The following is a 111,154-nucleotide window of genomic DNA, read 5'->3' on the forward strand; positions in this document are numbered from 1 at the left end:
CAGCGACTCGGAGGTCAGCGACTCGGAGGTCAGCGCGCGAGGCTGACGTTGAGGAGCTCGTCACCGACGGCGAGCACGCCGTAGAGCGCGTGCACGGCGACGGGGGCTCCCGTCGTCAGCACCGCGCGGAGGTCGTCGAAGTGCCAGCAGCGGAGGGCCTCCCCGGTCAGCCTGGCGAGCTCGATCCGGCCGTCCTCGTGCGCCGCGACGACGAACGCGTCGACCCAGTGCGATGGCGTCGCGATCGCAGCTTGCCGGGCGATGGGGTGGAGGGCGTAGCCATCGTCGAACATCTCCGCGCCCTGCCCGGAGGCGGCCCGGAGCAGGGCATCCTTCGCGGTGGGGCTGGGCTGACGGGTCACGATGTCCTTCTCACGGTCGGCGGTATCGCGCGAGCCGCGATGAATCGAGGATAGATACCGCCGACGCGCCCGTCACTTCGGGCGTCACACGGTGAAACATCCGCGCCGCTCGGAGATCGCCCGTCGCTTCACTCGCGCGACCGCATCGTCAGGCACCGCTCCCGCATCGCAAGGAACAGCGGAAGCGCGAAGGCGAGGGCGACGACCGGGATCAGTACGATGTAGACCCACACGAAGCGCATCCCGATGCGGCGCGACTCGATCACCATGAACACGGCGGAGGCGATCGCGGCGATCAGGACGTCGATCGTCAGCGACAGCACCGCCGGGCCGCTGCCGACCCAGTCGCCGACGTAGTCGCGGTGGGTCGCGATGGCGATCACGTTGAACGTCCACGTGCCGATCAGGCCGAGCAGGGCCAGGACGAGGTAGGCGGTCGCGCGGCCGTTCCAGCGGGCGGTCATCGGCCGGCCCCGACCGGGTCGGGCACGAGCTCAGGCGCAGTCTCGGGCCGCGGTCGCGGCCTCGGCCCGGTGATCACGACCAGCGCGGCGGCGAGCAGGCCGCCGATCGCCAGCGCCCAGCCTCCCCAGAGGAACACCCCGCTCGGCCGCACGATCGATTGCCCGGCGAGAGCCTGGAACGTGACGAGCGCGACGGTGCCGGCGTAGACGACCGTCGCGACGATCACGAGCCTCAGACGCACCCGGTCGTCGGCGAGCACGCGCCAGCGCCGTCCCGCCCAGCCGAGAAGGATCGCGAAGAGGGGCAGCAGCTGGAGGGCGTGCATCCCGACGAAGTGGGGAATGCGCAGGTCGCCGGCGACCGTGCTCCAGCCGAGCAGCGGGAGGCCGGGGCCGCCGTCGGGGAGGCCGACCGTGTGGGCTCCCGCGATGCCCTGGAAGTCGTCGAGCTGCTGCGACGTCGGGCTCGTCATGAGGTAGGCGAGTCCCATGCCGACGAGCGCGATCACCCCGCCGGCGCGCACGGCGAACGTGGTGGAGGCGGTCGGCAGGCGCAGGAAGAACACGGCGATCGTGGTCAGGAAGGTGCAGACGTAGAGCACGGTGATCGACACCGCCATCGTGGTCCAGATGCCGGTGGCGAGCGGGGTGGAGACGTTGAAGTGGCTGGTGGTCCCGGCCGCGGCGGCGCCGAGGATGAGGGCCTGCTCCACGATCAGGGCGACCGCGATGATCGTGCCGGCGACGTGCGCCGTGCGCCGCCACCGCGGCAGGTGCGCGATGAGCCAGGCCCAGGTCACGCTGTAGAGCAGGATCGAGATCGAGAACTTCAGGGGCTTGGCCCAGACGTCGAGGCCGGTGACCTGGCGGGGATCGACCAGGAGGCCGACGAGGCAGACGATGGTGCTCACGAGCATCAGCGCGGCGACCGTCATGAGCGGACGGTGCCACGCGAAAACGGACTTCATGGCATTCTTCTCTCATTCGTGACGACGGCCTGCGCCATCCGGCGCAGACCGAGAGCGAGGCTGTCCCCGAGCACGGTGCCGACCACGACGAGCTCGGTCATGCGTGCGGGGTCGGGGAGGGTGCCGACGGTGTCGAGGTCGGCTTCGGCCTGCAACCGCGCGGCCGCCGCGTAGCTGTCGAGGTAGGCGTCGGGCAGCGGGAAGCCGGCGTTGTCGAACGCGTCGATCACCTGGGCGGCGATGCCTCGGCCGATGTTGTCGTCGCAATCGTGCCAGCCGGCGCGCGCGATGAGCGCGTCCACCCGGTCGAGGGCCGGCGCAGTCGGTGGGGCGACGTCGGGGACCGCGGACCGCGAGACCGCCTGTTGCGCGGCGTCGAACGCGTGGACGACCGGGGCGTCCGGCTCGTCGAGCGCATCGAGCACGGTGCGCACGGCCGCGATCGAGAGCTTGCCGACCTCCAGCATCGCCCGGATCAGTCGGAGTCGGCGCTCGTGCTCGTCGGTGTACTCGGTGCGGTTGCCGCCGACGCGATCGCCCGCGGGCAGCAGGTTCTCGCGCACGTAGTACTTGATGGTGGCGGCCGGAGTACCGGTTCGTTCGGAGAGTTCGGTGATGAGCACGGGGTGATAGTAACACTACCGGTAGTGGTGCTACCAGTGCTTCTTCGCTCATGGATTTCGTGGGCGCGCGGTGGTACATTGTTACCGTGGTAACGATTGAACGCGTCCAGACCGGCCTCCGAATCGAGAAGAGCACGTTGAAGGTGCTCAAGGGCTTGGCGGAGTACCTCGACATGCCCCTCGGCGAGCTGGTCGAGGGGATCGTGCTGCACGCGTTCGAAGGCGCGGCCCCCTTCGGTGACGAGACGCTCGCCAAGATCAGCCAGCTCAAGTCCGTCTACGACATGCAGCTCACCGCCGAGGATGCGCACACGCTCACGGAGACCGAATGACCACGTTGGTGGGGAGGCTGCGGGTGCCGCTCGCGGCCGCCGACGCCTTCGTGCTGTTCACCCCGCTGGGGGAGCGCGCGTGGGTGCACGGCTGGGAGCCGCGCTTCCCGCGCCCGGTGGACGACGACACCGAGCCGGGAACGGTCTTCGTGACCGAGGCGCACGGTGGAAGCACGACCTGGGTCGTGACCGCGCGGGACCGTCCGCGGGCGATCTCGTACGCCCGCGTCACCCCGGGCGACCGCGCGGGGACGGTGACCGTGAGGCTGGAGCCCGACGGCACGACCTCCCTCGTGGAGGTCGTCTACGACCTGACGGCGCTCGCGGCGGAGAGCGAAGCCGACCTGAAGGAGTTCGCCGACAGGTATGCCGCGTACCTGGAGTCGTGGGAGCGGGACATCGCGGCGTACTTGTCGGGCCCGACGCAGACAACGGAGGAGATCCGCGTTGGCGAGGTCGGGAAAGGCGGCGAACGGAGGTGATCGGGTGCGGAGCGAGCCGAATGTCCTCCGTTCGCGAGCTGGCCGAGCCTCACCCCTAGCGGGCGGAGGCCGCGCAGCGTACGCTCGCGCGACCGACGACCACGAGGAGCGACCCATGGAACGAGACGACGCAGCACGCCCCGACCCCGACGACCTGCCGGACGGCTCGGGCACCGACCCGGAGCAGCCTGACGACGGCGGCGACACGGCATCCGGAGGTGGAGCCGATGACCGCTGAGGCGCGCCCCGACGACCAGCCGGCACCGGACGAGGTCGACCCCGAGCACGGCACCGACCCGGAGGGGACGCCCGTGGAGAACCCGGGAGGGTAGGGCTCAGTAAGCCATTCGATTCGATCGCATCGGTGGCTGGATGTCGATCCCCAATTCATGACCGACACTTCGAGCGAAATGCGGCGCACCGCTTCGAGCGAGCCGATCCAATAGCTGCGCAGCGTCTACGGGTGGCCGCCTCATCGCGGCCGCCTGTTGGGTGATGGTTCGGCAGGTAGCGGCGGGCGCGAGATCGAACTGGTCGAGGAGGAATTCGTCGAGCCTGACGGCGGTGATTCTCAGCGGTTTCAGCGCGCTAGGTGGGAAATGCTTCGTGTTCTCCGTCACGATGACATCGGCTCTGCCGACCACTGCGGCCGCCACCACATGCGCATCGTCCGGGTCAGGAAGCTGGATCGCCGGCACCAACCGCTCCCAGCCGTCCACGAGCGCGTCTTCGAACGCCTCGTCCATCGATCTGAACCGGCTGCGGAAGCGGTTGGGATCGATGTCCGGATGGACTCGTTCGAGCGCGCGCTGTGCTTCGTCAACGACCTTGCGCGACCAGAGCGGTCTGAACGCGCCTGCGTCCGCCATCCTGAGTAGCGTGTCGCACGGGGCCAACGGCACGATGACGCACGCGTCCAGGAACGCTGAGAACAAGGCCATAGGGCTAGGACTTCCTGGCCTCGGACAGAGCTGCCCGGTAGGCGTCGCCATCGGCGTCGTAGAGTCCGTCCTCGTCGGCCTGTCGCGTCAGCTCGTCAAGACGAGCGCGCCGGTCGAGTCGTTTGCGCTCCCGATACGCGAGGACGTCATGGAGCCGCAGCCGGCGATGCCGCGAATCCCCGAGTCGATCGAACGGCAGCTCGTTCTCGTCGAGCAGGCGCACCAGTGTGCTGCGGCTGATGCCGAGGAGGCTGGCCGCTTGCTGTGTCGTCAACTGCCGATCGATCGGCTCGACGCTGACGGACTCGCCATTCTGCATCGCCGATACGACCTGGCGAAGGACTTCGTAGGCCTCGAGTGGCAGAGCGATCTGTTCGCCATCCGGCCCCAGGAGTACGGCAGGAGCGTCATGGTGTTCGAGGAATCGCGCGAGGTCCAGCAATGCACCGAGATCGTGGGGAGGGTCAACGACCACGGAGCCGACAGGAACCGCTGGACTGGAATTCACGCTCCTATTATCGGTCAATTCGTCCAAATCGCGCAAATCGCTCACGGAAGGGGCGTATTAGCTCGAGCGCGGCTCCCATGTCGGCGCCGCCGGGTCGATCGCGGTTGCGATACGGCTGCTGATGACGGCGAGCTGCCGCACCTGGGCCTCCGTGAGCGGAGCGAAGACGAGCTCCTCCACGAGCGCGTGGTGCGCGGGGTTGGCTCGCAGGACCTGTTCGTGCCCTTCGGGGGTGAGGATCGCCAGCGTGAAGCGGCCGTCCGTCGGGTCGGCCTCCCTGTGCACCCAGCCCTTCTTCTCCAGTCGCGAGATCGCTCGGGAGAGTCGCGAAAGCGTGCTGTTCGCGTAGCCGGCGAGCGTGCTCATCCGCAGCGTGCGGTCCTTGGCGGTGGCGAGGGCGTACAGGAGGCCGTGCTCGTAGTGGGTCACGCCGCTGTCGCGCTGCAGCTGGGCGTCGAGCGCTGCCGGCAAGCGTTCGAGAAGGGTCGCGACAGCGCCCCAGGCCTCGAGGTGGGCCGGGCTGAGCCCGGAGAGGTCGCTCGACGATGTCATGCCGCGAGCCTAGCTGACTTGCTCAGGCAAGTGAAAATGCGTACTGTCGCTTTCCTGAGCAAGTGATTGGGGCGGCAGGCAGCTGCCCGGTTGGAGGAGACATGGATCTGCAGCTGCACGGAAAGACGGCCTTCGTCAGCGGGTCGACACAGGGAATCGGCTACGCGGTGGCGTCAGCGCTCGCCGCAGAGGGGGCACGTGTCATCGTGAACGGCCGCCGCGAGGAGGTCGTCACCGCGGCCGCCGCGGAGCTCCGACGAGCCCAACCGGGGGCAGAGCATTCCGGTCTGGCCGCCGATTTCGGTGATCGGGAACAGGTGGAGCGACTGCTCGATGAGCTGGGGGAGGTCGACATCCTCGTCAACAACGTCGGGCTGTTCGGACTGGAGGCGTTCGAATCCATCGCCGACGACGACTGGGTTCGCTACCTGGAGGTCAACCTGATGAGCGGCGTCCGGCTGTCGCGGCGGCTGCTGCCCGGGATGCTGGAGCGCGGCTCGGGCCGGATCGTCTTCGTCAGCAGCGAGTCAGGGGTGAACGTGCCGGCCGACATGATCCACTACGGCGTCACGAAGGCGGCGATGATCGCCCTCGGCAACGGGCTCGCCAAGCTCACGCGGAGCACGGCTGTGACGGTGAACACGGTCCTCGGCGGCCCCACGTACTCCGACGGCGTCGCGGCGACGGTCGAGTCGATTGCGGCCGCGCAGGCCGCGCCGGTCGACGCGGTGAAGGCGGCGATCATCGGGCAGAACCGCACCACGCTGGTCGAACGGTTCCTTGAGCCGGCGGAGGTGGCGACGCTGGTCGCCTACCTGGCCAGCCCGCTGGCGTCCGCGACGAACGGCGCGGCGATCCGCGCCGACGGCGGAGTCCTCACCGGGATCCTCTGACCCCGCCGAGACGTGAGCAACCGTGGAAATGAGGGAGGCGATTTCCGCGTTTGCTCACGTCTCGACGGTCTCAGTTGAGTTCGACCCGCTCGCCGATCTCGACCTCCTGCACCTCAGCGTGCCCGGCCTCCGCCAGCCGGTCCTCCGGCTCGATCATGTGCCGGGCGAAGAACTCCGAGAGCTCCGCGCGAGCGGCCAGCGGGAGGACCGCCGCGACGTACTGATCGGGGCGCACGATGACCAGCGCGCCGGCCGCTCCGATGCCGCGGTCGCGGTGGATGTCGCGGCCGTGTCCCGCGGAGAAGATCTGATTGAGGTCGAGGAGGCCGTAGGGCACCTTGGCCGGCTTGAACGCGCCGGGGACGGATGCCGGCTCCACTTCCGTGTAGTCCTGCTGGTAGATCACCTTGGTGTCGAACACGGCATCGTCGTCGCCTCCCGCCGGGGTGTAGCGCACGCGCGGCGATGCCGGGTCGGTCGCCCACCACTCGGCGAAGTCGGCCGTCGGCGTCCCGGTGAGCGCCGGCGCGGCGTCGTCGGCGAAGACGTAGACCCGCCAGCGGCCGTCGGCCTCGTGGAAGTGACCGAGGTGCCGCCAGCGGTTGTCGGCGCGGCGGATGACCTCCGCCGACTTGAAGCGCTTGCCGATCGGGAACCCGGGCGCGAGCTCCTGGTGCTCGGCGCCGAGGGTGATCAGCGACTCCTCGTACTGCGTCATGAAGCCGGCGGGGAACTCCATCGTCTTCACGTACCAGTGCTCGAGCTCCGACGGGTCCTCCCAGTCGTCGACCGGCCTCGCCATCATCCCCGACCACTCCTTGTCGAAGTCGATCAGGTTCTGCGCGATCACCTTGCGCTCGGCGGCGTAGGTGTCGAGCAGTTGCTCGGGGGCTCGGCCCTCCAGCACGGCCGCCAGCTTCCAACCCAGGTTGAAGCCGTCCTGGATGGACACGTTCATGCCCTGCCCGGCCTTCGCCGAGTGCGTGTGGCACGCGTCGCCCATGATGAACGCGTGCGGGTGGCGCTCTCCGGCGAGCTCGGCAGGCACGTCGTCGAACCCGTCGGTGATGCGGTGCGCCACCTCGTACACCGACCACCAGGTCACCGCCTTCACATCGAGCGTGTACGGGTGGAGGATGCGGTTCGCCTTGTCGATCATGTCCTCGATCGGGGTCGCGCGCACCGCGCCGGGGTTGGTTTCGTCGACCTCCCCGAGGTCGACGTACATGCGCGCCAGGTAGCCGCCCTCGCGCGGGATGAGCAGGATGTTGCCGGCGTCGTGCGACTGGATCGAGCACTTGACCTGGATGTCGGGGAAGTCGGTGTTCGCCAGGATGTCCATCACGCCCCAGGCGTGCATCGACGCGTCGCCGTGCAGGCGGTGGCCGAGGGAGGTGCGCACGCTGCTGCGGGCGCCGTCGCCGCCGACCAGGTACTTGGCGCGCACGGTGCGCTCCTCGCCCGAGCGCGGGCCGTGGCAGTAGCGGACGCGCACGCTGACCGGGTACTCGGCGTCGGGGTCGATCGCGCAGTCGACGAACTCGATGCCGTAGTCGGGCACGATGCGGCCCGGCGCGCGCTCGGCGTCGCGGAGGAAGTAGTCGAGAATGCGCGACTGGTTGACGTAGATGTGCGGGAATTCGCTGATCCCGGTCGCGTCGTCGGGCGCACGGGAGGCCCGCACGATGCGCGACGGATCGGCGGGGTCCGGCTTCCAGAAGCACATCTCGACGTTGCGGTAGGCCTCCTCGATGACCTCGCCCGCGAAGCCGAACGCCTGGAACGTCTCGACCGAGCGGGCCTGGATGCCGTCGGCCTGCCCGACCTCCAACCGTCCCGGACGCTTCTCGATCGCACGGGCGTCGATGGAGGGGAACCGTGACAGCTGCGCCGCCACGACGGCGGCGGCGGGCCCGGTTCCGACGATGAGGACGTCCATCTCATCCGGCAGCTCGCGCGGCCGATCCACGCCGTGCCCGGCGGCCGGCTTGATGCGGGGATCACCGGACTCGTAACCGCGGTAGTGGATCTGCACGCTCATTCCTCCTCGAATGACGACCGTTGTGTCCCGAGAGCAGTGTCTCTATAGTTGGAACGTCGGTCTAATAATCGCTACAAGGCTAACTCGTCGCTTGTGGCACGGCAACAGGAGGTCGGGATGACCCAGCAGAGCGGCGCCGTATCCGCGGCCTCCACCGATGGAGGCTCGCAGACGCTGGCGCGCGGCCTGACCGTCCTCGCCCTGATCGGCGAGTCGCCGTCGCCGCTCACCGTCGCGGACCTGTCGGCCCGGCTGGGCCTGCACCGCTCGATGGTCTACCGGCTGGTGCGCACGCTGGAGTCGCACGGCTTCGTGATCCGCACCCCCTCCGGCGAACTCGAGCTCGGTGTGCGGCTGGTGGCGCTCGCCCGGAATGTCGCCCGCGCCCTCCACATCGCCGCGGCGCCCGTACTGGCCGAGCTGGCCGACGGGCTCGGCATGACGGCGTTCGTGGTCGCGTTCGACGGGGAGGCCGCTGTGACGCTCTCGACGGCGGAGCCGCGCGGGGTCGACGCGACCGTGGCGCAGCGGCCGGGCAGCCGGCACTCGATCGACCGTGGAGCGCCGGGCCGCGCCATCCGGTCGCAGCTCGACCCGGTTGCGCACCCGCCGCGGGCGTACGAGGTCAGCAGCGACGAGATCATCCCCGGGCTGTCCTCCGTCGCGGTTCCGCTGCGGGTGCCCGACGGCACGCCGTCGTCGCTCGCGGTGGTCTACATCACGCACGAGTACGAGGTCGATGCGATCGCCGCGACCTTGACCGACGCCGCCGAACGGATCGTGCGCGCACTGCGCTGACGCGCGCTGCGCCGCGGGCCCTGTCAGCCGGGCGTGCCGAGCGCGTCCTGGATCTCCCGGATCGCCGCTCCGAGCATCCCGGAGGCGAGCAGGCCGGGCCCCAGCGGACCGGAGCGGTCCTCGCCCAGGCGCGGGAGGCGGCGGAGGGCGGCGCGGACGTCGTCGGTCATCCGGTCCAGCTGCCAGCGCACCTCGTCATCGAGCGCCCGCGGATCGTCGGGGGACGCCAGCGCCACGGCCCGGGCGGCGTACGCGGCCGCCCCCAACGCGTGGGAGCCGACGTGCGCCACCGCCGCCGCCTGCGCCGCCGCGCGTGCCGCCGACACTCCGGCCGGGGTCGTCGCCACGGAGGCCGCCCGGCCCGCGACGAAACGTCGCTTGATCTCGCCGGCCGCGTCGAGCTCGCCGCGCGCGTAGGCACGGGCGCGCTCGATCGCCTCCCGCGGCCGGAGGTCGTCGGGCGCCTCCGCCTCGAACAGGCCGAGCACGTGCTCGGCGCACTCGGCCGCCCAGTCGGCGACCGTGCGCCGGTCGGCGTCGTCGAGCGTCTGCGGCGAGGTCACCCGCTCATCGTGCCACTGAGCACGCCGCCGAGCGAGCTACCGAGCGAGCCGCCTCAGTGCTCCCGGATCGCGGTGAACCGCGCACGATGGTGGGTCGGGTGCTCGATCTCGTCGACGATGGCGACGGCGAGGTCGGCGGCGGAGATGGTCGACTCGCCCTCCTCGTCGCGCAGCAGCACGTCGCCGCCGAGGCGGTACCTCCCGTTCGCGGGCACCGGCGCCCAGACGCCGAACCGCTCCGGAGGGCTCACGAAGAACCAGTCGACCGACTCGGGCGTCGCCCGCAGATCGTCGAGGATGTCCAAGCCGGTCTGGATCTCGGGCTTCACCTCGGCCGGCAGCTTGTCGACGGTCATGTCCCACAGAGTCGGGCCGCCCGGCTCGACCAGGAGCGAGGAGGCGCCGCCCACGTGCGCGATGCGCGTCGGGGTGCCGTCGACGCGCCGGGCGAGCTCCTGGAGGACGCCCTCCACCTTGCCGGTCATGTCGCCGCGCGGTGAGAGCGCGCTGATGACCACGTCCGCGCCGGGGACGACCCGGTCGAGCACCGCCGGGTCGAGCGCCGAGCCGATCACGTACTCCACACCCTCCGTTTCGGTCGCCGGAGCCGTGCGGCTCACCGAGGTGACCTCGTGCCCTCTTCGTGCCGCCTCCGCGACGATCGCCCCTCCGGCGTAGCCGGTGCCTCCGAGAACCGTGATGCGTGCCATCCGCACTCCCTTCCGCCTCACACGATAGGCCGCCTGCCGAGGCGCACGGCTTCGCGCCGTCAGCCGTCGAGGCGGCGACGGAGCTCGGCGTTCTCCGCCCGCAGCTCGAGCACCCGACCGATGCCCGCGAGATTGATGCCGTCCCCTTGAAGTACCGCCACTTCGCGGATGGCGGCGATGTCGTCCTCGCTGTAGCGCCGCGTGCCGCCCTGCGTGCGCGCGGGGGTGACCAGGCCCTTCTCCTCGTACAGGCGCAGCGTCGGCGCCGGCAGGTCTGCGAGTTCGGCTGCGACCGCGATGCTGTAAAGAGGTACGTCCCCTGGCCGGTCCGTCATCCTTAGAGTTTCCTGTTAAGTGCAGAAATTGTCAAGGCATGGGTGTATTAAATCTCTATCAGACGCTGTAGGTAATCTCATTCGGATAGGGGAACGGGAGGCTCCGAGATGCAGACGGCGACCGAGACGACGACGGCAGGGTTCGCAGACCTGATCTGCTCCGACGCGGAGTTGCTGGAGGCCGAGTTCGCCGCTCTGGTCGCACGCACCGGCTTGGAGCCTCCCACACGCGCCGGGTGCTCGGGGCCGGGAACAGCGGTACCCGGCGACCCGCCCTCGACGGTCTTCCGGGCGGAGCGCAGAGCACCCCACGCGCGGATCCGTGCGGTCGCGCGGTGCCCTCCGGTCACCGAGGCCCGCTTGCAGCGCCCATCCCACGAGGCCGTACCCATCCAACAATGAAGGGAGATCACACCCATGGCCATGTCGTTCGATCCTTTCAGCCAGCTGGACAGGATCGCGCAGAGCGTCTTCGACACCAGCCGCCAGCCGCGCATGATGCCGGTGGACCTGTCGCGTGAGGGCGACAAGTACCTGCTCAACGCGGACCTTCCGGGCATCGACCCGGGATCCATCGACATCGACCTCGACGGCCACCTGCTGAGCATCCGCGCGCAACGCTCGGCGGGAGACCACTCGAACAGCCGCTGGCTGCTCCAGGAGCGGCCGTTCGGCAGCTACCTCCGCCAGTTCACGATCGGCGACGACGTCGACACCGACGCGATCAGCGCAAGCTACGACAACGGCGTGCTGAGCGTCTTGATCCCGATCGCCGAGCGCGCGAAGCCGCGCAAGGTCGACGTGGAGTCGGCGGGCACCGGACGCAAGGCTGTCACCGCCTGAGCCGCGATCCGCGAGCGGGGCTCCACGCCGGTGAAGGCCGGACCGCATGATGCGGGCGGCGCGCCGCGCTCGCGATGATCGGCTCGCCATGTTCGCGCGCGAGCGGAGGAGATCCAGGCTAAGCAGCCCCGGATCTCCTCCGCTCGCCGTCATTCCCGGGCGTGTCCGAGCCGATCTCCTCCGTTGGCGACAACCCGGCGCTCGACCTCCCGGCGGCGCGGGGATGACGCCCCCGCGGACCCCGGGACCGGGACGCCCGGACCGGCCGCCCCGCAGCTGCAGGGGCGGGCACGGCCGATCCAGGCGACGGCACGCGTCAGCCGTTGACGTTCGACAGCGCCGCGCCGAGCGCGACCCCGTAGATGATCGAGACGATGATGCCGAGCGCGACGAGGATGGCGCCGACGATGATGCCGGCCTTCGCGATGCCGTTCGAGTAGCCGGCCTTCTTCGACTGGCTGGAGGCCACGATGCTGATGATCAGGCCGATCAGCGGGAGGATGATCGCCAGCACCAGGCCGACGATCCCGAGGGTCTTGCCCGGGTAGTCGCCGGACGGCGCGGAGGACTGCTGGTACGGGGAGGTGTCGCTCATCGAGTTCCTTTCAACGGGTACAGGGCGCTGGGCCAGCGGTGACACCGTGCCGAGCGCACACAGTCTGACGGCACAGGAGCCTCACCGCAACCACCTGGGAATGGGGAATGGAGAAATCCTCGTAATGTGCGTGCTCACGGCTGGTCGAGCCCGAGCTCCACGGCCCAGCTGATGTCGACCGTGTGGGTCGGCGGGAGTTCGGTCGCGTCGGGTCGGATGGATGGATTCATGGGCGTCACCTTTCCAGTGCCAGGTCGAGGTCGGAGCAGAACTTCTCGTCGGTGCGGGTGTCGGCGGCGTTCCTCGGGAAGACCGCCGGCACGTTGTCGGGGCGCACGCACACCACGAGGGGTGGCACGCCGGTGCTGTCGCTGAGGATGCCGGCGGTCCACGCGGAGGAGCAGAGGTCGACGGCGCTGGCGGCGCGGTCGGCGGGTGTCGGGATCTGCGACGTGCCGTCGGGGCCGGTCTGCTCGTCGGGGAGGCCGACTTGCGTGTAGCGGGAGTCGACGCTGTCGGCGCTGTAGCAGTACGCGGACCGGGTCTGCTGCACGTGCGGGGCGAGCGTGACCCAGGCCAGGCTGCCCGCGCCGAGCACGACGGCGGCTCCCGCGGCCGCCGCGATCATGCGGGCGCGCTTCTTCTGCGTGCGCGTGTACCGGGTCACGCGGTCGTCGAGGAGGGCCGCGATCCGGGCGTCGGCCCCGGAGGGGAGCAGGGGTGCTGAGTTCATCGCCATGCGGTCAGCTCCTCGGTCCCAGTTCGCTCTGCAGCCGAACCCGCATGCGCGAGAGGCGGTTGCGCACGGAGCCGTGCTTCAGGCCGAGCGCGGCGGCGGCCTCCTTGTAGGTGAGCTCTTCGACCAGGCAGAGGCGGAAGATCTCCTGGTCGACGGCCGGCAGCCGGAGGACGACCTCGCGGACGAGGCCCATCGCCTCGTCCAGCGCGGCGAGGTCTTCGGCCGACGCGCGGCCGGAAGGCGGGTCGGCGGCATCCAGCGGCTCGGCGGTCCTCCGCTGGATGGCGCGCAGGCGGTTGCGGCTGAGGTTCTTGACCGTGACGACGAGCCAGGGGAGGACGGAGACGCCGTAGAGCTGTACCTCGCGGCGGCGCGTCCAGAGTGTCAGGAACGCATCGGCGGTCATCTCTTCGGCGTCCGGCCGTGAGCGGAGGACGCCGTACGCGTTCCAGTACACGCTGCCGCCGTGCCGGCGGTACAGCTCGGTCAGGGCGTCGCGGTCGCCGTGCCGCAGCCGTTCGACGGCAGGCCGGTCGTCGACCGAGCTCCCCGTCGATTCGGGCGTTGGCGCGTACACGGGTCCCCCTCCGCCGATTCTGCGTCTCACTTACATCATGTCCGCTCGCGCGGATTCGTCTCACGGCCGTCCAGGAGGCGCGGTCTCCGCTCCGCCGGCTCGAATGTGCGCGCGGACGGATGCGTCTCAAAACGGTCCTCCACTCCGGCGTGTCGCCAGTGGCCCGTTGCATGGAACCGACGATTCCGGCTTGACTGAGGAGCCGGCTGTGGTCGGCTGATGGATTCGCTGCGGGGGGAGTGACCTTGGGAAGACGCGCGCGAGCGGCCGCGGGGGCGGCCGTTCTCGGCCTGTCGATCACAGTGACGGCGCTGGGGGCGAGCGCCGCGAGCGCGGCCGGGCCGGCGGTGGCGCCACCGCCGGCCGCGGCCGCCGGCGAGAGCTGCTGGTACGCGGTCGACACCGGCCAGAGCCTGTGCGTGACGACGGGGGAGGACCTTGTCGCGGCGGTCGCCGAGGAGAAGGGCGTGCTGCTGATCATCCCGAACGGCGAGACCGTCTCCGGGCGGAAGGTCGACGCACGCAGGGAGGCCGCGCTCGCGCCGGCGGGCCTCCTCGCCAGCACGGCCGTGTCGACCATCTACGACGACAACAACTACGGGGGCGGCTCGTACACGATGTCGGTCTCGAGTGGCAGCTGCGCGACCACCGCATTCGGCTTCACCGACATCGGCCCGCTCGGCTGGTACAACCGTGTCTCGTCGTTCAAGAGCTACGGCGGCTGCAAGACGGCGCTGTTCAGCAGCACCAACTACGGCGGATCGACCACCGGTTACTCCACGTCGCTGAGCTCGGTCGGGTCGATGAACGACCTCGCCAAGTCCTGGAGAGTCTCCGGCTGACCCTCCCGCGGCATTCGCCGCGCCAGCGGAGGCCGGATGACCGCGACGGTCGGGAGGTGAAGGGGGTTCGCCTCCCGACCGTCGGCGGGGCACCGCGAGCGCGGAGATGGCGCACGTGGAGGTGGTCGCAGGGTGCGGGATGATATACGATCCTCACGGGGCGATCGGCTCCTTCTCCTTACGCCGTCGAAGGGAGCCATCGGTGCTCGACAGCCCGACCATCCAGGCCATCGCGGACGAGCTCGCGACCGCTGAACGGGATCGCACGACCGTCCCGCTGCTGACCGCCCGCCACCCCGGCATGACCGTGGAGGACTCCTACGCCGTGCAGCGCGTCTGGGTCGAACGCGGCCTCGCCGCCGGCCGACGGCTCGTCGGCCGCAAGATCGGCCTGACCTCCAAGGTCATGCAGCAGGCGACCGGCATCACGGAGCCCGACTACGGGGCGATCTTCGCCGACATGGTCTACGAGACCGGTGCGGTGATCCCGTTCGACCAGTACTCGAACGTGCGCATCGAGGTCGAGCTCGCATTCGTGCTGGCCCGCCCGCTCGCGGGCCCCGACGTGACCCTGTTCGACGTGCTCGACGCCACGAAGTACGTGGTTCCCGCGCTCGAGATCCTGTCGTCGCGCATCGAGCTGCAGGGGCGCACCATCGTCGACACGATCTCCGACAACGCGGCGATGGGCGGCATGGTGGTCGGCGGTCGCCCGGTGGCGGTGGATGCGGTCGACCTGCGCTGGGTCGGCGCCCTCCTCTACCGCAACGAGATCATCGAGGAGTCCGGCGTCGCCGCGGCCGTGCTCGACCATCCCGCCGCGGGCGTCGCCTGGCTCGCGAACAAGCTCGCGCAGCACGGCACGCGTCTGGAGGCCGGCGACATCGTCCTGGCCGGGTCCTTCACGCGCCCGATGTGGGTCGAGCGCGGCGACACCATCCACGCCGACTACGGAACCCTGGGAGCCGTGACATGCCGATTCAACTGACCCCGACGCCGACCTTCGCCGACCGACTCGGGGAGGCCGAACGCACGCTGTACGGGATGTGGTCGTGCGGCGGCAGCCCGCTCGTCGCCGAGATCTGCGCGGGCAGCGGCCTGGACGTCCTGCTCATCGACGGCGAGCACTCGCCGGTCGGGCTGGAGTCGATCCTCACCCAGCTGCAGGCGGTCGCCGCCTACCCGGTGACGCCGATCGTGCGCGCACCCATCGGCGACGCCGTCATCCTCAAGCAGCTGCTCGACCTCGGGGCCCAGAACATCCTCGTGCCGATGGTCGACAGCGTCGAGCAGGCGGAGGCGATGGTGCGCGCGGTGCGCTATCCGCCGCTCGGTGTGCGCGGCGTCGGAAGCGCACTGGCCCGATCGTCGCGCTGGAGCCGCATCCCGGACTACCTGGCCCGCGCTCACGAGCTGGTGTCGCTGACCGTGCAGATCGAGACGGCGGAGGCGCTCGCCGTGGCCGATGAGATCGCTGCGGTGGAGGGTGTCGACGCGCTGCTGGTCGGCCCGGCCGATCTGGCGGCCTCCCTGGGGTTGCTCGGGCAGCAGAACCACCCGGACGTCGTCGCAGCCGTCGAGGGGGTGATCCGGGCCGGCCATGCGGCCGGCACCCCGGTCGGCGTCAACGCGTTCGACGCTGCTGTCGCCGACCGCTACGCGGAGGCGGGGGCCGACTACCTGCTCGTGGGCTCGGACGTGACCCTCCTGGCGCGCGCTTCGGAGGCCCTCACCGACCGCTTCATCGGCACGGCTGCGGGCCCGGCCGCAGCGAGCTACTGATGCGGACTGCCGATGGATCATATACAATCGTGAATATGTTCCGCACATCCCCGACGACGAGGAGCCTCCTGTGAGCGCCATCGGCCTGCCAGGCAAGATCATCGCGGTGCACCTGAACTACCGCTCGCGTGCCGCGCAGCGCGGCCGCACCCCGGCGCAGCCGTCGTACTTCTTCAAGCCGACGTCGTCGGTCGCCGCCACCGGCGGCGAGCTCGAACGGCCCGCGGGCACCGAGCTGCTGGCCTTCGAGGGAGAGATCGCCCTGATCATCGGCCGGCCCACCCGCCGGGTCACGCCCGAGGAGGGCTGGGCGGCCGTCTCAGGCGTCACCGCGGCCAATGACTTCGGGCTCTACGATCTGCGGGCCGCCGATAAGGGCTCGAACGTCCGCTCGAAAGGCGGCGACGGCTTCACGCCGCTGGGGCCGGAGGCCATCGCTGCCGCATCCGTCGCGCCCGACGCCCTGCGCGTGCGCACCTGGCTGAACGGCGAGCTCGTGCAGGAGGGCACGACCGACGACCTGCTGTTCCCGTTCGGGCAGCTCGTCGCCGACCTCTCGCAGCTGATGACCCTGGAGCCGGGCGACGTCATCCTCACCGGCACCCCGGCCGGATCGTCGGTCACGCAGCCCGGCGACGTGGTCGAGGTGGAGGTCGACGCCCCGACCGCTCCCGGCGCCCCGACCTCCGGTCGCCTGGTCACACGCATCACCGAGGGCCGCGTGCCGTTCGGCGACTTCGGCACCAAGCCGAGCGTCGACGACCTCCAGCGGTCCGAAGCGTGGGGAAACCCGCCTGCGCCCGCGTTCGTCCTGACGCCCGAACTCCGGGAGAGGCTCGCCTCCGTCGCGACCGCCACGCTCAGCTCCCAGCTGCGCAAGCGCGGTCTGAACAACGTGAGCATCGACGGCCTGACCTCCACCCGCCCCGAGGCGAAGGTGATCGGCACGGCGCGCACGCTGCGCTTCGTGCCGAACCGGGAGGACCTCTTCGCCAGCCACGGCGGCGGCTACAACGCCCAGAAGCGCGCGTTCGACGCCGTCGGCGCCGGCGACGTGCTGGTCATCGAGGCTCGAGGCGAGCGTGGCAGCGGCACCGTGGGCGACGTGCTCGCGCTGCGCGCGCAGGTCAACGGCGCGGCAGGCATCGTCACCGACGGCGGCGTGCGCGACCTCGCCGTCGTCGCCGCGCTCGACATCCCGACCTACTCCGCCGGACCGCACCCGGCTGTGCTCGGCCGCAAGCACGTGCCGTGGGACACCGACCTCACGATCGCCTGCGGCGGCGCCACGGTGCAGCCCGGCGACGTGATCGTGGGTGACGCCGACGGTCTGCTCGTCATCCCGCCCTCCCTCGTCGAGGAGGTCGTGGCCGACGCCATCGAGCAGGAGCGCGAAGAGGAGTTCATCGCCGAGATGGTCGCGGCCGGCGAGAAGGTCGATGGCCTCTTCCCGATGAACGCCGCCTGGAAAGAGAGGTATGCCGCATGGCTGACACAGCGGTGAAAGCAGTCGCACCCAGCAAGTCGCAGCTCGCGTACGAGTTCATCCGCGAGCGGATCGAGGACGGCCATTACGTCTCCGGCTACCGGCTGGTGCTCGGGTCGATCGCCGGCGAGCTCGGCATCAGCGTCGTCCCGGTGCGCGAGGCGATCCGGCGGCTGGAGGCCGAAGGGCTCGTGACGTTCGAGAAGAACGTCGGCGCCCAGGTCGCCTTGCTGCACCCCACCGAGTACACGTACACGATGGAGACGCTCGCGCTGGTGGAGGGCGCGGCCACTCAGCTGTCGGCGCCGCGCCTGACGGCCGAGCACTTCCGGCGCGCGCGCCAGGTCAACGAGGCGATGATCGCCAGCCTCGACGGCTTCGACCCGCACCGCTTCACACAGCTCAACCAGGAGTTCCACTCCGTGCTGTACGAGGAGTGCCCGAACCCGCACATCCTCGACCTCGTGCACCGCGGCTGGAACCGGCTCGCCGTCCTCCGCGACTCCGTCTTCAGCTTCGTGCCGGGCCGCGCCCGCGAGTCGGTCGCCGAGCACGAGCAGATCGTCGCACTGATCGAGTCGGGTGCCGAGCCGCTCGAGATCGAGCTCGCCGCACGCCGGCACAGGCTCGCGACCCTGGACGCCTTCCATAGGTACCAGGACGAGCACACCCACCACTGACCTCACACTCGCCCAGCAAGAAGGAGCCCGCGCATGGCGCAGCACTACGTTCCCGAGAACCTCCCCACGACCATCCAGCATTTCATCGACGGCACTTTCGTCGACAGCGTCTCCGGCGCGACCTTCGACGTGCTCGACCCGGTGTCGAACCAGACCTACGTGCAGGCCGCCGCCGGGCAGAAGGAGGACATCGACCTCGCCGTCGCCGCCGCCACCCGTGCATTCAAGGAGGGCCCGTGGCCGCGGATGAAGCCGCGCGAACGCGCCAGGGTGCTGAATCGCATCGCCGACGCCGTGGAGGCGCAGGACGCCCGGCTCGCCGAGCTCGAGACCTTCGACACCGGCCTCCCGATTACCCAGGCGCTCGGCCAGGCGCGTCGCGCTGCGGAGAACTTCCGGTTCTTCGCCGACCTGATCGTCGCGCAGGCCGACGACGCCTACAAGGTGCCGGGCAGCCAGCTCACCTACGTCAACCGCAAGCCGATCGGCGTCGCCGGCCTCATCACGCCGTGGAACACGCCGTTCATGCTCGAGAGCTGGAAGCTCGCCCCGGCGCTCGCGACCGGCAACACCGTCGTGCTCAAGCCGGCCGAGTTCACGCCGCTGTCGGCGAGCCTGTGGGCCGAGATCTTCCGTGAGGCCGGAGTGCCCGACGGCGTCTTCAACCTGGTCAACGGCCTGGGCGAGGAGGCGGGAGACGCCCTCGTGAAGCACCCGGACGTGCCCCTGATCTCGTTCACCGGCGAGAGCCGCACCGGCCAGCTGATCTTCGCCAACGCGGCGCCTTACCTCAAGGGCCTGTCGATGGAGCTCGGCGGCAAGTCGCCCGCCGTCGTGTTCGCCGACGCCGACCTCGACGCCGCGATCGACTCGACGCTGTTCGGCGTCTTCTCGCTGAACGGCGAGCGCTGCACCGCCGGATCGCGCATCCTCGTCGAGCGCGCGATCTACGACGAGTTCTGCGAGCGCTACGCCGCCCGCGCGAAGAACATCGTGGTCGGCGACCCGCACGACCCGGAAACCGAGGTCGGCGCGCTCGTGCACCCCGAGCACTTCGACAAGGTGATGAGCTACGTCGAGATCGGCAAGGGGGAGGGCCGCCTGCTTGCCGGCGGCGGGCGTCCGGAGGGGCTGGAGCACGGCAACTACGTCGCACCGACCGTCTTCGCCGATGTGAAGCCCGACGCGCGGATCTTCCAGGAGGAGATCTTCGGCCCGGTCGTCGCGATCACCCCGTTCGACTCCGACGAGGAGGCGCTGGAGCTCGCCAACGGCGTGCGCTACGGCCTCGCCGCCTACCTCTGGACCAACGACCTGGAGCGCGCGCACACCTTCGCCCAGAACGTGGAGGCCGGGATGGTGTGGCTCAACTCGCACAACGTCCGCGACCTCCGCACCCCGTTCGGCGGCGTGAAGGCGTCCGGCCTCGGCCACGAGGGCGGCTACCGCTCCATCGACTTCTACACCGACCAGCAGGCCGTGCACATCACGCTGGGGCCGGTGCACACCCCCCGGTTCGGCGCGAACTGACGGCCCGATCCATCCAGACCGCACTCGACCCAAGACGTACTCAACGCAGAGGAAGCAGCACCATGAGCATCACTCCCGACGGCCCGGAGCCGGTGGTCGGCCTGACCGACCCGATCCCGGCACCCGCCAATCGCATCCCGACCCCGAAGGCGACGCCGCCCGACGTCGTCCGCGCCGCGTACATGGAGATCGTGGTCACCGACCTCGCGGCCAGCCGCAACTTCTACGTGAACGTGCTCGACCTCGTCGTGACCGAGGAGGACGAGAACGCGGTCTACCTGCGGAGCTTCGAGGAGTTCATCCATCACAACCTGGTTCTCCGCAAAGGACCGGTCGCTGCCGTCGCCGCGTTCGCGTACCGCGTGCGCACGCCGGAGGACCTGGACCGCGCCGTCGAGTTCTACACGGAGCTCGGCTGCCGCGTCGAGCGTCGCGCCGAGGGATACACGAAGGGCGTCGGCGACAGCGTCCGCGTGGAGGACCCGCTCGGCTTCCCGTACGAGTTCTTCTACGAGGTCGAGCACGTCGAGCGTCTCGCCTGGCGTTACGACCTCCACACGCCGGGCGCGCTCGTGCGACTCGACCACTTCAACCAGGTCACGCCCGACGTGCCGCGCGCCGTGAAGTACATGGAGGACCTCGGCTTCCGCGTCACGGAAGACATCCAGGACGAGGCCGGCACCACCTACGCCGCGTGGATGCGCCGCAAGCCGACCGTGCACGACACGGCCATGACCGGAGGCGACGGCCCGCGCATGCACCACGTCGCCTTCGCGACGCACGAGAAGCACAACATCATCGCCATCTGCGACAAGCTCGGCGCCCTGCGCATGAGCGACGTCATCGAGCGCGGTCCGGGCCGCCACGGCGTCTCCAACGCGTTCTACCTGTACGTGCGCGACCCCGACGGCCACCGCGTCGAGATCTACACGCAGGACTACTACACGGGCGACCCGGACAACCCGGTCGTCACCTGGGACGTCCACGACAACCAGCGCCGCGACTGGTGGGGCAACCCGGTCGTGCCGTCCTGGTACACCGACGCCTCCCTCGTGCTCGACCTCGATGGCAACCCGCAGCCGCTCACCACGCGCACGGACGACTCCGAGATGGACGTCACCATCGGCGCCGACGGCTTCTCGTACACCCGCAAAGACGAGGAGGCCAAAGGCTTCAAGCTCGGCGCACAGGTCTGACCCGGCGCCGCCTCCCGATCACTCGCGGGTGGTCGGGAGGTGCCGGCTGCGGTGGATCTCGAACGACCGCTGCGACGCCGACGCGCCCTCCACCATCGGCCGGTCGGCCATGAACCGCTTGATCAGCGGGGCGAGCTCGTCGGGCTCGCTGAAGTTGATGGCGTGCGCCGCGCCCTCGAGACGGACGATCACGACGTGGTTGTCCGTCTCGGCCGCGAGCTGCCGCACACGCTCCGGGTCGGGCATGAGGGGATCGCGGTCGCCGATCACCACCAGCGTCGGGACGCTCAGCTCCAGCAGCCGCTCGAGCGACGGGTAGTTGGTGAGCGCGTCGAACATGATGACCGTGCTCGCGACGCCGAACCGGAGGTAGTCGGGCACCGCGACCCGGACCATCCGCACGGGCTCGCGGCCGCCGTCTTTCGCGAGCTGCAGAACGGCGCGCGTCATCGGCCGGTTGTACGCGCCGCCCGCCGGCGACACCAGCACGGCCCGGTCGATGCGGTCGGGATAGTGGTGCGCGAACTCGAGGATCACCGGGCAGCCCATCGAGTTGCCGACGAGCGTCGCCTTCTCGACCCCGCGGTCGTCGAGGAACCGCAGGGCCGCGAGCGCGAGGTCGGGCACGTCGAGCCCGCGGGGCGAGCCTCCGCTGCGCCCGAACCCCGGGAGGTCGGGGACGAGCGTGTGGAACGTGTCGACGAGCCGCTCGGCGGTCGGCAGCAGGTAACGGCCGGAGAGCCCGAAGCCGTGCACGTGCATCATGGTGGGCGCGCCGGGCGGCCCGGGCGCCTCCCGGTAGAAGACGTCGAGGCCGTCGATCCGCGTCCAGTGCTCGGACAGGCTCGAGGCCGGCCGGCGCGGGAGCCGACGGGGTTTCGCCGTGCGCTCGTCGCTGCTCATGTCCACAGGATGCTCTGCGCGCGGGTCCTCGGCAACGCCCGCGCGACCCCTCGGAGATTCCAGGCGTGCTCCCGGGTCGGCTAGCGTTCTCTGAGGGGCGTTCGTGTGCGCCCCTGACGAGCAGTGAGGATGGTGCGTCGATGATCGCAGGGATCGAGACCGGCGGGACGAAGATCGTCTGCGGTGTCGCGGAACGGGACAGCCTGACCGAGCCCACGTCCGTCCGGCGGTTCCCGACGACGACGCCGGAGGAGACCCTCGGCCGGATCGCCGACTTTTTGGCGGAGGTCGGGCCCGTGGAGGCCGTCGGCATCGCCTCCTTCGGCCCGGTCGACGCCGACCCGGCCTCTGCGCACTACGGCTTCGTGACCTCCACCCCCAAGCCGGGTTGGAAGGACACCGACGTGCTCTCCGCGGTGCGCGCGGCCGCGAACGCGCCGGCCGCCTTCGTCAGCGACGTGACCGGTGCCGCGGTCGGGGAGTCCCGCGCGGGAGCCGGGCGGGGAGCGCGCAACGTCGGCTACGCGACGATCGGCACGGGCGTGGGCGTCGGCCTGGTGGTCGACGGGCAGCCGCTGATCGGCAACGGCTGGCCTGAGCTCGGCCACCTGCTGGTGCGCCGCCACCCGGCCGACCGGTTCGAGGGGCACTGCCCGTACCACGGCGACTGCCTCGAAGGGCTCACCGCTGGCCCCGCCGTGAAGGCCCGCTGGGGCGTCGACGCGTCGTCCTTCCCCGCCGACGAGAAAGACGAGCGGTTCGACATCCTCGCCTACTACATCGCGCAGCTGGCCTGGACGACAGTGCTGACGCTGGGTCTCGACAAGCTGGTCCTCGGCGGCGGCGTGATGCTCGCCCCCGGTCTGTTCGAGCGCACCTGGCCGGCGCTGACCTCCATCGCGGGAGGCTACGGCCCGCCCCAGGTCGCGACCGGCGACCCGCGCGACCTCCTCGTCGCCCCCGGGCTGGAGGGCACGTCGGGACTGGTCGGGGCGCTCAGCCTGGCCGCCGACCTCGTGTCGTGATCCCGGTCTGAGAGCGACAGCGAACCGACGTCCCTCAACGAATTGGGGGCTCGGCGTCAGCGTACTGTCGGCCGGAGGACAGCGGTTTCACTGCCCGACCGACTTAACCTCCCGGTATGGCACGCTCCATCTCCTCTCTGGCACGGCCGACCGCACCGGCCGGCCGCCAGCCCCACGCCGAGCTGTTCCACTCAGCGACCGACGAGACCGTGATCGCGGTGGCGTGCGTCTGCCTGCTCGGCCGCACGCACTGGCACGAGGAGTGGCGCCCGGAGTTCGACACCGACACCGCGGGCGGACGCGGAGCGCAACGTATGTGACGTGTATTAACAACCGCAACGGTTTGTGACGGCGGAGGGTGCTTTCGCACCCGCGCCCGTCCTAACGTCGGCGACGCACCCGATCCCGCGTCATCCCCAGCCCGATGTGAAGGACACACAGCCATGAAGAGAATCCTCCGGAGCGCCGCCGTCGTCTCCGTCGCCGCGCTCACCGTCGCGGGTCTCGCCGCCTGCGCGAGCGACTCCTCCGCCTCCACCGGAGGCTCGTCCTCGGGCAGGAGCACCGTCTACTTCGGCGTCTCCGCGGCCGTGACCGGTCAGTACGCGCAGTACGGCGAGCAGTTCAAGGAGGCCTTCGACCTCGCCGTCGAGCAGGTCAACGCCAAGGGTGGCATCGACGGACACCCCGTCGCCCTCAAGTACGAGGACTCGCAGTCGGACCCGAAGCAGTCCGTCGCCGTCGCGCAGAAGTTCGTGGGCGACGACAGCGTCAGCCTCGTCTTCGGCGACTACTCGTCGGCCGCCTCCATCCCCGCCTCCCCGATCTACACTGCGGGCAAGCTGCTGCAGTACGGCTTCAACAACTCGAACCCCGATTTCACCGCCAAGGGCACGCAGTACCAGTGGTCGACCTCCATCACCACGAGCGCCACCTACACGTGGACGGCCGACTACATCAAGAAGCAGGGCGTCAAGTCGGTCGGCGTTACCTACCTCAACACCGCGGACTGGGGCATCCCGGCGTACAACGCCTTCAAGGAAGAGGCCAAGAAGATCGGTCTGAAGATCACCGACGCGGAGGGCGTGCTCGACACCTCCGACGACTACCGGCCCTCGCTCACCAAGGCCGTCGCAGGCAAGCCGGACGCCTTCGTGCACATCGGCTACGGCCCGGATGCCGCCAAGCTGGTCTCCCAGCTGCGCGCGATCGGCTACGACGGCACCTTCTACGGCGGCCAGGACGAGCAGTCCTTCGACGGCACCAAGGACGCCGAGGGGGCGATCAACGGCGCCGAGTTCCTCGCCTCCAACCCCGCGAAGGAGGTCCAGGACTTCGTGAAGGCGTTCAAGAAGAAGTACCCGAACGAGACGGAGGTCACCGGCTTCGAGGCCGGCGCCTACGACGCGCTCAACGTCGCGGTCGCCGCGGCGAAGGTCGGGGGCACCACCCGAGAGGGCATCCTCGCCGGGTTCAAGAAGGTCAAGGACGTGCCGAGCGTCGTCTACGGCACGATCACCTTCGACCAGGCGACCCGTCGCGTCGCGTCGCCCGAGCTCACCCCGAGCATCCTGAAGGACGGGAAGTGGGTCGCGTACAACGGCTGAGCCGCTGAAGCGCACATCATGCTCGACACACTGATCGCCGGCCTGCTCCGAGGGAACGTCTACGCCCTCGGAGCGGTCGGCATCTCCCTCGTCTTCGGCGTCATGAACGTCGTCAACTTCGCCCAGTTCTCGTTCTTCGGGCTGGGCGCGATGCTGTCCTGGTTCTTCGTGGTGAAGCTGGGGCTGCCGTTCTGGCTGGCGCTCCTGGCCGTGCTGGCGATCTGCGGCGCGATCGGCCTGCTGATCAACGTGACCGTCGTCCGCCCGCTGGCGAAGTACCTGCCGCTGGCGGCGATGCTCTCGACGTACGCGATCTCGCTGATCCTCGACAACGCCTCGCAGGTCGCGTTCACGGCGCAGTTCCGCGTCTTCCCGGAGGTTCTGCCGACCTCCGACCTGCACATCGGCACCATGCGCTTCGGCACCTCCGACCTGGTGATGCTCGGCACGACCGCCGCGGTGATGGTCGTGATGACGGTGTTCCTGAAGTATGGCAAGGTCGGTCGCGCGATCCGCGCCACTGCGCAGGATCAGGAGGCCGCCCTGCAGATGGGCATCCCCGTCGGCCAGGTGCAGCACGTGTCGTTCGTGATCGCTTCGGCGCTCGGCGGCCTCGCCGGCGTCTTCATCGCGCTATACGTGGGCGTCGCGAACCCCAGCTCGGGGCTGGACGTCGGTCTCACGTCGTTCGTGGCCGCGACGCTCGGCGGCCTGGGGTCGCTCGTCGGCGCCGTGGTGGGAGGCTTCGTCCTCGGCATCCTGGAGGCGTTCGGCATCCACTTCTTCGGTGACACCGCGCGCGAGATCATCGTCTTCGTCATCCTCATCGGGGTGCTGATCGTGCGCCCGGGCGGGTTCTTCGGACGGGTGCCGCTGATCTCGGCCGAGCCGCTCACCGGGACCTTCCTCGGCAAGGGCCGGCCGCTGCGCATCCCGCGGTGGGTGTGGCCGCTGGCGTTCCTGGCGCTCGGGGTCGTCGTGCCGCTGGTCGGCAACGACTACCTCCTGACGACCGGCACCCAGGTGCTGGTCTACGCGATCATCGCGGCGGGCTTCACAGTGACCGCCGGGCAGGCCGGCGTGCTCGCGCTCGGCCAGGCCGGCCCGATCGCGATCGGCGCGTACGCCTCCGCGCTGCTCACGCTGTACGTGCACGTGCCGTTCTGGGTGGCGCTGCCGCTGGCCGGTCTGACCGCCGCGGTGGTGGCGTCGATCCTGGCGTCGCCGATCTGGGGCGTCAAGGGGCACTACGTTTCCATCGCCACGCTCGGCCTGGGCATCGCGATCGTCGCCGTGATCCAGCTGGTCCTGCCGCAGGGGCTCTACAACATCCCCGTGCCCGAGTGGTTCGGGACGCCGCTGAACACCCCGCAGGCGTACTACTGGATCGATTTCGGCGTGCTCGTGATCACGCTGATCGTGATGTGGAGGCTGCGCACCTCGCACCTCGGCACGGTGATCTCGTCGGTCGGCTCCGACGAGGTGGCCGCCCTGTCGTCGGGCGTGCGCGGCCGGGACTACAAGGCGCTGGCGTTCGCGGTCTCCGGCTTCTTCGCGGGGATCGGCGGCTCGCTGCTCGCCCACCAGTACACCTACATCGACCCGACCATCTTCACGATGCTGATGTCGTTGCTCGTGGTGACCATCGTGATCCTGGGCGGCGTCGGCCTCCCGTACGGCGCGGTGGTCGGCTCGATCATCCTGATCGGCGCGATGGAGCTGCTGCGGTTCACGCCCGAGCTGCGCATCATCGTCTACGGCCTGGTGCTGATCCTGGTCGTCCGCTTCCGCCCCGGCGGCATCCTGGTGAGGAACTCATGAGCGCCGACGCATCGACGGCTCCGCCGAACGGGACGCTGCTGAGCGTCCAGAAGCTGGAACGCCACTTCGACGGGCTGAAGGCCGTCGACGGGATCTCGTTCTCCGTGCACCGGGGGGAGGTCGTCTCGATCATCGGCCCCAACGGGTCCGGCAAGACCACGACGCTCAATCTGGTCACCGGCGCGATCCGGCCCGACGGCGGCACCATCACGCTCGAGGGCGAGCGGATCGAGCGCGCGGACAGCGCGCGCATCGCCGAGCACGGCATCGCCCGCACCTTCCAGAACGGCCGCGTGTTCGCGACGCTGTCGGTGGCGCACAACATCGAGGTCGGCCTCCACACCACCCTGCGGGCGCACCGCCCGTTCCGGAGGCTGTCGAACCTGTTCCTGCTGCGCTGGATCCCGCTGCTCGCGGAACTGTACATCGCGATCGTCGGCACGCCGGCCTCCCGCCGCGAGCGCGCCAGGATCGACGCGGTCGTGGATTCGGAGATCGACCGGTTCGAGGCCAGGCTCGGCCCGCGCCGGGACGACCCGGCGTACTCGCTCAGCTACGCGAACCGCCGGCGCACCGAGATCGCCCGCGCGCTGGCCCTGGAGCCGAAGCTGCTGGTGCTCGACGAGCCGACGGCCGGCATGAACCCGTCGGAGACGGCCGAGGTGCTCGCCCAGCTGCTGGAGCTGAAGGCGGCCGGTCAGACCATCCTGCTCGTGGAGCACAAGCTCGACCTGGTGATGACAGTGTCCGACCGGGTGATCGTCATGGACGGCGGCCGGATCATCGCCGAAGGCCGACCCGACGAGGTGCGCCGCGACACGGCGGTGGTGGAGGCATACCTCGGTCGCCGACGCGGACTCGGAGGGGTGGACCTGGCATGACCGAGCTGCTGGCACTGGAGGACGTGAACGTCTACTACGGCCCGTTCCACGCCCTGCGCGGCAACTCGCTCACGGTGGGGGAGGGCGAGATCGTGTCGCTGCTCGGCGGCAACGCGAGCGGCAAGTCCACCACGATGAAGACCATCCTCGGGCTCGTACGCCCGAAGTCGGGCACGGTGCGGTTCGCCGGCGACGACATCACGCACGCCTCCACCCGGCGTCGGGTCGCGGGCGGGATCGCCTCGGTGCCGGAGGCGCGGCGGGTGTTCCCCGAGATGACGGTGGACGAGAACCTGATCGCGGGCGCCTACACGCGCCGCTCCCGCTCGCGGGCGGATAAGGCAGCCATCGCCGAGGACCTCGACCGGATGCGCACGCACTTCCCGCGCCTGGCCGAGCGCCGGAAGCAGCAGGCGGGCACGCTCTCCGGCGGCGAGCAGCAGATGCTCGCGTTCGCCCGCGCGCTGATGAGCCGCCCGAAGCTCGTCTGCATGGACGAGCCCACCATGGGTCTTTCGCCGAAACTGGTCGACCAGGTGCTCGACGAGATCGTGCGCATCAACACCGAGCTCGGCGTGGCCGTGCTGTTCGTCGAGCAGCAGGCCGAGCTGGCGCTCTCCATCGCCTCCCGGGGCTACGTGCTCGCGACAGGCGCGATCGTGCTGCAGGGCACCGCGCGCGAACTGCTCGACGACCCGCAGATCCAGGAGGCCTATCTGGGAAAGGCGGCCCACGAATGACAGGACTCTCGCGCCAGCGCCTGGGATTCTTCACCCGGCTGCTCGACGACGGCACCGCGTTGCAGCGCTACCGCAACGCGCTCGACCAGTTCGTGCGGGCGGAGGAGGTGGGGCTCGACGCGGTCTGGGTCGCGCAGCACCACTTCCACGAGGCGGAGGGCGGCCTCCCCTCGCCGTTCGTGCTGCTCGCCCAGGCGGCAGCGCTGACCTCCCGCATCCGGCTCGGCACCGGCATCGTGACGCTGCCGCTCGAAGCGCCGCTGCGCGTGGCGGAGGACGCCGCCGTGCTGCACCTGCTCTCTGACGGGCGGCTGGAGCTCGGGATCGGCTCGGGCGGCACGCCGTCGTCGTTCCCGCCGTTCGGTCACGACCCGGCCGACCGGGCGGCGATCTACGACCGGCACAGGGAAGCGCTGTTCTCCGCACTGCGCGGCGAGACGCTGACCTCGGACGGAGGCCGGCTCTACCCGGCCGCGCCCGAGGTGCTCGAGGTGGTCTGGGAGGCCACGTTCTCGGCCGAGGGCGCCGCCCGCATCGGTCGCCGCGGCAACGGCCTGATGCTCTCGCGCACCCAGCCCCGCCGCGAATGGAGTGCGCCCTCCTCTTCGCAGCTGCAGGAGGCCATAGTCGACGCGTACCTCGCCGCGCTGCCCGACGGCGTCGCGCCGCGCATCCTGGCGTCGCGGTCGGTGCTCGTGGTCGACACGGACGCCGAGGCCGCGTCGTGGGTCCACCGCGCGATCGAACGTGGCCGCTCGTTCGTCGACTCCCAGGGGCTGGCCGTGCCGGCCGGGACCACCGACGTCGAGTTGCTCGCCTGGCTCGACATCCACATCGGCACGCCGGAGCACGTGCTGGCCACGCTCGGCGCCGACACGGTGCTCGCGCGGGCGACCGATGTGGCGTTCCAGCCGCACCCGGTGGATCCGCCGCACGAGACCGTGCTGCGTTCCATCGAGCTCTCCGCCGAGGTCGGGCGGGAACTTCTCGACTGGTCGCCGGCCGTGCCCGCGGCGGCCCTGCGCTGACCCGTCCACCTCCGATCCGCCCACCCATCGAAAGGACCTCCATGACCACCGACGTCATCGACCAGCTGGTCGGCATCCGGCCGGGCGACGCGCTCGACAGCCTGCGCGACCAGCGCCCCAACGCCCGCGCCAACGCGCAGGCGAGCTTCGACGCGTTGCTGCGCTCCGGCGACCTGTCTCAGGTCGCCCAGCGGGAGCGGCTCGCCGTCGCCTACTGGACCGTCGCCCTCTCGAAGTCGCCCACCGCGTCGTACTACCGCGACCTCCTGGCTGCGGAGGACGCCGGCCTGCTCGCCGCGCTGGAGGCGGCCCTGCCCGACGCACTGACCGAAGGCCCGTACGGCGACTACCCCGAGGGTCCGCTGACCGTCGAGAACGTCGACGGCCCGCACTGGCGGTCGTCGGCCGAGCTGGCCGCGGCAGCCGGCCCGCGCCTCGCCGCCGCACTCGCCCACACGCACCTGCTCGTCTACCGGCCGCGCGATGCCTCGGCCGATGCGCTCCAGGAGCTGCTCGACGCCGGCTGGTCGACCACGGGCATCGTCACGCTGTCGCAGCTCGTCGCATTCCTCAGCTTCCAGCTCCGCGTCGTCGCGGGGCTCACCGTCCTGAAAGGAGAGCTCGCATGAGCGAGACGATCACCCGCACCACGACCGAGGCCCCGAACACGTTCACTCAGGCGGAGCTGGGCTGGGAGGCCTGGCTGGAACCGCTGCCACTGGAGGAGCTCACCGATCGGCACTACGCGGGCCTCGTCGACAAGGGCCGAGCGAACAGTCCGTACTTCCGGCTGCTCGTGCGCGACCCGGATATCCTCGGCGCGCGCACCCGCACCGACAACGACATCTTCTACAACGAGAAGGGCGGCCTGACCCGCGCCCTCCGCGAGCTGTCGGCGGCTGCGGCCTCCCGCACCAACGGCTGCGTCTTCTGTGCCTCGGTGCACTCGCGGTTCGCCAGCCACCACTCCAAGCGGCCGGAGGACGTGCAGCGCCTGCTCGACGAGGGCACCGCCGCGCAGCAGGACGACCCGCAGTGGCGGGCCGTGATCGACGCGTCGGTCGCGCTCACCCGCATCCCCGGCGAGTTCGGCGCCGAGAACGTACGTGCGTTGCGCGAAGCCGGCCTCGACGACGTGGCGATCATCGACGCGATCAACGGCGCCGCGTTCTTCAACTGGGCGAACCGCCTCATGCTGTCCCTCGGCGAGCCCACCCCGCCCGCGGCGCGCTGACCGGCGCGCGGTCTCGCACGACTAGATCTCGACGTCGCTGCCCATGGTCACCGTGCGAAGCGGGGGGAGTCCGAAGCGGGCCGCCGGGTCGGCCGCGTTGTGCGCCAGCGCCACGAACAGCCCGCGGCGCCACGGCACCATGCCGTGCTGGCGGGTGACCCGGATCGCGCCGCGGGAGATGAAGTACGACGCCCTCTTGAAGTTGGCCGAATCGAGCGGCAGCGCTCCGACCCGCACTGCCATGCGGAGCGCGCGAGGGATGTCCGGGTCGTCCGAGAAGCCGAACCGGACGCTCAGGAACTCGATCCCGTCGTCGGCGTAGCCGAGCGTGTCGCACTCGAAAGCCTCCTCGGGCGGCACGTGCGGAACCTGCGCGAAGCTCACCGAGACGATGATCACGTGCTGGTGCAGCACATGATTGTGCTTGACGTTGGCCCGCAGGGCCAGCGGCACCGTCTCCTTGCTCGGGTGCGGGAAGATCGCGATGCCGGGCACCCGTGGCAGGTGCATCTGGCGCAGGTCCTCCACGAAGGCGGCCATCGACCCCTCTTTGCGCTTGCGGTCGGCCTGCACCAGTTGCCGCCCGCGACGCCACGTCGTCATGACCAGGATGACGAAGGCGGCGATCAGCAGCGGCACCCAGCCTCCGTTGATGATCTTGGAGAGGTTGCCCGCCAGGAACGACAGTTCGAGGCCGCCGAAAGCGACGGCGGCCAGCACGATCTTCCACGGCGCCCAGTGCCAGAGCGGGCGCGCGACGAGCAGCAGCAGCAACGTGTCGACGACGAGTGCGCCGGTGACCGAGATGCCGTACGCCGTCGACAACCGGTCGGAGGAGCCGAACGAGAGCGTCACCGCCATCACGCCGATGAACAGCAGGATGTTGACGGCCGGCATGTAGATCTGGCCGCCCTCCTTCAGCGAGGTCTGCTGGACCTTCAGCGGGGGCAGGAGGCCGAGCTGCACGGCCTGCCGCGACAGCGAGTACGCGCCAGAGATGACGGCCTGGCTCGCGATCACGGTCGCCGCGGTCGCGAGGATGACGACGGGGAGGCGTCCCCACTCCGGGATGAGCAGGAAGAACGGGTTCGCCCGCGCGGCCGGGTCGTGCAGCACGAGCGCGGCCTGACCGAGGTAGTTGAGCACGAGCGCGGGGAACACCAGGATGAACCAGGCGCGGCTGATCGGCGAGCGGCCGAAGTGGCCCATGTCGGCGTAGAGCGCCTCCGCGCCGGTGATGACCAGGACGACCGCGCCCAGCGCGACGAAGGAGAGCACGGGGCGGTCGACGATGAAGGCGAAGGCGTACGTCGGCGACAGGCCGAGCAGCACCGACGGGAACTGAACGATCATCGCCAGCCCGGCCGCGGCGATGACGACGAACCACAGCACCATGACCGGGCCGAACAGGGCGCCGACCCTCCCGGTGCCGAACCGTTGCACCGCGAAGAGGGCGACGAGGATGACCGCAGCGATCGGGATGACGAGGTGCGAGATCGCCGGCACGGTGACGTGGAGGCCCTCGACCGCGGAGAGGACACTGATCGCGGGGGTGATGATCGAGTCGCCGTAGAAGAGTGCGACGCCGACGATCCCGATGACGAGCAGGGTCCCGGCTTTGCCCGCTTTGGAGGCGTAGAGCCGCTGGGCGAGCGCGGCCAGGGCCATCACACCGCCCTCGCCGTCGTTGTCCGCGCGCATCAGGATCCCGATGTACTTGATCGAGACGATGATCGTGACGCTCCAGAAGATCAGGGAGATCACCCCGAACACGTCGTCCTGGTTCGCCCGGACGGCACCGCCGTCGAGCAGGAATACCGTCTTCAGTGCGTAGAGCGGGCTGGTGCCGATGTCGCCGAAGACCACGCCGAGGGCCGCGAGGGCGGCGGCGTACATGACCCTCTTGCGCCGCTCCGGATGGGTCGGAGCGGGGGTCTCGTCGTCCACGTCATCGTGCGTGACGGCAGGGTGTTTCTGGTGCACGCGGGCCACGCTACCCCGGTTGTGGCGCGGTGCCATTGCACGACCCTCCAGAAAGTGTTCAGTGCACAATGTTAGTATTACATTTATGCTTAATGGCCCCGTCTCAGAGCCAGCATGAGGGCCGCGTCGTCGCCGCGACTTGCCGCCCTCGACTATCTGCGGCTGGTGGCCGCTCTGAGCGTCGTGGCCTATCACTGGCTGTTCTGGGGGCCTGAGCACGGAGAGATTCCGTCGCCGGGCGCGCCGGCGCTGAGCGCCGTCGCCGCGTACGGCTTCCTCGGTGTCGAGCTGTTCTTCCTGATCAGTGGATTCGTCATCTTCTGGTCGGCGAACAGCCGCGATGCGGCATCGTTCGCGGCCGGCCGGGCGACCCGGCTGTATCCGGCGTTCTGGGCCGGGGTGCTGCTCACGACGGCGACCCTCGTCGTCACGGGGCAGGCGCACCTCCCGGAGGTGGTGCCCCGGGTTCTCGCCAATCTCACGATGGTGCCGGCGGCCTTCGGCCAGGCGCAGCTCGACGGCGTGTACTGGACGCTGACGCTCGAGCTCGAGTTCTACGCCGTGGTCCTTCTCTTCCTGCTGGTAGGACGTCGACGATGGCTGGAGCCGTTCTTCGCGGTCTGGGCGATCGTGATGCTCATCACGAACCTCCTGTCGCCCGGCCTGGCGGCGATACCGTTGCTCGGCGGCCTCTTCTCGCTGTTCGCCGGCGGCGCGATCATCGCGGCGATCGGCCGCACCGGATGGAGACCGCTGAACACCATCGGGCTCGCGGCGAGCGTGCTCTCCTCCGTCCTCGCGACGATTCACCACACGGAGTCCGGCGAGGACCCGCTGTCGACGGATCCACTCGTCGTCAGTGCCGTGGTCGTGGCTCTGTTTGCTCTCGTCTTCTTCCTCACCCGGCCGCGTGCCGCCCGCCTGCGCCTCCCGGGAAGCAGGACCGCCGGCGCCCTCACCTACCCGATCTACCTCTGCCACGCCGTCTTCGGCTACGCGCTCCTGAACAACATCGACATCCCCGGCGGTTGGGGTCGGTACGCACTGGCGTTCGCGATCGTCCTCGCGGTCGCGGCCTGCGTCCACTTCGGGGTCGAGAAGGCCGCCGGGCCGTTCTGGCGCCGCCTCTTCCACGTCCTCCTCGCAGTGCCGATCGGCCGGCTGCCTCGACGCGCAGGCGGGGTCACCGACGCTCCGTGACCGCCTGCACGACCTCGCCGCCCATGACGGTGAGGCGGGCCGCGGCGCCGAGCAGGGCCTCCGGGCCGTCGCGGAACGGATCGGCGTCGATGACGACGAAGTCCGCGGCCGCGCCCGTCCGTAGCACCCCGAGTTCCCCGTCCCAGCGGGACGCGTATGCGGCGTCGCGCGTCGCCCTGCGCACGGCGTCCGCGACCGCCATCGCGTTGGCGGGGACGTTCGCCGGCAGGCGCGGATCGGACGTCGACCGGCGGGTCGCGGCGATGTAGAGGTTCGCGAACGGGCCGTAGGGCGCGGTCGGGGCGTCCGTGCCGAGCGCGATGGTGGCGCCGGCGTCAGCGAGCTCGCCCCACGGATACCCGCGCTCGACCCGATCGTCGCCGAGCATCGCACGCCAGTTCTGCTGGATCGCCGGGTCGCTGTGCACCGGCTGCACCGAGGCGATCACGCCGAGCCGGGCGAGGCGCGCGGGGGTGGCGGCATCCACGGTCTCGAGGTGCTCGATGCGGTGCCGGCGATCAGCGCGCGGCCCGTTGGCCGCCACAGCCGCCTCGAGAGCGTCGAGGGCGAGAGCGGATGCCGCATCGCCGATCGCGTGCATCGCGACCTGGAGGCCCGCGGCGTCCGCGGCCGTCACCACGGCCGAGAGCGAGGGGAGGTCCCACAGCGCATCCGGCTGGGAGCCGTCCGCGAACGGGGAGCGCATCGCGGCGGTGCAGCTGTCGATCACGCCGTCGACGAAGAGCTTGATGCCGGTGACGCGGAGCCAGGGGCCGGGGTGCTGGGCAGCCAGCTCGATGGCGCGGTCGACTCCGGCGAGGTCGCCCTCGGTCGTGCCGGTGCGGTTGACGACCCAGTGGGCGGCGACCCGCATCGGCAGGCGGCCGTCGCCGTCGGCCTGCACGGCGATGAGCGCGCGCAGCTCCGACTCGCGCAGGGCCATGTCGACCGCCGCGGTGACGCCGGCCTCCAGATAGGTGTCGAAGGCGGCCCGCAGGGCGCCCTCGCGCTCGGCGTCCGAGACGAGGGCGTCGAGCCGCTCGAGCATGAGCCCGAGCGCCGCGTTCTCGACGAGCCAGCCGGTCGCCGTTCCTGTGGCGTCCCGCTCGATCCTTCCGCCCAGCGGGTCGGGCGTCTCGTCGTCGATGCCGAGCTCGACGAGCGCCGCGCTGTTCACCCAGGCCGAGTGCACGTCGTTGGCGTGGAGGTAGACGGGGCGATCGGAGACGACCGCGTCGATCATGTCGCGGTGCGGCGCCCGTCCGTCGAGAGCCGAGAACAGCCAGCTGCGGCCGATCAGCCGGCCGCCGCCGGGGGTGGATGCGGCTGCCTCCGCCAGCCGTGCCTGGATCTCCTCCACGTTCGCGGCGCTCTGCAGATCGACCTGCGTCAGCGACTCGCCGAGGCTGACCAGGTGGGTGTGGGCGTCGACAATGCCGGGGAGGACGACCGCACCGTCGAGTTCGACGGTCTCGTCGATCGGGAGGGCCTCCGCGGTGACGGTGTCGCCGACATAGGCGATACGGCCGTCTTCGACGACGATGGACTCGGCCCACGGGCGGGTGTCCGAGGTGAAGACCGCTCCGCCGCGGTAGTGGGTCAGGGTGCTCACAGAGACTCCTTCGATCGACGCGAAGACCGCACGATCACGAGGTAGAGGACGAACGGGATGACGAGGCCGACCGGCACGGAGAGGTCGATGCCGTTCATGGCGGCGGCGACCGGGCCGATGAAGACCAGGGTGGCGCTGCACATCAGCGAGGCCGCGATGCCGACCAGCACCGCCACGACGCCCGCGACGTGGAAGCCGCCGGTGAACCAGAAACGACTGCCGCGGGAGTCGTCGGTGAGCGCGGGGCCGTCGTAGCGGTTGCGGCGCCACAGCATGTCGGCGAGGTAGACGCCCATGATCGGCGCGAGGATCGTGACTCCCAGCTGCAGGGCGCTGGAGACGCTGTCGAGGAAGTTCCAGATCAGGAGGGCGAACAGGGTCATGGCGACCCCGACCGTCCCGTCGAGCAGCACCGTGCGCGAGCGCGGGAGCTTGATGCCGACGGCCTGCAGCGCGAGCCCCGAGCTGTACGCGGTCATGGCGTTGTTGGCGATGGTGCCGACGATCACCGAGATGAGGAAGATCGGTGCGAACCAGGCGGGCAGGAACTTCTCGAGGCCGGCCTCCGGAGACGTCATGTCCACGGCGCTCGCGGCGAGGCTGCCGACGAACGTGGCCAGGATGCCGGGGATGACGAGCCCGAGCGTCGTCCACAGCGCCACGTCGCGGACGCGTGTGCCCGACGGCAGATAGCGCGAGAAGTCGGCGCTGTTCGTATACGAGAGCGGCGCGGACGCGACGAGCGCGATGCCGGCGGCCATCATGGCGGCGAGCTCGACGCCGGAGAGCGGCTTCGCGGGGGCGAAGCTCCAGTGCGCGCCGCTGACGACGAAGACCGCCATGCCTGCGAAGATCAGCGCCAGCACGACAGCGAGCGGCTGGTAGAGGCGCATGATCAGGCCGTGACCGTACACGCTGATGACCATGGTGGCCGCGGCGATGACGACGGCGCTGATGGCGATGGTCCAGCCGTTCGAGGGGACGCCGAGGCGTCCGAGCAGACCAACGGCGACAGTGGTCGCGGCGGCCCAGTTGATGGCGAGGTAGCAGACGCTGATCAGCCAGCCGGCGATCGCGACGTTGAAGCGGTTGCCGGTGATGCCGTACATGGCACGCGTGATGACCTCGCTCGGGGTGCCGGCCGCAGGGCCGGAGCCGGCGACGATGCCGGTGATGATCGAGAACACGTTCCCGATCACGATGACGGCGAGGGCCTGCCACAGGGTGAGACCCATCACCATGAGGGTCGCCCCGACCACGACGGCGAGGAAGTTGACGTTCGGCGCCGCCCAGACGGCGAACAGATCGCGGGCGCGGCCGTGGCGCTCGGTGTCCGGGATGTAGTCGATGCCATGCGTCTCGACACGCGTGGGGCTGTCGATGTCGGTCGTCAGCGTCGACGCCTCCACGGTCTCGATGGGTGGTCTGTCTGACACGGGTCCTCCAGGTCATTCTGCAGAAGCGCTCGGGTGCGCGGAACGTCGTCGTTCGCGTCGCAGGGCACGCTACGTACCCAAAACGATTTGGGCAAGCCGATTCCGACAATTAGGATGCGGGCATGGCCCGTCAGCGCTCGACCATCCGCGACGTGGCCCGACGCGCGGGCGTGTCGGTGACGACGGTGTCCCACACGTTCTCGGGGAACGGAGTGGTGAATCCGGCTACCCAAGCGCGCGTGCGGGCCGCCGCGGCCGAGCTCGGCTATCACCCCGATGTCGTGGCGAGCGGCCTGCGGCGCAGCCGGCTCGGGGTCGTCGGCCTCGTGCTGCGGCCGGCCGTCGGCGAGCACCCGGAGCATGTCAGCGACGTCGACTACTTCCCGCGATTCGCGGGCGCCGCCGCTCTCACCTGCCTCGAGCACGGCTACGCGCTCATGCTCGTGGCGGACCCGACCGTGCCGGGAGGCCCGGTGACCGCCTACGCGTGCGACGGGATCGTGGTCACCGACCCGGTCGCCGACGACCCCCTGGTCGCGTATCTGCGCTCGAGCCGCACCCCCTACACGCTGGTCGGAGCGGACGTGAACGACCCGGACGACCCCTGGGTCGTGGACATCGCGACTCCGGAGATCACCGACCGCGTGCTCGACCACCTCACGGAGGCCGGGGCGACACGAGTGGCGCTGGTCACCGGCTGCGACCCGATCGAGTGGAACGCCGCGACCGAGCAGCGCTACCGGGAGCGGATGCGCGAGTCCGGAGCCCCGGAACTCGTCGTCCACGCACTCGAGCTCGGGGGAGGCGAGGCGGGGATGCAGGCCGCGGACGACCTCCTCGCGCTGCCCGACCGCCCGGACGGCGTGTACTGCCAGACGAGCGACCACGCGCGCGGTCTGGTCGACCGGCTCCTGGAGCGCGGCCTCCGGGTGCCCGACGACATCCGCGTCGTCTGCGGGTCGGATGCCGACCGCCTCCGAGCCACGGAACCGTCCATCACCGCGGTGGATCTTCAGCCGGAGGCGCTCGGCAGGCAGGCGGCCGCGGGTCTGCTGCGGCAGCTCGAGCCGGGACTGGATCTCACGGTGCCCGACCCCCAGCACGGCCGCATCATCGAGCGCCGCTCCACCGCGCGCCGAGCTGTCTGAGAGAGTCCGCAGGGAGCGTTCACCGGCCCGTTCCCGCTGGTTCACGCGGCTGTCGCCCCGGGTACTGAGGCTCGCTCCTGGGGAACTCTCACTCACCGTTCAGGAGGATCACGCGATGCGCTCTCGAGCCCGCACGTTCACTTTCGTCGCCGCAAGCGTCGTCGCGGTCACGCTGTTCGGCACAGCCGCCGCGGTCGCCGCGCCGGCCATCGACAACGGCTGGCCGTACGACCACGCCGTCAAGGCCCACGACGACAAGACCTACACGCTCGCCGCCGTCGGAGACATCGCCTGCGAGCCGGACGACCCTGACAACGCCGCGACTCCCGCCGCGCTCAAGTGCGGCAGCCCGAGCCTCGGCGGCTACGATGCCGAGTTCGCGACCGCGAAGCAGGCAGACGCGATGAAGCCGGACGCCGTCGCCCTTCTCGGCGACGAGCAGTACGAGGTCGGCAAGCTGAGCGACTTCGAGGGCTCCTTCGAGCAGGCCTGGGGAGGCCTCAAGTTCCTGGAGAAGCCGGCGCCCGGCAACCACGAGTACTACGCGTACACGAAGAAAGGCGACAACGAGGCCGGCCAGAACGGAGATGGCTACTTCGCCTACTTCAACGGCCACGACCAGTCCGGAACGCCCAACATCTCCGGTCAGGCCGGTGACGACACCACCTCGAACCAGGGCTGGTACTCGTACGACCTCGGCAACTGGCACATCATCTCGCTGAACGTCGAGTGCAACTCGGCTGCGTTCGCGAACGACTGCTCGACCACCGACGGAGGCCTCCTGGCGCAGGAGACGCAGTGGCTGGCCGCCGACCTGAAGAGCAACCAGCAGCAGTGCACCATCGCCTACTGGCACCAGCCCACGTTCAGCGCGACCACGGCCTCCACGGCGACGGTCGCGGCGTCGGCGCCGGGCGCCGGAGGGCAGGAGGGCCAGGTGGCTGACGCCTGGTGGAAGCTGCTCTACGACAACCACGCGACCCTCGTCCTGAACGGCCACGAGCACGCCTACGCCCACCTCAAGCCGATGAACCCGGCCGGGCAGTACGACCCGAAGCACGGCATCCCGGAGTTCATCATCGGCACCGGAGGCGAGGCCCTCGACACGCTCGCGAAGAACGCCGACGGCAGCTACGCGAACAGCAACGTGCTGACCGGCTACGACCAGGGCTACGGCACGATGAAGTTCACGCTCGGGCAGCACGGCTACTCGTACTCCTACGCCCCCGCCCTCGCGGGCGCCGGCCAGCCGGCGTCGGCGCTGAGCTACACCGACTCCGGATCGGGGACGTGCAAGGGCTGAACTGAGCTGGCGTGCTGCGCCAGCTCGAACCTGGTCTCGTCCGGCGATCCGCGCCGAATGTGGTGATGGATTCGTCACGAATCCACCGATTCGTGGCACGAATCTCGACATTCGTCACGAATGTGGGTCGCGACATTTGCGGAAAAGGCGCGGGGTGCTTCGGCGGGCTCGGAGGTCAGAGGCCCTCGGCGACCGCGGCGGCGGCGTGCAGCCAGGCGCGTCGGGTGCGCGGCGAGAGGGTGTCGAACGACAGCCGGCCGCCGTGCATCTCGGGATCGAACGGGATGGTGACCGCCCGGCGCGCGAGGGGCTCGAAGCCCGCCGCGACCCGGCGCACGTCGGAGGCCGGCCCGGTGCGCTCGGACTGCGACACGATGACGACGGCGTCGCGGGCGAGCCGCGCCGAGTTCGCGTCGCGCTGCAGCAGCGCTTCCAGCAGCAGGGCGCCGGCCTCCGCGTGCTCGCCGAGCGCGGTGGTCGCGATCACGAGCTGGTCGGTGTGGTCGATCATCCGCAGCCAGCGTTCGGCCGACTCGTCGTTGCCGCTGTCGATGAAGACGAGCCGGTAGAACTTGGTGGCCACCGTGTGGAGGAGGTCGAAGTCGGCGGAGGAGATCCGCTGCTCGGTCGCGAGCATCGTCGGGTTCGAGCGCAGCACGTCGTACTTGTCGGCGTTCTGGTGGTGCACGAAGTGCCCGATGTCGGCCGTGCGAGCCTCCGCCGCCAGCAGGGAGTCGGTCGCGGGGAGCAGCGACTGGACAGTGGCGTCGTGATCGTCCTGCTCTGTGCGCCAGCCGAGGGTGCCGCGGGTCTCGTTGTTGTCCCACGCGAGCACGCCGGAACCGCCGCTGCGCGCGAACACCGCCGACAGCAGCGCCGTCGTCGGCGTCTTGTTGGCGCCGCCCTTGCCGTTGACGATCGCGATGGTGCGCGGGCCGGCCCAGTGCCGGCTGACTGCGTCGAGCTCTGCGCGCTCGCGCAGCTCGGCGGCCGACGGTTCCAGAGGGATGCCGGCGCGCGCCAGCGCACCGCGCACTCCGCGGCGCGCGCGGTCGGGGCGCGGCTTCTCCACATAGAGGAACGACTCGCGCTCCGGCGCCGAACGGGGGAGGAGGGCGACCGGCGCGGGTGCAGGGGACTCGTCGGGGGCGAACCCCGCAGCAGACGGTGACGCACCCAACGCCGGCCCTCCCGCCGACGGGGAACCCGCCGCAGCGGTCGGAGCCGCGTCCACCTCGGGAGGAAGCTCCTCCTCGTCGCCGATCGTTCCGTCGGGGTGCACGGCGAGCAGCCAGTCGCCTTCCTCGTCGGACACCATGAGCTGCACCGGGTGCCCGGCCGACGCGGCGATCTCGCCGACCCGGCTCAGGACGACCTCCCGCAGTCGTTGCGTGCTCTCCTCGGCGAACCATTCGGGCGCGCCGTCGATCGTGAGCTCCCCGGTCGCGTCCGCGTTGAAGCGGGCGCTGAGGTGCGGGGATACTGGCAGGTTGAGGGCCACGGGACTCCTTCCGGGTCCGCGCAACGAGACGCACACAGACCGACCGTGGACGGTAGACCCCTCCGCCGCGCGCGTCCAGTGATGTCCAGGGCTTTGCCAGGACGCGGCGGAGGCGGACGCCGCGGTCTACGTTCCCGTACGAGTTGCCTGAGCGTACGCTCACGTTCACCAGAGACCGGTGATCGGATGTCCCCCCGTCGCTCGTCCGGCCCGCACCCCTTCCGTCGCCTGTGGGCCTACCTGAACGAGCCCGATACCGACGGCGTGTACGCCGCCAGAGGCGACGACTCCGACGTCGACGTGCGCGAAGACGCCTCCGGAGCCATCGTCTGCATCGACTGCTGCCTGACGCGGTCCGAGGGCCACTACGCCACGTGGACCGAGGACGAGATGGCCGAGCACCTGCGCGACCACAAGCTCGCGGGTCACCGGGTTCCGGGGACCGCCGTGCCGAGACTGCTTCGCCGCTAGATCGCGCCTTACGGTTCGCGGCCCATTGCGATCTGCCGAGGGAGGTGCACAATCGGCGGCATGGACGAGCTGACCCCCGACAACAGCACACCCGGCGACGGCACCGCCTCGCGCGCCCACGGCGACGGCCTGAGCGACCAGACCGTCGCGCTCGAGCACGCCGCCGAGCGGTTGAGCGCCCGGTTCCCGGAGGTTCCCCGCGAAGACATCGACCGCCTGGTGGAGGAGCACAGCGAGGAGTACGACGACGCGCCCGTGAAGGATTTCGTGCCGGTGCTGGTCGAGCACGACGTGAAGGCCGAGCTGCGCGAGAGTGCCGAGTCGGCCTCCGAGCGGGAGTAGCTCAGCGGGTCCGTGCCCACCGCGATCGGAGGCGGTGAAATAGATAGAGCTTTCTCATTTCGGCATCGTCGTCCACGGACCCAGCCCTGCACGCTCGCTGGCCCGCGGCCCCCAACTTGGTCCGGGTCAGCCAGCGTAAGCAGGGCCGCGACTTCGGGGCGTTGAAGTGCCTCTGGAAGGGAGCAGCCACCGACGGCATATGCTCGTCGCATGTCCGAGGATTCGCGGGATGTCTCCACGCCTCCGCATGCGAACAGACGCTACGCAGGAATCGTCGAGTCCTTGATTACCAAGCTCTTCATCGCTGATTCGGACCCGCGGGCGGAATCGAAGCGTGCCTTCGTCCACTGGGTGGTGGTCAGCTCCACGGTGATCGTCGCTTTAGTGTTCGTGGCGCTCATCGTGATCATGCTGGCGGCCGTCCTCCGAAGCTGAGGCCGTTGCGTGCATTCCGTGTTGTCGCTCCGCTTGATCGAAGGGCACGCAAACGCCCCTAAAACAGCGTTATAGGGGCGTTGACGTGCCCTTCGATCAGTGGATCGTTGCCGGCTCGGCGTCGGCGGGAGTGGCGGGTGCGTCGGACGCAGCGACCGCGGCCGCCGGCTTGCGGCGCCGGTACAACAGGGCCGAGAGCACCGCGCCGAAGGCGAAGAGCCCCGCGCTGAACCAGTAGGCGGTCGAGTAGCTGTGCACCGCGGCCTCCTGGAGCACCTGCGGCGTCGGCGGCAGGTGGCTCGACACGTAGCCGGTCAGCGCCGTCGCGGCGAGCGTGTTCAGGAGGGCCGTGCCGATCGAGCCGCCCACTTGCTGGCTGGTGTTCACGAGCGCGGAAGCGACGCCGGCGAAGTGGCGGTCGACGCCGAGCGTGGCCGTCTGGATCGCCGGAGGCATGATCGAGCCCATGCCGACGCCCATCACCATGAGCGCCGGGAGGATCTCGGTGCCGTAGTTCGCCGTGACTCCGAGGCGGGTCAGCAGCAGCATCCCGGAGCCGGCGACCACCATGCCGATCGGCACCATGACCTTCGGCCCGAACTTCGGCAGGAACAGGTTGGTCGAGAACTGCGCCGAGATGACGAGCATGACGATCATCGGCAGGAAGGCGAGGCCGGTCTGGATGGGCGAGAACTTCAGGGTCGTCTCGAGGTAGTAAGTGACGAACAGGAAGATGCCGAACATCCCCGAACCTGCGATCAGGATCGAGCTGTAGGAGGCTCCGCGGTTGCGGTCGAGCACGATCGGCAGGGGGAGGAGCGGGTGCGACGCCCTGCGCTGCCAGAGCACGAAGGCGATCAGCAGCACTCCGGAGGCGGCGAGGAAGCCCCAGGTGAGCGGCGAGTCCCAGCCGTCGCTCTCGGCGTTCGAGAACCCGTAGACGAGGGAGAACAGCGCTCCGGACACCAGCACCGTGCCGGGGATGTCGAGCTTCGGCCGCGGGCCGGAGCGGTGGCCGGCGGTGACGAAGACCGTCGCGAGGATGATCGCGGCGATGGCGATGAAGACGTTGATGTAGAGGTTCCAGCGCCAGTTGAACTGCTGGGTCAGCACGCCGCCGAGCAGGAGGCCGACCGCGCCGCCCGCACCGGCGATCGCACCGAAGATGCCGAACGCGCGGGCGCGCTCCTTCGGGACGGTGAAGGTCGTGGTCAGCACGGCGAGAGCGGTCGGGGCGAGCAGCGCGCCGAACGCGCCCTGCAGCGCGCGGGCGCCGACGAGCATCCCGAACGTGCCGGCGGCGCCGCCCAGCGCGGAGGCGCCGGCGAAACCGATGAGGCCGATGATGAAGGCGCGTTTGCGCCCGATGAGGTCGGAGATGCGGCCGCCGAGCAGCAGGAGGCTGCCGAACGCGAGCGAGTAGGCGGTGACGATCCATTGCCGGTCGGCGTTGGAGAAGCCGAGGTCCTGCTGGGCGGCGGGGAGGGCGATGTTCACGACGGTCGAGTCGAGCACGACCATGAGCTGAGCCAGGGCGACGGTGACGAGCGTCCACCAGCGCCGCGAGTGCGGTACGGAGCCGCCGGGGGCCGCCGGCGCGACCGAGGGAACGGGAGAAGTCTGGGTCATGCGGGACAGCATATACGAAACTAAGCAGTTTCGGATCTACTGAGTTCTAGAATTAACCTTACAATGGTTTCAATGACACCGACAGACCCAGGGAGACAGCCGCAATGACGCAGCTCGACACCACCGGCTCCGCGCCGAAGCTCGGCCGCAAACGCGACCACTCCCGCGACGCCGACATCCTCGACGCCGCACTCGAGGTCCTCGCCGAGACCGGTTACGACCGGATGACGATGGACATGGTCGCCGCACGCGCCAAGGCCGGCAAGGCGACCGTCTACCGGCGCTGGGCCTCCAAGGGCGAGATGGTCGTGGAGGCCGTCGCGTGCATGAAGAAGAACGACATCGACTTCGAGCACCTGCCCGACACCGGCACCCTGCGCGGCGATCTGGTCGCGATGATCAAGCCGCACGCCATCGAAGACGGCGAGCGCAAGCTGCAGATCATGGCCGGTCTGACCTCCATGCTCGCCCGCGACCCCGACCTGGTGGACGCGGTGACGGCGGCGATCGTCGAGCCGCGCGCCTCCCTCAACCGGCTCTTCATGCGCCGCGCGATCGAGCGCGGCGAGATCTCGGCCGACACCGATGTCGACACGCTGGCGATGATCGTGCCCTCGATGACGGCCTACCGGGTGCTCATCCTCCAGCAGCCGGTCGACCGCGACTATCTGCTCTCGCTCATCGACGGCGTGCTGCTGCCAGCCGTGGGCATCCGGCCCGGGAGCTGAACCGGCGTCAGCGCCGGTCGAACCTCGCGCCCTGCGGGTTCGACGGCAGCAGGTAGAAGACCAGCAGGATGATCGGGCCGACCACCGGGACGAAGCCGAGGAACCAGAACGGGCCGGCCAGGTTGGCGTCGTGCAGCCTCCGCCACACCAGCGCCAGGCTCGGTACGACGATCGTGACGACCCAGATCAGGTAGGCGACCAGCAGGATCCAGCCGATCGGGCCGAACAGGTGACCGCCGCTGTCGGTCGTCGGTCCGCCGATGTAGCCGACCGCGACCAGCAGGATCCCGAACACGATGCCGATGAGCGCCGCGAACAGAGCCCACCACCAGTATTCGCTGCGGCTCGCCCGTCCGGTGAAGTCGGCGTATTTCCTGAAGAAGCGGCGGAGGGCCTCGCCGAACGAGGCGCCGTACAGCGGCAGCCCCAGAGGAGCGGAGGACGCCGGTTGCGAATCGGTCATGGTCCGCATTATGACGCCGCACCTCCACCCTGCGGAAGGAGCGGAACGCGCGACGAACCGCGGTGCGCCTCACCGCCTTCGCGTCAGGATCAGGTGGGCCACCATCGCGGTCCAGCCGGTCTGGTGGGAGGCGCCGAGGCCCTGGCCGGTGTCGCCGTCGAAATACTCGTAGAAGAAGATGTTGTCCTTCCACCGCGGGTCGGCCGAGAGCAGCGGGTACCGGGCGTCGGCCGGCCGGCGGCCGTCGGGGCCGGGGAGGAACAGCGAGATCAGCCGGCGGGAGAGGTCGTCCGCGGCCTCCCCGGGCGTCAGCGCGTTGCCCGACCCGAGCGGGTCCTCGATGCGCACGCCGGTCTCGCCGTGCGACTCGTAGTGCTGCAGCGCGGCGATGAGGAGGGCGTTGAGCGGGAACCACACCGGTCCGCGCCAGTTCGAGTTGCCGCCGAACAGCGGGGAGGTCGACTCCGCCGGCTCGTAGTCGACCGACGCCTCGACGCCGCCGACCTCCACGGTGAACGGGTGCTCGCGGTGGTAGGCGGAGACGCCGCGGATGCCGTGGTCGCTGAGCAGGCCCTCCGAGTTGAAGACCTGCTTCAGGATCCGCGTCAGCCGCTCGGGAGAGACCAGCGCGAGCAGGTACACCTGCTCGTCGCCGAACGCGCGACGGTGGAACGCCGACCCGAGCTCCGGATGCTTCACCAGGTACTGGTTGAGCACGCGCCGGAACTCCGGGAGCGTCCGCACCCCCGGCTCGTCGTAGGCGAGGGAGGCGACCACGGGCACCAGCCCGACCAGCGAGCGCACCTTGAGCGGCACCTCCCGGCCGTCGGCGAGGTGCAGCACGTCGTAGAAGTAGGCGTCCTGGTCGTCCCACATCCCGGAGCTGTTGGCGGAGCCGGCGATGCGCAGGAACTGCTCGCCGAACTTCACGGCGACGTCCTCGTAGACGTCGTTGCGGCGCGCGAGCCGCAGGGCGATCTCGAGGAGGTCGAGCGCGTAGCTCGCCATCCAGCCGGTCGAGTCGGCCTGCTCGAGCGTCCCGACCTCCGGAGGCAGCGTCGACCGGTTGAGCGGTGCGATGTTGTCGAGGCCCATGAAGCCGCCCTCGAAGAGGTTGTCCTCGTCCTTGTCCTTGCTGTTCGTCCACCAGGTGTAGTTGATCAGCAGCTTGTGGAGGATGCGGGCGAGGAAGCCGTAGTCGGTGCCGCCGTCGATGAGGAAGACCTGGATCGCCGACCACGCGTGCGTCGGCGGGTTGACGTCGGACAAGTTCCACTCGTACGCGGGCAGCTGCCCGTTGGGGTGCATGTACCACTCCCGCAGCAGCAGGATCAGCTGGGCCTTGGCGAACGCGGGGTCGATGTGCGCCATCGTGACGCAGTGGAACGCGAGGTCCCACGCGGCGAACCACGGATACTCCCACGGGTCGGGCATCAGGATGACGTCGTCGGCGTCGAAGTGCCGCCACTGCCCGTTGCGCACATCGCCGCGACCGGGCGGAGGGGGAGGGCTGCCCGGGTCGCCGTCGAGCCACTTGTTCACGTTGAAGTGGAAGTACTGCTTCGACCAGAGGAGTCCGGCGAACGCCTGGCGCAGCACGCGCGCCTCATCGGCGTCGGAGGGCGCGTTCGGGAGCGCCGCGTAGAACGCGTCGGCCTCCGCCGCCCGCTGCTCGACGACCGCGTCGAAGCCGTCGCCGAGGCCGAGGGCATCGAGGGGTGCCGGATCGCCGGCCGTTTCGCTCAGCCGCACCCGGATCACGCGGCTCTCGCCCGGGCCGAGCTCGACCTCGTAGTGGAGGGCGGCCTTGGTGCCGGTCTGCGCCGGATTCACGGTCGCGGCCCCGCCGACGACGTGGTCGTTGATCCCGTCCTTCGGGTACGCGGGCGACTCGTCCGCCGCTGCGCCGAACAGCCGGGCGGTGTTCGTCTCGTTGTCGCAGAACAGCACCTCCGGCGCGCCCTCCCCGCGCAGGGCCAGCGCTCCGGACGGGCCGGCCCCGACGACGCGCTCGCCGTCGAGCCGCAGCGACGGTTTCTCGACGTCGTAGCCCCACGACCAGGTGTTGCGGAACCAGAGCGTCGGCAGCACGTGCAAGGTGGCGGCCTCCGGCCCGGCGTTCTCGATCGTGATGCGCATCAGGAGGTCGTGCGGGCCGTCCTTGGCGTAGTCGACCGTGACCACCCAGTACCGGTCGTCGTCGAAGACGCCCGTGTCGACGAGCTCGTACTCGGGCTCGAGCCGGCTGCGCGCCGCGTTCGCGGCGATGAGGTCGGCGTACGGATACTCCGCCTGCGGGTAGTGGTAACGCCAGGTGTTCCAGCTGTGCGTGGGAGTGCCGTCGAGGTACCACCAGTACTCCTTGACGTCCTCCCCGTGGTTGCCCTGCGGGCCGGTGAGGCCGAACATCCGCTCCTTGAGAATCGGGTCGCGCCCGTTCCACAGCGACAGACCGAGGCACCAGGTTTGCTTCACGTCGGAGAAGGCGGCCATGCCGTCCTCGTTCCAGCGGAACGCGCGGCTCCTGGCGTGGTCGTGCGGGAAGAACTCCCACGCGTCGCCTTCGGCGCTGTAGTCCTCCCGGACGGTGCCCCAGGCTCGCTCGGCGACGTACGGGCCCCAATCGCGCCAGGCCGCGGAGCCGTCCTCCGCCCTCGCGATGCGTTCGTGTTCGGCTCCGGTTCCGTCTGCGACCTGCGGCATGTGTTCATTCTGGTGTCCGCTCGGTCCTCCGCATAGCCGACTTCCGCTGCGCGTCCGCCCCGGCGTACTCTTCCCACCAGGCTGCCGCGACGAAGCGGCGGCGTGGCAGAAGGAGCACCATGAAATCCAGGTCGTTCGTCTCAGTCGCACTCGCCTTGGCCGGCGCCGCCACCCTCGCGGTCGCCGTCACGGCGCCCGCATCCGCAACCAGCCCCGCCACCAGCGGGGTCTACACGGTGCATCCCATCCTCGAGAAGGCCTCGTTGTCGGCGAAGGCGATCACGCCAGCTCTGACACCGGCCGAGTGTCTCGCCCAGACGGCCGGACGCGTCGCCTGTCAGACGCCGCAGAGCATCCAGGCGGCCTACGACATCCCGGCCACCATCAACGGAGTTCCGGCCGGGACGGGTCAGACCGTCGTCATCGTCGACGCGTTCGGCAGCCCGACCGTGGCCTCCGACCTCGCGACGTTCTCGGCCGCCTTCGGCCTCCCGGCGCCTCAGCTGACGGTCTACTACCCGGGAGGCAAGCCGACCTGGAACGGTCGGGGAACGCAGGCGGACTGGGCGGGCGAGACCTCGCTCGACGTCCAGTGGGCGCACGCGGTCGCGCCTGGCGCGAAGATCGCCCTGGTGGTCGCCGCGAACGACAGGGGCGCGACCATCGACAACGCGATCAAGTACGCGGTCGACAACAAGCTCGGCAACGTGCTCTCGATGAGCTTCGGCGAGTCGGACAACCTGATCTCGTCGGCCAACGCGAACAACGGCCAGGCCAACCAGGCGCGCAAGTCGTTCCAGAAGGGCGTCGCGCAGGGGATGTCGCTCTTCGCCTCCTCCGGCGATGCCGGTTCCGACAACGGCGCCGGCTTCGCGAACTTCGCGTTCCCGGCCTCCGAGCCCACGGTCACCGCGGTCGGCGGCACCAACCTCTGGGCCGGCAGCGGTCTGAGCCAGCCGCGCGAGACCGTGTGGGGTGACTTCTCGAACTGCCCGCTGACGTGCGCGTTCGGCGTCGTCGGCGAGACCGGAGGCGCACCGAGCCTGTTCACCGCCAAGGGCGGTTCCGACGTGTCCTACAACGCGAGCGTCTACACCGGTGTGCTGACGTACCTGGGCTACATGGATCCTGCCGACAACGGGTTCTACTTCGTCGGCGGTACCTCCGCGGGCTCCCCGCAGTGGGCCGGGATCACGGCGGACGCCATCCAGGCCGTCGGGCACACCGTCGGAAACGTCAGCCAGTACGCGCAGGGCTGGGCCTCGAAGGGCCTGCTCTACGACGTGACGGTCGGCGACAACACGACCCCGACGTTCAGTGGAGGCTTCTCGGCCACCGCGGGCTGGGACCGCCCGACCGGGTGGGGGACGCCGGATGTCGCCGGGATCATCAACGCCCTGAAGTAGCGGGGCGCCGACGCGCACATTCGTCACGAATGTCGCGATTCGTGCCACGAATCCCGACATTCGTGACGAATCTCCGGCGTACTTAGGTTGAAAAAGAACCTAAGAGCGTCGTAGAATAACCTTTGACGTCGGGGCCTTGCGCCCGTTCCTCACCGTGACGTTGCGGCGAGGGCACAAACAGTCGCGTCGATCACCCGATCGTTCGGGTCTCGCGTATGCCGCTCTCGCCACTGAGGTTCCGCCTCCTCGTCACCTCCCTCCTCGTCGTGTCCTTCCTGGGCGCTCTCGACAACACCGTCGTCAGCACCGCCATCGCCACGGTCGCCGGCCAGCTCGGCGCGCTCGAGCACATGAGCTGGATCGTGGTGGGCTACACGCTCGCCAGCACGGCGCTCCTGCCGGTGCTCGGCAAGCTGGGCGACCGGATCGGCCCGCGCGCGGTGTTCCTGGCCTCCGTCGTGGTCTTCATCCTCACGTCGATCGCGTGCGGCTTCGCCAACGGCATCGTCTGGCTGATCGTCGCGCGCGTCGTGCAGGGGATGAGCTCGGCCGGCCTCCAGCTGATGTCGCAGACGATCATCGCCGAGGCGACGACGCCGCGGCAGCGGCCGAAGTTCATGGCGATCATCGGGGCCGCCTTCCCGGTCGCGATCCTGATCGGGCCGGTGCTCGGCGGCGTCATCACCGACTACTGGGGCTGGCCCTGGGTCTTCTGGATCAACGCGCCGGTCGGGCTCGTCGCGCTCGCGCTCGCGGTCGTCGCCGTCCCGCACATCGAGCCGGGGCGGTCCGGGAGGTTCGACATCGTCGGAGCCATTACGCTCACGATCGGGCTGGTCGCCCTCGTGCTCGCGGTGACCTGGATCGGCGACAGCTCCCAGACCGTCGCCACCGCGGTCGCGTTCGCCGTCGCCGTCATCGCGTTCATCGTCTTCTTCGTCGTCGAACTGCGCGTCGACGAGCCGCTCGTGCCGCTCGGCCACTTCCGCGACCGCACGGTCGCCACCGGAACCGTGATCTCCGCGATCGTCGGCATCGGGCTGTTCTCGATCACGTCGTACCTGCCCACCTACTTCCAGATGGCGTACCGGACGAGCGCCACGGTCTCCGGTCTGGTGCCGATCGCCACGGTGTTCGGGATGCTGGTCAGCAACCTCGCCACCGGCTGGCTGGTGAGCCGCACCGGCCATTACCGCGCCTACCCGCTGATCGGAACGGCGCTCGGCGCCGCGGGACTCGGCGCCATGGCCCTACTGCCCCTCGGCGCGCCGCTCTGGGCGCCGACGGTCGCGATGGCGGTCGTCGGCCTCGGGACGGGCGCCTTCATGAGCCTCATCGTCGCGGTCGTGCAGAGCGCGGTACCCCGCACCGAGACCGGCGCGATCACCGCGAGCGTCAACCTCGTGCGCCAGGTCGGCGCCACGGTGGCCACCGCCCTGATCGGCGGGATCATCGGCGCGACCGTCGTCGCGATGCTGCCGGCCGGGCTCGACCCCGCGACGCTCACCCCCGCGATCGTCCACGCGCAGAGCCCCGCCGTGCAGCAGCAGGTCGCCCAGGTCTACCAGGGCGTCTTCGTCCCGATCTTCGTGGCGCTAGCCGCGACCTACCTCGTCGGAGTGGTCGCGTCGATCCTGCTGCCCGACAAGCGTCTTTCCGACGATCCCGGCCCGCTCCGCGGCGCCGCGACCGAATCCGTCCCCGCCGCCTGAATCGACAGAAGACCTCAGCCCTGACACCGCAGGAGAGCACCATGACAACCACCAAGACGATCGCCGTCGTCGGCAGCGGCCCGATCGGTTCCGCCTACGCCCGCCTGCTGCTGGAGGCCGTGCCCGACGCGCGCGTCGTCCTGTTCGAGGCCGGCCCGCAGCTGACCGCCATCGCCGGTGAGAACGTCCGCAACATCCCCGACCCGGAGGAGAAGGAGCGCGCGCGCGAGCGCTCGCAGGGCCCGCAGGCCGGCGCGTTCCGCGAGTCGCTCGGCATCCCGTCGTCGGTCGTCGTGGAGGGCATGTTCACCGCGCGCGGAGGAACGCACCTGCTCGACTACGGCGGACAGGGCGCGGCGCACACGCCGACCTTCCCGGCCGCCGCGGCCTCCACCAACGTGGGCGGCATGGGTGCGCACTGGACGTGCGCGACGCCGAGCCCGTCGTTCAGCGAGCGCATCCCGTTCATCGCCGATGCCGAGTGGGAGGAGCTGGTCGCGGAGGCGTCGCGGCTGCTGCACGTGCAGACCGCCGCCTTCGCCGACTCCGAGATCGGGTCGGCCATCCGGTCGCTGCTGGCCGAGGAGTTCGCCGGCGAGCTGCCCGAGGGGTACGGCCCCGGCACTCTGCCGGTCGCCGGCGACCCGCAGCCCGACGGCACGATGCGCTGGGCGGGCGCCGACGTGGTGCTCGGTCCGCTGCTCGACCCCGGGAACGAGCCTGCGGAGCGTTTCGAGCTGCGCGACCTCTCCCTGGTGCGCCGGATCGACCACAGCGACGGCGGGGTCACCGGCGTGACCGTCGAAGACCTCCGCAGTCACGAGGTGTACGCGGTGGAGGCCGACCTGGTGGTCGTCGCGGGCGACGCGTTCCGCTCGCCGCAGCTCCTGTGGGCGTCGGGCATCCGGCCGCGGGCGCTCGGCCACTACCTCACCGAGCACCCGGTCGTGATCTCGACCGTCGCGCTCGACGCCGACAGCATGAGGCGCTTCGCGACGGAGGACGAGCTCGACCAGGAGCTCGCCCGCCGCGCGACGAACCCGGCCGACCCGGTCGCGGCCGTCAACCGCATCCCGTTCTCGGAGCCGGACCACCCGTTCTCGCTGCAGGTCATGTACGCGGAGAACCCGCCCTTCCAGCTCGATCCTGACCATCCCGCGGCCGGCAACCGCTGGGGCTACGTCAACATGGGCTACGGGATGCGCAAGCGGCCGCGCTTCGACGACGCCGTCACCTTCGACGACGACGAGCTCGACTACCGCGGCTTCCCCAACCTCACCATCACCTACGCGCTCACCGATGCCGAGCAGGCCGAGATCGCGGAGGCCACGGAGCGCCTGCGCCGGGCCGGCAACGCGCTCGGCACGTTCGTCGCCGAGCCGCGGCTGCTGCCGAACGGCTCCAGCCTCCACTACCAGGGCACGATGCGGCTCGGCGCGGAGGACGACGGCACCTCGGTCGCCGACCCCTACTCGCGCGTGTGGGGCTACGACAACCTCCTCGTCGGAGGCAACGGGCTGATCCCGACCGCCACCACGATGAACCCCACTCTGATGAGCGTGGCGATCGCCGTGCGCGGCGCGCGCGAGGCCGCCCGTCGGCTGAGCGCCGTGCCGCAGGCCGCCGCACGAACGAACTGAAAGGAAGGACGACATGCTCGAAGAACAGCTGATCCAGGCTGCCGGGTTCCGCAACGTCGGACCGGACGACGCCCCCTCGGGGTTCCAGCTGCGGGTGCGGAGCCCGTACTACCGCGGGCTCTGGGGCAACCTGATCGAGAAGCCGACAGTGACCGTCGACGGCGAGGAGTTCGGCGGGGACGACATCGTCTGGACCCTGCCGACCGGCGAGTACACCTTCGACGAGCTGCAGAGGTCGCCCGACGCGCGCTGGCCCATGGACGCGCCGGCACTGCTCACCGTTCCCAAACCCGGCGGGCTGACGCGCGGCATCCACGATGTGACGCTCGAGCTGCGCCTGCGCATGTCGTACATCCCCGAAGAGCTCCAGCCTTCGATCTGGACCACGAGCCGGAAGGCGGTGATCGTCCGATGAGCGCGCTTCCGTTCGGCCTGGGCGTCTCCCTGTACAGCTACACCGAGGACATCGGCGTCACGATGACGGTCGAGGACTGCATCGAGGACGTCGCGGACCTCGGCGCCACCGGGCTCGAGATCCTCGGCGAGGGCCACATCGCGGACTACCCGAACCCCTCCACCGCCTGGATCGACGCCTGGTTGGCCCGCAACGAGCGTCTCGGGCTCACCCCGACCCTGTACGGATCGTGGATCGACACGCGCCGGTTCCCGGGCCGCTCGATGACGGCCGCGGAGGGCGCCGCCCAGCTCGCGCTCGACCTGCGGCTGGCCGGCCGGCTCGGCTTCTCGTTCGTGCGTCCGAAGATCGGCGTGATCTCCGGCGATTTGCGGGTCGACCCGATCTGGCAGGAGGCGGTGGAGCGCAACCTGGAGCTCGCGGAGGAGCTCGGCATCGTCATCTGCCCCGAGATCCACTGGCCGACGGTCATCAAGTCCCCGGTGGTCGAGGAGTACCTGGAGTTCAAGGAGCGCACCGGAGGTTCGCAGTTCGGCCTGCTGATCGACACCGGCGTCTTCGACGTACAGCGCTACCGGCGGCGCGGCGGCAGCGCCGCCTTCCGGATGGGCGACGGGGGAGCGATGCCGCCCGACGTGCCGTTCGTGCCGGTGTCCGACCTCGCCGACGTGATGGAGCACACCGTGTACTTCCAGGCCAAGTTCTACGAGGTCGACGACGACCTGGTCGACCACTACATTCCCTGGCGGGAGATCATCGACGTCGTCGTCGCCTCCGGCTACACCGGCTGGCTGTCGAGCGAGTACGAGGGCCATCACGAGCCCTACCGTGCCGCCGACCAGCTGCGCCGGCAGCACGCCCTCATCCGATCCATCGCCGCCGAACGCGCGGCCGCCGCCCCGGCGCTCGCAGACGGGAACTGACCCATGCCCAACGGACTCATCGACGACGTGAGCCTGCGCGTCCACCCCGAGGGCGTCGCCCTCGCCCTCACCATCCCCTGGTACCGCAGCCTGTGGCTGTCGTCGGTCACCACGTTGCAGCTGACCCTCGACGGTGTGAAGGTGCCGGAGGAGGACCTCGCGTTCGAGCTCGACGGCGTGCGCTATCGCGTCGCCGACCTCCCTCAGCAGAGCGACGTGCTCTGGTACCTGCAGTGGCACCCGCTGCTGATCGTGCGGCGCGACCCGGCCGTCGAGCTCGGCGAGACGCACGAGGTCGAACTGCACGGCGAGCTGCGGCTGCCGTACATGCAGATCAAGCCGGGGGAGGACGGCGGCCCCGGCCTCTACGTCCCGAACGTCGTGCACCAGCGGCTGACGCTCACCGCGACCGACCACGACGCCCCGCCGCCCGCGCTCGTCACCGATGTGCCGCCGGCACCGGAGGCGACCGAGGCCGACCCGTTCACGCTGGGGCTGACGCTGTACTCGGCCAGCGCGGAGTTCCGGGCGGGCTGGTTCGACTTCGACGGCCTCCTCGACCGCGTGGCCGAACTCTGCATCGGCCCGGGCATCGAGATCGTCGCCTCCCAGGTGCTGCCGACCTACCCGGTCGTGTCCGACGAGTTCGTCGCGACCTGGCGGGAGGCGTTCGACCGGCACGGCTTCGACGCCAGCTCGTTCGGGGCCAACCTCGACATGGGCAAGCGGCGCGACCGCGACATGACGCCCGACGAGGAATTCGAGGTCAGCGAACTGCTGTTCCGCGGCGCGGCGAAGCTCGGCTTCCCGCTGGTGCGCATCCAGTCGGCCAAGCCCGCGCTGCTACGTCGCCTGCTGCCGATCGCCGAAGACCTCGAGCTGAAGCTCGCCTTCGAGATCCACGCTCCCCTCGGGCCGAACTCGCCGGAGATCGTGTCGGTGCGCGACCTCTACGCCGAGCTCGACTCGCCGCTGCTCGGGTTCGTGGCCGACTTCTCCTCGACCATGCAGAGCATGTCGCCGACGCTGCTGCGTGCGGTGCGGCGGGCGGGTCTCGACGATGCGGCGGTGCAGCGCCTCCAGGAGATCTGGGCGACCGACGCGTCGATGCGCGAACGCCAGCAGGAGTTCATCGGCTACCTGAACGGCCGCGGCTTCGACCCTGGGCGGCTCGGCGCGTTCGCCCACCTGGCGTTCAACATGCACGGCCACGTCGACCCGCACGAGTGGTCCGACATCATGCCGCAGATCCTGCACGTGCACGCCAAGTTCTACGACATCGACGAGAACGGCCAGGAGCCGGCGATCGACTATCCGGAGCTCGTGAAGGTGTTCGTCGAGGGAGGCTACCGCGGCTACTGGTCGAGCGAGTGGGAGGGGCACGCGTTCGCCGAGCTGGGGGAGGTCGACCCGCTCCTGCTCGTGCGCAAGCAGCACGACCTCATCAGGGCCAGCATGCGCTCGCTGCAGACCGCCCGGCGGTAGGGCGCTGTGACATCCCGAAGCGATCGAGGGGCACGTAAACGCCCCTAAAACGCCGCTTTTGGGGCGTTTACGTGCCCTTCGGCGGAGGGTTAGCTCAGGTGTGCTCGCCGGCGGCGACGATACGGCCGGCCTCCTCGAAGAGCCCGCGCATCCAGGTGTGCTCGGGGTCGTGCGTGTGCACCGGGTGCCACCACAGCGCGTTGACGATCGGCGTCGGGGCGAACGGGAGGCCGACCACGCGCACCGCGCCGGCACGCTGGGCGAGGGGCACCAGGGCCCGATGGATGATGCCGACGCGGCGGGTGCCCGCGATGAAGTGCGGGATGGCCAGGAAGCTCTCGACCACGACCTCCACGTTGGGCTCGATGCCGAGCTGCTGCACCTGGCGCTCCGCCGAGGTGAACGCCGAGCGCGACTGGTAGTTCATCACCCAGGGCAGCTTCGACATCTCGTCACGCGACAGCGCGTCGCCGACCTCGTCGTTGTCCTCGGCCACGATCGCGACCCAGTCGTCCTGCCAGAGGTCGACGAACGGCAGCTCGGTGAGGAAGCCGTGCGGGATGACCATGCCGTCCACCGAGCGGAGCCGGTTCGCCGCATCCTCGACGACGGTCGGGTTGTGCAGCATGAACCGGAAGTGCACTCCAGGCGCCTGCGCGGCGGCCAGCTCGGAGACCACGCGCCCGATGGTGGTGAAGCCGTAGTCGGAGCCGAAGATCGAGAACTGCCGCACCGACTCGGACGGGTCCCACGTCGCCTGGCTCTCGAACACCCGGCGCGCGGCCTCCAACGCGATCGTCGTGTGGTCGGCTAGGCGCAGCGCCAGCGGCGTCAGCTCGTACGTGTTGCCGCGGCGGGCGAGGATCGGGTCGTCGAAGTGGATGCGCAGCCGCGAGAGCGACGCACTGAGCGCCGGCTGGCTCAGCCGCAGACGCTCGGCCGCACGGGTCACGCTGCGCTCGGTGAGGAGCGCGTCCAGCGCGATCAGGAGGTTCAGATCGAGCCGCGACATCAGCGGATAGTCGGTCACGGCGGTGTGATCCTTTCCTACGCGGGCCAGGCGTTTTCACTATAACGACGCACTCAGTGCGGAGGAGCGCGGGCGCGGTATCGATCGCGTATCGACCCAGCTTATGTCTGGGATAAGCAGAACTACCGTTGTTTATCTGCTTTAGCACTGCGAAACTCGAATCGCCCCCGGAGGGCCGACGACACAGCCGCCGCCCTCATCGACAACGAAGTCTCAGAAGAGGTCAATCCGATGAAGCACACACGCAGGAGCCGCACTGCTCGGCTTGCCTGGCTCGCCATCCCCGTCGCCACGGGCCTCCTGCTCGCAGGCTGCTCCAGCAGCGGATCCACGGGAGGCAAGGAGCCGCAGACCATCACCTTCGCCTACGGCGCGACGAACGACCAGGACAAGGCGGCCTACGACAGCCTGGCCAAGGCGTTCGAGGCCGCCAACAAGGGGGTCACGGTCACGACCCAGAACCTCCCCGTCCAGAGCTACCCGACGACCATCGCCACCCGTGTGCAGGGCGGCAACGCACCCGACACGTTCTACGCGGAGGGCGGCACCGGCCAGTCCAACTCCATCCTCCCGTGGGCCAAGTCCGGGCTCGTGCTCCCGCTCGACGACGCGTCGATCAAGGCCAACATCCCCGACTCCGCGAAGAGCCTCTACACGTACAACGGCAAGATCTACGGCGTCCCGCTCGGCACTCAGCTGAACGGCGTCATCTACAACGACGAGCTCGCCCAGTCGATCGGCGTGAAGATCGACGCGACGACCAGCCTCGACGACATCATCGCCCAGTGCGGCAAGGCCCGCGCCGCCGGCAAGACGGTCTACGGCCTGGCCGGATCGACCTACCAGAACAACGGCATCCTCGCCGTCGCGCTCGCCACCTCCACGGTCTACGGCCCGAACAAGAACTGGAACGCCGACCGCGCCAAGAACAAGGTGACCTTCGCCGGCACCAAGGGCTGGACGACCGCGCTCGAGTCGATCAAGAAGATGTACGACGCGGGCTGCTTCCAGGACGGCGCCACCAGCGCCGGCTTCGACGCCCTGACCAACGGCGCGTCCTCCGGCAAGATCCTCGGCTTCTTCGCCCCGAGCGCCGCGGCCCAGCAGATCATGCAGGCGGCCGGCGGTCACGTGAAGCTCGTCGCCCTCCCGGTCGGCGCCCCGCAGGGCACCAAGACCTACCTCTCGCTGAGCGCCGACCAGGGCGTCACCGCGAGCGCCAAGACCAAGAGCCCGAAGCTCGCGACCGACTTCCTGAGCTACATCGTCTCGGACAAGGGCCAGGAGGAGTATTCGAAGCAGGTGGGCACCATCCCGGTGAACGTCGGCAACGACTCGACGCTGCTGCCGCAGTACGCCGGCATCAAGGACGAGATCGCGAAGAACGACACCCGCGGCTACGCGCCGACCGAGTGGCCGAACGCCAAGATCTACACCGATCTCGGCAACGGCGTGCAGGGCATCCTGACCGGTCAGATGACCGTCAAGCAGGTGCTGCAGCAGATGGACACCGACTGGGGTTGATCCGGTGACCCGGGCGGCCGACCCTGTCGAGGGCCGGCCGCCCGAATCCGGGTGGAAGGAACGAATCGATGACGACGCAGTCAGAGGTGCGGACGATGACGACGAAGACGCAGACCCAGACACCGTTGGCGGCGCCTCATCGCGCCCCCCGCACCAGGCCCTACCGGGTGAAGCTCGGCAGCTGGTGGTGGGCGCTCCCCGCACTGGTGCTGATGCTGATCGTCATCTACGCGACGACCATCGCCGGAGGGTTCTTCGCCTTCACGAACTGGTCGGGGCTCGGGGCGTTCGACTTCGTCGGCCTCCAGAACTTCGTCAAGATCTTCCAGACCCCCGAGCTGATCGGGTCGCTGTGGAACACGCTGATCCTGGCGTTCGGTTTCCTGGTCTTCACCAACATCTTCGGACTGCTGTTCGCGCTCGCGCTCAACCGCTCGCTCAAGTCGCGCTACGTGCTCAGGACCCTGATCTTCATGCCGGTCGTGGTCAGCCCGATCGCCGTCTCGTACATCTGGAAGTTCATCTTCGACTACAACGGTCCCCTCAACCAGGTGATGACCACGGTGGGCCTCCCCAAGCAGAACTGGCTCGCCGACCCGACGCTCGCGATCTGGTGCGTGCTGATCGTGATGGTCTGGCAGAACATCGGCTTCGTCATGGTCATCTACCTGGCCGGCCTCGCCACCGTGCCGATCGAGATGGAGGAGGCGGCCGCCCTCGACGGCGCCGGCGCCTTCAAACGTTTCCGGTACGTCGTCCTCCCGCAGATCCAGCCGTCGGTCGCGATCGCGACGACGCTGACGCTCATCCAGGGCCTGCGAGTGTTCGACCAGGTGGTCGCGCTGACGGGTGGAGGCCCGGCCGGCGCCACCCAGACCCTGGCGCTGGAGGTCTACCAGCAGGCGTTCACCTATCAGGAGTTCGGCTTCGGGGCTGCGCTGGCCCTCATCCTGAGCCTCCTCATCCTGGTCTTCTCCCTCGCGCAGCAGTACGCGACGCGCGATCGCTCGCTCAAGGAGGCGTGAGCCATGTTCCGCTACACCAAGAAGACACTCGCGATCGAGATCATCGTGCTGATCGCGGCGGCGATCATGCTGCTGCCGTTCTGGATCCTGCTGGTGGGGTCGTTCAAGACGCTGCCCGACATCCTGAGCTCGGCCGCCGTCGCACCGCCGACGAGCCCGACGTTCGACAACTTCATCCAGCTGCTCTCGCCGGCCTCGTCCTCCTCGGGCAACATCTGGGCGGGCCTGGCGTCGAGCGTGATCATCACCACCGGAAGCATCCTGCTGCTGGTCGGCCTCGGCTCGGTCGCCGCCTACGGCATCGCCCGCTCGACCAGCAAATGGAGCCGCCGGTCGTTCTACCTGTTCCTCGTGGCCATCATCCTGCCCACCCAGCTCGGCACGCTGCCGCTGTACATCGGCGCGCGCGACGTCGGGCTGGTCGGCAACCCGTGGGGCATGATCCTCATCTACACGGGGATGCTGATGCCGCTCTCGGTGTTCCTCTACGCGAACTTCTTCCGCAATCTGACACCGGAGTACGAGGAGGCCGCCGTCATCGACGGCGCGAACCGCTACCAGGTGTTCTGGAAGGTCGTCTTCCCGCTGATGTCGCCGGCGACCGGCACCGTGGCGATCCTCGCCGGCCTGATCGTGTGGAACGACTTCTTCACGTCGCTGATCTTCCTCAACGGCACGCAGTGGCAGACCCTCCCCGTCGTCATGTACAGCTACGTCGGCTCGCTGGTCTCGCAGTGGAACCTGATCTTCGCGGTCGTCATCGTCTCGATGATCCCGATCCTCGCGTTCTACGCGTTCGCGCAGAAGAAGTTCATCCAGGGCTACGCCGGCGGGCTCAAGGGCTGACCCCGCATGACCGACGCTCCCCGTTCCGCCCCCGACCTGGGGAACGGGACCTTCCGCAACCCGGTGCTGCCCGGCGACCGGCCCGACCCCGCTGTCCTGCGGGTGGGCGACCAGTACTACCTGACCTACTCGTCGTTCGACGCGTCGCCCGGGCTGACGATCTGGCGCTCGCCGGACCTCGTCAACTGGACGTTCGTGACCTGCGCGCTCGACGAGCCGCTCAGCACGGTGTTCGCGCCCGACTTCATCGAGCACGAGGGACGGTTCTACCTCTACATCCCGTTCATCCCGAGTGCGTGGTCGGACGCCATCCCCGAGCCGCAGATCTGGGTGATCCACGCCGACAGCCCGGAAGGGCCGTGGAGCGAGCCGGTCTACACCGGGGTCTCGGGAGCCATCGATCCGGGGCATGTGGTGGGGGAGGACGGCGAGCGCTACCTCTTCGTCAGCGGCATCCGGCGCTGCCGGCTGAGCCCGGACGGCCTCCACGCGCTGACGCCGCTTGAGCAGGTCTACGACGGCTGGCGGTACCCCGACGAGTGGATCACCGAGGCGTTCGCACTGGAAGGGCCGAAGCTGTTCCGCCGCGGCGACTGGTTCTACCTCGTGAGCGCGGTCGGCGGCACCGGAGGCCCGCCGACCGGCCACATGGTCATCGTCGCCCGGTCGCGTTCGGTGCACGGCCCGTGGGAGAACGCTCCGGGCAATCCGATCGCGCGCACCTGGTCGGCCGACGAGGCCTGGTGGTCGCGCGGTCACGCGACGATCCTCGACGCGCCGGACGGGTCGTGGTGGATGGTGTCGCACGGCTACGCCAACGGTTACCGCACCCTCGGCCGGCAAGCCCTGCTCGAGCCGATCGAGTGGACGGAGGACGGCTGGCCGGTGGCTTCGGCCGCCGACGTCGGCGCGCCGCTGCGGAAGCCCGTCGGCGCCTCCTCACCGGTCGCCGTCCCTGCGCCCTCCGACGACTTCGCCACTGCCGCGTGGGGTGAGCGCTGGGTCTTCGACAACCCCGGGACCGCCGAGTCGGCCCGAGCGCACTTCGGCGACGGGCTGACGCTGCGCGGCACGGGCACGACGCCCGCGGACTCCTCGCCGCTCACGACCTGGGCGATGGACGACGCCTACGACATCGAGGTCGAGCTCGAGGTGCGCGACGGGTCCACCGGCGGCCTCCTGCTCTACTTCAACGACCGGATGTTCTTCGGGATGGGCTGGGACGGCTCCGCGATGCAGAGCTACGCGGGCGGGATCCGCACGCACTGGCGCGAGCCGGCGGAGCCCGGCGACATCATCGAACTGCGCCTGAGGAACGACCACCACATCGTGACCGGCTGGCACCGGCGACCGGGGGAGGAGTGGACACGGCACGGCGTCCGGTACGACACCTCCGGTGCCCACTCGGCGACGATGAACGACCTGAAGAGCCTGCGTCCTGCGCTGTTCGCGACCGGAGACGGCGAGGTCGTGTTCCGCAGGTTCCGCTACCGGCCGATCGGCGCGGAGGCACGGCGATGACCCTCGAGCGCCTCCGCGACGTGGTGACCGGTACCGTCCCGAACGCGATCATGCCCCTGTTCTGGCAGAAGGGCGGCCCGGTGGAGGTCGTGCGCGAGGAGATGGAGCGCATCGCCGACGCGGGGATCGGCGCCGTCATCCTGGAGGCGCGACCGCATCCCGAGTTCCTCGGCGACGGCTGGTGGCGCGACGTGGACGCTGTGCTCGAGATCGCCCGCCGCCGCGGCATGACGGTCTGGTTCTTCGACGACGACACGTTCCCGACCGGGCACGCGGGCGGGGCGGTGGAGGCCGCGCCCGCGGAGCTGCGCCGGCGCTTCCTCACCGAGCGGCACACCGACGCGGTCGGTCCGGCGCGCGGCGCCTCCTTCATCGTCGAGCGCCGCAAATTCTGGGGCCCGGAGGCCGCACAGGAGCCGGGCCAGCTGCTGCGGGTGCTCGCCTACCCGCGCGCCGAGGACTCCGACGAGCTCGTCGGCGACCCCGTCGACCTGACCGACCGGATCGTGGACGGCGTGGTGCACTGGGACGTCCCCGACGGCTGGTGGCGGGTCTTCTTCCTCGCGGTCGGCGAAGGCGGCGGCAGCGAGCCGCACGCCAGGCACATCGACTACCTCGACGCCGGCTCCACGCAGCTGCTCATCGACACGGTGTACGAGCGCATCCACGCGCGCTACGCCGACGAGTTCGGGACCACCATCGGCGGGTTCTTCAGCGACGAGCCCGGGCTCTACAACGACCCGGACACCTTCGACTTCGACTCGCGGCTCGGCAAGCCGGTGCCGCTGCCGTGGAACGACGCGGTCGCCACCGCGTTGTCCGATCGGCTCGGCCGCGACGCGACCCCGCTGCTGCCGCTGCTCTGGATGCCGGCCGGCGGACGCGAGCGCGAGCTCCGCTACGCCTACATGGACACGGTCTCGCGGCTCTACTCGGACAACTTCGGCCGGCGGCTCGGCGACTGGTGCCGCGCGCACGGCGTCGAGTACATCGGGCACGTCATCGAGGACAACGGCTCGCACGCGCGGCTCGGCCCGGGAGCCGGGCACTACTTCCGGGCGATGGCCGGTCAGGACATGGCGGGCGTCGACATCATCGGCGGCCAGGTCGTGCCCGGGTTCTCCCGCGGGCCGTTCGGCAACCTCGGCGGCGCCGCCGACGGCGAGTTCTTCCACTTCGGGCTCGCCAAGCTCGCCTCGTCGGCCGCTCACCTGGATCCCCTCAAACACGGCAGGGCGATGTGCGAGACGATCGGAGCGTACGGCTGGTACGCCGGGCTCCGGCTGTTCACCTGGCTGACGAACCACCTGCTGGTGCGTGGTGTGACGCACATCGTGCCGCACGCCTTCTCGCCCGCGCCGTTCCCCGACCCGGACTGCCCTCCGCACTTCTACGCACGCGGCAACAACCCGCAATACCCGCACCAGCACCTGCTGAGCGCCTACACGAACCGCCTGAGCCACCTGCTGCAGGGAGGCGCGCATGTCGCCCCGTTCGCCGTGCTCTACCACGCGGACGCGGAATGGCTGGGCGACGCGATGCCCTCCGAGCGGCCGCTGCGGCTGCTGATGGAGGCGCAGCTCGACGCCGACATCGTGCCGGCCGACGCCCTCCCCACCGCCGGCGCCGACGGGTCGCGGCTGTCGGTCGGCGACGAGACGTACGACGCGCTGATCGTTCCGGGAAGCGCCTACCTTCCGTCACACGTCGCGCGCGAGCTGCTGCTGCTCGACGACGCGGGTGTGCCGGTGGTGTTCGTGGGTTCGGTTCCCGACGTCGCGGGCAGCGGCGGCATCGACGCGAACGCGCTGAAGCTCCGGTTCCGTCCGGTGTCGCAGAAGCGGCTGGTCGACGCGGTCTCGGCGATGACCGACCGCGCCGTGCGGCTCGACCGTCCGGCGGCGTCGCTGCGGGTGCTGCGCCGCGACCTCGGCGACGCGGATGTGATCATGCTGGTGAACGAGTCGGTGCGGGAGGCCGTGCGCACGACGGCGACCCTCCCGCGCGCGGGAGAGGTCGTCGCCTTCGACGCGGTCACCGGCACCCTCGCGGAGGTGCCCGGGGTGAGCGACGGGCGGTCGACCTCCGTCGGCCTCGACCTGGGACCCGGGCAGTCGCTCGTGCTGCTCGTCGGCTCGCCCTCGGCCTGGGAGGGCCTGCCAGTCCGGCCGGCGGCCGAGCGCGGCGCCCCCGTCGAGCTCGCACCGACGTGGGCGGTCGCCATCGCGACGGCGGGGGAGCCGACGTACGCCGAGTGGAGCGAGCTCGACGTCCTCCGGCCGCTCAGCGACCCCGACCTGCTGCCGCGGTTCAGCGGCACGGCGCGGTACACGGCGTCGTTCGACTCCGAGGGAGTCGCGGCCGAGCACGTCCTCGAGCTGGGCGACGTCTTCGAGCTCGCCACCGTGCGCCTCAACGGCGTCGACCTCGGCACCCGGATCGCGCCTCCCTATCGCTTCGACGTGCCGGCGGGCGTGCTCAACGGGAGCAACATGATCGAGATCGAGGTGACGAACACGCTCGCCAAGGCGCAGCCCGACTTCTTCTCCGCGTTCGCGCAGCAGGAGCCCAGTGGGCTGCTCGGCCCCGTGACGCTGGCGACGGTGACCAGGAGGTCTGCCCCATGACCGGCAACCGCGTTGCGTTCGAGCACTTCTGCGAGCTCTTCTACACGCAGAAGCGGGTCGCCGACGCCTTCGCGTTCCTCGTAGCCGACGACTACCGGCAGCACAACCCCAACATCGTCGACGGTTCCGCCACCGCGGTGGAGGCGCTGACGCCGAAGTTCGACGGGAGCCCGGACGCGCGCTTCGAGATCCAGCGGATCCTCGTCGACGGCGACCTGGCGATGGTCCACGTCAAAGCTTCCCGACCCGGTGCGCCCGACGCCGCGGTCGCGGACATCTACCGATTCGAGAGCGGCCGGATCGTCGAGCACTGGGACGTTTTGCAGCAGGTCCCCGTGCATGCCGCCCACGACCATCCGATGTTCTGAACAGGAGAACCCATGTACGAGCTCGCACCCAACATCGAACTGCTCTTCACGGAGGCCGGCGACTACCACGACCGCGTGCGTGCGGCCGCGGCGGCGGGCTTCGGCGCCGTGGAGATGTGGGGACCGACCGGCGTCGACGCGCCGTCGACGCCGAAGGACCTCCCCGCCCTCAAGGCCGCACTGGAGGAGACCGGCACGAAACTCACCGCCCAGCTCTCGGAGCCGCGCACCCAGTTCATGATTCCGCCGTGGGACCACAGCGAGTTCTACCGCAAGCTCGACGAGGGCGTCGCGATCGCGCAGGACCTCGGCTGCCCGCGCATCGTCGTCGGCAGTGGCACGGGCTTCGGAGGCTGGAAGCGGCAGGTGCAGCTCGACAAGCTGGTCGAGATCTACCAGAAGGCCGTCGCGCAGATCGACGGGTCGGGCATCACGCTCGCGCTGGAGCCGGTCAACATCCGCGTCGACCACCCCGGCTCGCTGCTCGACCGCACGGCGGAGGCCGTCTACGTGGCGCGCGGTGTGGACTCGCCGTTCTTCGGGGTGCTCTACGACATCTACCACTCGGCGGTCGAAGGCGAGGACATGGCGGCGGAGCTCGCGAACGCGGGCGACCTGATCGCGTACGTGCAGCTCGCGGACGCCCCGGGCCGCGGCGAGCCGGGCTCTGGCGACCTCGATTGGGCGGACCGCCTCGGCATCCTCCGGGCCTCCGGCTACGACGGGCCGATCGGGCTCGAGTACTACCCGACCCAGGAGTCGGCGGCCTCCGTCGCGCTCATCCGCGAACTGGCGGCGGCGGCATGAGCCGCTATCCCGACGCGGTCGACGTCGTCATCGTCGGCAGCGGGCCCACCGGCGCCGCGTACGCGCGCATCCTCAGCGAGGAGGCGCCGGGCGCGACCATCGCGCTGTTCGAGGTCGGCCCGACGGTCTCGGAACCGCCGGGCGCGCACGTGAAGAACATCGAGGACCCCGCCGCCCGCGCCGAGGCGCAGGAACGCTCCGAAGGCCCCGGTGCCGGCGCCGAGACCGTGAGCTCCCCGGGTGCCGTGACCTCCGGCCAGCGGCGTGGGCGGCCCGGCACCTACCTGCTCGACGAGGGCTATCAGGAGCCGGGCGAGGACGGCATGCCGGTCGCCGCCTTCTCCAGCAACGTCGGCGGGATGGGTGCGCACTGGACGGCCGCCTGCCCGCGCCCCGGTGACAGCGAGCGCATCGCGTTCCTGCCCGACCTCGACGCCCTCCTCGACGAGGGTGACCGGCTGCTCGGCGTCACCACCGACGCGTTCGACGGCGCCCCGTTCACGGCCCTGGTGCGGGAGAGGATCGCCGCCGCGGTCGACGACGGGCGCCCGGCCGACCGGCGCGTGCAGCGGATGCCGCTCGCGGTGCACCGTCGCGACGACGGCCGGCTGGTGTGGTCGGGCTCCGACGTGGTCTTCGGCGACGCGACGCGCGCCAACGAGAACTTCACGCTGTTCGACGAATCCCTCGTCACGCGTGTGCTGCTGGAGGGCGGCCGGGCCTCCGGGGTGGAGGTGCGCGACCGCCGCACCGGCGACCTCCGCACCGTGCGCGCGCGCTTCGTCGTGGTCGCCGCCGACGCGTTGCGCACACCGCAGGTGCTGTGGGCCAGCGGGATCCGGCCTCCCGCCCTCGGCCGGATGCTCAACGACCAGACGCAGGTCGTCTACGCGACGCGCATCCGCGACGCCGAGAAGGTGGCGGCGGCCGAGTCGTCGCAGGGCGGATCCTCGGGTGCTGCCTCCGGCGAGGTCGGGACGGACGAGATCATCGACGGGGCGATCAGCGAGCGCAGCGGCGTCACGTGGGTGCCCTACACCGACGAGGTGCCGTTCCACGGTCAGGTGATGCAGCTCGACGCCTCCCCGATCCCGCTCGCCGACGACGACCCGGTGGTGCCGGGCTCGATCGTCGGGCTCGGGCTGTTCTGCGCCAAGGACCTCCAGTGGGAGGATCGCGTCGCCTTCAGCGACGACGAGCTCGACTGGTACGGCATGCCCGCGTTGCGCCTCCACTACACGCTCACCGACCGCGACCATGCCGTGCTGGAACGCGCGCAGGCCGAGATCGTGGAGTTGGCGAAGGCGGTCGGCGACCCCATCGGCGACCGGCCGTTCACCATGCCGCTCGGAGCCTCCCTGCACTACCAGGGCAGCGTGCGGATGGGGGAGGCCGACGACGGCCGCAGCGTGTGCAGCCCCGACAGCGAGGTGTGGGAGGCGCCGGGCGTCTTCGTCGCCGGCAACGGCGTCATCCCGACGGCGACGGCGTGCAACCCGACGCTGACCTCGGTCGCGCTCGCGGTCAGGGGCGCTCGCCGCATCGCCCGGGAGCTCGCTGCCGTGTGAATCGGCCGCAAGCCCTTGCCTTATGTATCAAAACGACATTAGTGTGTAGAAACACGGAGAAAGTCAAGGAGGACTCGTGATCCCCGATCGCATCATCGAGCAGGGCACGCTCACGACCACCGGCACACGTGCCGCGGTCGAAGTGCGCATCCCCTGGTACCGCGCGCTCCCGGCGTCCTGCATCGCAGGCGCCACGCTGTCCATCGACGGCGTGCCTGCTCCGGTCGAGACGCTCCGCTGGGAGCTCAACGGCCGCGAGCGCACCTTCGCCGAGATGGCCGACGACACCGAGTCGTGGTGGTTCCCGCTCGACTCCGCGGTGCTCTCCGGTGACGTCCCGGTGGCGGCCGACGGCGAGCAGCACGAGGTCGCCGTCGACCTCACCGTGTACATCCCGTACATCATCATCGGCGACGACGAGGTGCTCCACATCGAGGAGCACGACACCAAGACCATGAAGGCGGTGGCGGCATGAGCGACTCGACCTCCCGCCTCGGATCCCCGATCCAGGGCGTGACCCTCTACAGCTTCACGCGGGCGTTCCACGGCCGCGAGTACGACCTCGAAGGCCTCATCCGCAAGGTCGCCGCCGACGGGTACGGTCCGGGGCTGGAGATCATCGGCTTCTCCAGCTTCCGCGGCTTCCCGACGATCGACGACGCGTTCGCGGGCTGGTTCCGCGACCTGGTCGCCGAGGTCGACCTCGTGCCGACGTCGCTGGCGATCAACGCCGACATCGGCATCCACCGCGACCGGCTACTGAACCAGGACGAGCTCATCGAGTACATGCGCCGCCAGATCGAGGCCGCGGCGAAGCTCGGTTTCCCGATCGCGCGGGTGCAGATCTCGATCACGCCCGACTCGATGGCCGCGCTCGCGCCGATCGCCGAGCAGTACGGGGTGACGCTCGCGCTGGAGGTGCACGCCGACCAGTACGCCTCGCACCCGCGCATCCTCGCGCTGCGCGACCGGTACGAGAAGGTCGGCTCCCCGTTCCTCGGCTTCACCGCCGACTGGGGCGCGACGACCGTGGGCTTCGCGCCGTCGCTGCTGGAGGCCTACCGCCGCCGCGGCGCGACGGACGAGCTGCTCGGCCAGGTCGTCGACCTCTGGAACGAGTTCTACGAAGCGGGCCCTCCCGCCGACCAGGCCGACCACGGCCAGCGCTTCGGCCGGTTCATCGGCCTCGCCGCGCAGAACGGCCGCCCCGACCTCGGCATCGACTTCGCCATCAACGGCACCGGGCTCTTCGGCCCGGCCCGCGTCGACGACTGGCTCGAGATCATGCCGTGGATCAAGCACGTGCACGGCAAGTTCTTCGGCATCGACGAGAACCACGAAGAGCCGTCCGTTCCGGTGCGCGACCTCATCGCGCTGCTGACGCAGAACGGCTACAACGGCGCGATCTCGAGCGAGTACGAGGGCTGGCACTGGAACTACTGGCAGTCGCCGTTCGAGATCATCCGCGACGAGCAGGCCGTGCAGCGCTCGGCTGCGCAGAACGCGGGGAGCCGGATGGTCACCGACGCCGCGGAGGCCCGCCTCCAGCTGTCGCAGTGGCTGCCGACCACCGAAGGAGCAAGCGCATGACCACTGAGAGCATGAGCACTGGCGAACCGGACGGCATCGTCGGCACCGGCATCAAGCTGGGCACGACCCTCTACTCGATGACGAGCGAGTTCGCGGCCGGCCTCTACACGCCAGAGACCCTGATCGCCTCGGTCGCCGAGAACGGCATCGGCCCGGGCGTCGAGTTCAACATCGCCCAGTTGCTGCGCACGTACCCCGACGTCGATGCGGAGTTCGAGAAGCTCTGGTTCGACTCGCTCGAGAAATACGAGCTCGAGCCGAGCGCCGTCGGCACCAACCTCGACATGGGCCGTCGCAAAGACCGCGACATGACGCCGGACGAGGAGCACGACTTCCTCGCCCGGCAGCTGAAGACCGCGCACACGCTCGGCTTCAAGCGGGTCGTCATCCGCTCGGCCGGGCGCGAGCTGCTGCGCAGCCTCCTGCCGCTGGCCGAGAAGTACGACCAGCGGCTCGGCTACGAGATCCACGCGCCGCAGGGCCCGAACGACCCCAAGGTCGTCGGCATCCGCGAGCTCTACGACGAGCTCGGCAGCGACCGGCTCGGCTTCACCGCCGACTTCTCCTCCACGATGCACAGCCTGTCGCCGACGCTGCTGTCGCAGCTGGCGAAGATGGGCCTCGACGAGAAGCACTTCGGCGTGATGGACGAGATCTGGCACGAGCCGACGCCCATGCACGTGCGCAACCAGAAGTTCGAGGACTACCTCACCGGCGAGGGCGTCGACCCGGCGCGCTTCGGCCCGTTCACCCGGCTGGCGTTCAACATGCACGGCCTGGTGCCGCCGGAGGAGTGGCTCGACATCATGCCGCAGATCTTCCACGTGCACGCGAAGTTCTACGACATCGACGCGGAGGGCCATGAGCCCGCCATGGACATCCCGCGCATCGTGCGCCAGTTCGTCCAGGGCGGCTACCGCGGGTACCTCTCCAGCGAGTGGGAGGGTCACGCGTTCCAGGACCTCGGGGAGGCCGACCCGATCGACCTCGTCAAGAAGCAGCACGCGCTCATGCGGCGCACCATCGAAGACGCCGTCGCCGGCGTCCCGGCCTGATCCGCGAAGGAGCACGTCAGCCATGTCAGACACCGTCGCCGAGACCACCGTCTCGGAGCTCGTCGCCGAGGTCGCGCGCCTCCGCGAGGAGGTCGCGGCCGCGCGGGGCCTCGCCCGCCGCGCCGCCGACCGCGGCGAGATCGAGAACCTCTTCAGCCGCTACATGTACCTGCACAACGCGTTCGAGGACGAGCAGATCATTCCGCTCTGGGTGAAGGAGGGCACGGAGGGCATCCGTGCCCGCTACACCAACGCGGGCCAGTACACGACCTACGAGAGCGTCATCCGGTACCACCAGGGGCGCCCGAACCCGGTCGGCAAGCTCATCCTGCACGCCACCACCACGCCCGTGATCGAGGTGGCCGCCGACGGCGAGACAGCCAAAGGCGTCTGGCTGATGGCCGGTACCGAGTCAGGCCTGACCGACCCGGTGGTCGCCAAGGACAGCCCCGACTTCATGTACTCGGCGGGCGAGGTGCAGGGCAAGAAAGTCTGGGCGCACTGGGTCTGGTGCAAGTACGCCATCGACTTCCTCCGCCAGGACGGCGAGTGGAAGATCTGGAAGTTCCGCTGCTACGAGCTCGCCCGCGCGCCGTTCGAGGAGAACTGGGTCAGCTTCGGCGAGAAGAACCAGGATGCCTTCGACCTCGACCTGATGTACTTCGGCGACGACGGCAAACCCGTGTTCATGCCGCCGGCGGACGAGCCCGTGCCGAGCGAGAACCACCCGTACAGCCCGAGCACGGTGCAGACGCTCGAGCCCGCGCCTCCGGTCCCGCACGACACCTTCACCGACACGTTCAAGTAGGAGACGCTGATGGCCACACACAACTCGCTCTTCGCCGAGAGGGACGTCCGGCGCACGGCCGACGGCATCGCCGTCTCGGTGCAGCTGCCCTGGTACCGCAGCCTCTGGCTGTCCGCCGTCGACGACGTCGCCGCGACGGTCAACGGCGTCGCGATCCCGCGCGACGACCTCCGCTTCGAGCTGAACGGACGCAGCTACCGCATCGACGAGCTGCCCGAGCAGACCGAGACCCTCTGGTTCGTCGCCGACCGTCCGGACGTCGTGATCCCGCTGGGCCACGCGCCGGCGGCCGGCGAGAAGCTCACGGTGGAGGTCGTGCTCACGATGCGGCTGCTCTACATGCAGATCATGCCGGGAGTCGACGGCGGCCCCGGCCGGTACGTGACCAACCGCGTGCCCGTCGAGCGCGAGCTGGTGCTGGCATGACGCTGCGGGTGGCCATGATCGGCTACGGGTTCATGGGCGCGGCCCACTCGGTGGGCTGGCGGCAGGCGCCGCGGGTCTTCGACCTCCCCGACACCGTCGAGATGGCCGTAGTCGTCGGCCGGAACAGCGATGCTGTCGCCCGCGCCGCCGAGCAGTGGGGCTGGGCCGAGTCGGCCACGGACTGGCGGGAGGTCATCGCCCGCGACGACATCGACCTCGTCGACATCGTGACGCCGGGCGACTCGCACGCCGAGATCGCGATCGCGGCTCTGGACGCCGGCAAGCACGTGCTGTGCGAGAAGCCGCTCGCGAACAGCGTCGAGGAGGCCGAGGCGATGGCGGCGGCCGCCGAGCGCGCGGCCGGGAACGGCGTGCGCGCGATGGTGGGGTTCACCTACCGTCGCGTGCCCGCGGTCTCCCTCCTGCAGGACCTGATCGCCCGCGGCACGATCGGCGAGGTGCGCCAGGTGCGCGCGGCCTATCGTCAGGACTGGCTGGTCGACCCCTCCGTCCCGCTCGGCTGGCGCCTCCAGAAGGAGCACGCCGGCTCGGGTGCGCTCGGCGACATCGGCGCGCACATCGTGGACATGACGCAGTTCGTGACCGGCCGGCGCGTGACGCGTGTGTCAGGCACGGTCGAGACGATCGTCGCCCGACGGCCTCTGCTCCGTGAGCGGACCGGGTTCGCCGGCAGCTCCACGGGCGAGCTCGGGGAGGTGACGGTCGACGACGTCGCGATCTTCACGGGCAGGCTCGACGGCGGCGCCCTCGTCTCGTTCGAAGCCACGCGCTTCGCGACCGGCCGCAAGAACGCCCTCACCATCGAGGTCTCGGGCTCTGATGGCGCACTGGCGTTCGACCTCGAACGCCTCAACGAGCTGCGGTACTACGACCGCAACGCGCCGGGCGAGCTGCAGGGGTTCACGACGATCCTGGTCACCGAGCCCGAGCATCCCTACGTCTCGGCCTGGTGGCCGCCCGGCCACATGCTCGGCTACGAGCACGGCTTCTCCCACCAGGTGGTGGACTTCGTCACGGCGATCGCGCATGGCACCGAGCTCGACCCGACGTTCGATGACGGCCTGGCGGTGCAGCGTGTGCTCGCGGCGGTGGAGGCCAGCTCGGCGAACGATTCGGCGTGGGTCGCGGTCGAGGCCGCGGTGCCCGCCCACCCATAGAGGAGGAACGTCATGCCCCGACCGATCACCCTGTTCACCGGCCAGTGGGCCGACCTCCCGTTCGAAGAAGTGGCCCGGCTCGCCGGCGAGTGGGGCTACGACGGACTCGAGATCGCCTGCTGGGGCGACCACCTCGACGTGTCCCGATGGAACGACGCCGACTACGTGCGATCGCGCAAAGACATCCTGGAGCGCAACGGCCTCCAGGTCTGGACGATCTCCAACCACCTCGCCGGGCAGGCCGTCTGCGACGACCCGATCGACGAGCGCCACCGCGACATCCTGAACGACCGGGTGTGGGGCGACGGCGACCCCGAGGGCGTGCGGCAGCGCGCCGCCGAGGAGCTGAAGCTCACCGCCCGCATGGCCGCGGCGCTGGGCGTGAAGACCGTCACCGGCTTCACCGGGTCGTCGATCTGGAAGGCCGTCGCGATGTTCCCGCCGGCCTCAGACGAGTGGATCGCCGCCGGTTACCGGGACTTCGCCGACCGCTTCCACCCGATCCTCGACGTCTTCGAGGAGGTCGGCGTCCGGTTCGCGCTGGAGGTGCATCCCTCCGAGATCGCATACGACTACTGGACCGCGAAGGCGACGCTGGAGGCCATCGGCCATCGCGAGAGCTTCGGGATCAACTTCGACCCCTCGCACTTCATGTGGCAGCAGCTCGACCCGGTGGCGTTCGTGCTCGACTTCGCCGACCACATCTTCCACGTGCACGTGAAGGAGTCGGTCACCAACCTCGACGGCCGCAACGGCGTGCTCGGCTCGCACCTGCCGTGGGCGAACCCGCGCCGCGGCTGGACGTTCGTCTCAACCGCGCACGGCGAGGTGCCGTGGGAGCCGATCTTCCGCGCGCTCAACTTCATCGGTTACACCGGACCGACCTCCGTCGAGTGGGAGGACGCCGGCATGGACCGCCTCCAGGGCGCCCCGGAGGCCATCGCCTTCGTGCGCGAGCTCAACGCGATCACCCCGCCCGACGCGGCCTTCGACGCCGCCTTCTCGACGAAGGCGGGCCGATGACGGAGGTCCTCGACGCGCTCATCCTCTCCGGCCATATGACGCGGGAGCACGACAACGAGCACCGCAGCTTCCGCCAGCACAACGTCTGGCTGACGCAGCTGCTGGAGGACACCGGGCGCTTCCGGGTGCGGGTCGTGGAGGACCCGCGCGGCCTCGGCGCCGAGATCATCGACAAGTACGACGTGGTGATCGTGGTGTTCGAGGGCCGGGACGGCTATCACGAGAAGGCGGTCGGCTTCGGCCCGGAGACGGACGCCGCGCTGCTGAAGTTCGTGCACGACGACGGCAAGGGCATCGTCTGGTTCCACGGCTCGGCCGCGCAGGAGGACGACTGGGGCTACCCGGACGAGTACAACACCCTGCGCGGCTCGCGGCTGACGGTCGCGGGCGGCCTGCGGCCGCGTCCCTGGGGCGAGGCACAGCTCGACACCGTGGAGCCGCGACACCCGATCACCGACGGCATCAGCGCGCGCTGGACCGTCACCGGCGACGACATCCTCACCGGCGTCGAGATCCTCGACGGCGCCCAGGTTCTGCTCACGACCTACGACGACCTGGAGTCGTACGAGAAGGCGCCGGTCTGGCCGATGTCGCACTACCCGGTGGCGATCCCGGAGGAGGGGATCGCCGCCCTCCCCGGCATGAACACCGACCAGCCGATCGCCTGGATCAACGAGTACGGCGCCGGCCGCTCGTTCACCATCACGATCGGGCACGACATCGACACGTTCCGCCGCATCGAGTTCATCCGGATGTTCCCGCGCGGCGTCGAGTGGGCCGCGACGGGCGCGGTGACGCTCGCCGGCCCGGACCGTCGGGGGGAGCGCCGCTTCCTCCCCTGGCCGTATTACAACCGCGAAGGCTGAGCCGCCTAGGCGTCTTCTAGAGGGAGGCGCTGGCCAGCGCGAGGTGCGCGCGCGTCTGCTGGGTGGGGTCCTCGTCCAGCCACTCATGGCCTCCCCACTCGCTGCAGAGCGTGCCGGCGAAGCCGGCCGCGGCGTCTCGCAGGAGCGCGCCGAGGTCGCGCAGCGGCCGGGAGACGCGGTCGTCTGCGTCGTCGAGGTCCCAGAACTTGAGGTGGAACGCGCCGATGAGCGGGAGGATGCCGCGCAGCGCCTCCACCGGCGAGCGGCCGAATCGCACGAGCAGGTTCATGTACAGCGCGTGCGCAGCGGGAGGCACGGCGCCCGATCGCAGGTGGGCCACGACGGCGTCGAGCGTCTCCGGCTCCAGCCACGCGTCGGTCAGCCGTGCCCGTAGCGCGTCCGGGATGTGCGGCGCGAGCGCCGCGAGGTAGGTGACCGGGAGCGCCGGCATCAACATGCTGGTGTCGATGAGCAGCCGGACGCGGGGATCGTCGAATTCGGCGATATCGTCCATCGCCCGAGCGACAGCCGGTGCCTCCGGTGTCTGCTGCCCCTGGGCTTCCTCGTAGAGCGTCAGGTCGAGCTCGTGGAGCACGGGCTGCACGCGACGCAGCAGCGCGGGGCCGGCCTGTCCGAGCGGCAGCCGCACTCCCTCCGCCCCGAGGTCATGCGCGGTGCGCAACTGGGGGAGGAGGAAGGCGAGCCGCTCGTCGTCGTCGCGCCGCCTGGTGGGACTCACCCAGTCATCGAGGCTCGCGCCGACGATGCCGACCCGGCCGCCCGCGGCGGCGATCCGATCGCGGAGGTCCGCGGCCTCCGCCGGGGGTGTGATCGGGAACGACCTCCACAGCTGGCCCGGTTCGAGCTCGACCACGCGTGAGACTCCGGAGGCCACGATGCCGACCGCGATGTCGGCGGCCGGCCGCTCGGCGCGGATGACCTCTGGCGTCCAGTTGAAGGCGCTGGCGGCGAGCGTCCACGGCGTCTCGGCGACGGCCTCCAGGCGTCGCTCGCCCGCGAAGTCCAGCACCAGCGGTGCATCGGGCCCGGCCGGGAGGTACGGGATGAGCAGCCGGAACGACACGGCGACACTGTGCGGGCCGGCGGAGAGCGGGCGGCGGCCGCGCAGGGCGAGCCGGTCTTGCACGAACCACCAGCCGTCGCCGTCCGGCACGTCGACGGCGCACTCCTCGCCGTCGAGGTGGAGGCGCACCCCTGACACGCTCGACAGCGGCAGCGACCGGATCCACGGCAGGCTCACGTGCACCGCGAACCCGTCGACGGAGGCGGTGAGCGCGTCGTCACGCAGGATCGGCAGGGTCATGGCACTCTTCCTCCGGCTTATGTAGGAAAGCTACACGCTTCTACTCGAATCCGAAAGAAGAATGCTTGCGTGAAATATCGGGTGACTACGTCACCCGACGGATGACCGAGATTCAGATGCGCCAGCACCGTCTTCGTGCCCTCCGCTGACCCGTGAATGCCTGGGAAGACATGGCGAGAACGTCATCAAGCCGACCGCCGAACCGGGCCGTCGAACCAGTGGCCCGCTGTCTGCTCGCGCGTTGCCGCGCTGTCGACGTCCGGTTGAGTAGAACGACGCGTCTAGCGCGACGGATGACAACGGAGGGGGCGTACATGCGAATGGTTCGGACGCTGACGACTGCGCTGCTGGGCGCCGTGCTAATTGTCAGCCTGTCGGCCTGTTCGTCGATCGGAAGCCGGCTCATGAAGCCGGACCCGCCCGTCAAAGAGCTGCAGCGTGACTCCGCGCTCTACTTCCGCGACGAGTGGCAACCGAACGTGGAGAAGGTCCGATTCACCCGCGATGGAAGCAGGCCGGGCCTGGGGGCCACATGGTGTGTGAACGCCGTGGCCACCATCGAGGGCAGTGACTACTACGTGATCATCGGGCCGAACAGCGGACCGGGCTTCGTGGGCGGCACGGGCGTGCCGCCTGAGGCGCCGACGCCCGCGCCGCACCTGCCGCTGACGGTGATCTACAGCGACGGAACGTCGGAGGTGATCGAGTGACGGCCTCTGGTTCCGCTGGTCGTTCGAGAGACCGCGCCAATGTGCGCACGCGTCTAGTTCGAGCAATGGCGTCCGCCCTGCTGGGCGTCGTGCTGATCGTTGGCCTGTCGGCCTGTTCATTGATTGGAGATCGCCTCATGAAGCCAGACCCACCCGTCAAAGAGCTGCAACGAGATTCTGCGCTCTACTTCCGCGACGAGTATCAACCCAACGTCGAGAAGGTCCAATTCACCCGCGAGGGCGATCGGCCTGGGCTCGGTGCCCCATGGCGAGTAAATGCGATCGCAACGGTCGAGGGCAGTGACTACTACGTGATCATCGGGCCGGACACCGGTCCGTCGTTCGTCGGCGGCACCGGCGTGCCACCCGAAGCGCCGACCCCTGCGCCGCACCTCCCGCTGACAGTGATCCACAGCGACGGAACCTCGGAGGTGATCCAATGAGCACCGCCGAAGAATTCAGGGACCTGGCGAGTAAGGCATATGACGTAGACCGACTACAGCAGGATCCTCCGTTGAGTGTGGGCGAGGAGTTCACTGCCGGTAGCGGCACCCGCAAGCAGAAGTATCAGGTGATCGACACCGAGGCTCACGCGGCGAACGGCTTCCAGGCGATGGCGGTGGCGCCGGTGGTGGATGGTGCGCCGGATCTGTCGCACATCGTGGTGTCGTATGCGGGCACGAACCCGGAACACCGGGCCGACATTCTGGAAGATGCTGAGACCGTCGTGGGGATCACGCAGGGCCCGTTCAGCCAGGCGGCCGATGCGCAGCGGTTCGCGGACCGAGTGAGCAAGGCGCATCCCGAGGCGAGCATCTCCACGGTCGGGCATTCGCTGGGCGGGTTCCTGGCACTGCTGGTGGCGGCCGAGCACGGCTGGGAGGCGACGACGTTCAACGGGCCCGACCCGTGGCAGTGGCTGTCCCCGGAGGCGAAGGACCGGTTGGATGCCGACAGGCGGGCCGGCCGCACCCGGATGACGAACTATGTGATCGAGTGGGACCTGATCGCCAACCTCAACCCGCACCGCACGGGCGCTGCCGTGTTCCTGACCGCCAAGCCGGGCCTGGACCCGTTGACCTATCACAACCTCGGAAAGGGCAAGGAGTCGGTATTCCAGTTCACCGACGGTGAACTCCTGGGGGTCGCCGCGCACGGCCGACGCTATGAGGACATCCTGGCCAACCTGGTGGACTCCTTCGTCCCCGGCATCTCCGAAGCCGTTGCCCCCGCACTGCTGATGCTGGCCGGAGCCGCCGGTAATCCGACCGCACGGCGGACCGTGGGCAAGAACGCGTCCGCGGCCCTGGTCGCGGTCAACACGGTCTCCGCCCTCGGCCTGGCCGCCAGCATCGCCGCGACCGCGGCCGCGCTGACCGAGATCAAACGGGCCAACGCCCGGATCATCCCCCGGATGGAGGAAGGCCTGCTTGCGGCCAAGAACGCCGCCGCGGGCCTGCCCACGATCACCGCCTTCGACATCGAGCAGTGCATCGACACACACCGCCTGCACGTCCACCAGAACGTCGACGCCGACGCCATCCGCGCCGTCGACGAACAAGTCGACCGCCACCTCGTGCGAGTCGGCCAACTCTCCGACGGCATCATCGCCTCCGTCCGCCACACCATCGAACAAGACGCCGAGTGGGCCATCACCTTCGCACAGGACCTCTAGAAAAGACTCACATTCTTGGATCCCGCAGACTTCGTACGCGACCTCTTCGCCGGCCTCGACCGAGAGGTGCAGACCGGCTATCAGGAGGTGAGCGACTGGATCGAGGCCCAGGTCCACGGTGCAGCGGTTCAGCTCCTGGACGCCCTGGTGCCCCCGATCGTCCACACCAACAACACCGCCCTGAAGATCAGCGAGTCCGCGATCGTCGGCTCGGCGAGTGCCGGCGTCGAGTTCACCCTCAACACCGCCGATCTCAGTAACACCGTGCTCGCCGGTGCGGTCGCCGACACGGTGCGGCGCGGCGTCGGCGAGCTGCAGTCGCAGAGCGACTACGGCAAGGGGGTGAACAGCCTCGCATGGTGAGCTACCGATCCCTGGCCGAGCTGGAAGACGCCCAGGACCAGGAACGCGCGACAGCACGCAGGAGAATCGAGACGGCCGAGCAGTACATCGGCCACTACCGCTCCCGCATCGACCAAGTGCGTGAGGCGTTCCACCGTATCGGTGCGCAGGAGGGCGTCGCCGATGACCCGGTCTTCCGGGAGCAGCTGCAGCGCGTGTCGGGTACCGCCGCAGAGAATGTCGCGTACGCGGGCCGCAAGGTCGGCGAACTGGAGGAGGAGTACGACGAGATGCTCAGAGAGCATGACGAGCAGCGCGAACGCTTCCGGTCAGAGCACCACGACGACTACTGACAGCGTCCCGGTCAGGCGGCCGCCGCCGGCCCCTTGATCCTCTCGATCGTCGGCCTCCCGTCGGCGAACCAGCGGGGGAACGTCACGTCGAACAGCTCCTCGATCGCCAGTTCCGCGCCGCCCCGCAATGGCTCGCGCTCGTCGCCGATGGAGCGCACGATCGAGAGGTCGCGGGTGGCCAGCGGCAGCGACAGCTCGTACACGCGCTGGCGCACCTCGGCGAGGAAGATCTCGCCCGCGGCCGAGACCGCACCGCCGACGACGATGACGCCGGGGTTGAACATGTTGACGAGCGCCGCGATCGACTCGCCGATCAGGCGGGCCGAGCGCTGCACCAGCGAGATCGCGAGGGCGTCGCCGTCCTGGGCTGCGATCGACACGGCCTCCGGGGTGATCGGCTCCCCGCGCTCGACGAGGCCGGCGAGGATCCCGGTCGCGCCCTCCGCGAGTGCTTGTTCCGCATCCCGCATGATCGCCCAGCCGGACGCCTCCGCCTCCAGGCAGCCGACCTTGCCGCAGCGGCAGACCGCGGTGGAGTCGCGCACACGCACGTGACCGATGTCGCCCGCTGCGCCGTTCGCACCGCGGTGGATGCGGCCGTGCGAGACCAGGCCCGCGCCGATGCCGCTGCCGACCTTGCAGTAGATCAGGTCGACGTTGTCGTCGCGTCGGTGACTGCGCTCGGTGAGCGCCAGCAGATTGACGTCGTTGTCGACCCAGACCGGCGCGTCGAAGCGCTGCTCGAAGCGGCGGCGCACGTCGAAGCCGTTCCAGCCGGGCATGATGGGCGGGGCGACCGGGGAGCCCGTCTCGAAGTCGACTGGGCCCGGAACGCCGACGGCGACCGCCCAGACAGGAGGGGCAGCGGCCGGACGGTCGTCGCCCTCGGCGAGGAGTTCGTCGATCATCCCGAGTGCCGTGTCGATCGTCTCGGCCGGCCCGCGGCCGATGTCCCACGCGCAGTGCGCCTCGGCGAGCACCGTGCCGTCGAGGGAGGCCAGGCCGACGCGGATGTGGAGGGCGCCGAGCGCGCAGATCACGATCCGGCCCTGGTCCGCGCGGAAGCGGAGCGTCCGCGGCGCGCGACCCCCTGACGACGGACCGTAATCGCCGTCCTCCAGGAAGCCCATCTCGATCGCCGCATCGACGCGCTGCGCCACGACGCCACGGCCGAGGCCGGTCAGCCGGCCGATCTCGGGCCGGGTGTCGGCCTCCCCGGTGCGAACGAGGTTGACCACGCGCAGCAGGCTCATGACCTCGTCGGTCTGCGCGCCGAATCGGAGTGCGGAATCCCTAGCCATGCTTGATTTTGACACAACTTCCGCTCGGAAGAGGGGGAACCGACCCATACTTGCGCGCTGAAACCCGGGTCTTGCGCTGCACTGCGACGTAAGCGAAGTCGATGCCGACCTAGGAAATCAGTCTCATTGATCCCCGGCATAGCCGATACGCGGTTCCCTGATGCCGGCGCGCCCCCGAAAGTAGAGACCGGGCAATCACATTCGGCCCATCTGGAAAGGATCAAGGATGATCAAGCTTCTCTCCCACTTGTCCTATGTGGAGATCACGTCCCCGGATGTCGAGGCGTCCGTGAAGTTCTACGAGGAACAGGTCGGACTGACAGTAGTCGATCGCATCGAGGGCTCGGTGTACCTCCGTTGCTGGGGCGACTATTACGCGTACTCGGTCGTCGTCTCGCCCGGTCCGGAGCCGACGCTCGCGACCATGGCCTGGCGCACGTCGAGCGAGGAGGCCCTCGAGGAGGCCGCCAAGCGCGTCGAGGCGGCCGGCGCCGAGGGCGAGTGGCTCGACGACGTGCCGGCCATCGGCCGTGCGTACCGCTTCACGGGTCCGTGGGGCCACTCGATGACCCTGCACTGGGACGTCACGCGCCATCAGGCCCCCGGCCACGTCGCCTCCATCTACCCGGACCGGCCGGAGAAGCGCAGCAAGGTCGCCGGCGCCCCGCGGCAGCTCGACCACGTCACCATCGCGACCAGCGACGTCGACGCGTTCGCCGCCTGGTACAACGATGTGCTCGGCTTCCGCATCATGGCCCGCACGGTGCTCGACGAGGCGCCGATCTCGATCTTCTCGGTGCTCACCACCAACGAGAAGTCGCACGACCTCGGCGTCGTTCTCGACGGCTCCACCCGCGCCGGCCGCGTCAACCACTACGCGTTCTGGGTCGACACCTACGAGGAGCTCCTCATCGCGGCCGACACCCTGATGGAGAACGGCGTGCCGATCGAGTACGGCCCCTCCATCCACGGCATCGGCGAGCAGACCTTCCTCTACTACCGCGAGCCGTCCACGCTCCGCATCGAGCTCAACACCGGCGGCTACCGCAATTACGTGCCCGACTGGCAGCCCAACACGTGGAAGCCCTCGCTCGGCTCGAGCAACTTCTACCGCAACGGCGCCATGCCGATGTCGATGACCGAATCGTTCCCGGCCGCCGACGGGCCGAGCGCGACCGAGGAGGGCGTGCCCGACGAGATCAAGGAAGCGCTGCTCAACCCGTACGCCGTGCAGGGTCGCGGCTGACGATGGCCGCACCGAGCGAGGACCCGGCCGACCTGGACCGCAAGGACCCGGAAGGGGAGATCGCGGCGCGGGCGGAGGCGTACCGCAACTGGGGCCGCTGGGGTGAGGAGGACGTGCTGGGCACGCTCAACCTCATCGACGCGGCCAAGCGAGCGGACGCCGCCGCCCTCGTCCGCGAAGGGCTGGCGATCTCGCTGGCGCAGTCGTTCGACATGAACGGCCCGCAGAAGGGCTGGCGCCGGCGCACGAACCCGGTGCACACGATGCTCGACACCGGAACGGACGCCGAGCGCGGCAACCAGGGTTTCCCGCACGGGCTCGGCGGCGCCGACGACGTGATCGCGATGCCGCTGCAGTGCTCGACGCAGTGGGACGGCCTGGGCCACATCTTCGACCACGGTTACGCCTGGAACGGCCGCAGGGCGGGCGACGTCGTCACGAGCGACGGCGACCTCGTCACCGGCATCGAGCATGCGGCCTCCGCGATCGTCTCGCGCGGCGTGCTGCTCGACCTCGGGCGGCACCTCCGGCCCGCCACCGGAGAGCTGGAGGACGGCCACGCGATCACCGCCGCCGACCTCCGCTCGTGCGTGGAGGCGCAGGGCGCGACGAGCGCGGTGGGCACCGGTGACATCGTCCTGGTCCGCACCGGCCAGTTCGCCCGCGTGCGCCGCGACGGCTGGGGCGAGTACGCGGGAGGCCCGGCACCCGGGCTCTCGCTGACCACCGCCGGCTGGTTGCACGACACCGGGATCGCGGCCATCGCGACCGACACCTGGGGGTTCGAGGTGCGGCCGAACGAGTTCGACGTGCCCGCGTTCCAACCGCTGCACCAGGTCGTCATCCCGAACCTCGGCCTCACCATCGGCGAGATGTGGGACCTCGAAGAGCTCGCGGACGCGTGCGCTCGGCTCGGGAGATACGATTTCCTCCTCTCGGCCCCTCCGCTGCCGATCACGGCGGCTGTTGGCTCGCCGATCAACCCCCTCGCGCTGCTGTAGCGGGCTCGCCGCCCCGCAGCGCACGCAGAAGAACAGAGAGGTTCTTGTATGACCGCCGTCACGAAGGTCGCGATCGCCGGAAGCGGTGTCGCGGGTCTGGCCACCGCCATCCAGCTCGCCAAGGCAGGGGTCGAGGTCGATGTCTTCGAGTCCAAGCCGGAGCTGAGCGCGCTCGGCTCGGGCATCACGTTGCAGGGCAACGCGCTGCGCGCCTTCGACGCCCTGGGCGTCTGGGGGGACGTGCAGAAGAAGGGCTACTTCTTCGAGGGCCTGACGCTGCGGGCGCCCGGCCCGGACGCACCGGTCGTGGCCGAGCTGCCGGAGGTCAAGACCGGAGGCCCGGACTTCCCGGCCACCGGCGGCATGTACCGCCCCGACCTCGCCCGCATCCTGCTCGAGCACGCGGAGCGCGCGGGCGCGAACGTCCGGTTCGGGGCGAAGGTCACCGGCGTCACCGAGACAGCCGAGGGCGTCAGGGTGGAGGTCGACGGCTCGACAGCCGGAACCTACGACCTCCTGGTCGGCGCCGACGGGCTCAACTCGGCGGTCCGCGACCTGATCGGAATCGAGACCAGGCCGCAGCCGACCGGCATGGGCATCTGGCGGTCGTTCGTCTCGCGTCCGGCCTCCGTCGAGCACAGCGAGCTGTACTACGGCGGCCCGGTCTACATCGCGGGCTACACGCCCACCGGGGACGACACGATGTACGCATTCCTCGTCGAGCCGGCGCAGGAGCGGGTCGGCCTCACCGACGAGGAGGCCGTCGCCCTCATGCTCGAGGAGTCCGCGGCCTACGGCGGCCCCTGGGACGACATCCGCGCCGACCTGAAAGCGGGTGCGCACGTCAACTACACCTGGTTCACCCAGCACATCGTGCCGGCGCCCTGGAACCGCGGGCGCTCCGTCGTGATCGGCGACGCCGCCCACAGCTGCCCGCCCACGATCGCGCAGGGCGCGGCGCAGGCGCTGGAAGACGCGGTCGTGCTGACCGAGCTGCTGCTCGCCGCCGACACGGTCGACGACGCCCTGTGGGACGAGTTCCACGCCCGTCGCCTGCCGCGCGCGCAGGCCGTGGTGGAGGCCTCCGTGCAGCTCGGCCAGTGGCAGATCGACCACGACAGGGAGGCCGACGCCGCCGGGCTGATCTTCGGCATCTCCCACCGGATGGCGGAGCCGGCATGAGGATCGCGCGGTGGACGACCGACGGCTCCGTCGAGGAGGGTTTCGTGATCGGCGACCGGGTGGTCCCGTTCCCGGATGCGCTGACGGTGTCCCAGGTGCTGGCGCGCGGTCTCGCGGAGGCGCAGGCACTCCTCGCGCGGGTGGTGGGCACCGACGGCGCCGCGCTCGCCGACGTGCGGCTGCTCGCCCCGCTCGTCCCCGCGTCGATCCGCGACTTCGTCGCCTTCGAGGAGCACGTCGAGGGCGTGAGCGCCTCCGTCGACGGCAAGAGCGAAGTGGTGCCCGAGTGGTACCAGGCACCGACGTTCTACTTCACCAACCCGCACACGGTGCTCGGCCCGGGCGAGCGGTTGCGGCCTCCGGTCAGCGCCCGCCTCGATTTCGAGCTGGAGGTCGCGGCCGTGATCGGCGGCGCCGGCGGCGCGAACCTCACCGCCGCGGAGGCCGCGGACGCGATCTTCGGCTACACGATCATGAACGACTGGTCGGCGCGCGACCTCCAAGCGCGCGAGATGAAGGTGCGTCTCGGCCCCGCCAAGGGCAAGGACTTCGGGATGAGCCTCGGACCGTGGATCGTGACCGCCGACGAGTTCGAGTCCTTCCTCGACGACGAGGGCTTCCTCGCGATCGAGGCCGAGGTCTTCGTGAACGACGAACGCATCGGGCACGACCTGGTGTCGAACATGGGCTGGCCGTTCCCGGAGCTGGCCGCCTACGCGTCGCGCAACTCGCGGGTGGTGGCGGGCGACGTGCTCGGCTCGGGGACGACCGGCAACGGCGGCTGCCTTGCCGAGCTGTGGGGGAGGCGCGGCGAGCTCACCCCGCCTCCGCTGGCCGACGGCGACACCGTGCGCATGGTGGTCGAGGGCATCGGCGAACTGGTCGGCCCGGTCGGGGCGGCCGTCGCGGCGCCCGAGCTGCCGGCGGCGCGCGTGCGTCCGCGGGCACGGAGCCGCCAGGAGCGTGTAGCACCGTGAGCCCGGACACCGTGAGCCCTGACACCGTGAGCCCTGACACCGTGAGCCCTGACACCGTGAGCCGCGGCGCGGAGGGGCTGCTCGCCGGCATCGACGGTGCGACCGTCGTCGTCACCGGCGCCGCGCGCGGCCAGGGCGCCGCCGAGGCGCGCCTGCTCGCGCAGCTGGGCGCGCACGTCATCGCCACCGACGTCGTCGAGCCGGACGGCGCACTCGGTGACGGCGTCGTGTTCCGCCACCTCGACGTCGCCGACGAGGAGGCGTGGGGGCAGCTCGCCGCCGACCTGGCGGAGACCCTTCGTGGGTCGATGCTCCGCGGCCTCATCAACAACGCGGGCATCACGCACCGCGCCGGCATCGGAGGGACCGAGCGCGCTGACTGGGACCGCGTGATCGCCGTGAACCTGACCGGCCCGATGCTCGGGATGCGCGCACTTGCGCCGCTCATGGGGGACGGGTCGTCGATCGTGAACGTCGGCTCGGTCGCCGGGCTGACCGGCCACTACACGGCGGCGTACACGGCCTCCAAATGGGGTCTGCGCGGGCTGTCCCGGGTGGCCGCCGTCGAGTACGGGCCGCGCGGCATCCGGGTGAACACCATCCATCCCGGTTTCATCGAGACCGACATGACCGCGAACGCCCCCGCTGCGATGCGGGAGGCCCAGCTCGAGCTGACGCCGCTCGAACGGCTCGGCGAAGCCGCCGACGTCGCCGGCCTCGCCGTCTTCCTGATCTCCGATGCGTCCGGGTACATCTCCGGTGCCGACCTCCCCGTCGACGGCGGCTTCGCCTCGTCGGCAGGGGCCAAACACCTGGCCGACCGCATCGCGGTCGGAACGCTGTAACGAAGGAGCCCTCCCGTGTTCATGTACTTCCCGACCAACTACGTCTGGAGCCTCGCCGTCGTCGCGACCCTCAACAACGGCGGGTACATCGACGAGGTCGACCGGGCGTGCAAGCCGGTGCTGCTCGCTTCGCAGAACGGCGACGACGCCGGCACGGCCGAGCTGTACTCCTCGTGGGAGGCCGTCGCCGACCGGCTCGTCGCGAAGGCGCGGGCCGACGAGGAGGCGGGCCGCCGGATCGGCGCGGGCGCGACCTACTACCGGGCGTCGCTGTACACCTCCCAGGCCGAGCGGCTGCAGTCGCCGCGGTGGGAGGGCCGCAACGCGGCGTACCAGAAGTCGATCGACCTGCTGCTGAAGCACGTCGAGCTCAGCGGCATTCCGCTTACCCGCGTGGAGGTTCCGTACGAGGGTTCGTCGCTGCCCGGGTACTTCTACCGCGCCCCGGGCGACGGCCCGCACCCGGTGATCATCCAGTGGAACGGCCTCGACTCGACCAAGGAGATGATGTACTACTCCGGGTTCCCGGCGATGCTGGCCGAGCGCGGCATCTCCACCCTCATGATCGACACGCCCGGGTCGGGGGAAGCACTGCGCCTACGCGGCCTGACCGCCCGCTACGACACGGAGGTCTGGGCGGCCGCGATCGTCGACTGGATCGAGGCGAACGCCGACGAACTCGGTGCCGACCCTGCACAGCTCGGCATCGTCGGCTGGTCGCTCGGCGGCTACTACGCCCCGCGGGCGGCGGCGTTCGAGAAGCGGCTCGCGCTCGTCGTGGCGTGGGGCGCGAACCACGACTGGGCGGCGGTGCAGGAGGCGCGACGCAACCGCGAGGGCGAGAACCCCGTTCCGCACTACTGGGACCACGTGTTCTGGGTGTGGGGCGTGAACGACATGGACGAGTTCATAGCCAAGACCAGCGCGATGCACCTGAACGGCGTCGCCGAACAGATCACCGTCCCGCTGCTCATCACGCACGGCGCCGGCGACCGGCAGATCCCGGTGCGCTACGCCCACGAGACGTACGAGCAGGCGGTGAACAGCCCGCGCCGCGAGCTGCGGATCTTCGACGACCCGGAAGGAGGCACCGAGCACATCTCGATCGACAACATGCCGTACGTGGCCGGCATCATCGCCGACTGGGTCGCCGAGACGTTCGAGGCGCTCGTGCCCTCCCGGAGCTGACCGGAACAAGTCATCCGTTCGGATGACTGCTCCGCATCCCAGGGGGGATGGATCGGCGAGCGGATTCCCGCAGGCTGGGGGAATGCGTGACACCAGCATGCGCCGCTCGGGGCGGCACGGGGGCCGATGATGTCGTGGACCTCCGAGTTAACCGTCGACGACGACGCGATCCGTTCGAACGCCGCCTACTTCGCCGCCGCCACAGGAGGCCGCCTGATGGCGGTGCTCAAGGCCGACGCCTTCGGGCACGGTGCGATAGCGAACTCCGTGCTCGCGGCGGGCGCCACCTCCATCGGCGTCACCTCGATCGACGAGGCGCTCGCCCTCAGGACCGCGGGCGTGCGGGCGCCCATCCTGAGCTGGCTCAACCCGGTCGACGCCGATTTCGCGGCGGCGGTCGGCGCCGACGTCGATCTCGCCGTACAGAGCGCGCGGCTGCTGCACGCGGTCGGTCGCGCAGCGGCCCAGCGGGGGACGCGCGCCAGGGTGCACCTCCACATCGACGTCGGCATGGCGCGCGACGGCGCCCCCGCGGCCGAATGGTCCGCGCTCTGCGGTGTGGCCCGCGAGCTGGAGGCGCTCGGCAGCGTCCGCGTCGTCGGGGTGATGGGCCACATGTCGTGCGCCGACCGGCCCGATCACCCGCAGAACCGCCGCGAGCGACTGGTGTTCACCAACGCGCTGCGGGCCACGCGGCGGCGCGGTCTGTCGCCCTCCATCGCCCACCTGGCCGCGACAGCGGCCACCGTGACCGGGGTCGGCTCCGGCTTCGGGCTGCACCGCATCGGCGCCGGGCTCTTCGGCATCGACCCGTCCGGCACCTCCGACCGGCTGCGCCCGGCGCTCTCGCTGACGACGACCGTTGTCGGGTCGCGGGAGGTCGCGGCCGGAACCGGCATCGGCTACGGGCTGGAGCACGTCGCCGACCGGCGCACGAAACTCGCGCTGCTGCCCGTCGGCTACGGCGACGGCCTCCCGCGGGCGGCGTCGGAGCGCGCCGAGGTGCTGGTGCGCGGCCGCCGCCGGCCGGTGGTCGGGCGGTTTTCGATGGACATGCTGGTCGTGGATACCGGCGACGACCTCCTCGCGCCCGGAGAGACGGTCACCGTGTTCGGCCCGGGCGACCAAGGCGAACCGACCGTCGCCGAGTGGGCGGGCTGGTCGGGGACGATCGAGCACGAGATCGTGACGCGGATCGGCAGCAGGGTCGCGCGCATCCACCGGACGACGGCTGCGACGGCGACCGCAGCGACGGCGACCGCAGCTCCGGCGAACGAGGAGGCGGCCCGTGCCTGAGCGGACGATCCAGCGTGTCGCGGTGATCGGCGGCGGCGCAAACGAGGAGCACGACGTGTCGCTCGCCTCCGCGGCCGCCGTCGTGCGCGCGGTCCGCGCCCTCGGTCTGACGGCCGTCCCCCTGACGATCGACCGCCGCGGAGGGTGGCAGGTCGATGACGGTCCTGTGGCTGCGGCGGAGGCGGTCCACCGCCTGGCGTCGTGCGATGTCGCGTTCCCGATGCTGCACGGTGTCGACGGCGAGGATGGCGCAGCGGCCGGGCTGCTGCGGCTGACGGGCGTGCCGTTCGTCGGCTCTCCGGTGCGCGCCGGCGCCCTCGGCATGGACAAATGGGTCACGAAACTCGTCGCGGAGGAGCTCGGCATCCGCACCGCGCCCGGGGTGCTCGTGGACGGACGCGTCGACGCGGGAGACCTCCATCTCGAGCCGCCGTTCGTCGTGAAGCCGACCACCGGCGGGTCGAGCAACGGGGTCTCCGTGGTCCGGGAGGCCGGGCAGCTTCAGGCCGCGATCGAGAGCGCGCGGTCGTCCGGCGGTGCCGCGCTGCTCGAGGCGTTCGTCGCCGGCCGCGAAGTGGACATCGCCCTGTTCCGTGACCGTGACGGCGCGCTGCGTGCCGGCTCGACCCTCGAGATTGCGGTGGCCGAGGGAGCGGTCTTCGACCGGGAGCAGAAGTACGACGGGTCCGCGTCGTTCACGCTGCCGGCGCGCATCACCGCCGAGGAGCACGACGCCATCGACGCGGCGGCCCGCACCCTCTATACGGCTCTCGGCTGCGCCGGCATCGCCCGCTTCGACTTCTTCGTCACGGCGGAGGGCGTCGTGCTGAACGAGGTGAACACCGCCCCCGGCTTCACCGAGCAATCTCAAGTGCCCCGGATGTACACCGCCGTCGGTCTCGACTACCCGCGCCTCGTCGCGGCGCTCCTCGACGCCGCCATCGCCGCCTGACCCCGCGGATTGCGGAAACCGATCGGAGAAACCTGGATGACCGATGTTCCGCGCCCGCCTGCCGTTCGCGAGACCTGGGGTGACGCTCTCAAGGGTGTGTTGATCCTGCTGGTCGTCTTCTGGCACGTCGTCATGAAAAGCTACCTCCAGGTCGACTGGCAGCTAGGCGTTCCGATCCCGGGAGTGTGGGGCCTGGCCGGCGACGCCATCTGGCCGTTCCTGATGCCGCTGTTCCTGCTGGTCTCCGGCTACTTCGCGGCCAACGCGTTCGCGCGTCCCTGGCGGATCGTCGTTCGGTCCCGCGTCCTGCGATTCCTCTACTTGTACCTGGTGTGGTCCCTGATCCACATGGCCGCGCTGTGGGCGTTCCCCGACTTTCCGACGCTGGTGCCGCGCAGCGTCGCGCAGTTCGTGGAGTTCGTCACGATCAGCCCGCCGAACACCTGGTACCTCTACGCGCTCGCCGTCTACTTCCTCGTGGCCAAGGCCCTGGCCCGGGTGCCATCCTGGCTCGTCATCGGCGCGGCCGGCGTGCTGTCGATCGTGGTCTCAGCCGGGTTCGTGGAGGTCGTCAGCAATCGCGGCTCTCTGCTCTACAACTTCGTGTTCTTCTTGCTGGGCCTCCATGCGGCCCCGCACCTGCGACGCTTCGTCGGCGGGATGCGGCCCTCCCGCGCCCTGGGGTCGGTGGCGGTGTACGCGCTCGCCTTCGCGGCGATGCGCCTCACAGGCACGGAGACCGTCCCCGGTGTCTGGCCGGTCGTCTCGGTGCTCGGCGTGACGATGGGGCTCGCCGTCGCACCGCTGATCGGACGGACACGGCTGCTCGGCTCAGGCCTCGCCGCGCTCGGCCGCCGCAGCCTGCCGATCTACCTGATCCACATGCCGCTATTGGCGATCGCCGACGTCGTGCTGGTCGCGTGGCTCTCGGACGCCCGGGTCGCCGTGCAGCTGATCGCGGCGGCCGTACTCCCGCTGGTGCTCACGGCTGCGCTGGTTGCCGCGTGCCTGCTGCTGAACCGGTTGCTTACGAGGGACGGCTTCGGATGGCTGTTCGACCTCCCACGACGCGGCCCTTTTGCAGGGAGGGGCGCACCGTGGCGTGCCGCACTCGCGGTCGCTCTGGTGATCGCCTGCGGTGTCGTCGCCGCCCGGGGGACCGCGATCGGCGGGTGCGGGCCGGACGCGCCGGCTCAGGCCGCCGTCCGTGATGGGGAGGTCGGCATCGGTGCGGTCGGCGACGTGCTGATCCACGACGAGGGTCATCGCGTGCCCGCCGACGGCGGCGCCGACCACTTCGACGCCGTGCGACCCTGGTTCACGCAGGACCTGGTGACCGGCAACCTCGAACAGGCGATCACGGACGACACCGGCTTCGACAAGTGCGGAGCCGGCGCGGACTGCCTGGCGTTCCGCAGCGCTCCAGCGACGGCGGCGCACTTCCGCGGCTTCGACATCCTGAACCTCGCGAACAACCACACGGGCGACTTCGGCCAGCCAGGCTACGCCAACACTCGGACGAGTCTCGCCGAGCACGGGGTCCGCTCGGTCGGCGATCGGGACGAGATCGTCTGCACCACGATCGGCGGCAGCACAGTCGCGATGATTGGCTTCGCCCCATACCAGGGCACCAATCGGCTGACCGACCTGCGCCACGTCCGTGCCGTGGTCGCCTCCGCCGCGGCCTCCGCCGACCTCGTCGTCGTGCACGCGCACATGGGGTCGGAGGGTCCGAGTGCGAATGTGGTGCGGCCGGGCGGTGAGACCATGTTCGGCGAGAACCGCGGCGACCCGATGGCATTCTCGCGGGCGGCCATCGATGCCGGCGCCGACCTAGTGATCGGCCACGGTCCGCACTCGCTGCGGGGAGCCGAGTTCTACAAGGGCCGCCTGATCGCCTACAGCCTCGGCAACTTCGGCGGCGGCGGCGTGTTCGGCGCCGAGCAGGCCACGCGTTACGGTGCCTACCTGGACGTGACCTTGCGGCCCGATGGCTCCTTCGTGCGCGGTCGGCTGCACTCGGTGCACTTCGGGTTCGAGGACGGCCGTCCGCTGCCCGACCCCGATGGCACCGCGGCGCAGCTCGTCGCGCAGTTCAGCACGCGCGACTTCCCGACGACCGCCGCCGCCGTCGCCGTCGACGGTACCCTCACCCCACCCCGATGATGCGAGTTTTGCGGCACATCCTCGAGGGTGACGGCGCTCGCCTGCGCGTGCCGAACGGAGGAGGATGAGCGCGAGCGCGAGGAGGAGCCGTGACGAGTTTCCGTGACCTGCCCAGCTTCCATGACCTGCACCGTGGCGACGAGCCGCTGCTGCTGCCCAACGCGTGGGACGTCGGCTCGGCGCTCGGGTTCGTGGCCGCCGGATTCCCGGCGCTGGGCACGACGAGTTTCGGCGTCAACGCGTCGACCGGCGTGCCCGACGCCGCCGGTGCAGGCAGGGAGGCGACGGTCGCGCTGATCCGGAAGCTGCGGGTGCTGCCCGTGCACGTGACGGCCGACATCGAGGACGGCTTCAGCGACGATCCCGACGCCGTCGGCGAGTTCGTCGCCGGGCTCGGGGCGGCGGGTGTGAACCTCGAGGACTCCGCGGGAGGCCGGCTCGTCGACCCGGGCATCCCTGCCGCGAAGATCGCCGCCATCAAGCGGGCGGCGCCGCGCGTGTTCGTCAACGCGCGCATCGACTCCTACTGGTTCCACGAGGACGACACGGTGGAGGCCGTCCTCGCCCGGGCGGCGGTCTACGCCGAGGCGGGCGCCGACGGGTTCTTCGTGCCGGGAGCGACCGACCCCGCTGTGCTGGAGCGACTGGCCGCGGGCTGCCCGTTGCCGCTCAACGTGCTCGTCGTCCCTGGCCTGACCCTCGCACAGCTGCGGGACCTCGGTGTGCGGAGGGTCAGCACCGGGTCGCTGCCCTACCGGGTGGCGATCGACGCGGCCGTCGGCAGCGCTCTCGCGGTGCGGGACGGCGCGGAGGTCCCCTCGGTGACCTCCTACGCCGACTCGCAGCAGCGCCTCCTCGACTTCGCTCAGCTGACGGCCGCCGCCGAGGCCGCCGCCGCCTCAGGCGCCGACGCCGTCTCGTAGCGCGTGAGGCTCGCCGGCCCCACTTGCTCCGACGACAGCAGCGTCAGCAGACGACCCTCCGGAAAGAGCGGCCTGCCCGCCCCGACGGCCGTCGGGAAGGTCAGGAGGCGGTACTCGTCCACGCGGCCGGCGGCCTCCAGCTGGGCGATGAGCGTCCCGCTCCCGATCACGATCACGTCGCGCTCCGGCAGGGTCTCGTCGAGCCACGCGTGGAGGTCGGCCGGCTGCCGAGTGCCCGCCCACCGCCCGACATCGACACTGCTGCCGCTCACGACGGCCTTCGTCGCCCGGTTCATGGCCTGCGAGAACGGGTCGTCCCGCGCGGGCCACAGCGTGCTGAAGTGCTCCCAGGTGCGACGGCCGAACAGCAGCACGCCGGTCTGCAGGAGCTCGCCCAGGCGGAACTTGTCCCCGGCCACGCCCTGCGGTCCGAACCGCATCGCCCAGCCGCCGAACGGCGTGCCGTCGCTCCCGTCGGGATCCTGTACGACACCGTCCAGCGTGATGAACTGCACGACGATCAGCTTTCCCATGATGTCCTCCTCTTCGCGACGCGCGTCGGCGTCATCAGTAGATACGAACGGGAGGCGCGGAACTTATCGCGCGACGGCGAACTCCTCGAACAGGGCGAAGAGCCGGGGGTCCTGGTAGACGAGGATCTGCCCGATCGCACCCGCCCCGTCGCCCTCGAACAGCTGGACCGTGTGCGGCTCCCGAGCCAAGCCGACGCCGCGGTAGAGCAGGAACCCCGGCCGTCCCGCCGCCGAGACGGGCGACGTCGACCACTCCGTGCCGCGCCACGCGAACAGGTGCTCCATGAACGCCAGGTAGGGCGCGGCCCCGATCGACCACTGCGGCACCGGCGGCATCTCGAACACGACGTCGTCGGCGACGAGGGAGGCCAGCGCGGGCACATCCGCTCGTTCGATGGCGCGGGCGTAGCGCTCGACGGCCGCCGGGGCGAGCGGGTGCGGGCGGCGCACACCCTCGTTCACGGCCGCCCGCGCGCGCTGGAGGGCGGAGTTCGCCGACGCGACCGACACCTCCAGAACGGCTGCGGTCTCGGCGGCGGAGAGGCCCAGCACGTCGCGCAGCACGAACGCACCGCGCTGCAGGGGAGACAGCGACTGCAGCATCGCGGTGACCGCGAAGCGCACCTCCTCACGGCGCTCGGCGGCCTGTTCGACGTCCGACTCGGCCGCCCAGCCGGTCGGCGCGGGCAGCAGCCAGGGGACGTCGAACGCGGGAACCAGCGGCGCGCCAGCCTCCAGCCCCGGCTCGCGGAGGTCGTGCGGCAGCGGTCGCCGCGGTGCCTCCCGCAGGCGGTCGAGGCAGACGTTGCGGGCGATCCGATAGCACCAGGTGGCGAGGGAGGCCTTGGCGGGGTCGTACGAGTCGCGCGCACGCCACGCCCGTTCCAGCGCATCCTGCGCCGCGTCCTCCGCCTCGAACGGCGACCCGAGCAGCTGGTAGCAGAACGCGGTGAGCCGGCGGCGCAGCCCGCCGAGCTCGGCTTCGAAACCCGTCACGCGCCGATCCTAGGCGCAGGTCCGCCGCGTGCGCCTTCCACCGGGTTCGGCGAAGTGCACGTCCACGCCCCCAAAACGCGGGTTTCAGGGCGTCGACGCGCCTCTGGGCGACGACTCGGGCGTAGTGTCGGGCGACCTGACCGAGGAGGACCCGTCATGATCGCCCTTTCGCGCAAGCGCGAGCCCCGTCCCGACCGGCCGGGGCCTGAGCGCTCATCCGTCCCGACCGGGGTCCGCGCGGCCTCCGAGTGGTCGTGGCGGTTGCTCACGGTGATCGCCCTCGCCGGCGTCATCATCTACCTGGTCGTGGTGTTCCAGGACATCGTGGTGCCGTTGCTCGTCGCGCTCCTGGTCTCCGCCCTGCTGCAGCCGACCGTCTCCACCCTGATGCGTCACCATTGGCCGAAATGGCTGGCCATCACGGTGTGCCTGGTCGCGTTCGCGGCGATCCTGGCCGGGCTGATCACGCTCGTCGTCTGGCAGGTGCGCATCGGCCTCCCGCAGCTCGAGCACGAGTCGGTCGCCGCCTACAACCGGGCACGGGATGCGCTGCGCCAGCCGCCCTGGAACGTCACGGACGCCGAGTTCGCCGGTTACTTCCGCAGTGCGGGCGCGTTCGCGCAGAAGGACAGCGCCGCGCTGGTGGGAGGCGTGCTCAAGGTGGGGACGACGACCGGACACCTGCTCGCCGGCTGGCTGATCGCGATCTTCGCGACGATCTTCATGCTGATCGACGGCGGCGGCATCTGGCGGTGGATCACCCGGCTGTTCCCGGTCGGCGGACGGCCGGCCATCCGGGCGGCGGGCGATGCGGGCTGGCGCACTCTGACCAGCTTCGTGCGCGTCCAGATCCTGGTCGCGGTCGTGAACGCCGTCGGCATCGGCCTCGTCGCGTTCTTCCTCGGGCTGCCGCTGGCGATCCCGATCGGCGTGATCGTGCTGCTGGCGTCGTTCATCCCGGTGATCGGGGCGATCGTGTCGGGGATCATCGCCGTCGTGATCGCGCTGGTGTTCGGCGGCCCGCTCCAGGCGGTGATCATGCTCGCCGGCGTGCTGCTCGTGCACCTGCTCGAGGCGCACGTCATGCAGCCGCTCCTGGTCGGCGGAGCGGTGAAGGTGCATCCGCTCGCGGTGGTGGTCGGCGTCGCCGCGGGCTCCGGCATCGCGGGCGTTCCGGGCGCGCTGTTCGCCGTCCCGCTCATCGCGGTGGCCAACGCGATGGTGTCCGCCATGCTGCGGGTCGCGCACGGCACACCCCCGGCCGACGACCCGGGGCCCGAGAAGGTGGAGGTGGCGGGCGCGACGCCCGAGACCTGACATCCGCCACCGGCAGTGCCCCTCCCTCCCCGACACGGCTAGGGTGTGCGGTGGCAGCCGGTGTGAGGAGGTCCGATGCGCGTCTTGGCGTGGCTGAAGCGTCACGATCCGGACTTCGCTGCGCTGCGTCGTGCCGGGCGCGCGGCGATCGTGATGCCGCTGCTGTTCGCGTTCGGCGGCATCGTGATCGGCAGCCCGGACGTCGCCACCTTCGCCGCGTTCGGCTCGTTCGCGATGCTGCTGCTGGTCGACTTCAGCGGCCCTCTGATCGATCGCGTGCAGGCGCAGCTCGGCCTCGCGGTGACGGGCGCCGTGTTCGTCTGCGTCGGGACGCTCGTGTCGAGGCCCATCTGGCTCTCCGCCGTCGCCATGACCGTGGTGGCCTTCGCCGTGCTGTTCGCCGGTTCGGTGAGCTCCGTGATGGCGTCCGCGAGCACGTCGTTGCTGCTGGCGTTCATCCTCCCCGTCACGCTTCCCGGCACGATCGCGTCGCTCGGCCCGCGGCTGCTCGGCTGGGGGATCGCGTCCGTCGTCGCCGTCGTCGCCATCGTCGTGCTCTGGCCAGCGCCGGCCCGGGAGCCCTTGCGCGGCCCTGCCGTCGACGCGTGCCGGGCGCTCGCCGCGCGGCTGCGCGCCGAGGCGGCGGCGATGCTGCGCGCGGGCAACCCCGAGCTGGCCGCCGACCGCGACGCCGCGACCCGCGACGCCGACGCGGCCGTCGCCGCGTTGCACCGGTCGTTCCTGAACACGCCGTACCGGCCCACCGGGCTCAGCACGTCGGCGCGCACGATCGTCCGGCTGGTCGATGAGCTGACCTGGCTGAACGCCGTCATCGAGCAGTTCGAGCATGTGAGGCTGTCGGCGACGACGCCAGGAGGCCCGGTTCACGTCGCCGCCTTCGAGGTGAAGAGCGCGGCCGCCGCCGTCCTGGAGCGCGGCGCCGAGCTCCTGGCCCAGCACGGCGGCGATCCGGGCGACGTGGAGGCCGCGCTCGGCATCCTGGGCGAGGCGCGCGACGCCGTGGAGGCCGCCACGATGACGCTCCCCGTCACCGGAGGCACGGTGGACGGCGGTCGCGCCGCCGACCGGTTCGTGGCCTCGCTCGACCCCGGCTTCCGCGCGCAGGAGCTGGCCCAGGCGACCACGGCCGTGGTGGTGAACATCGTGCTCACGGCGCGGGCGGAGCGCCGCTCCTGGTGGCAACGGGTGCTGGGGCGCCAGCCCGGTGACCTGGCCGGTCCGGTGGCGGCCGCAGCGGAACGCGCGAGCGGCTATGTCGGCTGGAACTCCGTGTGGCTGCGCAACAGCATCCGCGGAGCCGTGGCTCTCGGGCTCGCCGTGCTGCTGGCCAACCTGACCGGCGTGCAGCACTCGTTCTGGGTGGTGCTCGGCACCCTGTCGGTACTCCGGTCGAACGCGCTGAGTACCGGCCAGACGGTGCTGCGCGGTGTCATCGGCACCTCGATCGGGGTGCTGCTGGGCGCGGCGGCGATGTTCGCGATCGGCGACGACCGCGTGGTCATCTGGGTGCTGCTGCCGATCGCCATCCTGGTAGCCGGTGTCGCTCCGGCCGCGATCTCGTTCGCCGCCGGTCAGGCGGCGTTCACCATCCTGCTCGTGCTGCTGTTCAACCTCATCGCGCCATCGGGGTGGACGGTCGGACTCATCCGGATCGAGGACATCGCTCTCGGCTGCGCGGTGAGCCTCGTGGTCGGGGCGCTGTTCTGGCCGCGCGGTGCCGCGGCCGCGCTGAGACAGGCGCTGGCGCAGGCCTACACCGAGAGCGTGGCCTACCTCGCGGCCGCCGTCGCGTTCGGGCTGGGCCGCTGCGATGCGGCGGCGGACGACCTCCCCGAGCCGCGCACGCAGTCGCTGCGGGCGGCGGCGGCCGCGCGCCGGCTCGACGACGCGTTCCGCACCTACCTGGGGGAGCGCGGCAGCAAGAGCCGGCCGCTCGCCGAGGTCTCGGCCTCCGTCAACGGTGTCGCCGGTGTGCGGCTGGCGAGCGACGCGATCCTCGACCTCTGGCGGGGGCAGGAGGCCGCCGACGCCGACCGGGCGGGAGCGCATCGGGCGCTGGACGCCTCGATCTCGCGCCTCGACGACTGGTACTCGCGGATGGCCGCCCGGCTGGTCGCGCGGGAGGCTCCTCCGACGCCCGAGCCTGTCGATGCGTCCGCCCGCTCGCGGCTGGCCGACGCCGTCGAGCGCGACCTCGGCGATGACCGGGGCATCGTCTCCGCGACGGCGGTGCGCATCGTGTGGACGGGCGACTACCTCGACGTGGTCCGCCGGTTGGAGGGCGTGATCGTCGGCCCGGTGGACACGCTCGGCGACGACCTCCCGAGCCGTTCGCGCGCCGCCCGCTGAGCCGCGCGGCGGGGCCCCGGCATCCCTTCTCGCCGCCGCGATCTGCGATCATCGGGTCATGGCCGAGGACGAAGCGGGCGACGACCGCGCCCTCTGGGACGACGCGGCGGCGACCTTCGACGCCGCGCCGGACCACGGCCTCCACGATGCCGTGGCCCGGGGCGCCTGGACGGCGCTGCTGCGCGAGCTGCTGCAGGAGGCGCACGCAGACAGCCGCCCTGCGGTGATCGCCGACCTCGGCTGCGGGACGGGCACGCTGACCGCGCTTCTCGCGCACGACGGCCATCGTGTCGTCGGCGTCGACTTCTCGCCGCAGATGCTCCGGATCGCCCGCGCGAAGACGGCCGGCATCGTGCCAGAGCCGACGTTCGTGGAGGCCGATGTGCAGGACCCGCCGCTCCCTCCCGGCTCGTTCGACGTCGTGCTCAGCCGGCACGTCCTGTGGGCGACCGCCGATCCATCCTCGGCGGTGCGGAACTGGCACCACCTCCTGAAGCCGGGCGGCCTCCTTCTGCTGATCGAGGGACGGTGGTCGACAGGAGCGGGCCTGACCGCCGCCGAGAGCGCCGCGCTCGTCGAGCCGCTGGGAGGCCGCACCGAGCTGCGCCCGCTCGACGACCCGGCACTGTGGGGCGGCCCGATCACCGACGAGCGGTACGCGCTCCTCCACACCCGGCGACCCGGCTGAGGCCCTGTGTAGCGAAGGAGACACGCGCCGGAATCTCCTCCCTCAGCGCTTGAACAGGAGACCACGGGCGTGTCGCGCCCGGATCTCCTCCCGCCGAACTGCCCTGTAGCCGAGCGGCAGGGCGCCGCGTTACATTGTGCGCGACGTCGGCCGAGAGGGCCGCGCAGGGTGTGCGGGAGGTGGTCGTCATGAGCGCGACGAATCGGGTCCGGCAGACGTTCGGCGGGTTGTCCGCGCCGGCGCAGCTGACGGTCGAGGGCGCCGGGATCGTGGCGGGCGCCGCGGTGTTCGTGGTCGTCGGGGTAGTGGCGCTGCTGCTGTTCTGGGGCCGCACCCTGCCGATCGCCGGGCCGGACTCTCTCGGGCAGTTCGTCGCCATCGCCGGCGGGGTCATCGCCTTTCTGGCCTACGTCACCGGCAGGCTGTGGCGGCGGGAGGGGCTGACTCCGTTCCAGACGACGGCCAGCGCCGACGGGCAGCCGCACCGGGCCGGCGGCGTCGACATCTTCGACACCTTCGCCATCGCCCTCGCACACGGCGTCCTCGCCCTGCTCGGCTGGCTCGTGCTCGGCGCCGTGCTCGCCAACGGCTTCCAGGACGCCACGGTCTACTCCCTCTCGGCGACCGCGCTCGCCGCGGCCGCCGCCGGCGTCACCGGGTATGCGGTGTTCCTCTCGGCAGCCCGGATGGACCTGATGCGGCTCTCGACCGTGCTCGCCGCATTCGCCGTCGTCGGCATCCTGACCTCCATGCTCAGTGCGCCCGATCCGCACTGGTGGCAGCTTCACCTCAGCGCGCTCGGGATGACGCAGAGCGTGTCGTCGCTCGCCTTCAACCTCACGCTGATCATCGCCGGCGTCATCGTGACGGCGATCGCGCGCTACGCCACCGACGCCCGCGGCATCGCGGACCCCCGGCGGAGGTCGGCGATGCTGCGCGTGCGCGTCGGGCTCATCCTGATCGGTGTGCTGCTGGCCTGCGTCGGCATCTTCACGTTGAACATCTCGGTCACCCTCCACAACGTGTCGGCCGTCGGGATGGTGCTGGTGTTCGCGCTCGTGGTGTTCTGGGTGCGCGGCGCGCTGCCGAGCGCACCGGCCTCGTTCTTCGTGCTCGGCTACGTGTTCTTCGGCACGATCGTGCTGATGCTGGTGTTCTTCGCGGTCGGCTACTACGTGCTGACCGCGGCCGAACTGGTCGCCGGAGTGCTGGTGTTCAGCTGGCTCATCGTCTATCTGCGGGTGAGCGGCGCCGCCGCCGCGGAGCAGGAGAACGTACACGTCGTCGAGGAGTAGTGCCTTCCTTCGACACCGTGTACAGGAATCGGCGTCGCGCGCCCGCCTAGCATCCTCGTGACCCGATGGAGGAGTTGATAGCAATGGACAGCATCGAACGTGACGTCGTCATCGTCGGCGCTGGAGCCTCCGGCCTCACGGCCGCGACGGAGCTGAAGAAGGCCGGACTGAGTGTGGCCGTCCTGGAGGCCAGGGACCGCGTCGGCGGCCGCCTCTGGACGAACGACATCGACGGCGCGACCCTGGAGATCGGCGGCCAGTGGGTGTCGCCCGACCAGGACGCGCTGATCGAGACCCTCGACGAGCTGGGGCTGGAGACGTACTCCCGCTACCGCGAGGGCATCAACATCTACCTCGGCGACAACGGCGCGCGCCGCACGTTCGAGGGCGAGATCTTCCCGGTCGCCCCGGCCACCGAGAAAGAGATCGTCGGCCTGATCGAGCGCCTCGACGCGCTGGTCGCCGAGATCGACCCCGACCGCCCGTGGGACCACCCGCAGGCCAAGGAGCTCGACGAGATCTCGTTCAGCCACTGGCTGGAGACGCAGACCGACGACGAGGAGGCCCGGCTCAACATCGGCATGTTCATCGCCGGTGCGATGCTCACCAAGCCCGCGCACGCCTTCTCGGCGCTGCAGGCTCTGCTCATGGCGGCCAGCGCCGGCAGCTTCAGTCACCTGGTCGACGCCGACTTCATCCTCGACAAGCGCGTCAAGGGCGGCCTCCAGCAGGTGCCGCTGCTGCTCGCCGAGCGCCTCGGCGACGACGTGCACCTGAACGCCCCGGTCCGCGCGCTGCGCTGGGACGAGTCGGGCGTCACCGCGATCGCCGACGGCGTGGAGGTGCGGGCCCGCTTCGCGATCCTCGCCGTTCCGCCGGTGCTGATCAGCCGCATCTCGTACGAGCCCCCGCTGCCGCGCCGCCAGCAGCAGCTGCACCAGCACCTCTCGATGGGCTTCGTCGTCAAGGTGCACGCCGTCTACGAGACGCCGTTCTGGCGCGACCTCGGCTACAGCGGCACCGCCTTCAGCCCCTACGAGCTCGTGCACGAGGCGTACGACAACAGCTACCACGGCGACCCGCGCGGAACGCTGGTCGGCTTCGTCTCGGACGAGGCCGCGGACGAGGTGTTCCGGCTGTCTCCGGAGGAGCGCAAAGCGCGCATCCTCGAGTCGCTGTCGCACTACTACGGCGTCGAGGCGCTCAGCCCCGTCGTCTACTACGAGAGCGACTGGGGCAGCGAGGAGTGGACGCGCGGCGCCTACGCCGCCAGCTTCGACATGGGAGGTCTCGCCCGCTACGGCTCGGACCTCCGTGCTCCGGTCGGACCCATCCACTTCTCGTGCAGCGACATGGCGGGCAAGGGCTACCAGCACGTCGACGGCGCGATCCGCGTCGGCCGCGAGACCGCGGCGGCGATCGTCGCCGCCGTGCAGCCGGCCTCCCGTTAGACGCCCCTAGACCGCGCGCGGCCAGTCGTGGATGGCCGCGCGCACCACTCCCGGCCGGCCGGGACGCGCACCGTCGTGGGATGCGCGCCCCGGCCGCCGGGTGCACTCGCGCCTGCGCTTCGTGCCCCTCGGCGGCTGCTCGCTAATGCTTGTGTAGTGCGCCGTAAGATGCAGAATGTCGCATGGATCAGGTACAGTAATACCTACGAGCCGATGTCGAAGCATCCGTCGGCTCAGTGGTAGCCGGAGGCGCGAACGGGTACGCACCTCCGTCGATTGCCAAGCTGCTCCTAGTGCAGCACTTCGATGCCCCCAGCCGGGTCGGATTCCGCTGGGGGCATCGCCCGTTCCGCCCGCTTCGCAGCGATCAGAGCGCGGTGATTTTCCAGCCGGCCGACGCGGACTCGCCGGGGGCGAGGACGATCAGGTCGATCCCCGAGTTGTAGGCATCGGGCGGGCAGGTCATCGGCTCGACCGCGAGGCCGAGACGGTTCAGCTCCGGGATGTCGCGGTCGGCGGTGTGGACCTGCACCCACGCGCACGCCTCGTCCCACGTCATCGCGACGCCGGTGCCCTCGGCGGACCGCACCGCGACCGTGGCGCGGCCGTCGTCGCCGCGCCGCAGGCCGGTGAACGCGTGGTCGATGAAGGTGTCGGCGATCGCCCGCGGCGTGCTGAAGTCGAACACGCCGGCAGCCTCCGCGGCGACGTCGGCCAGCCCGGTCGGGATGAGCCGGTCCTCCGTCACGGTCAGCACCTGCGACGCGGGCAGTTCGAGAGTCCAGTCGTCCACCCGGCCGCTGCCGGCGACGAGGTACGGGTGCGGTCCGGTGCCCCACGGTGCGGGGGTGGGGCCGGCGTTGGTGCCGGTGACGGTCGTGTGGAGGCCGTCCTCGTCGAGCTCGAACGCGACGGCGACCTCCACCCGGTGCGGGTACCCGTCCTGCGCCTCGATGGTCGCGGACAGCGTGACGCTGCTCGCCGACCGGTCGATGGCGGTGAAGTCCAGCCACGCGGCGAGGCCGTGGAGGGCGTGACCGCGGCCCGGCTCGGTGAGGGCCAGCTGCTGTTCCACTCCGTCGAAGACGTACCGCCCGTCGACGACCCGGTTGGGCCACGGCGCGAGCGTGGCCCCGCGGAAGGCCGGGCGCACCTCGTCGGCGTCGAACGGGACCACCAGGGGGCGGCCGCGGTGCTCCAGAGTGCGCAGCGAGGCGCCGACCGACGCGATCGTCGCGTGGTAGTCGCCGGCGGTCAGGCCGAAGTGGGTGCCGGAGAGGGGGATGCTCATCCGCCCATTCTGGCCGCAACAGGCGAGCACGCACGAATTCGCGCGGAAACCGTCGAGCCCGCGGGCCATTCGCGCACTCGGCTGCTTGTGACGCGCCCGAAACCTGGGGAAACGTGCGGGAAACCGCGCGTCGGTAGCGTCCTGCCATGGGTGATCTGTTCGGCGGCTACGGGGCGCAGGCCACGCGCCGCCGGCGCAGCCGGGCGAGACCGTTCGACGAGATGTTCACCGAGACCCGCGGCGCGGTCGCCGAGCGCACCCGCCCCGCCTACCGCGAGCTCTACACCGCGCTCGCCGCCCTGACGCAGGAGGAGCTCCGCGGCCGCACGGAAGCGCTCGCGAGCTCGTACCTGGCCCAGGGCGTCACGTTCGACTTCGCGGGCGAGGAGCGGCCGTTCCCCCTCGATGCGGTGCCGCGGGTGATCGAGCAGGCCGAGTGGGCGGGCATCGAGAGCGGCGTGAAGCAGCGGGTCCGGGCGCTGGAGGCGTTCCTCAGCGACGTGTACGGCGCGCAGAACGCAGTCCGCGACGGCGTCATCCCGGCCGGTCTGATCACGTCGTCGGCGCACTTCCACCGCGCCGCCGCCGGGGTCGAGAGCGCCAACGGCGTGCGCATCCACGTGTCGGGCATCGACCTCATCCGCGACGAGCAGGGCGGCTGGCGGGTGCTGGAGGACAACGTGCGGGTGCCGAGCGGCGTCTCGTACGTGATCTCGAACCGCCGGGTGATGGCGCAGACCCTCCCGGAGCTGTTCACGTCGATGCGCGTGCGCCCGGTCGGCGACTACCCGTACCGCCTGCTGCAGGCGCTGAAGGCGAGCGCGCCGGGCGGGATGGAGAACCCGAACGTCGTCGTGCTCACCCCCGGCGTGTACAACTCCGCGTACTTCGAGCACACGCTCCTGGCCCGGCTGATGGGCGTCGAGCTGGTGGAGGGCCGCGACCTGTTCTGCTCGGGCGGCACGGTGTGGATGCGCACGACCTCCGGCCCTCAGCGCGTCGACGTGATCTACCGCCGCATCGACGACGACTTCATCGACCCGCTGCAGTTCCGGGTGGACTCGGTGCTCGGCACGCCCGGGCTGATGCTCGCAGCCCGCCTCGGCAACGTGACGATCGCCAACGCGGTCGGCAACGGCGTCGCCGACGACAAGCTCGTCTACACCTACCTCCCCGACCTGATCCGCTACTACCTGGCCGAGGAGCCGATCCTCGCGAACGTCGACACCTGGCGGCTGGAGGAGCCGGAGGCGCTCGCCGAGGTGCTCGACAGGCTGGACGAGCTCGTGGTCAAACCGGTCGACGGCTCCGGAGGGAAGGGGCTCGTGATCGGCCCCGACGCCGACCGCGGGCAGCTGGCCCGGCTGCGGGCCCAGCTCCTCGCGGATCCCCGCGGCTGGATCGCCCAGCCCGTCGTACAGCTCTCCACGATCCCGACCCTCGTCAACGACGGGATGCGCCCGCGGCACGTCGACCTGCGTCCGTTCGCGGTGAACGACGGCCGCGACGTGTGGGTGCTGCCCGGCGGCCTGACCCGCGTCGCGCTGGCCGAGGGCCAGCTCGTCGTCAACAGCAGCCAGGGCGGCGGTTCCAAGGACACCTGGGTGGTCGGGGCGCCGGGAGCCGACCCGGTCGCCGATGCCAGGGCGTCCGCGCCGCACACCAGGGCGGAGGTCCGGAGCGTGCCCGCCCTCGTCGCCGATCAGGCCACCGCACCGCCGCTGCCCGCACCCGATCACTCCGAACAGGACGCACCCCGCACCGACCAGCAACAACAACAGCAGCAGCAGCGAGAGGAGAACCCCTGATGCTCAGCCGGATCGCGTCGTCGCTGTTCTGGATCGGCCGCTACGTGGAGCGCGCCGACGGCACGGCCCGCATCCTCGATGTGCACCTCCAACTGCTGCTGGAGGATCCGTGGATCGACGAGGACACCGCCTGCCGTTCGCTGCTCGGCGTGATGGGGTCCGCTGCCGTGCCCGGGCCGATCACGCGGGAGGACGTGCTGCGCATCCTGGCCGTCGACCGCGGCACCCCGGCGTCCATCGGCTACTCGCTCACCTCCGCTCGCGAGAACGCCCGGCGTGCCCGCGAGATCGTGTCGAGCGAGCTGTGGGAGTGCCTGAACACCACCGCGGCGCGGGTGCCGCGCCGCGTCGCCGGCGACAAGGTGCACGACTTCTTCACCTGGGTGCGCGAGCGCACGGCGCTCGCCGTGGGGATCGTGGACTCGGGTGCGAGCCGCGACGAGGCGTTCCACTTCTTCGCGCTCGGTCGCAGTCTGGAGCGCGCCGACATGACCGCCCGGTTGCTCGCGACGCGGTCGCTCACGGAGGCCAGCGGTCCCAGCTGGACGACCATCCTGCGCTCGTGCGGCGCGTACGAGGCCTATCTGCGCACCTATCGCGGCGTGCCGTCGACGCGCAACGCCGCGGAGTTCCTGCTGCACGACCGGCTCTTCCCGCGGTCGATCCTGTACGCGGTCACGCGCGCGGTCGAGAGTCTGCGCGATATCGAGCCGCGGCACGAGCGCGCCGGTGTGTCCGACCGGGCGGTGCGGCTGCTCGGCCAGGTGCAGAGCGAGCTCGAGTTCCGTCCCGTCGCGGAGGTGCTTGACGACCTCCCCGCGCACATGTCGACGATCCAGGACGCGACGAGCGCGGCGACGTCGGCGATCACCCAGCGCTACTTCCCCGAGAGCTCCGCGCCGAGCTGGACGGGGGAGCGGAGGTGAAGCGCCTCCGGGTGACGCACTCGACGGGATACCGGTACGGCGCGGAGGTGTCGGCCTCCTACAACGAGGCGCGGATGCTGCCGGTCACCGGCGAGCGGCAGCTGGTGCTGCACGCGACGCTCGACGTGCAGCCGGTGTCGTCTCACCACCAGTACACGGACTACTGGGGCACCCGCGTCCTCGCGTTCGACGTGCTGAACCCGCACCGCGAGCTCACGATCACCGCGACCAGCCTGGTGGAGGTTCTGGAGGCCGGGCGTCCGGCGCACGCCGCATCGCCGGGATGGGACGATCTCGGCGCGACGATCGCGCGGTCGGGGGAGTGCGTGCAGCAGCTGCGGCAGACCTCCCTCACCGAGCCGCCCGCCTCGCTGGTCGCGCTCGCAGCGGCCGCGCGAGGCGGCGCCGCGAGCGAGGACTCCTGCGCCACGGCGCACGCGATCGCGGTCGCGGTCGGTGAGGCGATGACGTACGAGAGCGGGGTCACGGGGGTCCGCACGACAGCCGGGGAGGCGTGGGAGGCGCGCGGCGGCGTGTGCCAGGACATCGCGCACGTCGCCATCGGGGCGCTGCGCTCCGCGGGCATCCCGGCGCGTTACGTGTCGGGTTATCTGCACCCCAAGGCGGATGCCGCTGTGGGGGAGACCGTGGTCGGGGAATCGCACGCCTGGGTCGAGTGGTTCTGCGGCGAGTGGCACGGCTTCGACCCGACGAACGGCATCGAGATCGGCGATCGGCACGTGCGTGTCGGCCACGGCCGCGACTACTCCGACGTCACTCCGCTGCGGGGCGTGTACTCGGGCGCGGCCGGGTCGGAGCTGTTCGTCTCGGTGTCGATCACCCGGGAGGGATGATTGCCGCGTCCCGGACGCGCCGCGCTAGCTGAACGACCGGTAACGATCGGCCCGTCGGGGGTTGATGCCGGAGGCGGGTCGGATTGAATGGGGTCATGCGTAGTGTCGGTTGGTCGTTGTTCGGGTTCGCGTTGGTGGTCGGCGCGGTCGCGCTGGGTGCGCTCACCACACCGGCCGTCGACCACGGCCTGGCCACCGTCGCCGTCGGCCACCACGACGGGTTCACCCGGCGGCAGTGGGTTGACCTCGCCATCGCCGCGCTCTTCTTCATCGCGGCAGCGGCCGCGGCCGGCGCCCTCATCGTGACGCGCTTGCGCGCCTCTGCGCGCAGGGGCGACAGCCCGGCGGCGTCGCCTGTGCCTCCCGTCGCCGTCGAGGCCTGACGCCGGAACCGTCACACCCGCCGGAACCGTCACACCCGCCGGCCCGTCACACCCCGCCTGCGCGTCACTCCGCGGCGCGGAGCGCCGCGTAGAGGTCGGCGCGGGCCGCGAAACCTCCGAGGTCGCGGCCGAGCAGGCGCTCGGCGTCCGCGACGCGCGCGCGCAGCGTGTGCCGATGCATCCCGAGCCGGCGCGCGGCCACGTCGTACACGCCGTCGGCGTCCAGCCAGGTGCGCAGGATGGCGGGCAGCGCCGGGTCGGCCTCCGCCAAGGGCGCCAGCGCGGTCGCCGCGACAGCCCGCGCGTCCGGGGTCTGCAGCAGCGCGAGCATCCCCGCAGCCGCCACATCGTCGAACGACGGCACCGGTTCGTCCGGCGTCGACCGTCGCGCGGCGACGCCGGCCTGCGTCACTCCGGAGGCCAGGGCGTCGAGCGCGACGGGGGCGGACGACCCTCCGCGCAGCTCGAAGCGCGCGGCGAGCTCGGCGATGGTCTCCGTCGCGGCGCCGACGACGACCAGGTCCTGGCCGTCGCGCGCGAAGAAGCCGTCGCCGTCGGCGTCGAGCCAGTCCGCGGCGGCAGCGCCCGCGGCGCCGTGCAGTACCGTCACGCGCACCGGCCCGTCGGGCAGCGCGCCGAGCACCGGCTCCGCGATCGTCTCCGCGAGCGCGCGCTCGCCGGCGAGGAGGGCCCGCCAGACCGCCGTGCGGAGCCGCGCCCGCGCCGCGTCGGTGGCGCGGCTCTGCTCGAGTGCCAGGCCGGCGAGCGCGACGACCCCCGTCACGACCTGCTGCGCGGCCTGGTCGAGACCCTCGGACCCGACCGCGAGCACGCCGCGGAGGCGCCCGGCGGCGCCGAGCGTCTGCAGCGCGAACGGTCCCGCGCCGGTGATGGCGGTGCCCGCGGCCCGGCGGCGGCTGCGCAGCAGGGGCTCGGCGGCCTCCGTCAGCGCCGCGCGCGCCGGAGCGTCCAGCCCACCGGAGGGCGCGATGCGGTCGAGGGTGCCGTCCGCCCCCAGCAGCGCGACCGGCCGCTCGATCTGGCGCGCCAGCTCGCCGAGCACGGCGCCCAGGGCGTCCGGCCGCAGCGCCGCGAGCGAGATCGCACGGGAGGCGCGCAGCGCCCAGGTGTTGCGCGCGTAGGCGTCCGCCGCGACACGGTCGGCGACGAACCGGGCGACGGCGATGAACGGCGTGCGGTAGGGCACCTCGAACAACGGGAGGCCGTGCCGGGTGCAGGCCTCCACCAGCGGCTCCGGGGTGTCCCGCAGCACTTCGGTCCCGAAACCGAGCCCCGCGATCCCGTGCTCGACGAGTCGTGAGACATACGGGTCGACGTCGTCCGGCGTCTCGGTGACCAGGAGCACCTGGCCGGGCGAGAGGAAGGGCGTCGGGTCCGGGAGGTCGGAGCTGTGCGCCCACGAGAGCGGCACGTCGAGGTCGCCGACATCGGCCGGGGTGAGCGGGCGGAGGCCCAGCTCGGGTCGAGCGAGAAGCTGGGCGAGGGTCGCGGGCATCGGGCACTCCATCTGCCAGGGTGTCGAATCGAGTTTCTGAAATTGTACGGTCCGTCCAGGCGCAGGTCACGCCCCGCTCCTTACGATGCCGCCATGACCATCGTTTCTCCCGCCTCCGCAACCCTCGTCGGCGGACCCTCGCTCCCGCAGGAGCGCCGGCTCGTCACCCCCATCCCCGGACCGGAGTCGCGCAAGCGCGCCGAGCGCAAGGCCCAGGCGGTCGCCGCCGGTGTCGGCGCGACCATCCCGGTCTACACCGTCGCGGCGGGCGGGGGTGTGCTCGTCGACGTCGACGGCAACTCGCTCATCGACTTCGGCTCCGGCATCGCCGTGACCGGTGTGGGCAACGCCGCCCCCCGCATCGTCGAGGCCGTCACCCAGCAGGTCGCCGCGTTCACCCACACCTGCTTCACTGTCGCCCCGTACGACTCCTACGTCGACGTGGCCGAGGCCCTCAACCGCCTCACCCCCGGCGACTTCACCAAGCGCAGCGCCCTCTTCAACTCGGGTGCGGAGGCCGTCGAGAACGCCGTCAAGATCGCCCGCCACTACACCGGCAAGCAGGCCGTCGTCGCGTTCGACCACGCGTACCACGGCCGCACGAACCTCACGATGGGGCTCACCGCCAAGAACCAGCCGTACAAGAACGGCTTCGGCCCGTTCGCGCCCGAGATCTACCGCGCGCCGCTCAGCTACCCCCTGCGCGACGGAGGTCTCTCCGGCGCCGAGGCGGCCAAGCGTGCGATCACGATGATCGAGAAGCAGATCGGCGCCTCCAACCTGGCCGCGCTCATCATCGAGCCCATCCAGGGCGAGGGCGGCTTCATCGTCCCGGCCGACGGCTTCCTGCCCGCACTGCAGGCATGGGCGAACGAGAACGGCGTGGTGTTCATCGCCGACGAGGTGCAGACCGGCTTCGCCCGCACGGGCACCATGTTCGCGTCCGAGCAGTTCGGCATCGTGCCCGACCTGATCGTCACCGCCAAGGGCATCGCCGGCGGCCTCCCGCTGTCGGCCGTCACCGGCCGCGCCGAGATCATGGACGCGCCGCAGATCGGCGGCCTCGGCGGCACCTACGGCGGCAACCCGCTCGCCTGCGTCGCCGCGCTCGCCGCGATCGAGACCTACGAGCAGGAGGACCTCGCCGGCCGCGCCCGCGCCATCGGCGAGATTCTCTTCGAGAAGCTCGGCGCCCTCCGCGACGCCGACCCGCGCGTCGCCGAGGTGCGCGGCAAGGGCGCGATGGTCGCCATCGAGCTGGTCGACCCGGAGACCGGGGAGCCGGATGCCGCGCTCACCGCCAAGGTCGCCGCCGCCTCGCACGCGGCGGGCGTCGTCCTGCTGACCTGCGGCACCTACGGGAACGTGATCCGCTTCCTGCCGCCGCTGAGCATCCCGGACCACCTCCTCATCGAGGGGCTGGACGTCGTCGCGGAGGCGGTGGCCAACGCATGAGCGCCATCGACACCGCCACCACGACCACCGAGCTGACCGCCCGCGAGGCGGACCTCCTCTCCCGCGTCCCCGACGGCCTGTTCATCGGCGGCGCCTGGGAGCCAGGCACGCGTGACCAGATCCAGGTGCAGGACCCGGCGACCGGCCGCGTCATCAAGCGCATCGCCAACGCGACGCCCGAGGACGGCATCCGCGCCCTCGACGCCGCCGTGGCCGCGCAGGAGGCCTGGGCGGCGACCCCGCCGCGCACCCGCGCCGAGATCCTCCGTCGCGCGTTCGACCTCCTGCAGGAGCGTCGTGACGAGTTCGCGCTGCTGATGACGCTCGAGATGGGCAAGCCGCTGGCCGAGGCCAACGGCGAGGTCACCTACGGCGGCGAGTTCCTGCGCTGGTTCTCCGAGGAGGCCGTGCGCATCGCCGGCCGGTACGGGCAGAACCCGGAGGGCACCGGCACCATGGTCGTCTCGCAGCGACCGGTCGGCCCGTGCTTCTTCATCACGCCGTGGAACTTCCCGCTGGCGATGGCGACGCGCAAGATCGCTCCGGCGCTCGCCGCCGGGTGCACGGTCGTCGTCAAGCCGGCCGAGCTGACCCCGCTGACCACGCTGTTCTTCGCCCAGCTCCTCGCCGACGCGGGCGTTCCCGCCGGCGTCGTGAACGTCGTGCAGACGAACACCTCTGGTGCGGTCTCCGCTCCGATCATCGCCGACCCGCGCCTCCGCAAGCTTTCGTTCACCGGCTCCACGCCGGTGGGCCGCGCGCTGCTCGCGCAGGCCGGCCAGAACGTGCTGCGCACCTCCATGGAGCTCGGCGGCAACGCGCCGTTCGTCGTGTTCGACGACGCCGACCTCGACAAGGCGGTGGAGGGCGCGATGCTCGCGAAGTTCCGCAACATCGGCCAGGCGTGCACGGCGGCCAACCGCTTCATCGTGCACGAGTCGGTCGCCGACGAGTTCGCCCGCCGCGTCACGGCCAAGGTCGACGCCATGACGATCGGTCGCGGCACGGAGGAGGGCGTCACCATCGGCCCGCTCATCGACGACCGCGCCGTCGCCACCATGCAGGCGCTGGTCGGCGACGCCGTCGAGCGCGGCGCCCGCGTGCTCACCGGAGGCAACGCCCCCGAGGGCGACGGCTTCTTCTACGAGCCGACCGTGATCGTGGACGTGCAACCGGGCAGCGAGATCCTCCGCGAGGAGATCTTCGGCCCGGTGCTGGCGATCACGACGTTCTCCACCGAGGACGAGGCCGTGGCACGCGCCAACGAGACCGAGTACGGTCTGGTCGGCTACGTGTTCACGCAAGACCTGGCACGCGGCCAGCGCATGATCGACCGGGTCGACACCGGGATGATGGGCCTCAACACCGGGCTCGTCTCCAACGCGGCTGCCCCGTTCGGCGGCGTGAAGCAGTCGGGCCTCGGCCGTGAGGGCGGGCTCGAGGGCATCCACGAGTACCTCAGCACGAAGTACACGCTGATCCCGGCCTGATCCAGTCGAACCGCAGCAGCACGAACCCGAAAGAAGCGACCATGACCACTGACCAGCGCATCCTCGTGGGATACACCGCGACCCCGGCCGGCGAGGACGCCCTCGCCGCTGGGGCCGCGCTGGCCGCCTCCCTCGGGGCGGACCTCGACGTGGTCCTGGTGATGCCGGACACCTCCCGGCGCGGAAACGTGCCGAACGACCCCGCCTACGACGCCCTCTTGCGCGACACCGCGGAGGGCTGGCTGGCGGAAGCGCGCACCCGCGTGCCGTCGTCGGTCGCCTTCAGCGGGCGGGTCGCCTTCGGCGACTCGCTCGCCGAGGGCCTGCTGGCGTCGGCGGAAGAGCTCGGCTCGACGCTGATCGTGGTCGGCGCCGCGCGCGGAGGCCTGCTCGGCCGGTTCACGGTCGGCTCGGTCGCGGGCGCGCTGCTGCACGCGTCGCCGATCCCCGTTCTGCTCGCGCCGGAGGGGTGGCGCGATCACGCGCCGCGCCTGACGCGCGTGACCAGCATGGTCGGCACGCGGGCCGGGGCGGAGGCCGTGCTCACCACGGGCGAGCGGCTGTCCGCGGCGGCGGGCGTCCCGCTGCGGCTGGTGTCGCTGCTCGCGCTCGACCTGCCTGGCGACGCGCAGGCGCCCAAGCAGAACGTGGGCGAGCACCACGCGGCCACCGTTCTGCAGGAGGCCAGTGCGGCCACCGGCGTCGTCGCGACCGCGGTCGTGGCGAAGGGCGACACCATCCAGAACGCGATCTCGCGGCTCGACTGGGAGCCGGGCGAGGTCGTCGTGGTCGGGTCGAGCCGCCTGGCGCAGCCGTCCCGGCTCTTCCTCGGCTCGACGGCGGCCGCGATGCTGCGCGAGCTGCCGGTGCCGATGATCGTGGTGCCGCGCCCGGAGTGACCTCTCTGCGACTCCTCTCACAGGATTCTTTGTAAGGGGAGGCTTACCTTACAATCGAATGCGGCCGGAGCCCGCCGGTTCGATCTCAACAGCCTCCACGAAGGATCTCCATGTCACCCTGGGGTGTCGCCGCACTCGGTGCGGTCGCCGGTCTCACGATCTTCCTCGGCCTCCCCGTCGGCCGGATCCGCTCGAACGCGGTCGGCCTCAAGGCGGCGCTGAACGCGCTCGCGACCGGCATCCTGATCTTCCTGCTCTGGGACGTCCTCTCGCAGGCGTGGGAGCCCGTCGACAAGGCGCTCTCGTCGCACCAGCTCGGCCCCGCGCTCGGGCAGGGGCTGCTGATGGTCGCCTGCATCGGCGTAGGCCTCCTGAGCCTGACCTACGTCGACCGCTTCATGAAGCGGCGCGCGCTGGCGCTGGCGTCGCCGATCCGGACGCCAGGAGGCTCGGAGGCCGGCCACCACGGCCACGGGCCGCACCCGGGTGCCGGCGGCCAGGCCGGAGGCTCCGTTGCCGGCCTCGGCGCCGTCGCCACCACCACGGGTGTCGCGATCGTGGCAGCTACCGAGGCGGAGTCGCGGGCCGGCGCCCGCCGCCTCGCGCTCACGATCGCGATCGGCATCGGCCTCCACAATTTCGCCGAGGGTCTCGCGATCGGCACGGCCGCCGCGCAGGGCGAGCTCGCGTTCGCCGTGCTCCTCATCGTCGGCTTCGGCCTCCACAACGCCACGGAGGGCTTCGGGATCGTCGCGCCCCTGGGTGGCACCCGTCCGTCGTGGGGCTACCTGGCGCTCCTCGGCCTGATCGGCGGCGGCCCGACGTTCCTCGGCACGGTCATCGGCCAGGCGTTCAGCAGCGACATCGTCTCGATCGCGTTCCTCGGCCTGGCCGCCGGATCGATCCTGTACGTCGTCATCGAGCTGCTCGCCGTCGCCCGCCGCACCGGCCTGAAGACGCTGGTCGCGTGGTGCATCTTCGCCGGGATCGTCGCAGGGTTCGCCACCGACGCGATCGTCACAGCCGCCGGGGCATGATTCAGGCCGGGGCATGATTCAGGCAGGGGCATGATTCAGTAGGGTTGTGCCACAGCCGAGCAGGGAGGGCGCATGCGCCAGGTCGTCGATTTCGTGAACGTGTCCACGGAGGGTCTCGAGTCGAGCCCCGTCGCGCCGGCTCTCGCCGGGCTCCGCGCGAACGAGTCGCGTTATTTCAAGAACAAGTACGACCTCGACTTCGCGACGGCTCCTGCTGCCGAGGAGCAGGAGGCTCTCGACTGGATCAGCCGCATCCTGAAGGACGAGCGCGACATCGTGATCGCGTCGCCTGCGCTCGAGGTCACGTCGTTCGAGGTCGACGGCATCCGCATGGCGTACGTCTTCTACGAGTCGGGCCTGTCGATCAACGTGATGTACACGATCGACGACGCGGGCAAGCGTGCGGTCGGCTTCAAGCTGTCGGAGGGCATGGAGGTTCCCGCGGAACTCTCCGCGTTCAAGTTCGCACGGCAGAAGTCGAAGCTC

Annotated in this window: 110 protein-coding genes (1 of these 110 running past the window's edge); 80 read left to right on the plus strand and 30 right to left on the minus strand. The window is 70.5% G+C overall.

The window, feature by feature from the left end; genetic code table 11:
- Window positions 1-29 precede the first annotated feature (29 nt).
- The 4 genes from ASF88_RS09475 to ASF88_RS09490 all read right to left on the minus strand — a co-directional run bounded on the left by ASF88_RS09475 (window position 30) and on the right by ASF88_RS09490 (window position 2,417).
- Window positions 30-362, minus strand: a complete 333-nt coding sequence (locus tag ASF88_RS09475) for a hypothetical protein (RefSeq protein WP_055917231.1) — start codon at window positions 360-362, stop codon at window positions 30-32.
- Between the two features lie 128 nt (window positions 363-490).
- Complete coding sequence (locus ASF88_RS09480; RefSeq protein ID WP_055917235.1) at window positions 491-826, minus strand: DUF2834 domain-containing protein; 336 nt, start codon at window positions 824-826, stop codon at window positions 491-493.
- Window positions 823-1,794 (minus strand): hypothetical protein, encoded by a 972-nt coding sequence (locus ASF88_RS09485; RefSeq protein ID WP_055917238.1) that lies wholly within the window; start codon window positions 1,792-1,794, stop codon window positions 823-825. The genes ASF88_RS09480 and ASF88_RS09485 overlap by 4 nt, the downstream gene beginning before the upstream one ends.
- The gene (locus ASF88_RS09490; RefSeq protein ID WP_055917240.1) at window positions 1,791-2,417 is read right to left on the minus strand and encodes a MerR family transcriptional regulator; all 627 of its coding nucleotides are present in this window, start codon (window positions 2,415-2,417) and stop codon (window positions 1,791-1,793) included. Before ASF88_RS09490 ends, ASF88_RS09485 begins: the two co-directional genes overlap by 4 nt.
- An 86-nt stretch (window positions 2,418-2,503) precedes the next feature.
- Between ASF88_RS09490 and ASF88_RS09495 the strand changes: the two genes are divergently transcribed.
- The 3 genes from ASF88_RS09495 (at window position 2,504) to ASF88_RS21055 (ending at window position 3,469) form a co-directional block, all read left to right on the plus strand.
- A complete protein-coding gene (locus tag ASF88_RS09495; protein ID WP_200935263.1) occupies window positions 2,504-2,749 on the plus strand; it encodes a hypothetical protein in 246 nt (81 codons plus the stop codon).
- Window positions 2,746-3,231 (plus strand): SRPBCC family protein, encoded by a 486-nt coding sequence (locus ASF88_RS09500; RefSeq protein WP_055917246.1) that lies wholly within the window; start codon window positions 2,746-2,748, stop codon window positions 3,229-3,231. The genes ASF88_RS09495 and ASF88_RS09500 overlap by 4 nt, the downstream gene beginning before the upstream one ends.
- A 115-nt stretch (window positions 3,232-3,346) precedes the next feature.
- Window positions 3,347-3,469 (plus strand): hypothetical protein, encoded by a 123-nt coding sequence (locus ASF88_RS21055; protein ID WP_268765643.1) that lies wholly within the window; start codon window positions 3,347-3,349, stop codon window positions 3,467-3,469.
- 97 nt (window positions 3,470-3,566) lie between these two features.
- Here ASF88_RS21055 and ASF88_RS09505 read toward each other — a convergent pair whose 3' ends face one another.
- From ASF88_RS09505 to ASF88_RS09515, 3 genes are read right to left on the minus strand one after another with little or no spacing between them, the layout of a single operon-like run.
- On the minus strand, window positions 3,567-4,223 hold the full coding sequence (locus tag ASF88_RS09505; RefSeq protein WP_327063237.1) for a PIN domain-containing protein: 657 nt from the start codon (window positions 4,221-4,223) through the stop codon (window positions 3,567-3,569).
- Window positions 4,177-4,725, minus strand: coding sequence for an excisionase family DNA-binding protein (locus tag ASF88_RS09510; protein WP_235493386.1), 549 nt, complete (start codon window positions 4,723-4,725; stop codon window positions 4,177-4,179). The genes ASF88_RS09505 and ASF88_RS09510 overlap by 47 nt, the downstream gene beginning before the upstream one ends.
- 12 nt (window positions 4,726-4,737) lie before the next feature.
- The gene (locus tag ASF88_RS09515) at window positions 4,738-5,232 is read right to left on the minus strand and encodes a MarR family winged helix-turn-helix transcriptional regulator (RefSeq protein WP_055917249.1); all 495 of its coding nucleotides are present in this window, start codon (window positions 5,230-5,232) and stop codon (window positions 4,738-4,740) included.
- Between the two features lie 101 nt (window positions 5,233-5,333).
- Between ASF88_RS09515 and ASF88_RS09520 the strand changes: the two genes are divergently transcribed.
- The gene (locus tag ASF88_RS09520; RefSeq protein ID WP_055917252.1) at window positions 5,334-6,125 is read left to right on the plus strand and encodes an SDR family NAD(P)-dependent oxidoreductase; all 792 of its coding nucleotides are present in this window, start codon (window positions 5,334-5,336) and stop codon (window positions 6,123-6,125) included.
- A gap of 70 nt (window positions 6,126-6,195) precedes the next feature.
- Here ASF88_RS09520 and ASF88_RS09525 read toward each other — a convergent pair whose 3' ends face one another.
- Window positions 6,196-8,160: an FAD-dependent monooxygenase gene (locus tag ASF88_RS09525; protein WP_055920215.1), complete on the minus strand. Its 1,965-nt coding sequence runs from the start codon at window positions 8,158-8,160 to the stop codon at window positions 6,196-6,198.
- Window positions 8,161-8,283: 123 nt separating this feature from the next.
- On the opposite strand from ASF88_RS09525, the gene ASF88_RS09530 reads away from it, so the two are divergent.
- Window positions 8,284-8,964, plus strand: a complete 681-nt coding sequence (locus tag ASF88_RS09530) for an IclR family transcriptional regulator (RefSeq protein WP_055917255.1) — start codon at window positions 8,284-8,286, stop codon at window positions 8,962-8,964.
- A gap of 23 nt (window positions 8,965-8,987) precedes the next feature.
- Here the strand turns inward: ASF88_RS09530 and ASF88_RS09535 are convergent, their stop codons facing one another.
- The 4 genes from ASF88_RS09535 to ASF88_RS20340 form a co-directional block, all read right to left on the minus strand.
- Complete coding sequence (locus ASF88_RS09535) at window positions 8,988-9,527, minus strand: putative immunity protein (protein ID WP_055917259.1); 540 nt, start codon at window positions 9,525-9,527, stop codon at window positions 8,988-8,990.
- A 53-nt stretch (window positions 9,528-9,580) separates the two neighbouring features.
- Window positions 9,581-10,237 carry an NAD(P)-dependent oxidoreductase gene (locus tag ASF88_RS09540; RefSeq protein WP_055917261.1) on the minus strand — a complete coding sequence of 219 codons (657 nt, stop codon included), beginning with the start codon at window positions 10,235-10,237 and terminating at the stop codon, window positions 9,581-9,583.
- Between the two features lie 59 nt (window positions 10,238-10,296).
- Window positions 10,297-10,572 (minus strand): MerR family transcriptional regulator, encoded by a 276-nt coding sequence (locus tag ASF88_RS09545; protein ID WP_055917264.1) that lies wholly within the window; start codon window positions 10,570-10,572, stop codon window positions 10,297-10,299.
- A 77-nt stretch (window positions 10,573-10,649) separates the two neighbouring features.
- The gene (locus tag ASF88_RS20340) at window positions 10,650-10,922 is read right to left on the minus strand and encodes a hypothetical protein (RefSeq protein WP_157498297.1); all 273 of its coding nucleotides are present in this window, start codon (window positions 10,920-10,922) and stop codon (window positions 10,650-10,652) included.
- A gap of 67 nt (window positions 10,923-10,989) precedes the next feature.
- On the opposite strand from ASF88_RS20340, the gene ASF88_RS09555 reads away from it, so the two are divergent.
- Window positions 10,990-11,415, plus strand: coding sequence for an Hsp20/alpha crystallin family protein (locus ASF88_RS09555; protein ID WP_055917270.1), 426 nt, complete (start codon window positions 10,990-10,992; stop codon window positions 11,413-11,415).
- Between the two features lie 316 nt (window positions 11,416-11,731).
- On the opposite strand, the gene ASF88_RS09560 is transcribed toward ASF88_RS09555, so the two are convergent.
- From ASF88_RS09560 to ASF88_RS09570, 3 genes are all read right to left on the minus strand, one after another.
- The gene (locus tag ASF88_RS09560) at window positions 11,732-12,010 is read right to left on the minus strand and encodes a hypothetical protein (RefSeq protein WP_055917272.1); all 279 of its coding nucleotides are present in this window, start codon (window positions 12,008-12,010) and stop codon (window positions 11,732-11,734) included.
- Window positions 12,011-12,245: 235 nt separating this feature from the next.
- Complete coding sequence (locus tag ASF88_RS09565) at window positions 12,246-12,749, minus strand: hypothetical protein (RefSeq protein WP_055917275.1); 504 nt, start codon at window positions 12,747-12,749, stop codon at window positions 12,246-12,248.
- A gap of 4 nt (window positions 12,750-12,753) precedes the next feature.
- Window positions 12,754-13,326, minus strand: a complete 573-nt coding sequence (locus tag ASF88_RS09570; protein ID WP_055917277.1) for an RNA polymerase sigma factor — start codon at window positions 13,324-13,326, stop codon at window positions 12,754-12,756.
- Between the two features lie 245 nt (window positions 13,327-13,571).
- On the opposite strand from ASF88_RS09570, the gene ASF88_RS09575 reads away from it, so the two are divergent.
- From ASF88_RS09575 to hpaD, 7 genes are all read left to right on the plus strand, one after another.
- Window positions 13,572-14,168 carry a hypothetical protein gene (locus ASF88_RS09575; RefSeq protein WP_157498298.1) on the plus strand — a complete coding sequence of 199 codons (597 nt, stop codon included), beginning with the start codon at window positions 13,572-13,574 and terminating at the stop codon, window positions 14,166-14,168.
- A gap of 202 nt (window positions 14,169-14,370) precedes the next feature.
- Window positions 14,371-15,156, plus strand: a complete 786-nt coding sequence (gene hpaH / locus ASF88_RS09580) for a 2-oxo-hept-4-ene-1,7-dioate hydratase (RefSeq protein WP_055917282.1) — start codon at window positions 14,371-14,373, stop codon at window positions 15,154-15,156.
- Complete coding sequence (locus ASF88_RS09585) at window positions 15,141-15,950, plus strand: HpcH/HpaI aldolase family protein (RefSeq protein WP_055917286.1); 810 nt, start codon at window positions 15,141-15,143, stop codon at window positions 15,948-15,950. Before hpaH ends, ASF88_RS09585 begins: the two co-directional genes overlap by 16 nt.
- A gap of 70 nt (window positions 15,951-16,020) precedes the next feature.
- Window positions 16,021-17,454, plus strand: a complete 1,434-nt coding sequence (locus ASF88_RS09590) for a fumarylacetoacetate hydrolase family protein (RefSeq protein WP_055917289.1) — start codon at window positions 16,021-16,023, stop codon at window positions 17,452-17,454.
- Complete coding sequence (locus ASF88_RS09595; RefSeq protein WP_055917292.1) at window positions 17,436-18,116, plus strand: GntR family transcriptional regulator; 681 nt, start codon at window positions 17,436-17,438, stop codon at window positions 18,114-18,116. The genes ASF88_RS09590 and ASF88_RS09595 overlap by 19 nt, the downstream gene beginning before the upstream one ends.
- Window positions 18,117-18,149: 33 nt before the next feature.
- Window positions 18,150-19,646 (plus strand): 5-carboxymethyl-2-hydroxymuconate semialdehyde dehydrogenase, encoded by a 1,497-nt coding sequence (hpaE, locus tag ASF88_RS09600; RefSeq protein ID WP_055917296.1) that lies wholly within the window; start codon window positions 18,150-18,152, stop codon window positions 19,644-19,646.
- 62 nt (window positions 19,647-19,708) lie between these two features.
- On the plus strand, window positions 19,709-20,842 hold the full coding sequence (gene hpaD / locus ASF88_RS09605) for a 3,4-dihydroxyphenylacetate 2,3-dioxygenase (RefSeq protein WP_055917298.1): 1,134 nt from the start codon (window positions 19,709-19,711) through the stop codon (window positions 20,840-20,842).
- Between the two features lie 18 nt (window positions 20,843-20,860).
- Here hpaD and ASF88_RS09610 read toward each other — a convergent pair whose 3' ends face one another.
- Window positions 20,861-21,745, minus strand: coding sequence for an alpha/beta fold hydrolase (locus ASF88_RS09610; RefSeq protein WP_055917301.1), 885 nt, complete (start codon window positions 21,743-21,745; stop codon window positions 20,861-20,863).
- A gap of 140 nt (window positions 21,746-21,885) precedes the next feature.
- Here ASF88_RS09610 and ASF88_RS09615 point away from each other — a divergent pair, with 140 nt between their 5' ends.
- The 9 genes from ASF88_RS09615 (at window position 21,886) to ASF88_RS09655 (ending at window position 30,081) form a co-directional block, all read left to right on the plus strand.
- Window positions 21,886-22,770 (plus strand): ROK family protein, encoded by an 885-nt coding sequence (locus ASF88_RS09615; RefSeq protein ID WP_055917304.1) that lies wholly within the window; start codon window positions 21,886-21,888, stop codon window positions 22,768-22,770.
- 116 nt (window positions 22,771-22,886) lie between these two features.
- Window positions 22,887-23,090, plus strand: coding sequence for a hypothetical protein (locus tag ASF88_RS09620; RefSeq protein ID WP_055917308.1), 204 nt, complete (start codon window positions 22,887-22,889; stop codon window positions 23,088-23,090).
- A 123-nt stretch (window positions 23,091-23,213) separates the two neighbouring features.
- Window positions 23,214-24,377: an ABC transporter substrate-binding protein gene (locus ASF88_RS09625; RefSeq protein WP_055917311.1), complete on the plus strand. Its 1,164-nt coding sequence runs from the start codon at window positions 23,214-23,216 to the stop codon at window positions 24,375-24,377.
- Between the two features lie 18 nt (window positions 24,378-24,395).
- A complete protein-coding gene (locus tag ASF88_RS09630; RefSeq protein WP_055917313.1) occupies window positions 24,396-26,198 on the plus strand; it encodes an ABC transporter permease in 1,803 nt (600 codons plus the stop codon).
- Window positions 26,195-27,079, plus strand: coding sequence for an ABC transporter ATP-binding protein (locus ASF88_RS09635; RefSeq protein ID WP_055917316.1), 885 nt, complete (start codon window positions 26,195-26,197; stop codon window positions 27,077-27,079). The genes ASF88_RS09630 and ASF88_RS09635 overlap by 4 nt, the downstream gene beginning before the upstream one ends.
- On the plus strand, window positions 27,076-27,819 hold the full coding sequence (locus ASF88_RS09640; protein ID WP_055917318.1) for an ABC transporter ATP-binding protein: 744 nt from the start codon (window positions 27,076-27,078) through the stop codon (window positions 27,817-27,819). Before ASF88_RS09635 ends, ASF88_RS09640 begins: the two co-directional genes overlap by 4 nt.
- Window positions 27,816-28,847 carry a putative FMN-dependent luciferase-like monooxygenase gene (locus tag ASF88_RS09645; RefSeq protein ID WP_055917321.1) on the plus strand — a complete coding sequence of 344 codons (1,032 nt, stop codon included), beginning with the start codon at window positions 27,816-27,818 and terminating at the stop codon, window positions 28,845-28,847. The genes ASF88_RS09640 and ASF88_RS09645 overlap by 4 nt, the downstream gene beginning before the upstream one ends.
- A gap of 41 nt (window positions 28,848-28,888) precedes the next feature.
- A complete protein-coding gene (locus ASF88_RS09650; RefSeq protein ID WP_055917323.1) occupies window positions 28,889-29,476 on the plus strand; it encodes a CMD domain protein in 588 nt (195 codons plus the stop codon).
- Window positions 29,473-30,081, plus strand: coding sequence for an alkylhydroperoxidase domain protein (locus ASF88_RS09655; RefSeq protein WP_055917326.1), 609 nt, complete (start codon window positions 29,473-29,475; stop codon window positions 30,079-30,081). Before ASF88_RS09650 ends, ASF88_RS09655 begins: the two co-directional genes overlap by 4 nt.
- Before the next feature lie 21 nt (window positions 30,082-30,102).
- Here the strand turns inward: ASF88_RS09655 and ASF88_RS09660 are convergent, their stop codons facing one another.
- Window positions 30,103-32,064, minus strand: coding sequence for a potassium transporter Kup (locus ASF88_RS09660; protein WP_235493387.1), 1,962 nt, complete (start codon window positions 32,062-32,064; stop codon window positions 30,103-30,105).
- Between the two features lie 114 nt (window positions 32,065-32,178).
- Here ASF88_RS09660 and ASF88_RS09665 point away from each other — a divergent pair, with 114 nt between their 5' ends.
- On the plus strand, window positions 32,179-33,264 hold the full coding sequence (locus ASF88_RS09665; protein WP_055917333.1) for an acyltransferase family protein: 1,086 nt from the start codon (window positions 32,179-32,181) through the stop codon (window positions 33,262-33,264).
- On the opposite strand, the gene ASF88_RS09670 is transcribed toward ASF88_RS09665, so the two are convergent.
- Both ASF88_RS09670 and ASF88_RS09675 read right to left on the minus strand, forming a co-directional pair.
- Complete coding sequence (locus ASF88_RS09670) at window positions 33,248-34,876, minus strand: amidohydrolase (protein ID WP_235493388.1); 1,629 nt, start codon at window positions 34,874-34,876, stop codon at window positions 33,248-33,250. The two genes, ASF88_RS09665 and ASF88_RS09670, sit on opposite strands and share 17 nt — an antisense overlap.
- The gene (locus ASF88_RS09675; RefSeq protein ID WP_055917336.1) at window positions 34,873-36,312 is read right to left on the minus strand and encodes a purine-cytosine permease family protein; all 1,440 of its coding nucleotides are present in this window, start codon (window positions 36,310-36,312) and stop codon (window positions 34,873-34,875) included. The genes ASF88_RS09670 and ASF88_RS09675 overlap by 4 nt, the downstream gene beginning before the upstream one ends.
- Before the next feature lie 122 nt (window positions 36,313-36,434).
- On the opposite strand from ASF88_RS09675, the gene ASF88_RS09680 reads away from it, so the two are divergent.
- On the plus strand, window positions 36,435-37,460 hold the full coding sequence (locus ASF88_RS09680; RefSeq protein WP_055917339.1) for a LacI family DNA-binding transcriptional regulator: 1,026 nt from the start codon (window positions 36,435-36,437) through the stop codon (window positions 37,458-37,460).
- Window positions 37,461-37,575: 115 nt separating this feature from the next.
- Window positions 37,576-38,763, plus strand: a complete 1,188-nt coding sequence (locus tag ASF88_RS09685; RefSeq protein ID WP_055917343.1) for a metallophosphoesterase family protein — start codon at window positions 37,576-37,578, stop codon at window positions 38,761-38,763.
- A gap of 175 nt (window positions 38,764-38,938) precedes the next feature.
- On the opposite strand, the gene ASF88_RS09690 is transcribed toward ASF88_RS09685, so the two are convergent.
- Window positions 38,939-40,264 (minus strand): AAA family ATPase, encoded by a 1,326-nt coding sequence (locus ASF88_RS09690; protein WP_055917347.1) that lies wholly within the window; start codon window positions 40,262-40,264, stop codon window positions 38,939-38,941.
- Window positions 40,265-40,450: 186 nt separating this feature from the next.
- Between ASF88_RS09690 and ASF88_RS09695 the strand changes: the two genes are divergently transcribed.
- The 3 genes from ASF88_RS09695 (at window position 40,451) to ASF88_RS09705 (ending at window position 41,512) form a co-directional block, all read left to right on the plus strand.
- Window positions 40,451-40,735, plus strand: a complete 285-nt coding sequence (locus ASF88_RS09695) for a hypothetical protein (RefSeq protein WP_055917350.1) — start codon at window positions 40,451-40,453, stop codon at window positions 40,733-40,735.
- Between the two features lie 60 nt (window positions 40,736-40,795).
- Window positions 40,796-41,077, plus strand: a complete 282-nt coding sequence (locus tag ASF88_RS09700; protein ID WP_235493389.1) for a three-helix bundle dimerization domain-containing protein — start codon at window positions 40,796-40,798, stop codon at window positions 41,075-41,077.
- Between the two features lie 210 nt (window positions 41,078-41,287).
- Window positions 41,288-41,512, plus strand: a complete 225-nt coding sequence (locus tag ASF88_RS09705; protein ID WP_055917352.1) for a hypothetical protein — start codon at window positions 41,288-41,290, stop codon at window positions 41,510-41,512.
- A 96-nt stretch (window positions 41,513-41,608) separates the two neighbouring features.
- On the opposite strand, the gene ASF88_RS09710 is transcribed toward ASF88_RS09705, so the two are convergent.
- Entirely contained in the window at window positions 41,609-43,141 is a 1,533-nt protein-coding gene (locus ASF88_RS09710; RefSeq protein WP_082518994.1) for an MFS transporter, read from the minus strand.
- 104 nt (window positions 43,142-43,245) lie between these two features.
- Between ASF88_RS09710 and ASF88_RS09715 the strand changes: the two genes are divergently transcribed.
- On the plus strand, window positions 43,246-43,869 hold the full coding sequence (locus ASF88_RS09715) for a TetR/AcrR family transcriptional regulator (RefSeq protein ID WP_055917359.1): 624 nt from the start codon (window positions 43,246-43,248) through the stop codon (window positions 43,867-43,869).
- 7 nt (window positions 43,870-43,876) lie between these two features.
- Here ASF88_RS09715 and ASF88_RS09720 read toward each other — a convergent pair whose 3' ends face one another.
- The gene (locus ASF88_RS09720) at window positions 43,877-44,332 is read right to left on the minus strand and encodes a DUF805 domain-containing protein (protein ID WP_235493390.1); all 456 of its coding nucleotides are present in this window, start codon (window positions 44,330-44,332) and stop codon (window positions 43,877-43,879) included.
- 69 nt (window positions 44,333-44,401) lie between these two features.
- Window positions 44,402-47,035, minus strand: a complete 2,634-nt coding sequence (locus tag ASF88_RS09725) for an MGH1-like glycoside hydrolase domain-containing protein (RefSeq protein ID WP_055917365.1) — start codon at window positions 47,033-47,035, stop codon at window positions 44,402-44,404.
- 119 nt (window positions 47,036-47,154) lie between these two features.
- On the opposite strand from ASF88_RS09725, the gene ASF88_RS09730 reads away from it, so the two are divergent.
- The 6 genes from ASF88_RS09730 (at window position 47,155) to ASF88_RS09750 (ending at window position 54,616) form a co-directional block, all read left to right on the plus strand.
- Window positions 47,155-48,441 carry a S53 family peptidase gene (locus tag ASF88_RS09730; protein ID WP_055917368.1) on the plus strand — a complete coding sequence of 429 codons (1,287 nt, stop codon included), beginning with the start codon at window positions 47,155-47,157 and terminating at the stop codon, window positions 48,439-48,441.
- A 215-nt stretch (window positions 48,442-48,656) separates the two neighbouring features.
- Window positions 48,657-50,153, plus strand: coding sequence for an MDR family MFS transporter (locus tag ASF88_RS09735; protein ID WP_055917371.1), 1,497 nt, complete (start codon window positions 48,657-48,659; stop codon window positions 50,151-50,153).
- Window positions 50,154-50,194: 41 nt separating this feature from the next.
- On the plus strand, window positions 50,195-51,793 hold the full coding sequence (locus tag ASF88_RS09740; RefSeq protein WP_055917374.1) for a GMC oxidoreductase: 1,599 nt from the start codon (window positions 50,195-50,197) through the stop codon (window positions 51,791-51,793).
- 13 nt (window positions 51,794-51,806) lie between these two features.
- Window positions 51,807-52,208, plus strand: a complete 402-nt coding sequence (locus tag ASF88_RS20940; protein WP_235493391.1) for a C-glycoside deglycosidase beta subunit domain-containing protein — start codon at window positions 51,807-51,809, stop codon at window positions 52,206-52,208.
- Window positions 52,205-53,131, plus strand: a complete 927-nt coding sequence (locus tag ASF88_RS09745; protein WP_235493392.1) for a sugar phosphate isomerase/epimerase family protein — start codon at window positions 52,205-52,207, stop codon at window positions 53,129-53,131. Before ASF88_RS20940 ends, ASF88_RS09745 begins: the two co-directional genes overlap by 4 nt.
- A gap of 3 nt (window positions 53,132-53,134) precedes the next feature.
- Window positions 53,135-54,616, plus strand: coding sequence for a C-glycoside deglycosidase beta subunit domain-containing protein (locus ASF88_RS09750; RefSeq protein ID WP_055917377.1), 1,482 nt, complete (start codon window positions 53,135-53,137; stop codon window positions 54,614-54,616).
- A gap of 94 nt (window positions 54,617-54,710) precedes the next feature.
- Here the strand turns inward: ASF88_RS09750 and ASF88_RS09755 are convergent, their stop codons facing one another.
- The gene (locus ASF88_RS09755; RefSeq protein WP_055917380.1) at window positions 54,711-55,646 is read right to left on the minus strand and encodes a LysR family transcriptional regulator; all 936 of its coding nucleotides are present in this window, start codon (window positions 55,644-55,646) and stop codon (window positions 54,711-54,713) included.
- A 231-nt stretch (window positions 55,647-55,877) separates the two neighbouring features.
- Here ASF88_RS09755 and ASF88_RS09760 point away from each other — a divergent pair, with 231 nt between their 5' ends.
- The 16 genes from ASF88_RS09760 to ASF88_RS09835 all read left to right on the plus strand — a co-directional run bounded on the left by ASF88_RS09760 (window position 55,878) and on the right by ASF88_RS09835 (window position 72,878).
- Window positions 55,878-57,170: an ABC transporter substrate-binding protein gene (locus ASF88_RS09760; protein WP_055917382.1), complete on the plus strand. Its 1,293-nt coding sequence runs from the start codon at window positions 55,878-55,880 to the stop codon at window positions 57,168-57,170.
- Window positions 57,171-57,238: 68 nt separating this feature from the next.
- Complete coding sequence (locus ASF88_RS09765; RefSeq protein ID WP_235493393.1) at window positions 57,239-58,195, plus strand: carbohydrate ABC transporter permease; 957 nt, start codon at window positions 57,239-57,241, stop codon at window positions 58,193-58,195.
- A gap of 3 nt (window positions 58,196-58,198) precedes the next feature.
- Window positions 58,199-59,041, plus strand: coding sequence for a carbohydrate ABC transporter permease (locus ASF88_RS09770; protein WP_055917385.1), 843 nt, complete (start codon window positions 58,199-58,201; stop codon window positions 59,039-59,041).
- Between the two features lie 6 nt (window positions 59,042-59,047).
- Window positions 59,048-60,562 (plus strand): family 43 glycosylhydrolase, encoded by a 1,515-nt coding sequence (locus ASF88_RS09775; protein ID WP_055917388.1) that lies wholly within the window; start codon window positions 59,048-59,050, stop codon window positions 60,560-60,562.
- Window positions 60,559-63,189: a glycosylhydrolase-like jelly roll fold domain-containing protein gene (locus tag ASF88_RS20345; protein WP_055917391.1), complete on the plus strand. Its 2,631-nt coding sequence runs from the start codon at window positions 60,559-60,561 to the stop codon at window positions 63,187-63,189. The genes ASF88_RS09775 and ASF88_RS20345 overlap by 4 nt, the downstream gene beginning before the upstream one ends.
- Window positions 63,186-63,557 (plus strand): nuclear transport factor 2 family protein, encoded by a 372-nt coding sequence (locus ASF88_RS20350; protein ID WP_055917394.1) that lies wholly within the window; start codon window positions 63,186-63,188, stop codon window positions 63,555-63,557. Before ASF88_RS20345 ends, ASF88_RS20350 begins: the two co-directional genes overlap by 4 nt.
- Before the next feature lie 12 nt (window positions 63,558-63,569).
- On the plus strand, window positions 63,570-64,364 hold the full coding sequence (locus tag ASF88_RS09790) for a TIM barrel protein (RefSeq protein WP_055917397.1): 795 nt from the start codon (window positions 63,570-63,572) through the stop codon (window positions 64,362-64,364).
- Window positions 64,361-65,932, plus strand: a complete 1,572-nt coding sequence (locus ASF88_RS09795) for a GMC oxidoreductase (protein ID WP_055917400.1) — start codon at window positions 64,361-64,363, stop codon at window positions 65,930-65,932. The genes ASF88_RS09790 and ASF88_RS09795 overlap by 4 nt, the downstream gene beginning before the upstream one ends.
- A 76-nt stretch (window positions 65,933-66,008) precedes the next feature.
- Window positions 66,009-66,407 carry a C-glycoside deglycosidase beta subunit domain-containing protein gene (locus tag ASF88_RS09800; protein ID WP_055917403.1) on the plus strand — a complete coding sequence of 133 codons (399 nt, stop codon included), beginning with the start codon at window positions 66,009-66,011 and terminating at the stop codon, window positions 66,405-66,407.
- On the plus strand, window positions 66,404-67,522 hold the full coding sequence (locus ASF88_RS09805; protein ID WP_055917406.1) for a sugar phosphate isomerase/epimerase family protein: 1,119 nt from the start codon (window positions 66,404-66,406) through the stop codon (window positions 67,520-67,522). Before ASF88_RS09800 ends, ASF88_RS09805 begins: the two co-directional genes overlap by 4 nt.
- Window positions 67,519-68,577 carry a sugar phosphate isomerase/epimerase family protein gene (locus ASF88_RS09810; protein ID WP_235493394.1) on the plus strand — a complete coding sequence of 353 codons (1,059 nt, stop codon included), beginning with the start codon at window positions 67,519-67,521 and terminating at the stop codon, window positions 68,575-68,577. Before ASF88_RS09805 ends, ASF88_RS09810 begins: the two co-directional genes overlap by 4 nt.
- Before the next feature lie 22 nt (window positions 68,578-68,599).
- The gene (locus ASF88_RS09815) at window positions 68,600-69,385 is read left to right on the plus strand and encodes a nuclear transport factor 2 family protein (protein WP_055917409.1); all 786 of its coding nucleotides are present in this window, start codon (window positions 68,600-68,602) and stop codon (window positions 69,383-69,385) included.
- Window positions 69,386-69,394: 9 nt separating this feature from the next.
- Window positions 69,395-69,811, plus strand: coding sequence for a C-glycoside deglycosidase beta subunit domain-containing protein (locus ASF88_RS09820; protein WP_055917412.1), 417 nt, complete (start codon window positions 69,395-69,397; stop codon window positions 69,809-69,811).
- Window positions 69,808-70,989, plus strand: coding sequence for a Gfo/Idh/MocA family protein (locus tag ASF88_RS09825; RefSeq protein ID WP_082518884.1), 1,182 nt, complete (start codon window positions 69,808-69,810; stop codon window positions 70,987-70,989). The genes ASF88_RS09820 and ASF88_RS09825 overlap by 4 nt, the downstream gene beginning before the upstream one ends.
- Window positions 70,990-71,001: 12 nt before the next feature.
- Window positions 71,002-72,012 (plus strand): sugar phosphate isomerase/epimerase family protein, encoded by a 1,011-nt coding sequence (locus tag ASF88_RS09830; protein ID WP_055917415.1) that lies wholly within the window; start codon window positions 71,002-71,004, stop codon window positions 72,010-72,012.
- Window positions 72,009-72,878 (plus strand): ThuA domain-containing protein, encoded by an 870-nt coding sequence (locus ASF88_RS09835; RefSeq protein ID WP_055917418.1) that lies wholly within the window; start codon window positions 72,009-72,011, stop codon window positions 72,876-72,878. The genes ASF88_RS09830 and ASF88_RS09835 overlap by 4 nt, the downstream gene beginning before the upstream one ends.
- Window positions 72,879-72,894: 16 nt before the next feature.
- Here the strand turns inward: ASF88_RS09835 and ASF88_RS09840 are convergent, their stop codons facing one another.
- Window positions 72,895-74,202, minus strand: coding sequence for a restriction endonuclease subunit R (locus tag ASF88_RS09840; protein WP_235493395.1), 1,308 nt, complete (start codon window positions 74,200-74,202; stop codon window positions 72,895-72,897).
- Window positions 74,203-74,522: 320 nt separating this feature from the next.
- Between ASF88_RS09840 and ASF88_RS09850 the strand changes: the two genes are divergently transcribed.
- The 5 genes from ASF88_RS09850 (at window position 74,523) to ASF88_RS09870 (ending at window position 77,282) form a co-directional block, all read left to right on the plus strand.
- Window positions 74,523-74,912: a hypothetical protein gene (locus ASF88_RS09850; protein WP_157498299.1), complete on the plus strand. Its 390-nt coding sequence runs from the start codon at window positions 74,523-74,525 to the stop codon at window positions 74,910-74,912.
- A 65-nt stretch (window positions 74,913-74,977) separates the two neighbouring features.
- A complete protein-coding gene (locus ASF88_RS09855) occupies window positions 74,978-75,355 on the plus strand; it encodes a hypothetical protein (RefSeq protein ID WP_157498300.1) in 378 nt (125 codons plus the stop codon).
- A complete protein-coding gene (locus ASF88_RS09860) occupies window positions 75,352-76,587 on the plus strand; it encodes a hypothetical protein (RefSeq protein WP_157498301.1) in 1,236 nt (411 codons plus the stop codon). The genes ASF88_RS09855 and ASF88_RS09860 overlap by 4 nt, the downstream gene beginning before the upstream one ends.
- 15 nt (window positions 76,588-76,602) lie before the next feature.
- Window positions 76,603-76,950 (plus strand): hypothetical protein, encoded by a 348-nt coding sequence (locus tag ASF88_RS09865; RefSeq protein WP_055917430.1) that lies wholly within the window; start codon window positions 76,603-76,605, stop codon window positions 76,948-76,950.
- On the plus strand, window positions 76,947-77,282 hold the full coding sequence (locus ASF88_RS09870; RefSeq protein WP_157498302.1) for a hypothetical protein: 336 nt from the start codon (window positions 76,947-76,949) through the stop codon (window positions 77,280-77,282). Before ASF88_RS09865 ends, ASF88_RS09870 begins: the two co-directional genes overlap by 4 nt.
- Window positions 77,283-77,293: 11 nt before the next feature.
- Here the strand turns inward: ASF88_RS09870 and ASF88_RS09875 are convergent, their stop codons facing one another.
- Window positions 77,294-78,583, minus strand: a complete 1,290-nt coding sequence (locus ASF88_RS09875; RefSeq protein ID WP_055917435.1) for an ROK family protein — start codon at window positions 78,581-78,583, stop codon at window positions 77,294-77,296.
- Window positions 78,584-78,809: 226 nt separating this feature from the next.
- On the opposite strand from ASF88_RS09875, the gene ASF88_RS09880 reads away from it, so the two are divergent.
- From ASF88_RS09880 to ASF88_RS09925, 10 genes are all read left to right on the plus strand, one after another.
- Window positions 78,810-79,829: a VOC family protein gene (locus ASF88_RS09880; protein ID WP_055917438.1), complete on the plus strand. Its 1,020-nt coding sequence runs from the start codon at window positions 78,810-78,812 to the stop codon at window positions 79,827-79,829.
- 2 nt (window positions 79,830-79,831) lie between these two features.
- Window positions 79,832-80,830 carry a cyclase family protein gene (locus tag ASF88_RS09885; protein ID WP_055917441.1) on the plus strand — a complete coding sequence of 333 codons (999 nt, stop codon included), beginning with the start codon at window positions 79,832-79,834 and terminating at the stop codon, window positions 80,828-80,830.
- Between the two features lie 48 nt (window positions 80,831-80,878).
- Window positions 80,879-82,012 carry an FAD-dependent monooxygenase gene (locus tag ASF88_RS09890; RefSeq protein ID WP_055917444.1) on the plus strand — a complete coding sequence of 378 codons (1,134 nt, stop codon included), beginning with the start codon at window positions 80,879-80,881 and terminating at the stop codon, window positions 82,010-82,012.
- The gene (locus tag ASF88_RS09895; protein ID WP_055917447.1) at window positions 82,009-82,989 is read left to right on the plus strand and encodes a fumarylacetoacetate hydrolase family protein; all 981 of its coding nucleotides are present in this window, start codon (window positions 82,009-82,011) and stop codon (window positions 82,987-82,989) included. Before ASF88_RS09890 ends, ASF88_RS09895 begins: the two co-directional genes overlap by 4 nt.
- On the plus strand, window positions 82,986-83,834 hold the full coding sequence (locus ASF88_RS09900; protein WP_235493396.1) for an SDR family NAD(P)-dependent oxidoreductase: 849 nt from the start codon (window positions 82,986-82,988) through the stop codon (window positions 83,832-83,834). Before ASF88_RS09895 ends, ASF88_RS09900 begins: the two co-directional genes overlap by 4 nt.
- A 21-nt stretch (window positions 83,835-83,855) precedes the next feature.
- Window positions 83,856-85,022 carry an alpha/beta hydrolase family protein gene (locus ASF88_RS09905; RefSeq protein ID WP_235493479.1) on the plus strand — a complete coding sequence of 389 codons (1,167 nt, stop codon included), beginning with the start codon at window positions 83,856-83,858 and terminating at the stop codon, window positions 85,020-85,022.
- 129 nt (window positions 85,023-85,151) lie between these two features.
- Window positions 85,152-86,318: an alanine racemase gene (gene alr, locus ASF88_RS09910; protein WP_055917453.1), complete on the plus strand. Its 1,167-nt coding sequence runs from the start codon at window positions 85,152-85,154 to the stop codon at window positions 86,316-86,318.
- Window positions 86,311-87,270, plus strand: coding sequence for a D-alanine--D-alanine ligase family protein (locus tag ASF88_RS09915; RefSeq protein WP_055917456.1), 960 nt, complete (start codon window positions 86,311-86,313; stop codon window positions 87,268-87,270). The genes alr and ASF88_RS09915 overlap by 8 nt, the downstream gene beginning before the upstream one ends.
- Window positions 87,271-87,306: 36 nt before the next feature.
- Entirely contained in the window at window positions 87,307-89,436 is a 2,130-nt protein-coding gene (locus ASF88_RS20805; protein ID WP_055917459.1) for a CapA family protein, read from the plus strand.
- A gap of 89 nt (window positions 89,437-89,525) precedes the next feature.
- Window positions 89,526-90,359, plus strand: coding sequence for an isocitrate lyase/PEP mutase family protein (locus ASF88_RS09925; protein WP_235493398.1), 834 nt, complete (start codon window positions 89,526-89,528; stop codon window positions 90,357-90,359).
- On the opposite strand, the gene ASF88_RS09930 is transcribed toward ASF88_RS09925, so the two are convergent.
- Both ASF88_RS09930 and ASF88_RS09935 read right to left on the minus strand, forming a co-directional pair.
- The gene (locus tag ASF88_RS09930; protein ID WP_055917462.1) at window positions 90,302-90,892 is read right to left on the minus strand and encodes a dihydrofolate reductase family protein; all 591 of its coding nucleotides are present in this window, start codon (window positions 90,890-90,892) and stop codon (window positions 90,302-90,304) included. The genes ASF88_RS09925 and ASF88_RS09930 overlap by 58 nt on opposite strands.
- Window positions 90,893-90,955: 63 nt before the next feature.
- Window positions 90,956-91,888, minus strand: coding sequence for an RNA polymerase subunit sigma-70 (locus ASF88_RS09935; RefSeq protein ID WP_055917465.1), 933 nt, complete (start codon window positions 91,886-91,888; stop codon window positions 90,956-90,958).
- Window positions 91,889-92,044: 156 nt separating this feature from the next.
- Here ASF88_RS09935 and ASF88_RS09940 point away from each other — a divergent pair, with 156 nt between their 5' ends.
- From ASF88_RS09940 to ASF88_RS09960, 5 genes are all read left to right on the plus strand, one after another.
- Window positions 92,045-93,205 (plus strand): AI-2E family transporter, encoded by a 1,161-nt coding sequence (locus ASF88_RS09940; RefSeq protein WP_055917470.1) that lies wholly within the window; start codon window positions 92,045-92,047, stop codon window positions 93,203-93,205.
- Between the two features lie 75 nt (window positions 93,206-93,280).
- Window positions 93,281-95,575 (plus strand): FUSC family protein, encoded by a 2,295-nt coding sequence (locus ASF88_RS09945; RefSeq protein ID WP_055917472.1) that lies wholly within the window; start codon window positions 93,281-93,283, stop codon window positions 95,573-95,575.
- Between the two features lie 58 nt (window positions 95,576-95,633).
- A complete protein-coding gene (locus ASF88_RS09950) occupies window positions 95,634-96,263 on the plus strand; it encodes a class I SAM-dependent methyltransferase (protein WP_055917475.1) in 630 nt (209 codons plus the stop codon).
- 188 nt (window positions 96,264-96,451) lie between these two features.
- Entirely contained in the window at window positions 96,452-97,558 is a 1,107-nt protein-coding gene (locus ASF88_RS09955) for a hypothetical protein (RefSeq protein ID WP_235493400.1), read from the plus strand.
- An 83-nt stretch (window positions 97,559-97,641) separates the two neighbouring features.
- Window positions 97,642-99,009: a flavin monoamine oxidase family protein gene (locus tag ASF88_RS09960; RefSeq protein ID WP_055917478.1), complete on the plus strand. Its 1,368-nt coding sequence runs from the start codon at window positions 97,642-97,644 to the stop codon at window positions 99,007-99,009.
- A gap of 367 nt (window positions 99,010-99,376) precedes the next feature.
- Here the strand turns inward: ASF88_RS09960 and ASF88_RS09965 are convergent, their stop codons facing one another.
- Window positions 99,377-100,300, minus strand: coding sequence for an aldose 1-epimerase family protein (locus tag ASF88_RS09965; protein WP_055917481.1), 924 nt, complete (start codon window positions 100,298-100,300; stop codon window positions 99,377-99,379).
- 146 nt (window positions 100,301-100,446) lie between these two features.
- On the opposite strand from ASF88_RS09965, the gene ASF88_RS09970 reads away from it, so the two are divergent.
- From ASF88_RS09970 to ASF88_RS09985, 4 genes are all read left to right on the plus strand, one after another.
- Window positions 100,447-102,108, plus strand: a complete 1,662-nt coding sequence (locus tag ASF88_RS09970; RefSeq protein ID WP_055917484.1) for a circularly permuted type 2 ATP-grasp protein — start codon at window positions 100,447-100,449, stop codon at window positions 102,106-102,108.
- The gene (locus tag ASF88_RS09975; protein WP_055917486.1) at window positions 102,108-103,034 is read left to right on the plus strand and encodes an alpha-E domain-containing protein; all 927 of its coding nucleotides are present in this window, start codon (window positions 102,108-102,110) and stop codon (window positions 103,032-103,034) included. The genes ASF88_RS09970 and ASF88_RS09975 overlap by 1 nt, the downstream gene beginning before the upstream one ends.
- On the plus strand, window positions 103,031-103,888 hold the full coding sequence (locus ASF88_RS09980) for a transglutaminase family protein (protein ID WP_055917488.1): 858 nt from the start codon (window positions 103,031-103,033) through the stop codon (window positions 103,886-103,888). The genes ASF88_RS09975 and ASF88_RS09980 overlap by 4 nt, the downstream gene beginning before the upstream one ends.
- A gap of 95 nt (window positions 103,889-103,983) precedes the next feature.
- Window positions 103,984-104,271 (plus strand): hypothetical protein, encoded by a 288-nt coding sequence (locus ASF88_RS09985; RefSeq protein WP_055917491.1) that lies wholly within the window; start codon window positions 103,984-103,986, stop codon window positions 104,269-104,271.
- Window positions 104,272-104,335: 64 nt separating this feature from the next.
- Here the strand turns inward: ASF88_RS09985 and ASF88_RS09990 are convergent, their stop codons facing one another.
- Entirely contained in the window at window positions 104,336-105,787 is a 1,452-nt protein-coding gene (locus ASF88_RS09990; protein ID WP_055917494.1) for a PucR family transcriptional regulator, read from the minus strand.
- Window positions 105,788-105,880: 93 nt separating this feature from the next.
- Between ASF88_RS09990 and gabT the strand changes: the two genes are divergently transcribed.
- The 5 genes from gabT to ASF88_RS10015 form a co-directional block, all read left to right on the plus strand.
- Complete coding sequence (gabT, locus tag ASF88_RS09995) at window positions 105,881-107,242, plus strand: 4-aminobutyrate--2-oxoglutarate transaminase (RefSeq protein ID WP_055917497.1); 1,362 nt, start codon at window positions 105,881-105,883, stop codon at window positions 107,240-107,242.
- A complete protein-coding gene (locus ASF88_RS10000) occupies window positions 107,239-108,732 on the plus strand; it encodes an NAD-dependent succinate-semialdehyde dehydrogenase (RefSeq protein ID WP_055917500.1) in 1,494 nt (497 codons plus the stop codon). Before gabT ends, ASF88_RS10000 begins: the two co-directional genes overlap by 4 nt.
- Window positions 108,733-108,773: 41 nt before the next feature.
- Entirely contained in the window at window positions 108,774-109,631 is an 858-nt protein-coding gene (locus ASF88_RS10005) for a universal stress protein (protein ID WP_055917502.1), read from the plus strand.
- A 110-nt stretch (window positions 109,632-109,741) separates the two neighbouring features.
- On the plus strand, window positions 109,742-110,668 hold the full coding sequence (locus tag ASF88_RS10010; protein WP_055917505.1) for a ZIP family metal transporter: 927 nt from the start codon (window positions 109,742-109,744) through the stop codon (window positions 110,666-110,668).
- A gap of 72 nt (window positions 110,669-110,740) precedes the next feature.
- On the plus strand, window positions 110,741-111,154 hold the 5' portion of the coding sequence (locus tag ASF88_RS10015; protein ID WP_055917508.1) for a hypothetical protein. The gene runs 48 nt beyond the window's last position; 414 of the gene's 462 nt are visible here — the first part of the coding sequence; the start codon lies at window positions 110,741-110,743; its stop codon lies beyond the right edge, outside the window.

The organism is Leifsonia sp. Leaf336 (assembly GCF_001423695.1).
Lineage (GTDB): Bacteria > Actinomycetota > Actinomycetes > Actinomycetales > Microbacteriaceae > Leifsonia.

Bases quoted from the DNA above. Each gene is read 5' to 3' on its own strand.
- ASF88_RS09500 (WP_055917246.1), top strand. From the start codon at position 2,746: ATGACCACGTTGGTGGGGAGGCTGCGGGTGCCGCTCGCGGCCGCCGAC.
- ASF88_RS09790 (WP_055917397.1), top strand. From the start codon at position 63,570: ATGTACGAGCTCGCACCCAACATCGAACTGCTCTTCACGGAGGCCGGC.
- ASF88_RS09775 (WP_055917388.1), top strand. From the start codon at position 59,048: ATGACCGACGCTCCCCGTTCCGCCCCCGACCTGGGGAACGGGACCTTC.
- ASF88_RS09530 (WP_055917255.1), top strand. From the start codon at position 8,284: ATGACCCAGCAGAGCGGCGCCGTATCCGCGGCCTCCACCGATGGAGGC.
- ASF88_RS09485 (WP_055917238.1), bottom strand. From the start codon at position 1,794: ATGAAGTCCGTTTTCGCGTGGCACCGTCCGCTCATGACGGTCGCCGCG.
- ASF88_RS09730 (WP_055917368.1), top strand. From the start codon at position 47,155: ATGAAATCCAGGTCGTTCGTCTCAGTCGCACTCGCCTTGGCCGGCGCC.
- ASF88_RS09965 (WP_055917481.1), bottom strand. From the start codon at position 100,300: ATGAGCATCCCCCTCTCCGGCACCCACTTCGGCCTGACCGCCGGCGAC.
- ASF88_RS09695 (WP_055917350.1), top strand. From the start codon at position 40,451: ATGTCCCCCCGTCGCTCGTCCGGCCCGCACCCCTTCCGTCGCCTGTGG.
- ASF88_RS09615 (WP_055917304.1), top strand. From the start codon at position 21,886: ATGATCGCAGGGATCGAGACCGGCGGGACGAAGATCGTCTGCGGTGTC.
- ASF88_RS09655 (WP_055917326.1), top strand. From the start codon at position 29,473: ATGAGCGAGACGATCACCCGCACCACGACCGAGGCCCCGAACACGTTC.
- ASF88_RS09905 (WP_235493479.1), top strand. From the start codon at position 83,856: ATGTACTTCCCGACCAACTACGTCTGGAGCCTCGCCGTCGTCGCGACC.
- ASF88_RS09960 (WP_055917478.1), top strand. From the start codon at position 97,642: ATGGACAGCATCGAACGTGACGTCGTCATCGTCGGCGCTGGAGCCTCC.
- ASF88_RS09715 (WP_055917359.1), top strand. From the start codon at position 43,246: ATGACGCAGCTCGACACCACCGGCTCCGCGCCGAAGCTCGGCCGCAAA.
- hpaD (WP_055917298.1), top strand. From the start codon at position 19,709: ATGAGCATCACTCCCGACGGCCCGGAGCCGGTGGTCGGCCTGACCGAC.
- ASF88_RS21055 (WP_268765643.1), top strand. From the start codon at position 3,347: ATGGAACGAGACGACGCAGCACGCCCCGACCCCGACGACCTGCCGGAC.
- ASF88_RS09765 (WP_235493393.1), top strand. From the start codon at position 57,239: ATGACGACGCAGTCAGAGGTGCGGACGATGACGACGAAGACGCAGACC.
- ASF88_RS09635 (WP_055917316.1), top strand. From the start codon at position 26,195: ATGAGCGCCGACGCATCGACGGCTCCGCCGAACGGGACGCTGCTGAGC.
- ASF88_RS20940 (WP_235493391.1), top strand. From the start codon at position 51,807: ATGCTCGAAGAACAGCTGATCCAGGCTGCCGGGTTCCGCAACGTCGGA.
- ASF88_RS09620 (WP_055917308.1), top strand. From the start codon at position 22,887: ATGGCACGCTCCATCTCCTCTCTGGCACGGCCGACCGCACCGGCCGGC.
- ASF88_RS09835 (WP_055917418.1), top strand. From the start codon at position 72,009: ATGACGGAGGTCCTCGACGCGCTCATCCTCTCCGGCCATATGACGCGG.
- ASF88_RS09480 (WP_055917235.1), bottom strand. From the start codon at position 826: ATGACCGCCCGCTGGAACGGCCGCGCGACCGCCTACCTCGTCCTGGCC.
- ASF88_RS09680 (WP_055917339.1), top strand. From the start codon at position 36,435: ATGGCCCGTCAGCGCTCGACCATCCGCGACGTGGCCCGACGCGCGGGC.
- ASF88_RS09945 (WP_055917472.1), top strand. From the start codon at position 93,281: ATGCGCGTCTTGGCGTGGCTGAAGCGTCACGATCCGGACTTCGCTGCG.
- gabT (WP_055917497.1), top strand. From the start codon at position 105,881: ATGACCATCGTTTCTCCCGCCTCCGCAACCCTCGTCGGCGGACCCTCG.
- ASF88_RS09705 (WP_055917352.1), top strand. From the start codon at position 41,288: ATGTCCGAGGATTCGCGGGATGTCTCCACGCCTCCGCATGCGAACAGA.
- ASF88_RS09585 (WP_055917286.1), top strand. From the start codon at position 15,141: ATGCCGATTCAACTGACCCCGACGCCGACCTTCGCCGACCGACTCGGG.
- ASF88_RS09520 (WP_055917252.1), top strand. From the start codon at position 5,334: ATGGATCTGCAGCTGCACGGAAAGACGGCCTTCGTCAGCGGGTCGACA.
- ASF88_RS09725 (WP_055917365.1), bottom strand. From the start codon at position 47,035: ATGCCGCAGGTCGCAGACGGAACCGGAGCCGAACACGAACGCATCGCG.
- ASF88_RS09650 (WP_055917323.1), top strand. From the start codon at position 28,889: ATGACCACCGACGTCATCGACCAGCTGGTCGGCATCCGGCCGGGCGAC.
- ASF88_RS09555 (WP_055917270.1), top strand. From the start codon at position 10,990: ATGGCCATGTCGTTCGATCCTTTCAGCCAGCTGGACAGGATCGCGCAG.
- ASF88_RS09930 (WP_055917462.1), bottom strand. From the start codon at position 90,892: ATGGGAAAGCTGATCGTCGTGCAGTTCATCACGCTGGACGGTGTCGTA.
- ASF88_RS09990 (WP_055917494.1), bottom strand. From the start codon at position 105,787: ATGCCCGCGACCCTCGCCCAGCTTCTCGCTCGACCCGAGCTGGGCCTC.
- ASF88_RS09815 (WP_055917409.1), top strand. From the start codon at position 68,600: ATGTCAGACACCGTCGCCGAGACCACCGTCTCGGAGCTCGTCGCCGAG.
- ASF88_RS09720 (WP_235493390.1), bottom strand. From the start codon at position 44,332: ATGACCGATTCGCAACCGGCGTCCTCCGCTCCTCTGGGGCTGCCGCTG.
- ASF88_RS09595 (WP_055917292.1), top strand. From the start codon at position 17,436: ATGGCTGACACAGCGGTGAAAGCAGTCGCACCCAGCAAGTCGCAGCTC.
- ASF88_RS09840 (WP_235493395.1), bottom strand. From the start codon at position 74,202: ATGACCCTGCCGATCCTGCGTGACGACGCGCTCACCGCCTCCGTCGAC.
- ASF88_RS09895 (WP_055917447.1), top strand. From the start codon at position 82,009: ATGAGGATCGCGCGGTGGACGACCGACGGCTCCGTCGAGGAGGGTTTC.
- ASF88_RS09505 (WP_327063237.1), bottom strand. From the start codon at position 4,223: ATGGCGACGCCTACCGGGCAGCTCTGTCCGAGGCCAGGAAGTCCTAGC.
- ASF88_RS09685 (WP_055917343.1), top strand. From the start codon at position 37,576: ATGCGCTCTCGAGCCCGCACGTTCACTTTCGTCGCCGCAAGCGTCGTC.
- ASF88_RS09745 (WP_235493392.1), top strand. From the start codon at position 52,205: ATGAGCGCGCTTCCGTTCGGCCTGGGCGTCTCCCTGTACAGCTACACC.
- ASF88_RS09955 (WP_235493400.1), top strand. From the start codon at position 96,452: ATGAGCGCGACGAATCGGGTCCGGCAGACGTTCGGCGGGTTGTCCGCG.
- ASF88_RS09820 (WP_055917412.1), top strand. From the start codon at position 69,395: ATGGCCACACACAACTCGCTCTTCGCCGAGAGGGACGTCCGGCGCACG.
- ASF88_RS09795 (WP_055917400.1), top strand. From the start codon at position 64,361: ATGAGCCGCTATCCCGACGCGGTCGACGTCGTCATCGTCGGCAGCGGG.
- ASF88_RS10010 (WP_055917505.1), top strand. From the start codon at position 109,742: ATGTCACCCTGGGGTGTCGCCGCACTCGGTGCGGTCGCCGGTCTCACG.
- ASF88_RS09565 (WP_055917275.1), bottom strand. From the start codon at position 12,749: ATGGCGATGAACTCAGCACCCCTGCTCCCCTCCGGGGCCGACGCCCGG.
- ASF88_RS09880 (WP_055917438.1), top strand. From the start codon at position 78,810: ATGATCAAGCTTCTCTCCCACTTGTCCTATGTGGAGATCACGTCCCCG.
- ASF88_RS09560 (WP_055917272.1), bottom strand. From the start codon at position 12,010: ATGAGCGACACCTCCCCGTACCAGCAGTCCTCCGCGCCGTCCGGCGAC.
- alr (WP_055917453.1), top strand. From the start codon at position 85,152: ATGTCGTGGACCTCCGAGTTAACCGTCGACGACGACGCGATCCGTTCG.
- ASF88_RS09940 (WP_055917470.1), top strand. From the start codon at position 92,045: ATGATCGCCCTTTCGCGCAAGCGCGAGCCCCGTCCCGACCGGCCGGGG.
- ASF88_RS09625 (WP_055917311.1), top strand. From the start codon at position 23,214: ATGAAGAGAATCCTCCGGAGCGCCGCCGTCGTCTCCGTCGCCGCGCTC.
- ASF88_RS09950 (WP_055917475.1), top strand. From the start codon at position 95,634: ATGGCCGAGGACGAAGCGGGCGACGACCGCGCCCTCTGGGACGACGCG.
- ASF88_RS20350 (WP_055917394.1), top strand. From the start codon at position 63,186: ATGACCGGCAACCGCGTTGCGTTCGAGCACTTCTGCGAGCTCTTCTAC.
- ASF88_RS20345 (WP_055917391.1), top strand. From the start codon at position 60,559: ATGACCCTCGAGCGCCTCCGCGACGTGGTGACCGGTACCGTCCCGAAC.
- ASF88_RS09770 (WP_055917385.1), top strand. From the start codon at position 58,199: ATGTTCCGCTACACCAAGAAGACACTCGCGATCGAGATCATCGTGCTG.
- ASF88_RS09540 (WP_055917261.1), bottom strand. From the start codon at position 10,237: ATGGCACGCATCACGGTTCTCGGAGGCACCGGCTACGCCGGAGGGGCG.
- ASF88_RS09545 (WP_055917264.1), bottom strand. From the start codon at position 10,572: ATGACGGACCGGCCAGGGGACGTACCTCTTTACAGCATCGCGGTCGCA.
- ASF88_RS09985 (WP_055917491.1), top strand. From the start codon at position 103,984: ATGCGTAGTGTCGGTTGGTCGTTGTTCGGGTTCGCGTTGGTGGTCGGC.
- ASF88_RS09875 (WP_055917435.1), bottom strand. From the start codon at position 78,583: ATGGCTAGGGATTCCGCACTCCGATTCGGCGCGCAGACCGACGAGGTC.
- ASF88_RS09970 (WP_055917484.1), top strand. From the start codon at position 100,447: ATGGGTGATCTGTTCGGCGGCTACGGGGCGCAGGCCACGCGCCGCCGG.
- ASF88_RS10000 (WP_055917500.1), top strand. From the start codon at position 107,239: ATGAGCGCCATCGACACCGCCACCACGACCACCGAGCTGACCGCCCGC.
- ASF88_RS09640 (WP_055917318.1), top strand. From the start codon at position 27,076: ATGACCGAGCTGCTGGCACTGGAGGACGTGAACGTCTACTACGGCCCG.
- ASF88_RS09825 (WP_082518884.1), top strand. From the start codon at position 69,808: ATGACGCTGCGGGTGGCCATGATCGGCTACGGGTTCATGGGCGCGGCC.
- ASF88_RS09665 (WP_055917333.1), top strand. From the start codon at position 32,179: ATGAGGGCCGCGTCGTCGCCGCGACTTGCCGCCCTCGACTATCTGCGG.
- ASF88_RS20805 (WP_055917459.1), top strand. From the start codon at position 87,307: ATGACCGATGTTCCGCGCCCGCCTGCCGTTCGCGAGACCTGGGGTGAC.
- ASF88_RS09610 (WP_055917301.1), bottom strand. From the start codon at position 21,745: ATGAGCAGCGACGAGCGCACGGCGAAACCCCGTCGGCTCCCGCGCCGG.
- hpaE (WP_055917296.1), top strand. From the start codon at position 18,150: ATGGCGCAGCACTACGTTCCCGAGAACCTCCCCACGACCATCCAGCAT.
- ASF88_RS09860 (WP_157498301.1), top strand. From the start codon at position 75,352: ATGAGCACCGCCGAAGAATTCAGGGACCTGGCGAGTAAGGCATATGAC.
- ASF88_RS09630 (WP_055917313.1), top strand. From the start codon at position 24,396: ATGCTCGACACACTGATCGCCGGCCTGCTCCGAGGGAACGTCTACGCC.
- ASF88_RS09710 (WP_082518994.1), bottom strand. From the start codon at position 43,141: ATGACCCAGACTTCTCCCGTTCCCTCGGTCGCGCCGGCGGCCCCCGGC.
- ASF88_RS09515 (WP_055917249.1), bottom strand. From the start codon at position 5,232: ATGACATCGTCGAGCGACCTCTCCGGGCTCAGCCCGGCCCACCTCGAG.
- ASF88_RS09975 (WP_055917486.1), top strand. From the start codon at position 102,108: ATGCTCAGCCGGATCGCGTCGTCGCTGTTCTGGATCGGCCGCTACGTG.
- ASF88_RS09885 (WP_055917441.1), top strand. From the start codon at position 79,832: ATGGCCGCACCGAGCGAGGACCCGGCCGACCTGGACCGCAAGGACCCG.
- ASF88_RS09740 (WP_055917374.1), top strand. From the start codon at position 50,195: ATGACAACCACCAAGACGATCGCCGTCGTCGGCAGCGGCCCGATCGGT.
- ASF88_RS09830 (WP_055917415.1), top strand. From the start codon at position 71,002: ATGCCCCGACCGATCACCCTGTTCACCGGCCAGTGGGCCGACCTCCCG.
- ASF88_RS09810 (WP_235493394.1), top strand. From the start codon at position 67,519: ATGACCACTGAGAGCATGAGCACTGGCGAACCGGACGGCATCGTCGGC.
- ASF88_RS09645 (WP_055917321.1), top strand. From the start codon at position 27,816: ATGACAGGACTCTCGCGCCAGCGCCTGGGATTCTTCACCCGGCTGCTC.
- ASF88_RS09805 (WP_055917406.1), top strand. From the start codon at position 66,404: ATGAGCGACTCGACCTCCCGCCTCGGATCCCCGATCCAGGGCGTGACC.
- ASF88_RS09890 (WP_055917444.1), top strand. From the start codon at position 80,879: ATGACCGCCGTCACGAAGGTCGCGATCGCCGGAAGCGGTGTCGCGGGT.
- ASF88_RS09855 (WP_157498300.1), top strand. From the start codon at position 74,978: ATGGCGTCCGCCCTGCTGGGCGTCGTGCTGATCGTTGGCCTGTCGGCC.
- ASF88_RS09850 (WP_157498299.1), top strand. From the start codon at position 74,523: ATGGTTCGGACGCTGACGACTGCGCTGCTGGGCGCCGTGCTAATTGTC.
- ASF88_RS09735 (WP_055917371.1), top strand. From the start codon at position 48,657: ATGCCGCTCTCGCCACTGAGGTTCCGCCTCCTCGTCACCTCCCTCCTC.
- ASF88_RS09700 (WP_235493389.1), top strand. From the start codon at position 40,796: ATGGACGAGCTGACCCCCGACAACAGCACACCCGGCGACGGCACCGCC.
- ASF88_RS09750 (WP_055917377.1), top strand. From the start codon at position 53,135: ATGCCCAACGGACTCATCGACGACGTGAGCCTGCGCGTCCACCCCGAG.
- ASF88_RS10005 (WP_055917502.1), top strand. From the start codon at position 108,774: ATGACCACTGACCAGCGCATCCTCGTGGGATACACCGCGACCCCGGCC.
- ASF88_RS09760 (WP_055917382.1), top strand. From the start codon at position 55,878: ATGAAGCACACACGCAGGAGCCGCACTGCTCGGCTTGCCTGGCTCGCC.